Below are 114,128 nucleotides of genomic sequence, written 5' to 3' on the forward strand. Positions count from 1 at the left end.
CGCCTGGCTGGACGGCCATCCAGACACCCCACCAGTGGCCGCGTTCAAGAAATTCCTGCTCTCACGCAGGGGCAACCTGCTTCCCACGTGAGGACGGGCGGACCTGTTTTCAGGGGCGCGGGGCTGTGACATTCGCGGCTCCGCCGCGTGGGCGCGACCAGCCGCCACCTGCCCGCACCCCGAACACAACCCCAACCGCCCCGAACCTACCGCCGCAAAGACCGCCCGAACCCCGCAGCCAACGGCATCCTCAACCCCAGTGGCGGCGGAGCCATCAACGCGTCCTGCACAGGCCGGGAAAACCCCCGCCCGAACAGCACCTCCATCACGAAGTCCTCCGCCAGCGCGTGCACTTCCTGCCGGTACTGATGCAACCCGTGTCCGTCCGCGTGCACTTCGAACCGGCAGATGTCCCGGTTCGCCTTCTTCGCCCGCGCCGCGAACCGGAACGACAGTTCGGGGTCGGTCCGTTGGTCGTTCGTGCCGTGCACGATCAGCACCCGCCGCGCGGTCAGCTGCCGTACCGGTTCCGGCGGCGCAGCCACATCCTCCTCGGGCAGCCAGGGCGCCAGCGCCAGTACGGAGTTGACGGCCTCGTGGTCCGCCGCGCGCAGCGCCGCCCGGCCGCCCATGTCGACGCCGGCCAGGCACACGGAGACATCGCCGTACCGTCGTACGACCTCGTCGACGGCCCAGCGCGCGTCGTGCGCGAGCATCGCCTCGGTGCCGTTCCAGCCGCGGCAGCGGTAGTGGACGACGTGCACGGCGAGCCCGTCCGTACGGCCCGCGCGGGCGAGCCGGCGGCCCAAGGTCCGTACGGAGGCGGCGGCCAGCATGGGGGACGGCCTGCGGGTCGATACCTCGTCACCGCCGGGAAGCAGCAGGACCACGCCGCTGACCGACGTCGGCTCCGGGCCCATCGCCTTTCCGAGCCGGGCCTGTCGTACCGGCGTCCCTTGGTGTGCCATGACAGAACACTCTCAGAAGCGCCGGTGTACGCGACCCGTCCTCGCGGTCACCGTTACATATCGACGGAAACGTACAGGCAAAGAGAGGGAGAAAAGGTGGGAGGGACAGCGGGCGATCTACGCGCGTAGGAGCTAGAGTGCGGAAATGACGAGCCAGAGTGATCGGACGACGAGCCAGACGAGTCGGAAGACGGCCCAGAGTGCGACCGTGACCGCGAGCGTGAGCCCCGGTCCCAGTCCCACCCCGGACCAGATCCGCCGCGCCCCCAAGGTCCTGCTGCACGACCACCTCGACGGCGGCCTGCGCCCCGGCACGATCGTCGACCTGGCCCGCGACACGGGCTACACCCAACTGCCGCAGACCGACCCCGACAAGCTCGGCGCCTGGTTCCGCGACGCGGCCGACTCCGGTTCCCTGGAGCGGTACTTGGAGACCTTCGCCCACACCTGCGCCGTCATGCAGACCCGCGACGCCCTCGTCCGGGTCGCCGCCGAGTGCGCCGAGGACCTCGCCGAGGACGGTGTCGTCTACGCCGAGGTGCGGTACGCGCCCGAGCAGCACCTCGAAGCCGGGCTCACCCTCGAAGAGGTCGTCGAGGCCGTCAACGAGGGCTTCCGGGAAGGCGAGCGGCGGGCCCGGGAGAACGGTCACCGCATCCGGGTCGGCGCCCTGCTCACCGCGATGCGGCACGCCGCCCGCTCCCTGGAGATCGCCGAACTGGCGAACCGGTACCGCGATCTGGGTGTCGTCGGGTTCGACATCGCCGGGGCCGAGGCCGGCTTCCCGCCCACCCGGCACCTCGACGCGTTCGAGTACCTCAAGCGCGAGAACAACCACTTCACCATCCATGCCGGCGAGGCCTTCGGGCTCCCCTCCATCTGGCAGGCCCTCCAGTGGTGCGGCGCCGACCGGCTCGGCCACGGCGTGCGCATCATCGACGACATCCAGGTCCAGGACGACGGCTCGGTGAAACTCGGCCGCCTGGCCTCCTATGTACGGGACAAGCGGATCCCCCTCGAACTGTGCCCCAGCTCCAACCTGCAGACCGGCGCCGCCTCCTCCTACGCCGAGCACCCCATCGGGCTGCTGCGCAAGCTGCACTTCCGCGCGACCGTGAACACCGACAACCGGCTGATGTCGGGTACCGGAATGAGCCGGGAATTCGAGCATCTTGTCGAAGCATTCGCTTATACGCTCGACGACCTGCAATGGTTCTCTGTCAATGCTATGAAGTCAGCATTCATTCCTTTCGATGAACGACTGGCGATGATCAATGACGTCATCAAGCCCGGATATGCCGAGCTGAAATCCGAATGGTTGTTCCGGCAGACCGCCTCCACCAGCGGTTCTGTCGAGGCGTAGGGCTGATTCGGGGGTCCGGGAAGCGGTCGGGTCGGTGTGACTCGACCGCTTTTCGATGTTTGCGGCGGGCGGCTTCTCGTGTTTACGGTCATGGACCGCTCACATCCCCGTCTCGCATTCAAGGACGCATTCACTATGAAGCAGTCTGCTGCCAAGACCCTCGGTGTCGCCGCTCTCGGTGCCGCCTTCGCCGCGGCGGGTGCGGGTGCCGCCAACGCAGCCCCGGCCCTTCCCGCCCTCCCGGACTCCGCCGCGCTGGGCTCCGTGACCCAGACGCTGCCCGTGGAGAGCGCGTCGAAGGCGCTGCCGGGTGCCGCCGAGGCCGTGGCCCAGGGACAGAGTGCGCTCGGCGCGGGCGTGGCCGCCGCGCAGCCTGCCGTCACGAAGGTGCTGTCCGAGGGCCCGACCGCGCCGGTCTCCGGTCTGCTCGGTGGCCTCCCGCTGCAGGGCCTGCCCACCCACGGCCTCCCGCTGAACGGCATTCCGCTCGGCTGACCCACCCCGTGAACGCGCCGATGGGGCGCACCCCTGATGAAGGGGTGCGCCCCATCGGCGCGTTCACGGGGGTCGTCGGGGTCTTGAGGGACTTCAGGGTCGTCCGGGCCGGCTACCAGGCGGCGTGGGCCTTGTTCTCGTACTTCTCGGAGGGCAGCAGGATCCACATGGCTATGTAGAGCAGGAACTGCGGGCCGGGCAGCAGACACGAGAGCACGAAGATCACGCGCATCGTCGTCGCCGAGGTGCCGAAGCGCCGTGCCAGCGCGGCACACACTCCGCCGATCATGCGGCCGTTGGTGGGGCGGGCAAGGGCGGTCATGGCGTCTCCTCGTCGAGTCCGGAAAGTCCGGTGCGTGGGACCGGCTTGTCCGGTCGCCTCATCTGCACTCAACGTTACGGACGCGAGGAGGACGAAGCATCGCTCTACGGGGCGATCCCGACCCTGGGAATCGTCGGGGTCCTACCCTGAGTCGCATCCTCCGTGCGGACGGCTGCCAGGCGCCTGCGGTCGCTCCTGCGACGGAGCCATGACCGTACGGCGGGCACCACGGCGACATACGTGAGGCCCACGCCCACCGTGTTCAGGAGCAGCGAGTCGACGTCCACGACCTGACCGGGCACGCCGGTCTGCAACAGCTCGATGCCCAGCGAGGTCATGGCACCGGCCATGACGGTACGGACGAGCGAGGCGAGCGGGGACACATCGAGGCGTCCGCCCGCCATCGGCAGCAGCACCCCCAGCGGAGCCAGCAGGGCCAGCCCCTCCGTGATGCGCTGGACCGCCTCGTGCCAGCCGAGGGTCAGATCGGCCCGTATGCCCGCGAAGGGCCGCAGGTTGGCGGGCAGCTGCCACGGGACGTCGAGCGGACGCAGCGTGATCCAGGCGACGAGCACGAGATGGGCGACGAGGAGGACACCTCCCGCCGCACGGATGCGAATGGCGGCACTTTCGCCGCCAGAACCATGACGCTGCACGCCCCCCAAGACGCGGCCACCGGCACGATCGGTTCCGGGTTGCCCCCATACAGGCGAGTGAGGCATGTGCCACACGGGAGCCGGCACCCCGCCGGGACGGGTCCCAGGACGGGTCCTAGGTGCCTTCCAGCCCCGACGACGGCGGCACCTGGGCCCCCGGCCGGGAGCGGACTTCCGGGGTGCACGCGTACCGGCGCAGCGGGTCGGTGCCCGGGCCGCCCAGGACGACGGAGCCGTCTCCGCCGGCGGCGGCCGAGTCGGAGAACGTACAGACGATCTGGGCGAGGGCGTACGAAGCGAGGTCGGCCGGGGACATGCTCAGGCGCAGGGTGTCCTGGGGATCCTTCGGGCCCGGGCCGCGCACGCTCATCCCGCCGCGTACGTCCGTCGTGTAGCGGGCCTCGGTCTCGCTCGCCGTCGGAGTCCTGGCCAGCTCGTCCAGCAGGCCCTGGGCCACCAGGACGCGCCGCTCCGCCTCCGCCGTACCGTCGGGGACGCGCACCGCGCGGTCGACGGTCACCAGCTGGGAGGAGCAGAGGAGGAACACCTGGACCCGGACGCCCGCGGACGTCTCCACGGCGACGTCCGGCGTGGAGGGCGTGGAGGGGGCGGAGGCGTCCGAGAGGGAGCAGGGGACGCGGGAGGGCGCCGGACCGAAGTCCGTCGGGACCTCGGTGGCCCGGATCCCGCACCCGGCGAGCAGCACGGCGAGCGCCCCGAGCAGCGGGACGGCCGACCAACGGCGCGCGCCACGAACACCTCGTACGCCCCCTGCGCCTCGTACGCCTCTTACGTTCGTCACGCGCTCTCCCCGTCGCCGTTCGCGCCGTCCGGCTCGGCCGGTGTCTCCGTCAGTGCCGACGGGTCCCTGGGGAGCCGCAGGGTGAACACCGCGCCGCCCTTCGGGGAGTTGGCGGCGGTGATCTCGCCGCCGTGGATGTGGGCGTTCTCCAGGGCGATGGACAGGCCCAGGCCGCTGCCCTCCGAGCGGGGGCGGGAGGCGCTCGCCTTGTAGAAGCGGTCGAAGACATGCGGCAGGACGTCCTCGGGAATGCCCGGACCGTTGTCCTGCACCTCGATCAGCAGGTCGCCGCCACCGTCGCCGTTGTCGGACGCGCACACCGACACCCGTACCGGCGAGCCGCCGTGCTTGAGGGCGTTGCCGATGAGGTTGGCCAGGATGACGTCCAGGCGGCGCGGGTCGAGCAGGGACATGATGCCGCGCTCGGCGTCCAGTTCGACCGCGTCCAGCCAGGCGCGGGCGTCCATGCAGGCCGTGATCTGGTCGGCGATGTCGACGTTGTCGAGGACCAGCCGGGCGGTGCCCGCGTCGAAGCGGGTGACCTCCATCAGGTTCTCCACCAGGGAGTTGAGCCGCAGGGTCTCGCTGACCACCAGCCGTACCGCCGGTTCGATCATCGGGTCGACGCTGCCGGTCTCCGCGTCCAACTCCTCTTCGAGGATCTCCGTCACGGCGGTGATCGCGGTGAGTGGCGTACGCAGCTCGTGGGACATGTCCGCCACGAACCGCCGCGAGGCCTCGTCGCGGGCGCTCATGTCGGCGACCCGCTTCTCCAGCGCCTCCGCCGTGTGGTTGAACGTCCGGGCGAGGTCGGCCAGTTCGTCCGTGCCCGACACCAGCAACCGGGTGTCCAGCTTCCCCTCGCCGAGCCGCCGGGCCGCGATACCCAGGCGCTGCACCGGCTTCAGTACGGTCGTCGCGGCGGCCTGTGCGAGCAGCGCCGAGCCGATCAGCGCGAGGCCGGTGGCGATGCCCAGCGACCAGGCCAGCGAGTTGAGGTCCTTCTCCTCGGGCTCCAGCGACTTCAGCATGTAGCCGGCCGGACCGCCACCGATCACCTTCGTGCCCGCGACCAGGTACGGCTTGTCGCCGTCTATGATCCGCTGCCAGTACAGGTGGTACGGGGACTTGTTGTTCGAGGTGATCGACTGCTCCTTGCCGACCGCCGTACGCAGCGACTCGGGCACGTCCTCCAGTGAGAAGGGGTCCAGCGCCCCGGAGTTGCCGACGAGCGTCCGCCCGCTCTCATCCTCGGCGACCAGCAGCACACTGAACCGCTGGCTGCTGGCGGCCATCTGGCCCGCCGTGTGCTGCAGTTCGCCCTGTGTGGGGTTGGTCGGCAGAATGCCCGCGCGGTTCTGCATCTCCTGCTGGAAGTCGCGCAGCACCGCGTCCTGCGTACGCGTGAGCACGGCCTCGCGGTTGAGCCAGTACGCGATCCCGGAGGCCGACACGGCCGCCGTCAGCGCCACCAGACCGAAGACCACGACGAGGCGCAGCCGCAGGCTGGTGAAGCGCAGCCCGGAAAGTATCGCCCTGCGCGCCGCGGCCCAGCCGCGGAGCTTGTCCTGCGGTTTGGTCACTGAGGCGAGTCCAGCCGGTAGCCGACCCCGCGGACGGTACGGATCAACGTCGGCGACGACGGCACGTCCTCGACCTTGGCGCGCAGCCGCTGCACACACGCGTCCACCAGCCGTGAGTCGCCCAGGTAGTCGTGCTCCCAGACCAGCCGCAGCAACTGCTGCCGGGACAGCGCCTGACCGGGCCGCCGGCTCAGCTCCAGGAGCAGCCGCAGCTCGGTGGGCGTCAGCTGCAGGTCCTCGCCGTTCTTCGTCACCGTCATCGCCGACCGGTCGATGACCAGCGAACCGAAGGTCGCCGAGTCGCTGGACTCCCGCTCCCCGCGCCGCAGCACGGCCCGGATGCGGGCGTCGAGCACCCGCCCCTGCACCGGTTTGACGACATAGTCGTCGGCGCCGGACTCCAGCCCGACGACCACGTCGATGTCGTCGCTGCGCGCGGTGAGCAGAATGATCGGCAGCTGGTCCGTGCGCCGGATGCGCCGGCACACCTCGAACCCGTCGATACCGGGCAGCATCACGTCCAGCACGATCAGATCCGGCCGCTGCTCACGCAGCAGCTTCAGACCGTCCTCACCGGTGGCAGCGGTGGCAACCCGGTGGCCCTGGCGGGTCAAAGACAGCTCCAGGGCCGTACGGATGGCGTCGTCGTCCTCGATCAGCAACAGGGAAGGCACGGATGCATTCTGGCCCATGGCATGGCCGGGCTGCGACTGTCAGGTGCTTGTCGGGCGATTTCGGGGTGTCGGCGGGCCTCTACCGCGCCACTCTGTGACCTTCCTGTGTTGTTCGCCGTCGTGTTCCTGAGAAGTGCCCCTGTTGCACGCCTGTGACAGTCGGCGGACACCGTCATGAAGTGGCGTGGGCAAGCTTCTCGGCACAGGCAAGGGAGCACATCGGACCGGGCCGAAGACGGTAAGTCCACGACGGGGGGCGCGAGATGAGCACGCTGCACAGCACAAGCGCGAACGCAGTGATCACGCGTCTGCACGACGTCACCAGGACCACCGAGAAGTCCGGTGCCGTGAACGGACGGGGGTGCGTTCGCGGCACCGGGCGTCAGCACACCACGTACATGTCGGTGGTTGACGCACACACGGGGGGAAGCGGAAGCGGCGCCACGGGGGAAACGGGGCGCACGGGGGCCGCGTACAGGGAGTCCACGGGGGAGCGTCGTTCGCTGTCGGAGGCGGAGTTCACCGCCTACGTCCAGGAGCGCCGCGCCTCCCTGTACGCAACCGCCTACCACCTCACCGGTGACCGCTTCGAGGCCGAGGACCTGCTCCAGAGCGCGCTGTTCTCGACGTACCGGGCCTGGGACCGGATCAGCGACAAGGCCGCGGTCGGCGGATATCTCCGCCGGACGATGACCAATCTGCACATCAGCGCGTGGCGCCGCCGCAAGCTGAACGAGTACCCGACCGAGGAACTGCCGGAGACGGCCGGCGACACGGACGCGATGCGCGGCACGGAGCTGCGCGCGGTCCTGTGGCAGGCGCTCGCCCGGCTCCCCGAACTCCAGCGGACGATGCTGGTCCTTCGTTACTACGAGGGCCGCACGGACCCGGAGATCGCGGAGATCCTCGACATCAGTGTCGGCACGGTGAAGTCCAGCATCTGGCGGTCGCTCCGCCGGATGCGTGAGGACGAGGTCCTCAGCTTCGGCCGTGACGAGGAGGAATCCTTCGGGGAGCTGGTCGCCTGAGGGTGTGGGGGAAGCACCGCTCGGGGGAGCGGTAAACGGGGGGAAGCACGGGGGAAGCACCACCAGGGGGGAACCACCGGGGCTGGGGGGCCGCGGGGGTGGCACCACACGGGGGAAGCACAAAAGAAGCGGGACTGGAGGGCCGGGGGGTCCATCCAGTCCCGCTTTTCGTGCGCGTGCGCGTGTGCGGGATGCCGGGGTGTACGGGGTGCGGGCGTCAGGCCGCCGTGCTCGTCTGTGTGCGGCGGCCCGCCGCCGCGTCCGCCAGTCTGCCCATCGCCTCGTCCCGGTCGCACGCGTGGGCGCCCAGGGCCGTCTGGCGGGCCACGATGGAGCGCTCGGCGCGCATCAGGCGCCAGCCGCGGCGCAGCAGGAACGGTACCGACTTGCGGCCCTCGCGCAGATCCCGCAGGAAGCGTCGGCGGAACGTCTTGGCCGGCCCACGGCTCAGGCAGAGCGCGTCCGCGAGGACGCCCTCCTCCCGGCAGCGCGCGACGATCTCGGCGGCGAAGATGCCCTCCGCGATGAACAGGGACGTCCGGCCGATCTCGACGCTCTCCTCGCCCGTGCGCTCGCTCAGCGAGATGTCGTACACCGGGACGTTCGTACGACCCGTGCGGCACAGCTCGGTGATCGCGGCGACCGCCGTGTCCGCGTCCCACGACTGCGGGTGGTCCCAGTCGATGTCGGTGCTTCCCAGGACCTGCGGCAGCGTCGGGTCGGCGCCCTCCTTGTAGAAGTCGTCGAGCCGCAGCACCGGAAGACCGGAGCGGGCCGCGAGGAGGGACTTGCCGGAGCCTGAAGGGCCGCAGAGCAGCACGACTCGCGTGGGTATGGACGGGTGGGAGGTCACGAGACACCAGTGTGAGGCATCGGGCGCCCGCCTGCCGACCCCGCGGGTCGGCTTTGAAAGGTGCGTCACACGTCAACTACCCTACGTGTCGATCCGATTACCCGGCGCACCAGAAGGCGGCCACCAGTCATGGCACGACGAACGTCCACCCAGAACCAGACCGCCCAGCGCGCCCTGATCGCCCTCGCGGCCACCGGCGCGGCCCTGGGGGCGGGTGCCGCGACGGCCTCCGCCGCCGAGGGCGGGCCCGCGGTGGATGTCATGCGCACCAGCCCCACCTCGCTGGGGAACATCGACCCGCAGTCGGGTCTGGCGGCGCTCACCGGCTCGGTCGGCTATGTCACGGGTGCGGTGCAGGGCCTCAAGCCCAACCCCCTCGCCGGTACGGGCGTCGACCCGCTCGACAACGGCGTGGGCACCCAGCTCGCCGACTTCCAGCCGGTTGCTTCGCAGATGCTGACCGGGCCTGTCGCGCAGGCGCAGTCGATCGGGAGCATTCCGGTGCTGGGGGAGGCCTTGGGGGTCTTGGGCGGTTGAGGTGCGGGGGAGGGGCGGGGAGCTGCTGAAAGGATGCAGCCCCGCGCCCCTACTGGCGGCCTACGGCCGCCTAGTAGGACGAACCTCCGGCTCCCAGTGAGCCCGTCGGGTGCCAGACCGTCTTCGTCTCCAGGAAGGCGGTCATGCGTTCGGTGCCCGGGGTGGCGAACCACTGCGCGTTGTCCACAGTCTGTGGACGCAGGACGCGCTTGAGGTTGTCGGCCGCCGCGATCTCCAGCTCCTTCGCGAGCACCTCGTCCGCGCCCGCCAGGTCGATCGCGTTGACGTCCTGGTGCGCGGCTAGCGACGGGGTGATCTCCGCCGTACGGCCGGAGAGGATGTTGACGACTCCGCCGGGTACGTCCGAGGTGGCCAGGACCTCGCCGAGGGAGAGCGCGGGAAGCGGTGACTTCTCGCTGGCGACCACGATCGCCGTGTTGCCGGTGGCGATCACCGGGGCGAGGACCGACACCAGGCCCAGGAACGACGACTCCTGGGGGGCGAGGACGACGACCACGCCGGTAGGTTCGGGGGAGGAGAGGTTGAAGTACGGTCCCGCGACCGGGTTTCCGCCGCCGACGACCTGGGCGATCTTGTCGGTCCAGCCCGCGTACCAGACCCAGCGGTCGATCGCCGCGTCCACCTGGGCGGTCGCCTTCGGCTTCGACAGGCCCTCCGCCTCCGCGACCTCCCGGACGAACTGCTCCTTGCGGCCCTCCAGCATCTCGGCGACGCGGTAGAGGATCTGACCGCGGTTGTACGCCGTGGCCCCGGCCCAGCCGCCGAACGCCTTGCGCGCGGCGACGACCGCGTCACGGGCGTCCTTGCGGGAGGAGAGCGGGGCGTTGGCCAGCCACTTGCCCTTCGAGTCCGTCACCTCGTACACCCGGCCGCTCTCGGAACGCGGGAACTTCCCGCCCACGTACAGCTTGTAGGTCTTGAAGACGGACAGACGTGCGTCCGGTCGTGTGTCCACTCGGGGGTCAGACATCGAGGTACGCCTCCAGGCCGTGGCGACCGCCCTCGCGGCCGAAGCCCGACTCCTTGTAGCCGCCGAACGGCGAGGTGGGGTCGAACTTGTTGAACGTGTTGGACCAGACGACGCCGGCGCGAAGCTTGTTGGCCACGGCGAGGATCCGCGAGCCCTTCTCCGTCCAGATGCCCGCCGACAGGCCGTACTGGGTGTTGTTGGCCTTGGCGACGGCCTCGTCCGGGGTACGGAAGCTGAGGACCGAGAGCACCGGGCCGAAGATCTCGTCGCGGGCGATGGTGTGCGCCTGGGTGACGTTCGTGAAGAGCGTCGGGGCGAACCAGTAGCCGGAGGACGGGAGTTCGCAGGCCGGGGACCAGCGCTCGGCGCCCTCCGCCTCGCCCGCCTCGACGAGCGAGGTGATCCGGGCGAGCTGCTCGGCGGAGTTGATCGCGCCGATGTCGGTGTTCTTGTCCAGTGGGTCGCCGAGGCGGAGGGTGGAGAGCCTGCGCTTGAGCGAGTCGAGCAACTCGTCCTGGATCGACTCCTGTACGAGGAGCCGGGAACCCGCGCAGCAGACCTGGCCCTGGTTGAAGAAGATGCCGGTGACGATGCCCTCGACGGCCTGGTCGATCGGTGCGTCGTCGAAGACGATGTTCGCGCCCTTGCCGCCCAGTTCGAGGGTGAGCTTCTTGCGGGTGCCGGCGACGGTGCGCGCGATCTCCTTGCCGACGGCCGTCGACCCGGTGAACGCGACCTTGTTGACGTCCGGGTGCGCGACGAGCGCGGCCCCCGTGTCGCCGTACCCGGGAAGGATGTTGACGACGCCCTTGGGCAGGCCCGCCTGGCGGCAGATGTCCGCGAAGAACAGCGCCGACAGGGGAGTGGTCTCGGCGGGCTTCAGGACGACCGTGTTGCCGGTCGCCAGGGCCGGGGCGATCTTCCAGGCCAGCATCAGGAGCGGGAAGTTCCAGGGGATGACCTGGCCCGCGACGCCCAGCGGCTTCGGGTTCGCGCCGAAGCCGGCGTGGCCGAGCTTGTCGGCCCAGCCCGCGTAGTAGAAGAAGTGCGCGGCGACCAGGGGGAGGTCCGCGTCGCGCGTCTCCTTGATGGGCTTGCCGTTGTCCAGGGTCTCCAGGACGGCGAGCTCGCGGGAGCGCTCCTGGATGATGCGGGCGATGCGGAACAGGTACTTGGCGCGCTCGGAGCCGGGCAGCGCCGACCACTTCTCGAAGGCCTTGCGGGCGGCCTTCACCGCACGCTCGACGTCCGCCTCGCCCGCCTGGGCGACCTCGGCGAGGACCTCCTCGGTGGAGGGGGAGACGGTCTTGAAGACCCTGCCTTCGGCGGCTTCGACGAACTCGCCGTCGATGAACAGGCCGTAGGAGGGAGCGATGTCGACGACGGCGCGGGACTCGGGCGCCGGTGCGTACTCGAATGCGGATGACCGCTTCTCGATGGTCATGGTGATCAGTCCACCGTCACGTAGTCGGGGCCGGAGTAGCGGCCGGTGGCCAGCTTCTGGCGCTGCATCAGCAGGTCGTTCAGCAGCGAGGAGGCCCCGAAGCGGAACCAGTGGTTGTCGAGCCAGTCCTCGCCCACGGTCTCGTTGACCACGACCAGGAACTTCACGGCGTCCTTGGTGGTACGGATGCCACCGGCCGGCTTCACGCCCACCTGGACGCCGGTCTGCGCGCGGAAGTCGCGTACGGCCTCCAGCATCAGGAGGGTGTTCGCGGGCGTCGCGTTCACGGCCACCTTGCCGGTGGACGTCTTGATGAAGTCGGCCCCGGCGATCATGCCGAGCCAGGAGGCGCGCCGGATGTTGTCGTACGTCGACAGCTCGCCGGTCTCGAAGATGACCTTGAGCCGGGCGGACGCCCCGCAGGCCTCCTTCACGGCGACGATCTCCTCGTACACCTTCAGGTAGTTGCCCGCGAGGAACGCGCCGCGGTCGATGACCATGTCGATCTCGTCGGCACCGGCGGCGACGGCGTCACGCACGTCGGCCAGCTTCACGCCGATCGCGGCCCGGCCGGCGGGGAAGGCGGTGGCGACGGAGGCGACCTTGACGGTGGACCCGGCGACGGCCTCCTTCGCGACGGCCACCATGTCGGGGTAGACGCAGACCGCGGCCGTGGCGGGGGCCGTGCGGTCGGTCGGGTCGGGGCGGACGGCCTTGGCGCCGAGCGACCGGACCTTGCCGGCGGTGTCCGCGCCTTCCAGCGTCGTCAGATCGACCATCGAGATGGCGAGGTCGATGGCGTACGCCTTCGCGGTCGTCTTGATGGAACGTGTGCCGAGGGAGGCGGCGCGCGCCTCCAGGCCGACCGCGTCGACGCCGGGCAGCCCGTGAAGGTAGCGGCGCAGCGTGCTGTCGGACGCGGTCACGTCCTTGAGCGGGAGTGCGGTTGATGCAGTGGTGGGCATGGTCACAAGCCGAGCATATCTACGCGCGTAGCGGCTGTACAGCCCGGGAAATAGGTGAGGGTGGCCGGGTCCGGGCCTGGGGGCTGGTCCGGGGACTGGCCCCAGGACTGGCCCTGGGACGGACATATGCGGTGAACGGGTTGCCGGGCGGGAAACGCGGTCCGGGCGGCACCGGCGGCAGGCGGCGTTCGGGGCGTCGGGCAGAATCGGGGGTATGACGACCCCGGACCACCCGTCGCCCGCGCAGGGCCCTACGCAACCCGTGTCTCCCGACCGGGTCTACCGGTCACTCTCCTCCCTCGTGGCCGGAGTGCTGCTGCTCGGGCTCGCGGGCTGGCTCGGCGGTGACGCGCTGATCGTCGGCCACGGGCGGACCCCGTGGCTGGCGCTCGCCACGCTGCTCCTCGCCGTACCGCTGGTGATCGCCTTCACCCTGCGGCCCGCCGTGCTGGCCAACGACCACCGGCTGCGCGTGCGCAACCCGTTCCGGATCATCGTGCTGCCCTGGGGGACCGTGGCCGGGTTCCGGTCGGGCTTCTCGAACGAGGCCGTCGCCGAGTCCGGGGCCAAGTACCAGCTCTGGGCCGTCCCCGTCTCGCTGCGCGCCCGTAAGCGGGCCAACCGGGCCAGGGTGCGTGAGGCCCGCGAGGCCGGTCGCCCCGGCGGTCGGATGCCCCTGATCCCGCCCGGTCCTACCCGCGCCCAGAACGACCAGATCATGGACGACCTGAGCCAGCTGTGGGAGGCCCGGGAGAAGGCGGCCACCTCACAGGGCGAGGTCACCGTGAAATGGGCGTACGAGATCATGGCGCCCGCTGCCGCTGGTGCGGTCCTGCTGGCGATTCTGCTCGCGGTCGGCTGACCCGCGTGGCCTTCCCCGACGAGTCGTTGCGGCTGCCCTCCGCCTCCATACCCGACGGCTGCCGCGACTGGACCACCGCTCGCGCCGCGGGCTGGTCGGCCGCACTGCCACCGCGCTGGACCTTCCTCCGGGTGCGCCGCTCGGTCGCGGCCGGACTCGCCACCCTGGTGCTGTGCGTGGGCGCCCTGGTGGCGATGGCGGGCGGTTTGTGGCCGTTCGTCGCCGCCGGGTTCGCGGTGTACGTGCTGTGGGTGCTCGCCCGGCCCGAGCTCGTGTGGGTCGGCGCGCCCCTGCTGCTGCTCGCCCTCGCCGCGGAGGCCTCCTCGAAGTCGTGGGCGCTGACCGGCTTCGGCGTGGTGGTCGTGCTGGGCTCCTGGGCTGTCGTGGCCGTACGGCTGCGGGCGCGAGGTGAGCAGCTGGAGCGGGCCGTGGCGGCTGCCGGTGGCGTCGCCGTGCCCGTGCCGGGGGCCGATGCTCCTGTACGGCGTGGGCGGCTGCTGTTCCCGCTGGGGGTCGTCATACTCGCGCTCGGCGTCCTGGCCGGGAGCACCGCCGGTCTCTGGGGCTCGGCCGAGGACCAGGAGGGCGCCTGGGTCGTCACCGTCTTCCTGGCCGGCCTCGGGGTGACCGCGCTGGCCTCAGCATGGCTCGGCCGGCAGCGGGCGGGCGCGCTGCGCGGGGCTCCGGTGCCGGTGCTGCGCGTCCTCGTCCGGGACGACGCGCAGGGCGGCACGGAGGTGTACGCCGCCGACGATCTCGCCGCCGAGCGTCCCCTGTTCACCGTCGACCTCACCTCCTTCGACGAGGACGACTATGACGAGGAGAACGAGGAGAACGAGGGCCATGGGGACGAGGGCGGGGACGATCCGGCCGGTGGGGAAGATGACGGTGACGGTGACGACGAGCTTCGGCGGGTGCTTCTCGGCCTCGACGACGACACCCTCGGGCCGGTCCGGGAGGCCGTTCTCTACGGCGCTCCTTTCGACGGCGCCGAGATCCTCGTCGTCAGCGCCGACGAGGATCCCGAGCAGCCGCCGCTGACGGAGTGGTCGGCGGGACCGGTCCGGCCGCTGTCCCCGGACGCGGGTCGCAGGCGGGTCGCCCAGCACCGCGAGCACGCCGCCGACAGCATCCAACTGGAGCTTCAGGGGCGGGAGTTGGCCGGGCAGCAGGCGATGGTCGGCAAGGTGCGGCGGTGGCGGGCGGGCTGGCTGGACTGGCTGGCCACCGTGTTTCTCGTGCTGTGGGGCCTGTGGCTGGGCGGGCTCTGGTTCGACGAGTCCGGCCTCTCGACGTGGAAGCTGGCGCTTCTCCTCGTGCTCGGGCTGTACGGGGCGGTCCGCGTCCCGATGAAGCTGGCCTGGCGTGTCACCGCCGACCGGTCCGGCATCTGGATCACTGGACTGCGCGGACCCCGGCACGTGCCCTGGGCCGACCTCCGTTTCGTACGGCGCCGGTCCCTGGAGCTGAAGATCGACTGGCAGGACGGCGACTGGACGGTCTCCGCGCCCCGCTGGGGCCGGCTCCAGCGATACCGGGGGCTGACCCACCCGTACGACGCCCTGGCCGCCGAACTGACCGCCATGCGCCTCGACGCCGAGCTGCGGCCGACCGGCGAGAGCGACGCGGCGCAACGGGGACGGCCGCTCTGGCCGCTGGCCGCGGTACTGGCGGCGGTGTGGGTGGTGGCGTTGGTGGCGGCGCGCTGAGAGCGGGCGCCGGGCGGGCCAGGGCCGGCCCGTACCCCGCCCGGCTGATCCCCCGGAGGACAGCCGACAGTCCCGACGCCGGACCAGCACAGGTGAGCAGGGCGACGAGGGGCCCCGCGTCCGGGGCATGATCCGCCGGGCGGGCCTCAGGGCGCGCTCGGCCGGACCAGGGACAGGTACGCGCCGCAGTACGCAGACAGGGCCACCGCCGCCGTGATCGCGCACGCGCGGAAGCGGCGGAAGCGGCGGGCGGCGCGGGCGAGACGGACCGCGAGGGGCAGCAGGAGCGGGAAGCCCGGGACGAGGAAGCGGGGTGGCTCCAGGTACGGGGCTACGGGGCGGTATCCGGTCACCGTTCCCCGGAGCCGGAGCCGGAGCCGGAGCCGGAGCCGGAGCCGGAGCCGGAGCCGGTGGTGGAGCGTGCGTCAGTGAGCGGGCGGGCGCAAATCACCCGATGGGGTGCCTCCGGTCGGGGGCACCCCATCGTGAGTGAGGGATCCCGTGAGGGATTCCTGTACGTCCGGCCGGACGCGGCTCAGATGCCCGCCGCCGCGGAAAGGTCCCGCTTGATCGTCTCCAGCAGGTCCGTCGCCTTCGCGCGGGCCGCCGGGAGATCCGCGTGCGTGGGCACCGGGAGGACGACCTCCAGGTAGCACTTCAGCTTGGGCTCCGTACCGCTGGGGCGGACGATGACGCGGGCGCCGTCGAGCGTGTAGCGCAGGCCGTCCGTGGGCGGGAGCGTCTCCGTGCCCTTGGTGAGGTCCTCGGCCTTCGTGATCGGCAGGCCCGCGAGCTGAGTCGGGGGCTGCTCGCGCAGGCGGCTCATGGCGTTGGCGATGACCGACAGGTCCTCGACGCGGACCGAGAGCTGGTCGGTGCCGTGCAGACCGTGCTCGACCGCGATGTCGTCGAGCAGGTCGAGGAGCGTACGGCCCTCGGCCTTCAGCTCGGAGGCGAGTTCCGTGATGGCGAGCGCTGCGGTGATGCCGTCCTTGTCGCGTACGCCCTCAGGGTCCACGCAGTAGCCGAGGGCCTCCTCGTAGCCGTAGCGCAGGCCCTCCACGCGGGCGATCCACTTGAAGCCGGTGAGGGTCTCCTCGTACGGCAGACCCGCCTTCTCGGCGATCCGGCCGAGGAGGGACGAGGAGACGATCGACTCGGCGAACGTGCCCCGCGCTCCGTGCCGGACCAGATGGGTCGCGAGGAGGGCACCGACCTCGTCGCCGCGCAGCATGCGCCAGCCGTCGCCGGGAACGGGTACGGCTGCCGCGCAGCGGTCCGCGTCCGGGTCGTTCGCGATGATCAGGTCCGGGTTCGTCTCGCGGGCCTTCGCGAAGGCGAGGTCCATCGCGCCGGGCTCTTCCGGGTTGGGGAAGGCGACGGTCGGGAAGTCCGGGTCGGGGTCGGCCTGTTCGGCGACCAGCTCGGGGGCGGGGAAACCGGCCCGGGCGAAGGCCGCGAGGAGGGTGTCCCGGCCGACGCCGTGCATCGCGGTGTAGACCGTGCGGGCGGTACGGGGCGAGCCGGGGGTGAGAACGGCGTCCGTACGGGCCAGGTAGGCGTTCAGGACGGTGTCGTCGAGGATCTCCCAGCCGGATTCCGGACGCGGAACGTTCGCGAGGGCGCGTACCGCTTCGATCTCGGCGGCGATCTCGGCGTCGGCGGGCGGGACGATCTGGGAACCGTCGCCCAGGTACACCTTGTAGCCGTTGTCGCGGGGCGGGTTGTGGCTGGCGGTGACCTCCACGCCCGCGACGGCGCCGAGGTGCCTTATGGCGAACGCCAGTACGGGGGTGGGGAGGGGGTGGGGGAGGACAGCCGCCCTGAGGCCGGCGCCGGTCATCACGGCGGCGGTGTCCTGGGCGAAGTCCGCCGACTTGTGGCGGGCGTCGTAGCCGATGACGACGAGGCCGTCGGTCTCGCCCTTCGCCTTGAGATACGCGGCGAGGCCGGCGGCGGCGCGGATGACGACCGAGCGGTTCATGCGCATGGGGCCGGCGCCGAGTTCGCCGCGGAGGCCCGCGGTGCCGAACTGGAGGGTGCCGGTGAAGCGGGTGGTGAGTTCGGGGAGGTCCTGGGCGTCGATGAGCTTGGCGAGTTCCTCACGGGTTTCGGCGTCGGGGTCCTCGGCCAGCCACGCCTTGGCGCGTGCGATGAGTTCGTCGTCGTGCACGTCGGTGCCTCTCGTTGTGGTGGTGCGTTGCGTGGTCGGGTGCGGGCCCATTGTTGTCGCCCCCGCCGCCCCTACCCGTCCCATCCTTCTGGGGCTCCGCCCCAGACCCCGCTCCTCAAACGCCGGAGGGGCTGAAAATGCCCGGCGAAGGGGGGTCTGGTCAGAGCGAGCGCGCCTCTTGCCAGGGCTACAGGCGGTCCAGGACCTTGGTCAGGAGGGCGCCCATGCGGGTTGCGCTGTCCCGGCCAGCTTGGAGGACCTCCTCGTGGTTCAGGGGTTCCCCTGTCATACCCGCCGCGAGGTTCGTCACCAGGGAGATGCCCAGGATCTCGGCGCCGGCCTCCCGCGCCGCGATCGCCTCCAGCACCGTCGACATCCCGACCAGGTCCGCGCCGATGGTCCGCGCCATCCGGATCTCGGCCGGCGTCTCGTAGTGCGGGCCCGTGAACTGGGCGTACACGCCCTCCTCGAGGCTCGGGTCGATCTCCTTGCACAGGGCGCGCAGCCGCGGCGAGTACAGGTCCGTGAGGTCGACGAAGTTCGCGCCGACGATCGGGGACGTCGCCGTGAGGTTGATGTGGTCGCTGATCAGGACCGGCTGGCCGGGGCGCATGTCGGCGCGCAGGCCGCCGCAGCCGTTGGTCAGGACGATGGTCTTGCAGCCGGCGGCCACGGCGGTACGGACACCGTGCGCCACGGACGCGACGCCCCGGCCCTCGTAGTAGTGCGTGCGGCCCAGGAAGACCAGCGCGCGCTTGTCACCGATCCGGTACGAGCGGATCTTGCCGCCGTGGCCCTCGACCGCCGACGGCGGGAAGCCCGGCAGGTCGGTGACCTGGAACTCGGCCTCGGGGTCGCCCAGGGCGTCCACGGCCGGTGCCCAGCCGGAGCCCATCACGAGGGCGACGTCGTGGGTCTCGGCGCCCGTGAGCTCCCGCAGGCGCGCGGCGGCGGCGTCGGCGGCGGAGTAGGGGTCGCCCTGGATGTCGTCCGGAAGAAGAGATGCGTTCACGCGCATGAGGGTATCCGGTTCGAGCCTACGCGCGTAGATGACGGAGGTTACGGGATGACGATCGTTGTCTTGTCGTTTCCATACAAGGGGCGGAGGGGCCCGGGGAGGACTTGGTGGGGAGGGGTCAACAGGGACGTTTTCTCAGTTCCATCACATAGTCGTGCGGTGCCCCCGCCGACTCCGCCGCGTCGGCGATCTCGCCCAGGTTCCGGGCCGACGGCAGGCCGCCCTCGTACCCGTTGAGGACGTACACCCACGCCGGTTCCTTGCCCTCCAGCGTTTCGACGCGCAGCCGCATCCGGCGGTAGATGTCGAGGCCCACGCCCTCCCAGCGGTCCAGGGAGTCCTCGTCGAGCGGGGCGACCTCGTACAGGGCGACGAAGACCTGGGAGCGCGGTGCCTCGACGATTGTCGGGAGGGCGCCCTCCCAGCCCATGTGCTCGCCGCCGAACGTCAGCCGCCAGCCGGTCAGCCAGCCGGTGGCGCGCAGCGGCGAGTGCGGTGCGCGGCGCGTCATGAGCCGGGCGTCGAGATTGCCGGCGTAGGCGGCGTAGAGCGACATGGATCGAGAGTACGGCAGCGGACACGGCCGTCACTCCGGCAGCACACGCCGCTTCCGTACCCGTACAGACGTCCGTCATCGCCCGTGCCGCACCCGTCGGCCGTCCCCCTGCTACCGGCTCCGGGACCTGTGCGGCGGACCCGGGGCGTCGGCACCCCGGCGCGTACGGGACAATGGGGTATGTGACTCGGATCGTGATCATTGGTGGCGGACCCGGCGGCTACGAAGCGGCGCTGGTGGCAGCGCAACTCGGTGCGGAGGTGACCGTCGTCGACTGCGACGGTCTGGGCGGGGCGTCGGTGCTCACCGACTGCGTACCGTCGAAGACCCTGATCGCCACGGCCGAGGTGATGACCACCTTCGACTCCTCGTACGAGGAACTGGGGATCATCGTCGCCGACGACACCCCACCCGACAAGCAGGCGGCCCGCGTCGTCGGTGTCGACCTCGGCAAGGTCAACCGACGGGTGAAGCGCCTCGCCCTCGCCCAGTCGCACGACATCACCGCCTCCGTCACCCGGGCCGGTGCCCGTGTCCTGCGCGGGCGCGGGCGGCTCGACGGCCTCCAGGGCGTCGACGGCTCCCGCAAGGTCGTCGTACGGGCCGTGGACGGCAGCGAGGAGACCCTCGTCGCCGACGCCGTGCTGATCGCCACCGGCGGACACCCGCGTGAGCTGGAAGACGCGCAGCCCGATGGTGAGCGCATCCTCAACTGGACCCAGGTCTACGACCTCACCGAGCTGCCCGAGGAACTCATCGTGGTCGGGTCCGGTGTCACCGGAGCCGAGTTCGCCGGTGCCTACCAGGCCCTCGGGTCCAAGGTCACCCTCGTCTCCTCCCGTGACCGCGTGCTGCCGGGTGAGGACCCCGACGCCGCCGCCGTCCTCGAAGAGGTCTTCCGGCGCCGTGGCATGAACGTCATGGCCCGCTCCCGCGCGGAGTCCGCCAAGCGCGTCGGCGACCGGGTCGAGGTCACCCTCGCCGACGGGCGTGTCATCAGCGGCTCGCACTGTCTGATGGCCGTCGGCGCGATTCCCAACAGCGCCGGGATGGGCCTGGAGGAGGCCGGGGTCAAGCTCCGCGACTCCGGGCACATCTGGACCGACAAGGTGTCGAGGACGACGGCCCCGGGCGTGTACGCCGCCGGTGACGTGACCGGTGTCTTCGCCCTCGCGTCCGTCGCCGCCATGCAGGGCCGTATCGCCATGTACCACTTCCTCGGCGACGCGGTGGCCCCCCTCAACCTCAAGACCGTCTCCTCCAACGTCTTCACCGACCCCGAGATCGCGACCGTCGGCTACACCCAGGCCGATGTCGACTCCGGGAAGATCGAGGCAGTGGTCGTCAAACTGCCGCTGCTGCGCAATCCGCGCGCGAAGATGCAGGGCATCCGGGACGGTTTCGTCAAGCTCATGTGCCGTCCGGGCACCGGGATTGTCGTGGGCGGGTGCGTCGTGTCGCCGCGCGCCTCCGAACTCATCCACCCGATCTCGATCGCCGTCGACAACAATCTGACGGTCGAGCAGATCGCGAACGCGTTCACGGTCTATCCCTCCCTTTCAGGATCGATCGCCGAGGTCGCCCGGCAGCTTCACACGCGCAAGGCGGCGGGCGAGGCCTGACGGTCGGGAGGTGCCGGTGGGGCGCCAGAGAGAGCAACTTCCCGCTGGTCACGGGGATTTGTCGGCCATTCCTGCGGCATAAGCCGGGGAGATAGGCGCGTATACCACTTCCCGTACCCCCCTGCGAACAACTTCTGCTATTCGGCGCAAACTGCTGAAAGCAGACGGTCCTTGGGGTTACTGTCAGTTTCGTGTTCGCTGCAGAACGTCGTCAATTGATCCTCGAAATGGTGCGTGCCAATGGAGCCGTGTCGCTCCGTGAGCTCGCCCGCGTCGTCCAGACCTCCGAAGTGACCGTACGGCGGGACGTGCGCGCACTGGAGGCAGAAGGACTCCTCGACCGCCGGCATGGCGGTGCGGTATTGCCGGGCGGGTTCACGCGAGAATCCGGCTTTCCGCAGAAATCCCATCTCGCGACCGCCGAGAAGACGGCCATCGCCGACCTCGCCGCGAGCTTCGTCGAAGAGGGCGAGGCCATCGTGGTCGGGGCGGGGACCACCACGCAGGAGCTGGCACGCCGGCTCGCGCGGGTCCCCGGGCTGACCGTCGTCACCAACTCCCTGTTGGTGGCCCAGGCGTTGGCCCACGCGAACAGAGTGGAGGTCGTGATGACCGGTGGCACTCTGCGCGGTTCCAACTACGCCCTGGTCGGCAGTGGCGCCGAGCAGTCCCTGCACGGGCTGCGGGTGTCCAAGGCCTTCCTCTCCGGAAGCGGGCTCACCGCCGAACGCGGGCTGTCCACCTCCAACATGCTGTCGGCGTCCGTCGACCGCGCGCTGGTGCAGGCCGCCGCCGAGGTCGTCGTGCTCGCCGATCACACCAAGCTCGGTTCGGACACCATGTTCCAGACCGTGCCCACGGATGTGATCACCCGCCTCGTCACCGACGAACCGCCCGTCCACGACGACCGCGCCGGTACGGAACTCCAGGCCCTGGCCGATCAGGGAGTGCAGATCGCCGTGGCCGGATCGTCGGGCTCGGGCAACAGCTCCCCGGGAAACGGGCCGCAGGGCGGTGAGCAGGTCCCCACGCGTCAACAGCGCCGGGACGTGCCGCTTCCCAACCCGCGCCGGGGACAGCTCCCCGGCGGCGCGGCGGGCCATCCGCTGCGCGGCACGATGCTGGGCGAGCAGCCCGGCGGACCCGGTGAGCGCGAGCGGGAACGAGCCCGGGTGGCGGACCTCCGCCGCCGCTGACCGTCGTCGAACCGGGTAACCCGGCCAACCGGGTTACTGGGGTACGGCCTTCAGGCCCCGCAGTGTCAGGGTCAGGAGGCGGTCGGCCAGGTCCGGGTCGTCCGGGGTCTCCTCGGCCGCCAGCGCGATGGCGTTGGTGAGCTGGAGCAGGTCGCCGATGGAGACGTCGGTGCGCAGAGTGCCGGCACGCTGGGCGCGGGCGAGCAGGGCCGCGCCCGCCTCCCGCATCGGGTTGCTGCACCTGGCCAGGGCCGAGTCGGCGTCGTACGACACCGACATGAGCGCCCGTGCCAGGCCGCGGTACTCACCGGCGTGCGTGACGATCTCGCGCAGCCAGGTCACCAGCGCGGTGCACGGTTCCGGGTCGGTCAGCAGTTCGCGGGAGCGGACCAGCAGGTCACTCACCGCGTCCTCGAAGACCGCGCTCAGCAGGGCGTGCCGGTTGGGGAAGTGGCGGTAGAGCGTGCCGATACCTACGCCTGCGCGGCGGGCGACATCTTCCAGGGAGGTGTCCGTGCCGTGTGCTGCGAAGGCGGAGCGGGCTTCTGCGAGGAGGCGCTCGTAGTTGCGGCGGGCATCCGCGCGTAGGCCTGCCGGCGGGTGGGCCATGGGTTCACCTGCCCTTCCTGTACTTGTTCCGGGGGTTCAGCATGCCATTACCAGTCGCCGTGGTGGGTGCGGTGCGTGGCGGGCTGACGGTCCGTTGTGGCTTGTCGCGCCCCGCGGCGGAGCCGCAGATCGGATACAGCCCCGCGCCCCTGGCGTACGGGCGCTGCGCGCACCGTACGCCATGAAAAGAAGCGCCCGGCGGACTGAGTGATCAGTCCGCCGGGCGCCTCGTGGTGCTGTGCGGGTCAGTCCTTGATCTCGCAGATGGGGGCGCCGGAGGTGAGGGAGGCGCCGACTTCGGCGGCGAGGGCCTTGATGGTGCCGGTCTTGTGGGCGTTGAGGGGCTGTTCCATTTTCATGGCTTCGAGGACGACGATGAGGTCGCCTTCCTTGACTTCCTGGCCTTCTTCGACGGCGACTTTGACGATGGTGCCCTGCATGGGGGAGGCGAGGGTGTCGCCGGAGGCTGCCGGGCCGGTCTTCTTGGCGGCGCGGCGTTTGGGTTTGGCGCCGGCGGCGAGGCCGGTGCGGGCCAGGGACATGCCCAGGGAGATGGGCAGGGAGACCTCCAGGCGTTTGCCGCCGACCTCGACGACCACGGTCTCGCGGCCTGCCTCCTCGTCCGCCTCGATGTCGGCGGGCACGGCGAAGGCGGGGATGTCGTTGACGAACTCGGTCTCGATCCACCGGGTGTGGACCGTGAACGGGGCGTCGGAGCCGGTGAGTTCGGGTGCGAAGGCGGGGTCGGTGACGACTTTGCGGTGGAAGGGGATGGCGGTGGCCATGCCCTCGACCTGGAATTCGGCCAGGGCGCGGGCGGCGCGTTGGAGGGCCTGGGCGCGGGTGGCGCCGGTGACGATCAGTTTGGCGAGGAGTGAGTCCCAGGCCGGGCCGATGACGCTGCCGGACTCGACGCCCGCGTCGAGGCGGACTCCGGGGCCCGAGGGTGGGGTGAAGGTGGTGACGGTGCCGGGGGCGGGCAGGAAGCCGCGGCCGGGGTCCTCGCCGTTGATGCGGAACTCGATGGAGTGACCGCGCAGTTCGGGGTCGCCGTAGCCGAGTGGTTCGCCGTCGGCGATGCGGAACATTTCGCGGACGAGGTCGATGCCGGCGACCTCCTCGGTGACGGGGTGTTCGACCTGGAGGCGGGTGTTGACCTCGAGGAAGGAGATCGTGCCGTCGGTGCCGACGAGGAACTCGACGGTCCCGGCGCCGACGTAGCCGGCTTCCTTCAGGATGGCCTTGGACGACGCGTACAGTTCCGCGACCTGCGCCTCGGACAGGAAGGGGGCGGGGGCCTCCTCGACCAGTTTCTGGTGGCGGCGCTGCAGGGAGCAGTCGCGGGTGGAGACGACGACCACGTTGCCGTGGGAGTCGGCCAGGCACTGGGTCTCCACGTGGCGGGGTTTGTCGAGGTAGCGCTCGACGAAGCACTCGCCGCGTCCGAACGCGGCGACGGCCTCGCGGACGGCGGAGTCGTAGAGTTCGGGGACTTCTTCGAGATTCCGGGCGACTTTGAGGCCGCGTCCGCCGCCGCCGAAGGCGGCCTTGATCGCGATGGGCAGGCCGTGCTGTTGGGCGAAGGCGACGACCTCGTCCGCGCCGGTGACGGGGTCGGGGGTGCCGGCGACCAGGGGGGCGCCGGCACGCTGGGCGATGTGGCGGGCGGCGACCTTGTCGCCGAGGTCGCGGATGGCCTGTGGGGGCGGGCCGATCCAGGTCAGGCCGGCGTCGATGACTGCCTGGGCGAAGTCGGCGTTCTCCGAGAGGAAGCCGTATCCGGGATGGATCGCGTCCGCCCCCGAGTCCTTGGCGGCCTGCAACACCTTGGCGAAGTCGAGATAACTGCTCGCCGGGGTGTCACCGCCCAAAGCGAACGCCTCATCCGCGGCACGCACATGAAGCGCGTCCCGGTCCGGGTCGGCGTACACGGCCACGCTCGCGATCCCGGCATCCTGACAGGCCCGGGCAACGCGGACAGCGATTTCGCCACGGTTGGCGATGAGCACCTTGCGCACGATTGAGGCTCCCTCCTTGAAACAAGCCGAGTTTAGGGACTGCCGACACGGCGCATCGACCCGTCCCCACTGGTGAGCTTGCCCACACGGAGCGTGATGCGAGGCTCGCCCTACCCGTGAAATCCCTTGTCGCACCTATGTACGCGGGACTCCATCGGGAAACCCTAGCCCCCTGATGTGGTCAAGGTCTCTGTGAGAGCGTGCTGCGGCCCACTCGGTTTCTTTGTGGACATCCTACGAACGGCCCAATGATTCTCTGCCCGCCGAGGAACCTCCGCCGAACCCTTGTCCACAGGTTTACCGGTTAGTAGCGTTCAGGATGTACCGAACGTAGTACCAGCTGAACTTACTAGTGGTAACAGCAGCCTTGCTCGTACGGCGCCCACGCGGCGACCGTGCGCAGTCGAAAGTGGGTGGGGGCCGGTGGTCCGCAGACCGGTGGCATGGATCGTCGCGATCGTCCTCTTCGTGGAGGCGTTCGGCATAGCCGCACTGAACTGGTTCCTGGGGATCGTGGCCGACAACCAGCGGATGTCCCTCGCGGGCCTCGACCCGGACATGATGTCCGTGTCCTCGAAGATCGGCGGCGTGGTCTTCGGTCTCTACTTCGCGCTGTGCGGCGTGGTGGCCCTGCTCGTCGCCTGGCGCGACCGCTCCCCGGCCGGGCTCGGCCGCATCCTGCTGATCAGCGTGGCCGTGGTGCACGCGCTGCTGGGTGCGTTCGCCTGGGGGCTCGTGGGCGTACCGGCGTTCCTCACCATGGTCGTGGTGCTGACGCTGGTGGTGCTCCTGCTGATGACGTACGACAGGCAGGACCCCACCGCGACCGAGGCCTCCGATGTCCCCGAGGACGCCTCCCCGCTGACGCCCCCGCCGGCGCCCAGCACCCCCTGACCGCCTCCGCCCCGGCTACTTCTCCCGGGGCGTCCACAACTCCGTGATGCCGACGCCCAGTTCGGCGAGCAGTTTGCGTACGAGCGGCAGGCTGATGCCGATGACGTTGCCGTGGCCGCCGTCGATGCCGTCGATGAACGGCGCCGAGCGGCCGTCGAGTGTGAACGCCCCGGCGACGTGGAGGGGCTCGCCCGAGGCGACGTACGCGGCGATCTCCTCGTCCGTCGGCTCGCCGAAGCGGACCACGGTGGACGCGGTCGCCGAGACGGAGCGCCCCGTCGCGGTGTCGTGGACGCAGTGGCCGGTCTCGAGCGTGCCCGCCCGGCCGCGCATCGACTTCCAGCGGGCGGTGGCCTCCTCGGCGTCGGCGGGCTTGCCGTACGCCTCGCCGTCGAGGTCGAGGACGGAGTCGCAGCCGATCACCAGTGCGCCGTGCACCTCGGGCAGCGCGGCCACCACGGCGGCCTTGGCCTCGGCGAGGACGAGGGCCAGTTCGGCCGGGGTCGGCGCGGTCACGGCGTCCTCGTCGAACCCGCTGACGATCACCTCGGGGTCGAGTCCGGCCTGCCTGAGCAGGTTGAGCCGGGCGGGGGACTGGGAGGCGAGCACGAGGCGGCGGCGCGGCTGATCATCGGTCATGCGGCCAGGGTATCGGCGGCGTACTGGGCCCGGACAGGCCCTACAGCACGCCGAGCACGATCATCGCGAGCAGCATGGCCAGCGCCATGAGGAACCCGAGCCGCCGAAGCATCTGCTGCGCGTCGCGCAGTTCCTTCGGCGGCTCGTTCTCGGGGTCGGACCACAACATTCCACCAGCGTGCGGCCTAACGGGGCGGGGCGCCTGAGTAGGCGTACTCAAATCGGCGCCCTTTCCGTACACCCCGCGGCCCCTGAAGGCCTCCGGTCACGCGGGCCAGTACGTCCGGGTCCATGATGTCCGGCCCGGCTGGGGGAGGCGGTGGGACGCGATCCTCGCCGGATCCGCCCAGGCGTCCTTCGTGCCGGGTGTGCCGGGCGCCGCGGAGGACGCCGCCACGGCGCGGGCTCGGACCACCGCCAGGGCGGCGGCGAGCTCCTCGGGGGTCGGATTGCCCCGTACGACCTTGATGTTCACAACGGCTCCTGAACTGTCTGAACGGTCTGCGCGATCTGCTCGGTCCGGACGGTCTAGAGGGGGATGTTGCCGTGCTTCTTCGGGGGCAGGGACTCGCGCTTCGTACGGAGCTGGCGCAGGCCCCGTACGACCTGGCGGCGGGTGTCGGACGGCAGGATCACCGCGTCGACGTAACCACGCTCGGCCGCGATGTAGGGGTTGAGGAGGTGGTCCTCGTACTCCTGGATGAGGCGGGCGCGGACCACGTCCAGGTCCTCACCGTTCGCCTCCGCCTCCGCGATCGTGCGGCGGTGCAGGATGTTGACCGCGCCCTGGGCGCCCATCACCGCGATCTGGGCGGTCGGCCAGGCCAGGTTGAGGTCGGCGCCCAGGTGCTTGGAGCCCATGACGTCGTAGGCGCCGCCGAAGGCCTTGCGGGTGATGACCGTGATGAGCGGGACGGTCGCCTCCGCGTAGGCGTAGATCAGCTTCGCGCCCCTGCGGATGATGCCGGTGTGCTCCTGGTCGACGCCCGGCAGGAAGCCGGGGACGTCCACGAAGGTGAGGACCGGGACGTTGAAGGCGTCGCAGGTACGGACGAAGCGGGCCGCCTTCTCCGACGCGTCGATGTCGAGGCAGCCCGCGAACTGCATCGGCTGGTTGGCGACGACACCGACCGGACGGCCCTCCACCCGGCCGAACCCGGTGAGGATGTTCGGCGCGAAGAGGGACTGCGTCTCGAAGAACTCGGCGTCGTCCAGGACGTGTTCGATCACCGTATGCATGTCGTACGGCTGGTTCGCGCTGTCCGGGATCAGGACGTCCAGCTCGCGGTCCTCGTCCGTGACGGCGAGGTCCGCCTCCTCCGGGAACAGCGGGGGCTCGCTGAGGTTGTTGGACGGCAGGTACGACAGCAGCTGCTTGACGTACTCGATGGCGTCCTTCTCGTCGCCGGCCATGTGATGGGCCACGCCCGACGCGGAGTTGTGGGTGCGGGCGCCGCCCAGCTCCTCCATGCCGACGTCCTCGCCGGTGACCGTCTTGATGACGTCCGGGCCGGTGATGAACATGTGCGAGGTCTGGTCGACCATGACCGTGAAGTCGGTGATGGCGGGCGAGTACACGGCGCCGCCCGCGCAGGGGCCCACGACAAGGCTGATCTGCGGGATGACCCCGGACGCATGGGTGTTGCGGCGGAAGATCTCGCCGTACGCGCCCAGGGACGCCACGCCCTCCTGGATACGGGCGCCGCCCGAGTCGTTGATGCCGATGACCGGACAGCCGGTCTTCAGCGCGAAGTCCATGACCTTGACGATCTTCTGCCCGTACACCTCGCCCAGCGCACCGCCGAAGACGGTGAAGTCCTGCGAGAACACGGCGATCGGACGGCCGTCGACGGTGCCGTAACCGGTCACCACGCCGTCTCCGTACGGGCGGTTGTTCTCCAGCCCGAAGTTGGTGGAGCGATGGGTGGCGAACTCGTCCAGTTCCACGAACGAGTCCTCGTCGAGGAGCAGTTCGATCCGCTCACGGGCCGTCAGTTTGCCCTTGGCGTGCTGCTTCTCGACAGCCCGTCCCGATCCGGCGTGCGTCGCCGCCTCGACGCGGCGCTGCAGGTCGGCGAGCTTGCCCGCGGTGGTGTGGATGTCGATCTGCTGCGGCTGTACCGGCTCGGCCATCGGGATGCGGCTCCCTGCAAAGAGTGACGTGCTCAGAAGGGGGGTTGGCTACTCATCCGTAGCGTAGTGGCGTGCCTACCCATCGGCAGTGCGGCGTTTACCACACTCCTCTCCTCTTCACAGAGGGGCAGGGAAGATCTCCAGAAGACGTCACGTGAGCACGCGGCCACGCATATGCTCACGATGTCGCGGCGGGACACGCCGGAGAGGTGACATCGCGAGAGCGGTCGAGCGCCTGTGAACCTCAGCCCTCAGGGGCTGGAATCCATCCCCCTCTGCGGGATGGAGGATGTCAAATCTAGTGTGGCTTGCATGATGGAGACGCCACCGAATGATGAAGGTAACCCGCCCGACGGGCACGGTGAGCCGAGGTCGGACCGCTGGTCCGACCTCGACCGCCCCCCTCTGAACGCCGCTGGCCTGCGCAGGGCCCTCGTGCGCGAGGGCAGCCTGTGGTCCGACGTGAACGTGGTGCGGAGTACCGGCTCGACCAACGCGGACATGGTCGCCCTCGCGAGCGCGGGCAAGGCGGAGGAGGGGCTGATCCTGCTCGCCGAGGAGCAGACCGCCGGGCGCGGGCGGCTGGACCGGCAGTGGACGGCGCCCGCTCGTTCCGGGCTGTTCTTCTCCGTGCTGCTGAAACCGACGCAGGTCCCCGTGGCCCGCTGGGGCTGGCTGCCGCTGCTCACCGGGGTCGCGGTGGCGACGGGGCTGTCACGTGCCGCCGGCGTCGACACGTCCCTCAAATGGCCCAATGACCTGCTGGTGAGCGTGGGGGGCGCGGAGCGCAAGGCGGGCGGGATCCTCGCGGAGCGGTCCGGCGAGGACGGTGTGGTGATCGGCATCGGCATCAACGTCACCCTGCGCGAGGACGAGCTGCCGGTGCCGACGGCGGGGTCGCTGGCGCTGGCCGGGGCGGTGACGACGGACCGGGATCCGCTGCTGCGGGCGGTACTGCGGTCGCTGGAGCAGTGGTACGTCCGGTGGCGGTCGGTGGAGGGGGACCCGGTGTCGTCCGGCCTGCAGGAGACCTATGCGGCGGGCTGCGCGACGTTGGGGCGGACGGTGCGGGCGGAGTTGCCGGGGGATCGGTCGATCGTGGGCGAGGCGGTTGCCGTGGACGGGGACGGACGGTTGGTGCTCGCCACGGGGGAGGGGGTGCAGGAGCCGGTGGGGGCGGGAGATGTGGTGCACCTGCGGCCGGCGTAGGTCCGGCTTTCGCCCCGCGCCCCTACCCGTCCCTCCCCAAGAGGGGGACCCCATCGGGGCTCCGCCCCCGAACCCCCGCTCCTCAAACTCCCCCAGAGGGGGGACCCCAAGGGACCGAATAGTCAGCTCCGGTACGTCGTCACTGCTGGACCTGACGGAGTGAGGCCGTATCGTTGAGGGCGGTCGATATCTGACCGTGACAGATCGGAAGGGCAGCAGGCGTGACCGTCGACGACACGGGCTCCGACACGGCGGGCGGCCGGGTGGACGGCCAGGATGCCGACCCCGGTGAGGATCCGCTCGCCCTGCGCCTCGAACAGCTCATCCTGGGCGCCGAGCGGCGCTACACCCCTTTTCAGGCCGCCCGCAGCGCCGGTGTCTCCATGGAACTCGCGTCCCGTTTCTGGCGGGCGATGGGTTTCGCCGACATCGGACAGGCCAAGGCGCTGACGGAGGCGGACGTCCTCGCACTGCGCCGGCTCGCCGGTCTCGTCGAGGCGGGGCTGCTCAGCGAGGCGATGGCCGTGCAGGTGGCGCGCTCCACGGGGCAGACCACCGCCCGTCTGGCCGAGTGGCAGATCGACTCCTTCCTGGAGGGGCTGACCGAGCCGCCCGAGCCCGGAATGACGCGCACCGAGGTGACGTATCCGCTGATCGAGCTGCTCCTGCCCGAGCTGGAGGAGTTCATCGTGTACGTCTGGCGGCGCCAGCTCGCCGCCGCGACCGGGCGGGTCGTGCAGGCCGCCGACGACGAGGAGATGGTCGACCGGCGGCTCGCCGTCTGCTTCGCCGACCTGGTCGGCTTCACGCGGCTGACCCGGCGGATGGAGGAGGAGGAGCTCGGCGAACTCGTCGAGGCCTTCGAGACCACGGCAGCCGACCTGGTGGCGGCGAACGGCGGGCGGCTCGTCAAGACGCTCGGCGACGAGGTGCTGTACGCGGCGGACGAGCCGGGCGTGGCCGCCGAGATCGCGCTGCGGCTGATCGAGACGATGGCCCACGACGAGACGATGCCCGAGCTGCGGGTCGGGATGGCCTTCGGCACGGTGACCACCCGTATGGGTGATGTGTTCGGGTCGACGGTGAATCTGGCCTCGCGGTTGACGTCGATAGCGCCACGGGACGCCGTGCTCGTCGACGCGGCCTTCGCGGAGGAGCTGATCCGTACCGGGGACGCGCCCGCCTCCGAGGCGGAGGCGGCCGAGGCCGCCGCCACCGCGGAGAAAGAGGGCGAGGAGCCGCCGGTGTACCGCTTCGCGCTCCAGCCGATGTGGCAGCGGCCCGTGCGCGGGCTCGGCGTGGTCGAGCCCTGGCTGCTGACCCGGCGGGCCGGCCCCGTCGCGTAGCACTGGCCGGCCACCGCTGGTCCTCTCCGCTCCTCTCCGCTCCCGCTCAGTGGCGGTGGTTCAGCGCGTCCACGCACAGGCCGATGATCGGTACGCACACTCCGCCCGGCTTCGCGGGCTGCGGGGCCGGTGCGGGGGCCTTCGGGGGCTCGGGCGTCGGCGCGGGGGCCGGTGCCGCCTGCTGCGGGGGCTGTGGCTGGGGCTGGGGGGCCACCGGGGCCGGTGTCGACGCCGCCGGGCGCGACTGGCCGGGCGTGGTGACGGGCGCCGGTGTGTCGGGCTGCTGCGGGATCGTGGTGGCGTCGGCGGCGGGCCCGCGTGATGTGGGGAGCGCGCCGAGGGGGAAGGGCCGCAGCGGGCCCGTCGCGTTCGGCAGGGCGGTCGGGAGTGCCGTCGGGGGCGTGGTCGGGACGGGGGTCGCGCCGCCCATGGGGGCACTCGCCGACGGGGTCGCCGTGGGGGCGCCGCCGACGGTGGCCGCCGTGTTGCCCGTGCGGTCGGCCGAGGTGCCTGTGCCTGTACTGGTGTCCGAGTCCGTGTTCGCGCCGGCGTTCGTGTCCGCGTCCAGGTCGGACTGGGCCTGTGCCCTGCCGAGGCCCACACCACCGTCGGGTGCCAGCCGTACGAGGCTCAGGACCCCGGCGGCCAGCGCGAAGCCGCCCGCCGCGAGCAGGACCTTGCGGGGGCGAGGCTTGCGGTGCCGGCCCCGGGGGCGGTTGAGGAGGGGCGTGGGCGGGGCCTCGGGCGCGGGGCGCGTCGAAGGAGGCGGGGGAGGGGTCCATGGCCGGGCGGGGGCCTGGAACCGCGGCGGGACGCCGTGTGGAGCCTGGGGCGGGACCTGGGGCGGGACCTGCGCGTGCCTTGGTGTGCCTGTCTCGACCGGCCTTGTCGTCGTGTCCGTCATCGCGATCCCTCCCCGTTGCGCTCGCGCCCCGGGTGCGCCGTGGCCGAGCGCACGTTATGCGCTCTGGCGAGGGGAATTTCCGGAGATCGGCGCCATGTCACCCGAACGAGGAGAGTGGCCTTCCGGGTCTCTTCTCCCTCCGCCCGTTCTTCCCCTGGGTGCGGGCGGGCTGCGATGATCGGGGCGACCGTAGTTAACCTGCGTTAACCAGGAGGGTGTCATGGGCGAGGAAGGGTCCGAGGGGCGGTCCGAGGAACGGTTCGGGGAGTTCGTCGTGGTGCGGCGGCACGGGTTCGTCGCCGAGCTGGTCCTCGATCGGCCGAAGGCCATGAACGCGGTCTCCTCCGCCATGGCCCGGTCCATCGCCGGTGCGTGTGCCGCGCTGGCCGCCGACCGTGACGTACGCGCGGTGGTGCTGACCTCCACCCATGAGCGGGCGTTCTGTGTCGGGGCCGACCTCAAGGAGCGGAACTCGATGTCCGACGCCGAACTGATCCGGCAGCGGCCGGTGGCCCGGGGCGCCTACACCGGCGTACTGGAGCTGCCGATGCCGACGGTCGCCGCGGTGCACGGGTTCGCGCTGGGGGGCGGGTTCGAGCTGGCCCTGTCCTGCGATCTGATCGTGGCGGACGCCACGGCGGTGGTGGGGTTGCCCGAGGTGTCCGTGGGCGTGATTCCGGGCGGTGGCGGTACGCAGTTGCTGCCCCGGCGGGTGGGCGCGGCGCGGGCCGCCGAGCTGGTCTTCACCGCGCGGCGGGTGGAGGCGGTCGAGGCGCGGGAGCTGGGACTGGTGGACGTGCTGGTGGAGCAGGGGCGCGACGGGGAGGAGGCGCTGGCGCTGGCGTCCCGGATCGCGGCGAACTCTCCTGTGGGGGTACGGGCGGCCAAGCGGGCGTTGCGGGTGGGGTTCGGGCTGGACCTGCGGGCGGGCCTCGAGGTGGAGGACGCAGCGTGGCGTTCCGTCGCCTTTTCGGGCGATCGGGCGGAGGGGGCCGCGGCGTTCGCCGAGAAGCGGTCGCCCGTCTGGCCGGGGGAGTAGTTTTCCCGCCTCCGACGACCTTGAAAGGGTCCTTCCGTAGGGGGCCACCCCCCTGTTCGCCCTCTCGATGTCTCAATTCATCCCAAACCTTCCTAACCTGGATCAATGGGTGAGGAAAGCCGGCTCCGCGCCGTCGTGACGCTCGCGCAGGGCATGGCCGCGGCGCAGAGCCCCCGCGAGTCCTGGCGTGCCGCCGCGCTCGGTGCCTGTCACGCGCTGAGCGGCAACTTTGCCGCGCTGTCGGTGTGGGAGCGGGAGCTGGGGCGGCTGCGGGTTCTGGTGAACGTGGGGGAGCGGGCCGCCGACGAGGAGGAGTTCCCGGAGGGCGAGGCCTATCCCGTGCACCAGTTCCCGGAGATCACCGAGTTCCTGCACGAGCGATGGGCGGGCGGCGGTGAGCCCAATGCCTGGGTCGAGACCGCCCAGGGGCCCGCGCGCGGGTCGTCGGCGGGGCGTGCCGGGTACTGCCATCAGCGCGTCGCCGCCCTGCGGCGGCGGGGACGCGGCTGTTGTGTCGTCGCCCCTGTCGTGCTGCACGGCCGGGCGTGGGGTGAGCTGTATGTCGCCCGGCCCGTCGGTGCCCCCGTCTTCGGCCGTGCCGACGCCGACTTCGCCACCGTCCTGGCCTCCGTCGTCGCCGCCGGGATCGCCCAGACCGAGCGGCTGGAGGAGGCCCGGCGGCTCGCCTTCACCGACGCGCTCACCGGGCTTGCCAACCGCCGTGCTGTGGACGCCCACCTCGACGAGGCGATCGAGCGGCACCGGCGGGACGGTGTCGTGGTCAGCCTCGTCGTCTGTGATCTGAACGGGCTCAAACGCGTCAACGACACCCTGGGGCACGCGGTCGGCGACCGGCTCCTCGAACGGTTCGGGTCGGTGCTGTCGCTGTGCGGGGCCATGCTGCCGGGAGCCCTCGCCGCGCGTCTCGGGGGTGACGAGTTCTGCCTGCTGGTGGTCGGTGCGCCTGCGGACGACGTGGTCCGGGCGGGTGTCGAACTGTGCCGTCGCGCCGCCGAGTTGGAGCTGGGGGAGGGGGTCGCGTGCGGGATCGCCTCGACCGCCGACGGGATCGGGCCGGTGCGGACGGCTCGCCGGTTGTTCCGGCTTGCAGATGCGGCGCAGTACCGGGCGAAGGCGGTCCATGCGGACCGGCCGGTCGTCGCGGGGCGCGAGGGGCCCGACGACCCGGTGGTACGGCTCGCCGAGGAGCCCTCCGGGGAGGCGGTTGTTGAGCGGCGGCGGTTCCGTGGGCGTCGGCTGTGAGGTGCGGGGTGTTGGTGCGGGCGCCTGCTGGGGGCTGCCGCCCCCAGACCCCCGCTCCGGCCCTGAACGGGCCTTGTCCTCAAACGCCGGACGGGCTGGATGGGTAAGGGGTGTACCGGGCACCCGGTAGTGACATCTTCGAATTCACTGGTTACGCTCCTGAATATGGATATGCACACTGTGGTGGTGGGGACGTCCGGGACGTCCGCGGCCGACGTGCTCGCTGTGGCGCGGGGCGGGGCTCGGATCGAGCTGTCCGGGGAGGCTGTCGCCGCCCTGTCGAAGGCTCGCGGGATCATCGACGCGCTGGCCGCCAAGCCTGAGCCCGTGTACGGCGTGAGCACCGGGTTCGGTGCCCTCGCGAGCCGGCACATCAGCCCCGAACTGCGCGCCCAGCTGCAGCGCAACATCGTCCGCTCGCACGCCGCCGGCATGGGACCGCGGGTCGAGCGCGAGGTCGTACGGGCGCTGATGTTCCTGCGGCTCAAGACCGTCTGCTCGGGGCACACGGGCGTGCGGCCCGAGGTCGCGCAGACCATGGCCGACGTGCTCAACGCCGGGATCACCCCGGTCGTGCACGAGTACGGCTCCCTGGGCTGCTCCGGCGACCTCGCGCCCCTCTCCCACTGCGCCCTCACGCTCATGGGCGAGGGCGACGCGGAAGGGCCGGACGGAGTCGTGAAGCCGGCCGCCGGACTCCTCGCCGAACACGGCATCGCTCCCGTCGAACTGCGCGAGAAGGAGGGACTCGCCCTTCTCAACGGCACCGACGGCATGCTCGGCATGCTGATCATGGCGCTCGCCGACCTCGACACCCTCTACAAGTCCGCCGACGTCACCGCCGCGCTCTCCCTGGAGGCGCTCCTCGGCACCGAGAAGGTGCTCGCGCCCGAGCTGCACGCCATCCGGCCGCACCCGGGACAGGGGGCCAGCGCGGCCAACATGCTCGCCGTGCTCAAGGGCTCGGAGCTCACCGGGCACCACCAGGACGGCGCGCCCCGCGTCCAGGACGCCTACTCCGTGCGCTGCGCCCCGCAGGTCGCCGGCGCCGGGCGCGACACCATGGCGCACGCGAGGCTCGTCGCCGAGCGGGAGCTGGCCTCGTCCGTCGACAATCCCGTCGTCCTGCCCGACGGGCGGGTCGAGTCCAACGGGAACTTCCACGGCGCCCCGGTGGCGTACGTCCTCGACTTCCTCGCCATCGCCGCCGCCGACCTGGGATCCATCGCCGAGCGGCGCACGGACCGCCTTCTCGACAAGAACCGCTCGCACGGGCTGCCGCCGTTCCTCGCGGACGACGCCGGTGTGGACAGCGGGCTGATGATCGCCCAGTACACGCAGGCCGCCCTGGTCAGCGAGTTGAAGCGGCTGGCGGTGCCTGCTTCGGCGGACTCGATTCCCTCCTCCGCGATGCAGGAGGACCATGTCTCGATGGGCTGGTCGGCGGCGCGCAAACTCCGTACGGCCGTCGACAACCTCGCCAGGATCATCGCCGTCGAGCTGTACGCGGCCACGCGCGCCATCGAGCTGCGGGAGGGGCTGACGCCGGCGCCCGCGTCCCGGGCCGTCATCGACGCCGTACGGGCGGCGGGGGTCGAGGGGCCGGGGCCCGACCGGTTCCTGGCGCCCGACCTCGCCGCGGCTGACGCGTTCGTGCGGGGCGGGCACCTGGTCACGGCGGTGGAACCGGTGACCGGGCCCTTGCAGTAGCCGCTGTCAGCCAGCCGCTCGTGGTGAGCGGGTCGGGGGCCTGTCGGTGCTGCCGGTCAGGTCCTCGTCCCGCTCAGAAGCCCAGGCGCTCCCGCCGTAGCGAATAGACCACGAAACCGGCCCCCAGGGTGAGGGAGAACGTGCCGCCGACGACGTACGGCGTGGTGTCGAAGCTGCCGGTGTCGGCGAGGCGGGTGCCGTCGTCGTCGGCGGCCGAGTCCGAGGTCGTCGTCGCCGTGGTGGTGGTCGTGGTGGCGGTCGTACTCGTGCTTGTGCTCGTACTTGTCCTTGCAGCCGTGCTCGTGCCCGAACGCTTGGCGGTGCTCGTTATGGAGATCTGCCGGGTGTGCTCCGACATCGTGGACATGGACGTGTCCGCTCTGTGCCGTTGCTCCACCGGCTTCTCGGCCGTCGCGTTGGCGGACGGGACGAACCACAGGGCACCCAGCAGGGTGCCCGCGGCGGTGGCGGTCAACAACGATCGACGTGCGGATGACACGGAATATCGATCCCCTTGTGGCGCTGGCGAATTGGCCGTGACCCCGATGTTAATGACAGGCGTGGGTCGTGGGAAAGTTGCGGGAGCTGTGAGCCGTACGCTCTGCGTCCATGAGTACATCAGAGACATCACGTTTTGTACGGCTTCGGGTGGAACTGGTCGTCGAGGTCGACGACGTGGACGCCCTTACGAAAGCCGCGTTGCAGCGGATCGCCGGTGACACCGAGATGCCGGCCGACGAGCGGGTGCACGCGGAGGACACTGTGACGGAAGACACCGCGGAGGCGCTCGCGTACCTCGTGGACCCGTTCGACCTGGTCGGCGAGGTGCCGGGGACCGAACTGGCGCAGGCCTCGTGGAGCAGCGAGGAGATCGACTACGACCCGGATTCGCCGGATTGGGATCTGGACGAGGATGATGAGGCGGACGGCGATGAAGTGGTCGGCGAGCGGGTAGACGGCTGAGGCCGCTGGGGAAAAAGGTGACCCCGGGCGGCAACCGCCGACCGGGGTTTCGTCGTCTCAGGAGAAGCAGTGACCGGCAGTGGCACCACGCGACCCGGTGGAGTACGGGATGAGCGGACAGCTCCCTGTGACCCAGGCGACGTGGTGTCCCCCACACATCGAGTGAATGTGGAACGGGACGCACTGGTCGTAGCGTTGAGTTGTGTTGAAACGTGTTACGGGGATCTGCAGGTTTCGTACGGGGACCCTCGCTGGTTCTGGTTGGGGATTCGGCAACGATGGAGAAGCGTGTGATGACGGACAGTAGGCGGCGCAAGGGTCTGACGGCCGCGTCCGCCCTGCTCGGTGGCGTGTTGGTGCTCTCTGCGTGCAGCGGAGGCGACAGCGACAGTGCCTCCAAGGGCGACAGCGGTACCGACAGCTCGCAGGCCAAGGCCGACGAGGCGGCGGCCGAGAAGACCTCCGAGGCCCAGATCAAGATCACACCCGGGGACGGTTCGAACAACGCCTCCATCAACAACGCCGCCCAGGTGGCGGTGACCAAGGGCACCCTCACGGCCGTGGAGATGAAGACGGCGGACGGTACCGCTGTCGCCGGTGAAATATCTGCCGACAAGACCAGCTGGAAGCCGAGCGCCCAGCTGGAGCGCGCCACCACCTACAAGGTGACGGCGACGGCGGCGGACGCCGACGGCCGTGCCGCGCACGAGAACGCCTCGTTCACCACGGTCGCCGCCGCGAACAGCTTCGTCGGCTACTTCACGCCCGAGGACGGCTCGACCGTCGGTGTGGGCATGCCCGTGTCGATCAACTTCGACAAGGCGATCACCGCGAAGGCGGACGTCCAGAAGGCCGTCACGGTCTCCTCGACCAGCGGGCAGGAGGTCGTCTGCCACTGGTTCAACGACACCCGCATGGACTGCCGGCCCGATGACTACTGGAAGGAGAACTCCACCGTCACGCTGAAGCTGGCGCTCGACGGCGTGGAGGGCTCGAAGGGCGTCTTCGGCGTGCAGCAGAAGACGGTCACCTTCAAGATCGGCCGCAACCAGGTGTCCATCGTCGACGCCAAGACGAAGACGATGAAGATCATGCACAACGGTACGGTCGTCAAGACCATCCCGATCTCCGCCGGTTCGCCCGAGAACAAGACGTACGAGGGCAAGATGGTGATCTCCGAGAAGTTCAAGGAGACCCGGATGAACGGCGCCACGGTCGGCTTCACGGACGACGACGGCAAGGGCGAGTACGACATCAAGGACGTGCCGCACGCCATGCGTCTGACCACGTCCGGCACCTTCGTGCACGGCAACTACTGGAGCTCCGACGGCACCTTCGGCAGTGCCAACGTCAGCCACGGCTGCGTCGGCCTGAACGACACCAAGGGCGCCAACGACAAGAACTCCGCGGGCTACTGGTTCTACGAGAACTCGATCGTCGGTGACGTCGTCGACGTCCGGAACACCGGTGACAAGACCGTCGACCCGGCCAACGGCCTCAACGGCTGGAACCTGAACTGGGCGGACTGGAAGGCGGGTTCGGCGGTCTGAGTTCCTCAAGGCCTGCCTGACGCACACTCACCGCACAGCTTTCCGATGCCGCCCCCAGGGGCGGCATCGGTTTTTCCTGGGTGTCTCCTGGCTGTTCCCTGGCTGTTCCCTGGGCTCGTCACAGCCTTCTCATGCATCTCTTATGCAGGACTTATCGCGTCATCACGCGGCGTACCTAGCTTGCGGCCATGTTCTTCACCTACCTGAGGCGCGAACTGCGCCGCCGTCGTAAAGCGGCACTCGTCGTCGCCTCCGGGCTCGCGCTCGGCATCGCCCTGGTCATCGTGGTCACCTCGGTGTCCGCGGGCATGTCGAAAGCGCAGGACAAGGTCCTCGAGTCGCTGTACGGACTCGGCACCGACATGACCGTCACCAAGGCCGCCGCGGCCCAGACCGGCGCCGGTGCCACCCAGCGCCCGCGCTTCCAGTTCGACGCGCGGCCCGACGGCAGCGACTCCGACGCGGAGCAGAGCAGCGACCGGGTGTTCGTCCAGGGCTTCCAGACCCTGGCCGCCTCCACGGTCACCAAGGTCGACACGCAGAAGGGCGTCTCGGACGCCGTCGGCGGACTGAGCCTCCAGGTCGTCAAGGTCAGCGGCCAGTTCCGGCAGGGCCAGTTCCAGCAGGACCAGCAGGGCAGCGGCGGCAACCAGGGCGGCGGACGCCCCGGCGGTGGCTCAACTGCCGCTCCCCAGGGGCGTGTCGAGGGCGGCGGCGCCAACTTCGACGTCAACAACTACTCGGTGTACGGCACCGACGTCACCAAGCCGGCCCTCGGCCCGCTGACCTCCTCGAAGATCACCAGCGGCCGTACCTTCACGACCTCCGAGACCGATGCCAAGGTCGTGGTCGTCGACGCCTCCTACGCCAAGGAGAAGAAGCTCAAGGTCGGCAGCACGGTCACCATCAAGAGCGTCAAGTACAAGGCCATCGGCATCGCCACCCCCGAGAGCGGCGACTCGGCGGCCAACCTCTACATCCCGCTGAAGCAGGCCCAGACCCTCAGCGACTCCAAGGACAAGGTCACCACGATCTACGTCCAGGCGACCGACTCCCAGCAGATCACCGCGGTCAAGTCGACGATCCAGAAGAACATCTCGGGTACGACCGTCACGACGTCCGCCGATCTCGCCAGCACCGTCTCCGGGTCCCTGTCCACCGCCTCCGACCTGGCCTCCAACGTCGGTAAGTGGCTGTCCATCGCGGTGCTCGTCGCCGCCTTCCTGGTCGCGGGCCTGCTCACCTCCTCGGCCGTCTCCCGCCGGGTGCGGGAGTTCGGCACGCTGAAGGCGCTCGGCTGGAAGTCGGGCCGGGTCACCCGGCAGGTCGTCGGCGAGGCCGTCGTCAACGGGCTGGTGGGCGGCGCCCTCGGTATCGCGCTCGGCCTCGCCGGTGCGTATGTCGTCACCGCGATCAGCCCGGAACTCCAGGCGGAGGTGGGCAGTTCGGGCGGGAACGGCGGTGGCGGCGGTGGCGGCTTCCCCGGCGGTGGTGGCGGTGGCTTCGGCCGGCAGGCCGCGACCAAGGCCCTGACGGTCGCGCTCACCGCGCCCGTCGCGCTCTCCACCATCACCCTCGCGGTCGGCCTCGCAGTCGCCGGTGGCCTGATTGCCGGCGCATTCGGCGGCTGGCGAGCGTCCAGGCTGCGCCCGGCGGACGCGCTGAGGCGAGTCGAGTAGGACGCGGAGTTCGGCTACGGCCGACGGGGGCCCGGCTTCCCCGGGCCGCATATGCGGCCCCGCCCCGTGGGAGCGACCAGCCCTCACCGGCCCGCCGGCCGACAAACGACGACGCACCACCCCGAACCCCACCCAGGAGTCACCCACATGTACGAACTCAAGGGCGTGACCAAGCGCTACACCCGAGGCAGGGAAACCGTGGACGCCCTCGCGGGCATCGACCTCACCATCGCCGACGGCGACCGTCTGGTCATCCAGGGCCCCACCGGCGGCGGCAAGTCCACCCTCCTGCAAATGCTCGGCGGCCTCGACCGTCCCACCGGCGGCAGCATCGACCTCGACGGCACGGATCTTGCCAAACTGTCCGAGAGTCGCCTCACGAAGGTCCGCAGCGAAAACATCGGCTTCGTCTTCCAGAGCTTCAATCTCATTCCGACCCTCTCGGCCCAGGAAAACGTCGAGACCGCTCTCGTACCCCTCGGTGTGAAGGGCCGGGAGCGCCGCGAACGGGCCGCCGAGGCGCTGAAGTCGGTGGGGCTCGGGGAGCGGCTCGGGCATCTGCCGGGGGAGATGTCCGGCGGTCAGCAGCAGCGCGTCGCCATCGCTCGTGCGCTGGTCAAGCAGCCGAAGGTGCTGCTCGCCGACGAGCCCACCGGCAACCTCGACGAGTCGATGCGCGACGAGATCATGGACGTACTCGAAACCATGTGGAAGGAGCTCGGGCTCACTTTCATCATGGTCACGCACGATTCGGCGATCGCGAGGAAAGCCCCGCGGCTGGCGGTCATCCGCAAGGGGAAGATCACCGTGAAGGAGAACGCCGGTTCGTAGAGTCCGTAAGGTCCGCAAGGCCCGCAAGATTTCGTAACTGGCTCGTAACAGCCAAAAGCGTAATCCTCCAGTCTATTGAGCGGCTGATCACCCCTCGGCATAATTCACGGTCGGGGGGTGTGCGCGCATGCGTACGGGAGTCCCCTCTGCCGGGTGAACGGGGAACTGCCCGGCACTTCAGCCAGCGCTCCAGGGGGAGACTTGCGCACAGAAGTGAAAAGAGCATGCGCGGCAACCGTGGCCACGGCCGCGGCGGTTGCCCTCGCGGCGGGCATGACCGGCCCGGCGTCCGCGAAGGCAGACGCGAAGAGCGAGCAGCAGCGTATGACCAGCGCCGCGCAGAAGCTCAAGCCCGCGCACCGCATCACGCTGATCACCGGTGACCGTGTCGCCGTCGACGCGAAGGGCCGCGTCGTCGGTCTGGAGCGGGCGGCGGGCCGCGAGAAGATACCCGCCCAGATCCGCAAGGCCGACGGGCACACGTTCGTCGTCCCGGCCGACGCGGCCCGGCTGGTCTCGAGCGGCAAGCTCGACCAACGGCTGTTCGACGTAACGGAGTTGAACAAGGCGGCGACCCGCAGGTCCCAGCAGAAGGGACTGAAGGTCATCGTCGGCTACTCGGGGGCGGCGACCGCCACCAAGGCCGATGTCCGCGACGCGGGCACCCTCCGTCAGACGCTGAAGTCCCTGAACGCGGACGCCGTGCAGACGCCGCAGAAGGACACTCCCGAACTCTGGGACGCGGTGACCAACGGCGACAGGACCGCCGCCGGGATCGCGCACGTCTGGCTCGACGGCACCCGCAAGGCCAGCCTCGACAAGTCCGTGCCGCAGATCGGCGCGCCGAAGGCCTGGGCGGCCGGCTTCGACGGCAAGGGTGTCAAGATCGCCGTCCTGGACACGGGTGTCGACGCCACCCACCCGGACCTCAAGAACCAGGTGATCGCGGCCAAGAACTTCTCCACGGCCACGAGCAGCACCGACAAGTTCGGTCACGGCACGCACGTCGCGTCCATCGCGGCGGGCACCGGGGCCAAGTCGGGCGGCAAGTACAAGGGTGTCGCACCCGGCGCCAAGATCCTCAACGGCAAGGTCCTGGACGACACCGGTTCCGGTGACGACTCGGGCATCATCGCCGGCATGGAGTGGGCGGCCGAGCAGGGCGCCCAGGTCGTCAACCTCAGCCTCGGCGGCCAGGACACCCCCGAGGTGGACCCGCTGGAGGCGACGGTCAACAAGCTGTCCGCCGAGAAGGGCATCCTCTTCGCGATCGCGGCGGGCAACTCCGGTCCGGAGACGGTCGGTTCGCCGGGCAGCGCCGACGCGGCGCTCACCGTCGGCGCGGTCGACGACAAGGACCTGCTGGCCGACTTCTCCAGCACCGGCCCGCGCGTCGGCGACGGCGCCATCAAGCCGGACGTGACCGCGCCCGGCGTGGACATCACGGCCGCCTCCGCCAAGGGCAGCGTCATCGAGCAGGAGGTCGGCGAGAAGCCGGCCGGGTACCTCACCATCTCGGGCACGTCGATGGCGACGCCGCATGTGGCGGGCGCGGCGGCGATCCTCAAGCAGGAGCACCCGGACTGGACGTACGCCGAGATCAAGGGCGCGCTCACCGGCTCGGCGAAGGGCGGCAAGTACACGCCGTTCCAGCAGGGTTCGGGCCGGATCCAGGTCGACAAGGCCATCAAGCAGACCGTGATCGCCGACCCCGCGTCGGTGAGCTTCGGCACGCAGCAGTGGCCGCACACCGACGACACCCCGGCGACCAAGCCGCTGACGTACCGCAACCTCGGCAAGACCGACGTCACGCTGAAGCTGACGGCGACCGCGACCAACCCGAAGGGCCAGGCCGCTCCGGCCGGCTTCTTCAAGCTGGCCGCGACGACCCTGAAGGTCCCGGCGGGCGGCACCGCCTCGGTCGGCTACACCGTCAACACCAAGCTGGGCGGCACTCTCGACGGCGCGTACTCCTCGTACGTGACGGCGACGGCCGGCGCCCAGACCGTCCGTACGGGTGCGGCGGTCAACCGTGAGGTCGAGTCGTACGACGTCACGGTCAAGCACATCGACAAGGCGGGTCAGCCGACGGGCGAGTACAACACGGTCCTCTTCGGCTACGCCGGCCTGGGCAACGGCCGCGGTTACCAGGTCCCGACGGCCACCACCGGCATCACGACCATGCGGCTGCCCAAGGGCACGTACCTCCTGGACGGCTGGATCGCGAAGGACTTCACCAAGCCCGACATGGGCGGCGAGGGCCTCGACTGGGTGGTCCAGCCGAAGCTGGCGGTCACCAAGAACACCTCGGTGACGATCGACGCCCGCACCACCAAGCCGGCGGACATCACGGTGCCGGACGCCGCCGCCAAGCCGCTCAGCGCGACGATCGACTACCTGTACGACGCGCCGGGCATCGGTATCGGCGTGATCCTCGACTCCTTCGCGAACCTGCGGATGGCTCACCTCGGCCCGGAGGTCACCGGCCTCTCCCAGACCTGGTTCGGCCAGTTCAGCAAGGGCGCGGGCGCGGAGTACGACGCGATCACCACCGCCAAGGTCAAGAAGATCCAGGGTGACAAGGTCCGCCACTTCAAGGCGAGCGAGTTCGCCACGGTGACGAACCGGCTCGGTTCCGGATCGCCCAACAAGACCGGTGGGCTCGGCGTGATCGCCTTCCTGCCCGAGGACGTCGGTTTCGGCGCGCTCGTCGAGCAGGCCCTGCCGGCCACGCGGACGTTGTACGTGTCCACGGGTGAGAAGGTCGAGTGGTTCCTCGACTTCACCCAGTTCAAGGGCAAGGACGCACAGGGCTTCCCGGTCCCCGAGGCCTACTACACGCTCGGGAACTCGCAGAAGGTGACGCCGGGCGGCAAGTACACGCGCACCTTCAACACCGCGGTCTTCGGTCCTCGGCTGCTGTCGGACTACGGCGTCTTCCGTGACGGCAACAACATCTACGGCACCATCCCGCTGTTCGCCGACGGCGCGGGCAACCCCGGCTCGTCCGAATTCACGTCGGTGACGACGACGCTCTACCGCAACGGCCAGAAGGTCGGCACGAACGACGACCCGCTGTTCGGCGGGAAGGCGTTCACGGTGCCGGCGGGCGACGCCGCGTACAAGCTGACCACGTCGGTCAAGCGCAGCGTCAAGGTCGCCCAGGCGTCCACGCGGATCGACGCGAGCTGGACGTTCCGCTCCAAGAAGCCGGGGGTGGACGGGGCCCAGCTCCCGGTCTCCTCGGCCCGCTTCAACGCGGCCGTCGGCCTGGACAACAAGGTCGCGGCGGGCAAGAAGGCCACGTTCCCGGTCGTCGTCGAGGGCGCGGCGCGCGGCAGCAACCTGAAGTCGCTGTCGGTGTACGCGTCGTACGACTACGGCAAGACCTGGAAGAAGCTGACCGTGAAGAACGGGAAGATCACCGTCGTGAACCCGGCGAAGGGGGCGGCGATCTCCTTCCACGCGAAGATCAGCGACAAGAAGGGCAACAAGTCGACGATCTCGATCTACAACGCGTACTACGGCAAGTAAGTCGCCTTTGACGCAGGCGTCGACGTAGGTGTCGAGGCGGGCGTTGATGCAGGTGTCCACGTAGGTGTCTACGTAGGTGTCGGCGGACGGCCGGTCGGGGGGAACTCCCCCCGACCGGCCGTCCGTGCGTTTCAGCCCTTCAGGTGCCCGCACCCGCTCTCGTCGCGTCCCGCCCCCAACTGGCGAGCAGGCGCAAGGCCTCCGCCGACGGTGACCCCGGTTCCGCGTGGTAGACGAGCAGCGTCTGGTCGCTGTCGTCCGGGAGTCTGAACGACTCGAAGTTCAGGGTCAGTTCGCCCACCAGGGGATGCCGGAACCGCTTCACCCCGTAGCTCTTCTCCTTGACGTCGTGGGTCGCCCACAGCCGCCGGAACTCCTCGCTCTTCACCGACAGCTCACCCACCAGCGCGGCCAGCCTCGGGTCCTCCGGATAGCAGCCGGCGTCCATCCGCAGATGGCAGACGATGTCGATCGCCTTCTGCTCCCAGTCCATGAACAGGTCGTGGTACTCCGGCCGCAGGAACACCAGCCGCGCCCAGTTCAGGTCCTGCGGAGGCAGCTCGGCCCAGTCCCCGAAGAGGGACGCGGTCATCGCGTTCCACGCGAGGATGTCCGTACGCCGCCCGGCGATGTACGCCGGTACGCCGTCCATCGTGTCGAGCAGCTGCCGCAGCGTCCCGCGTACGACCTGTGCCCGCACCGACGGCTTCTTCTTGTGCTGCTTCGGCTTGGCGAGGTGGGTGAGGTGGGCGTGCTCCGCGCCCGTCAGCCGCAGGGCGCGGGAGATGGCGTCGAGGACCTCGGCGGAGACGTTCTGCCCGTTCCCCTGTTCGAGCCGCGTGTAGTAGGCGACGGACACCCCGGCGAGCTGGGCCAGCTCCTCGCGGCGCAGCCCGGGCACCCGGCGGTGCCGCCCGAAGTCCGGCAGCCCCACGTCCTCCGGCTTGAGCCGGGCCCGCCGGGTGCGCAGGAACTCGCTGAGCTCGGCACGCCGGTCCAGGGCAGCACCGGCCCCAGCGCCGGCCCCGGTGTTCAGCCCGTTCCCGGAGGTGTGCGCCGAATACGCTGACTCGGGAGACTCGGGATGTTCGTCCATACGGTCCATTATTCCCGGTCGTACGAACACGAGCCTGACCCCGCCAGTGGTACGACCGCTGGACGTACGCAGAAGCGTGGACTGGGTGAATGCGAGAACCTTGGGCAGACTGAATGTCGCACCCGGTCAGAAGGCGGCCGGGCGCGAATCCCCCCGAGGAGAACTCCCGGCATGACCACTGTCGCTGCATACGCCGCCCCGTCCGCCAAGGCTCCCCTGGAGCGCACCACCATCGAGCGTCGCGACGTCCGCGAGTTCGATGTCCTGATCGACATCAAGTTCGCCGGTATCTGTCACTCCGACATCCACCAGGCCCGCGAGGGCTGGGGCGAGGCCATCTTCCCGATGGTTCCCGGCCACGAGATCGCCGGTGTGGTCGAGGCCGTCGGTTCCGGTGTCACCAAGTTCGCGGTCGGCGACCACGTGGGCGTCGGCTGCATGGTCGACTCGTGCCGCGAGTGCGACAACTGCAAGGCCGACCTGGAGCAGTACTGCACCGGCGGCGGCATGACCGGCACGTACAACGCTCTCGACAAGAACGGTGAGCCGACCTACGGCGGCTACTCCCAGAAGATCGTCGTGGACGAGAACTACACGGTCCGCATCCCCGACGGCCTGGCCCTCGACGTGGCCGCGCCGCTGCTCTGCGCCGGCATCACCACGTACTCCCCGCTGAAGCACTGGAACGCCGGCCCCGGCAAGAAGGTCGCGATCCTCGGCATGGGCGGCCTCGGCCACATGGGCGTCAAGATCGCGCACGCGCTCGGCGCCGAGGTCACCGTCCTCTCGCAGTCCCTCCGCAAGAAGGAGGACGGCCTGAAGCTGGGCGCGGCGCACTACTACGCCACCAGCGACGAGGCCACCTTCAAGGAGCTGCGCGGCACCTTCGACATCATCCTGTCCACGGTCTCGGCCCCGCTGAACCTGGACACCTACCTGTCGCTCCTCAAGACGGACGGCGCGTTCGTGAACGTCGGCGCCCCCGAGGAGCCCGTCGCGCTGAACCTCTTCTCGGTGATCGCCGGCCGCAAGACCCTCGCCGGCTCCGGCATCGGCGGCATCCAGGAGACCCAGGAGATGCTGGACTTCTGCGCCGAGCACGGCCTGGGCTCCGAGATCGAGCTGATCAGCGCGTCCGAGATCAACGAGGCGTACGAGCGGGTCCTGGCGAGCGATGTGCGGTACCGCTTCGTGATCGACGCGGCGACGATCTAGCGCCGTCGGGGGGCGCGTATTCGGCCGCGGGTCCGTCGTGGCTGGTCGAGCCCACGCGGCGGAGCCGCATGTCGACACAGCCCCGCGCCCCTGGAGGACGGGGCTGCGCCCCTGTCCCCTAGGCGTGATCCAGGCGACGGTTTCCAGGGGCGGCCAGGAGCCACAGCAAGTACGGGCCGCCCACCAACGCCGTGAGTGCCCCCACTGGGATTTCCAGTGGGGGCAGCAGCGTGCGGGCCACCAGATCGGCCCCCACCAGCACCACCGCCCCCGTCAACGCCGATCCCAGCAGAGGCAGTTGAGGCGTACGGGTGAGCCGCCTCGCCAGTTGTGGCGCGGTGAGCGCGACGAACCCGATCGGTCCGGCGGCGCCGGTCGCGGTGGCGGCGAGGACGACCCCGAGGACGGTCAGCCCGAGCTGTGTCCGCCGCACCCGCACCCCGAGCGCGGCGGCGGTGTCGGCGTCGAGCCCGAGCGGTCGCAGAGCCCGGCTCGCCCACACCAACGCCGGCAGACACAGCAGCAGTACGACGGCCAGCGGCCCCGCCTGCTCCCACCCCCGCCCGTTGAGACTCCCCGTGAGCCACAGCTTGACCTGCTCGGCGGCCTCCAGCTCACTGTCGGTGAGGTACAGCTGGACCACAGCGGAGAGCGCGACGCCGATCCCCACCCCCGTGAGCACGAACCGGCTCGCCTGCATCCCACGCCGCCACGCGAGCACGTACACCAGCGCGGCAGCCGAGATCCCGCCCGCGACGGACACGGCGGGCATGGCACCCGGGGAGGCCACCACCCCGGTGGCGAGCGCCAGCACGGTCGCGGCGGCGGCGCCGTGCCCGACGCCGATGACGTCCGGGCTGGCCAGCGGATTGCGCGTCACGCTCTGCACGAGCGCCCCGGCGAGCCCGAGGGCGGCCCCGACGAGCACCCCGAGCACGATCCGCGGCACCCGCAGTTCGTTGACGACGAGGTCGTACGCCCCGCCCCCGCGCCGCACGGTCGCCCACACCTCCCCGGGCGGGACGTACGTCTGTCCGACGCACGCGGACACCGCCATCACCAGGGCGAGCAGCGCGAGGAGCAGGACGGCGACGATGCCTGACCGCCGGTGCAGTAGAAGGGAGAGGCGGGGCCGGGGCCGCAGCACGACGACCCCGCGAGGAAGGGAACCGCCCCGGGTGTCCCGGCGTACCGGAGTTCCGCTCACGTACTCGCCACCTTCCGCCGTACGAGCACCACCAGCACCGGCACGCCCACCAGCGCCGTCATGACACCGGCGGGGACCTCGGCCGGAGCCCGTACGACCCGTCCGGCCACGTCGGCGGCCAGCAGGAGCGCGGCGCCGAGCAGGGCCGACAGCGGGAGGACGAGGCGATGGCCACCGCGGACGAGGCGTCGGGCCAGGTGGGGCACTGCTAGGCCGATGAACGCGATCGGCCCGGCGGCGGCGACCGCGGCGGCCGTCAGCAGGGTGGCGCCGAGCGCCGCAGTCCCCCGTACGGCATGCACCCGGTGCCCGAGCGCACGGGCCGTGTCGTCGCCCAGCGCGAGGGCGTCGAGACCACGGGCGCAGCCCAGCACGAGCAGCGCCCCGCAGAGCAGGAACGGCAGCATGCGCCCCACGGTGTCGGCGTCCCGCCCGCTGAGCGCGCCCACCTGCCAGAAGCGGAACTGGTCGAGCGTGGCGGAGGAGGAGGTGAGGACGACGGTGGTGGCACCGGCGGTCATCGCGGACAGGGCGGTACCCGCCAGCGCGAGCTTCACGGGCGAGGCGCCGCCACGGCCGCGCGCCGCGATGGCGTACACGAGACAGGCGGCGGCCACGGCCCCGGCGAACGCGTACCAGACGTACCCGCCGAAGCCGTTCGCGAGCCCGAGCGCGATGGCGATCACGACACCGGCCGCCGCGCCCTGACTGAGCCCGAGGATCCCCGGGTCGGCGAGCGGATTCCTAGTGACGGCCTGCAACGCGGCCCCGGCGAGCCCGAGGGCGGCCCCGGCGGTGAGCCCGATCTCGGTCCGGGGCACCCGCAGCGAACGTACGACCAGCGCGTCCGGGGTGCTCCCGCCGTGCAGCAGCGCGTCGAGAACGGCGCCCGGCGGCACAGGGCGGGTGCCGACGGCGAGGCTGAGCAGAGCGACGCCGACCACGGCCAGGAGGGCGAGGAGGGCGATGGCGGTGGAGGCCGCGGTACGTGCGGTCCGCGAGGTACGTGCGGTACCCGCTGTACCCGCTGTACGGGCGGTCACTTGCCGAGGTGCTCGGCGAGCTGCCGTACGACGAGACGGGCGGCGGTCGGGCCGGCGTTGAGGTACCAGGGGTCGTCGTCGACCTTGACGGCGTGCCCGGCGGTGACGGCCTTCATGGACTTCCAGAGCGGCCCGGCGACGACACTCGCCGCGTCGGTCTTGTCGGCGTCGCCCTGCACGGAGTAGAAGATCCAGTCGGCGTCGGCGGTGTCGATGCTCTCGGCCCCGATGTCCTCCGAAATGGCCCTGAACTGCTGGGACTTGGGCCGCCCGAGGCCCATGTCCACGGCGATGGACCCGGTGAAGGAGGAGACTCCGAACATACGGGTGCGGTCGGGAGTGAAGCGGATCATGGAGACGGTGGTGGAGCCGAGTCCGCCGCCCTGCTTGCCGGCGCCGGCGGCGGTGCCTGCGATGTCGTCGACGAGCTTCTGGGCTTCCTCCCCCTTGCCCACCGCGTCCCCGACGAGCAGCAGGTCCCGCTTCCAGTTGATGCCGTTGCCGGCGGTGACGACGGTCGGGGCGATCTTGGAGAGCTTCGGGTAGAGGTCGGCGAGCGAGTCGTTGGCGAGGATGAGATCGGGCTTGGCGGCGGCGAGGGTCTCCAGGTTCGGTGCCTGGCGGGTCCCCGCGTCGGTCATGGCGGCGAGCTTCGCCTTGTACTGCGGGAAGGCGTCGGCGAGATAGTCGGGGACGAGCCCGGCGTTGCCGGCACGGGTGGTGGCGGCGGGGACGAGCCCGAGGGAGAGCAGGTCGTCGAGCTGCCCGGTGCTGAGGACGGCGACACGGGTGGGCGCGGCCTTGAGAGCGGTGGAGCCCTTGAAGTGCGTGACGGTACGGGGGAATTCGCCGTCCGTGTCGACATCGGAACCCATCCCGGCGGCGAGGGCGGAGGGAGCGGCGGAGGGTCCGTCGTCGGAGCCCTCGGAGGCCCCGATGACGGGGTTGCGGGCGTCGGCACCGACCGCCTTGGCATCGTTGTCGGAGGCCGACGAGCAGCTGGTCAGCAGCCCTCCGGCGAGGATCGCGACCACGAGGGGCTGCCACTTCGACGTACGCACTTTGTTCACTCCGCTGCTTTGCTTTTCCGCCACTCCGGCATTGCTAAGGCAAGGCTTACCTTAACTTTGCTTCCTGCGTGGTGCGGACCGGGGTCGTGATGTGGAGGTCTGACGTGGGGGTGTCACGTGGGGGTGTGACGCGGAGGTCTGACGTGTGTGTGGGGCTCGAGTGAGCCTTTGGCCATCACGTCCCGCTGGTGTCGTCGAACGTCCACACGGCACGGGCGCCCGGGCCGACGACCAGGGCCGAGTGGCCGAGCCGTTCCTTGTGCCGGTGGCTCACGGACCGGTTGAGGGACATCTCGACCCGCCGCACTCCCGCGTGTTCACGCGCGACGACGTCGTAGCGGATCGTGGTGCCGCCGCCCTTCGCGACGACGCCGCCGCCCGCCACCGACCGGACGGCGAAGCCGCCTGCCCGCAGCAGCGGCACCGTGGCGGCGAGGTCGCGTGCGGTGACCGCGAGGCGGACCGAGGTGATGTCCCGCATCAGGTGGTCGCGGTAGAGGTCGGGCAGATAGCGCTCCCGGCCGACGTCACCGGGGAAGGCGGCCGGTTCGGTGTTGCTGCGCGGGTCGGCGAAGTACTCGGGCGTGTACTCCATCGCCCAGGCGCCGTACGCGTCGCACTGGGCGGTGGTGAGGGCCGCGTCGAACCACGGCACCGGGACGCCGTCGCCGAAGTCCCGTGTCTGCCGGAACAGGACCGGGTCGGTGACCCCGCCCGCCCGCAACCGCTCGATGACAGTGGCCAGATCGCCCACCCGCTCGGTCGACAGGCCCGTTCCGGCGGAGCCGAGGGTGCTGTCCTGGCCGGGCAGGTCGCCGACGCCGAACAGTTCGAGGTAGGTCTCGCGGCCTGTCAGATACCGGCCGGTCCAGATCTCGCCGCCGGCCCCGGTCGTGGTGCGGACCTGGAAGTTGGCGAACCTCCGCAGATAGGCGGAATGCTCGATGGCGTCGGCGGTCTCCCGGTCGAACACCCCGTAGGCGTGGTTGTAGTAGAGCAACTGCCTTCCAGGCGACGGTGGTTGATTCTCCCGAGCGGGTGTCGCGCTCGCGGTACCACCCTGCACCGTCGCCGTGAGGGCCATGGCGACGACCATGATCATCCATAGTTTCCTTCGAAGCAGCATGTGGGTGATCGTAGGACCCGGGGTTTGTGTCTCCGTTTATTCCAGGGCGCCGTCCGCCGTCCTCCATGCGCCATCGCTCGCCCGCGACTTCGATCGACGGTGACGCACAATCGGTCGGCACAATGGGGCGGTGACGGGCGGTAAGGGCAGGAGGCACGGCGAAGCCGTACGGCCTGCTCAGGTGGTCGCGGTGCCGCCGAGGAGCACGAACGGGGCGCGGCCCTCACTGCCGTCCGGCAAGCGCCAGCCGGCGGTGACGTGCCCTCGGGCCTCGGTCGGGTCGAGGCCGGGGTCCTGCTGTTCCGGCTGCGCCAACTGTTCCGACCGCGTCGGCTGTTCCGGTGGGAGGACGCGGGTCACCTGAAGGGTCAGGGCGCTCCCCGGCTCGCCGCTGCCCGCCGTCACGGTCTCCACCACTACGACGGTGCCGTGCTCCCCATCGGTGACGGCAACGGACGCGACCTCGGCAGAGACCCCGGCCCCCGTGAAGCAACCGGTGACGGAGGGGTCGGGGGTGTCGCTCACGCCCTGTGCCTGCGCCTCGGCGCGGCCTTGGAGGAGCGCGAGCAACTGGCCGACGACCACCGGGTCGTGGGCCCCGTCGTAGAGCCAGCGCTTGCCCAGCACCCCGTGCTCGGACGTGCCCACGAGGGCCTCGTCGGCTGCTCCGTCGAGCGGCGCGCCCCGGTAGCCGAGCGGTACGTGATAGGAGACCGGCTGCTCGCCGGACGTGTCCGTGACCACCATGAACTCGATACCCACCTCTCCTTCCGGATCATCGAGCCGAAAGCCCCCGGCTTTGCTCAACTCCGGCTCACGCGCCGCGCCGACATACCAGGGACGCGTGGGAAGCCAGGCCGTGAGCAGCTCCAGCTTGCCGGGGGACATGGTCGTGTGGTGGATGACAGCCATGCCTCGTGAACTTCTTCGCCGGACGGAAGATTCCGCGTGGCGACCACCACATCGAGGGCTCGCGAGGCCCCTTCCGCTGGCCCGACCCAATCAAACGGTCCGGGGCAGTTGGTGCGCATCGCCGTCTTCTCGGGTTGATCTCAGGCCGGTGCTGTACCCGTTGGCCCGGGCTTGGTTGCCTTGACTGCCAGGACGATCGGGGTCGGTGCCCCGTCCTCGGCGAACCGGTCGAGCTTCAGACCGGCGTCGAGGAACGCGTGCAACAGTTCGGGAAGTGGGCGGTGCATGGCGCCCACCTTGTCGCGCACCCCCTTGTTCGTCCAGGACTCCTTCGTCCAGTAGCCGCTGTCGAGGTAGCCAGGGTGGATCACCACTGCTTCCGGGTCGCTGAAGTCGGCGAATCCGCCGCAGAAGCTGGGGTGGACGCCGATGTGCACGAACGTGCCGCCCGGCTGGAGGACCCGCGCGGCCTCACGTAACACCGCCGGATATCCGGGCATGTCCGTGTGGACCATCATCGCGATCACGGCTGGAACGGACTCGTCCCGCAGGGGCAGCTGCTCGGCATCGGCCTGGGCGACCGGCAGCCGTTCGTGGCCGTGGGCCAGCATCCGCCCGGAGAGGTCGATACCCACCGGTGTCCAGCCCAGTTCGCGCACCAGAGCCGCGTGGACGCCCGTACCGCAGCCGATCTCCAGGCAGGTGCCACCGCCTTCACCTTCACCGAGCAGGTCACGCAGGAGGCCGCCCAGGCTCAGAGGGTGGCCGTCTCCTGGGGTCTGGCGAGAAACTCCGTCTCGTACCAGTCCGCGATCTCGTCGTATGCCGCTGTCGGCGCCATCGGTTCCTCCGACACGTCGTGGTCATTCCTCCGGAGACTGCCCGCCCAGGCCACCGCTGCCCGGGATTCCGCCCGAGGCGGAACTGCCCGGTTTCACGCGTGCCGCCCGGGCAGGACATCGCACCGCGGAAGGCGACAGTTCGGGTCCTGCGGCCCAGCACGGCTCTGGTTACTGCCCAGTCATGTTGACCTGCGGCTATGGCGGGGTGGGCCGCCTTTGGTGAGTGGATATGCGAGACGGTGATTGCTGGGTAGAGTCGTCTGGTTACAACTGGTTGTGGGGACAACCAAAGTGTTTCCCGGCTGCCAATGTCCTGGGGAGGGCCTGCAGCACATGAGTCGTCGCTCTACTGGTTCTGTCGGCGTCTGGGCCGAGATGCAACGGCAGCAGCAGCGCCAGCTGGAAGCCGCGGCCAGACGGCAGAGGCAGGAAGCACAACAGGCGCGGGCCTACCAGAGGCGAGCCGCCCAGAGCCACCGCGAGTACCGCCAGGCAGACGCGCAGCGTCGCACGGAGGAACTGGACGTACAGGTCGCGTCACTGCAGGCTCTTCTCGCCGTCGGTTGCGGGGCCCCGGCGTTCAGTGCGGCGGCACTCATGCGGGCCGAGACGGTCCAGCCCTACTCCGCCGGGTCGTTGGCCTATGCCCTGCCCATGCCCAGCCCGGATCAGTACCAGGCACAGGGTGGCTGGACGGCGAGCCGTCGCGCGCAGGCGCAGGCCGAGGCGCGGGCGCGCTTCGAGCGGGACTGGCAGGCCGCACAGGCCGCGGAAGCTCAACGCCAGCAGCAACTCGCCGTATCCCAGAGGGAGTACCAGCAGTGGGCGAGTACTCAGCTGGCAGAGGTCCGTCGACACAATGCCGGCATTCGTGAGGTGACCGAAGGCGTCAGACGGGGAGACCCCGGTTCGGTGGTCGAGTACTTCTCCGCCGCTCTCTATTCGTCGGGCGCGTGGCCCGAGGACTTCCCCCGCCACGTGTCGGCGGCGTACGACCCGGCGGCCCGACAGCTGGTTCTTGACTGGGAGTTGCCCGGATACGCCGTGGTCCCCGAAGCGAAGTCCGTGCGGTATATGTCCTCCCTCGACCAGGACAAGGAATCCCCGCGCCCGGTGAGCCAGCGCCGCGCCCTGTACAGGGAGGTTCTCGCGCAGTGCGTACTGCTCGTCCTGCACGAGCTTTTCGCCGCGGACGAGCTGGGCGTGCTGGAGTCGGTGTCCTTGAACGGGTTCGTGGACGAGCACGACCCGACGACGGGCCAACGCGGCCACATCTTCCTCGTGACGGCGATGGCCTCGGGGTCGTCGTTCCGCGCGTTGCATCTGGCCCAGGTGGACGCGGTCAGCTGCCTGACCGACGGACTACGAGGGCAACTCTCGGCGCGGCCGGACCAACTCGCCACCGTACGGCCGAGTCGGCGGCCGCAGGATGTCGGCAATCGCGTTGTTGCCCATGGCGGCGATGACGAACCCGATCTGTTCGCCATGGATCCGATCGCGTTCGAGGATCTCGTGGCCGATCTCTTCCGGGCCATGGGCATGCAGGCGGTGACCACGCAGCGCTCGAACGACGGCGGTGTGGATGTCAACGCGCTTGATCCGACACCGATTCGCGGCGGCAAGATCGTCGTGCAGGTGAAGCGCTACCGCAACACGGTGCCACCCACCGCTGTGCGTGACCTCTACGGCACCGTCCAGGACGCCGGCGCCAACAAGGGCGTCCTCGTGACGACTTCAGGGTTCGGCCCCGGCTCACATACCTTCGCCAACGGCAAACCCCTGGAACTGATCTCAGGAGCCGAGCTCGTCGACCTGCTGCACCGTCATGGGCTGCGTGGGCGACTGGGCGAGGGGGGTGGACGCCCGACAGCGGCGGGACCGACGCCCGTAGGGCCCGTCACACAGCTGCCCGCCGACTACAACATCCTGGGCATGTCGTGGACCGGAAGCGTCGCCCTGGACGTGTGCGCTCTCGTCTGCCGTGGCAACAGTGTGCTCAGCGATGATCACTTCGTCTTCTTCAACAACCACCAGACACCTGACGGCGCGGTGCGAGCTCTTCCCGCCGCCGCACCGGACAAAGCCGCGATCTGTGTGACCTTCGACGGGCTGCCGGAGGACGCGGACCGGTTCGTGCTCGTGGCCGCCATCGACCCAGAGGTGAATCCGGACGCCGACCTGTCCGGTTTCACGGACGCGTGCATCCGGCTCCTCGATCCAGGGATGACCGAACTGGGACGCCTTGAGGTCTCCGACGGTCGGCCTGGTGAGACTGCCCTGGTGCTTGGTTCCTTCCGCCGAAGGTCCAACGGGGACTGGGACTTCGTGCTCGGAGGCAAGGGCTACAGGGGCGGTCTCGAGGAACTCGTGCAGGACTTCGGCATCGTGGTGGAGTAGGGCCGCCGGGGGTCCGCACACTCCTGCGGCCCGCCGCGCCCGGTTGTCCGGACGGTCGGTCGCGCGGCCCCGGTGCGCGGCGGCCTGCCCGGTCATGTGCCCCACAGGCCCTCGTCGAGTCAAACCCGTACGGCGATACTCGCTACTCGTGAGACGTGATGATCTCCGCCGGGCAGTCCCGCCAACCGGGGACCCGTGGTCGTCACGCTCAACCAGGCCGTGATGCGCACGAGTTGTTCATGTTCTCGTTGCTGATCCTCACACGACGGCGCGGGGCTGAGGGTGCGGGATCAATTACCGTGCGCGGAAGGCCGACGAACCGCGCAGTCCCGGCTCAGGGACCTGCGTGACATCCGTGCCGCACCCACGACCTGGTTCAGATCTCAAAGTTCAGCGTTCAGCGTTCAGAGTTCAAAAAACGTTCTGGAGACAAGCTCGATGAAACTCGCCAAGCGTCTCATCCTCACCACCACCGCTCTCACCGCCGTGGCAGCCGGAACCCTCCTGAGTGCGACCGTCGGTCAGGCGGCAACCGTGCAGTCCGCCCGCCACGGCGTCGACGCTCCCGCCGCGCTGAAGGTTCCCGACGGCAACCGGCTGACCGGTGTCTTCTCCGCCGCAGGTGTCCAGACCTACACCTGCACCGACGGCGTCTGGAAGCTGCTGGAGCCCGCGGCCACTCTCTGGGCCAAGAACGACCGCTCCCACCGCACGGTGGCCCTCCACTCCCGTGGCCCCGTCTGGGTTTCGACGGTGGACGGCAGCGCGGTCAACGCCGCCGCCATCGCCAACTCGCCCAAGACCGGCACGATCCCGGAGCTCCTCCTGCAGTCCACCGCCACCCGGGGCACCGGCGTCTTCGCGGGCGTCTCCTACATCCAGCGCCTCAACACCCACGGCGGCGTCGCCCCCGCGACCACCTGCACCGGCACCGACCAGGTGAGCGTTCCGTACTCCGCGACGTACACGTTCTACAAGCCCGCCAAGTAGTCACGGACCGTCAACTGCCTTGATTTCAGGGGCAGAAGTGACGTGAAGCGACTGCCCCCGGTAGCGTCAGGCGCCGGGGACAGTCGTGTCACCTCAACGCGTATCGCGCGCTCCTCGATTCCGCTCTCGGCAACGAGATCGGCGTCCTGGAGCAACGGCGGAAGGTGTCCGCCCCGGGGACTCGATCGGCATTCTCCGTCACGGTCAGCGGGACGCCGGCCGTGTGAGCAGGTGATCCTCGCTGTGCACCGATCGCCATTTCCAGAACCGTCAGCCCGCAGCCCACCGGAGACGGTGAGCGCGAGCGCGGCCGAGTCGCACACGCATACCCCTAGGACGGAACAGCGGCGCCGGCCTCTGACTCGTCGGTCCCCGGGTCCTGTGACGGTTCGCGGAGCTGCTCGCGCACGTAGTTCCAGACCACCGCGATCAGCGCGGCGATCGGTACCGCGAGCAGACTGCCCACGATGCCGGCCAGGCTGCCGCCCAACGTCACCGCCAGCAGGATCGCCCCCGCGTGGAGGCCGAGCCCACGACTCTGGATCATGGGCTGGAACACGTTGCCCTCCAGCTGCTGCACCACGACGATGATGGCCAGCACGATCAGCGCGTCCGTCAGGCCGTTGGAGACCAGCGCGATGAGAACCGCGACGAAACCGGCGAACAGGGCACCGATGATCGGCACGAACGCGGAGACGAAGGTCAGCACCGCCAGCGGGAGCACCAGCGGTACCCCGAGAATCCACAGTCCCAGGCCGATCAGGACGGCGTCGAGCAGGCCGACGACCGCCTGAGAACGTACGAACGCTCCCAGGGTGTCCCAGCCGCGCGCGGCCACGGTCGGGACGTCGGTGGCGAGCCGACCGGGCAGTTGATGGGCGAGCCACGGCAGGAACCGCGGGCCGTCCTTGAGGAAGAAGAACATCAGGAAGAGGGCCAGGACAGCGGTGACCAGGCCGTTCACCACGGTGCTCACTCCCGTGACGGCAACGCCGACCACGCTGCCCAGACCGTCCTGCGCGCGGGAGACCGCGGTGTCGAAGGCCTTGTCGATCTCGGCGTCACCGATGTTCAACGGCGGCCCGGCGGCCCACTCGCGCAACTTCTGGATGCCTTCGACCACACCGTCGGTCAGGTCGCCGGACTGGGATGCCACCGGTACCGCGATCAGTGCCACGAAGCCCAGGGCGACCAGGAGGAACAGCACAGTCACGGTAGACGCGGCCAGGGCGGGTTTCCATCCGTGACGACGCAGGAAGCGGGTCGGCGGCCAGGTCAGTGTGGTCAGGAGCAGGCCGACCACGAGCGGCCAGACGATCGACCACATCCGGCCCAGGATCCACAGAGTCACCGCGAGCATCAGCAGGATGAGCAGCAGCTCGCCGGAGGCACGCGCCGTCGTGCGGAGCGCGGCGCGGGTTTTTGTGGAACTCAACGAGGCAGTCACGGATGCACCCTATGGTTACTCACGTCACACGGATATGGCTGATCACGGTGTGCCTACCCCGGCGCACGAGAGATACCGGAGGATCACCGATCTTCTGGGGTACCGCTCTCCCGGGCCTCAAGAAGCTCGTCGGCGTGATCGAGTGCCCAGCGGCCGAGTACCGCCATCGGGCCCTCGACCAGACTCCGTCCCAAGCCGGTCAGGGCGTACTCGACGCGAGGCGGCGCCTCGGCGTGTGCGTGGCGGTCGAGCAGGCCGGCGGCGAGCAGCCGGTGCAGGGACTCGGTGAGCACCTTGTCGCTGATGCCGCCGATCGCGGTGCGCAGCTCACGGCGTCGGCGCGGCCCCAGGCGAAGAGCCGCCAGCACCACGGGATCCCAGGTGTGGGTGAAGAGATCGGTGGCCGCGCGCAGACGGCAGTCGGCGACGAAATCGAGGCAGTGGGCGTCGTGATCAGTCATCTCGCCGCCCATCATGCGGTGTTGGTCACGCACCGATCGGTGCGTAACGCCCTGCATACCTTGCCTACCCAACCAATCACGGTTCGAGAGGCAGTGAGGCAGTGACGATGCGCATCGGGATCCTGGGAACAGGGACACTCGCGGCGGCCCTGGGTGAGGGCTGGGCACGGGCGGGGCATGAGGTGGTGATCGGCGGGCGGTCGCAGGTGAAGGCGGAGAGGCTTGCCGAGCGGCTGGGGCACGGTGTGCTCGCCGTCCCACCGCGTGAGGTGGTCACCGGGCGCGATGCGGTGCTGCTCGCCGTGTCCTGGGACGGTGTCGAGGGGACGCTGAAACTGGCGGGCGCGGCAGACGGCGTACTCGACGGGACGCCGTTGATCGATCCCACGAACGCCGTGGCACATGGTGTCGGCACTCTGCTCACCGGAGAGGGCGAGTCGATGGCCGGACGGATCGCCGGGCTCGCTCCAGGCGCGCGGGTAGTGAAGGCGTTCCACCTCTTTCCCGCCGCCCGGTGGACGAGCCCGCCCGACGACGGCCACTCCCGTGTGACGGTGGCGATGTGCGGCGACGATGCGACGGCACTCGACGTCGTCGGCGAGCTGGTCCGTGACGTCGGCGGGATCCCGGCGACTCTGGGGGCGCTGGACCGCGTCCGACAGTTGGAGGAGGTGGCGGGTTTCGTCATCGGCCTGGCCTTCGCGGGCTTCGACCCCAACTCCGCCATCCCCCAGGTCCCCTCAGTCCCCTCAGTCTCCTCAGTCCCCTCGGACGACAGCCCCGCCAGCTCACAGGGGTAGCCGTGTCCCTGCCTCCAGCGCCGGCGCGACTACCGCAGGGGCGGTTGGCCGGGCACGGAATTGCCTGGAACCCTCGCGCGTTGAGGCAGGTGGGCATGGGATGCCGGTGGTGGGCGAGCCGAGCAGCCCGAGTGACCGAGCCGACAGAAATTGGAGGGGCCTCGATGGCTGCGCAGACGCAGAGGGTGGTGCTGGCGGGTGGATGCTTCTGGGGGATGGAGGACCTGATCCGCCGGCTCCCGGGCGTGACGGCGACCCGGGTCGGTTACACCGGCGGGGACGTGCCGAACGCGACGTACCGGAACCATGGCACGCACGCGGAGGCCATCGAGATCCTCTTCGACCCCGAGACGACCGGTTTCCGCGCGATCCTGGAGCTCTTCTTCCAGATCCACGACCCGAGCACCAAGAACCGCCAGGGCAACGACATCGGCCTCAGCTACCGCTCGGCGATCTACTACGTCGATGACGAGCAGAAGCGCGTCGCCGAGGACACGATCGCGGACGTGGACGCCTCCGGACTGTGGCCGGGCAAGGTCGTCACCGAGGTGGAGCCGGTAGGCCCCTTCTGGGAGGCCGAGCCCGAGCACCAGGACTATCTGCAGCGTTACCCGAACGGCTACACCTGCCACTTCCCGCGCCCGGGATGGCGGCTGCCCGCCCGCGCGGAGAGCTGACCACGGGACGGCTCGGCGGCGGGCGCAGGCCGACCGGCCGAGGCGCTGCGGCCGGGCCGTCCCTGCGCCTGCTCGCGGGGCTGGGGATGACGATGGGGACGAGGATGAGGTAGGTCGAGTTCGGTGGGCTCGGGCGGCATCGGCGAGAACAGCGCCGATGCCGCCCGTATTTGTGCTGCCTCCGGGTGGGGGCCGACGGGGTCAGCCCGCCCCGACTCCTGCCTCGGCCCCCGCCGACACGACCGCCTGCGCCGACAGGTTCCGGATCCGGCAGTAGCGCGCCGTCATCCCCGTGCCGTGGTAGCGCCACGGGAGGGCATCCACGTAGCCGTCGACCAGTCTGAACTGCTCGATCGCGGCCTCGTCGCGGTCCTGGAGGGACAGGTAGTACGCCAGGAGGTGGCGCAGTTCCGGGAGGCGCGGGTGGGCCGGGTCGGCCGCCGCCGCGTCGGCGAGGCCGGCGTTCACGCGGGCGATCATCTCGGGGGTGCGGTCGGCGGCGCTGTCGTCCGAGTCGTCGTGCTCGAAGTGGGCGATCAGCGGGAGGACCGTCAACAGGCTGCCCAGCGGTGCGGAGGCCGCCGCGCGCTCGGCGAACTCGGTCGCGAGCTCCTCCGAGCCCCGCCACTTCTTGCACCAGTACTGGAGTGCCGAGAAGTGGGCCTCGTAGTGGTGGGGGTCGCGGGCGGTGAGTTCCGACCACAGCCTGTCCATCTCGGAGTGCGGGTAGCCGAGGCCGAGCGCGGTCCAGATCTCCGTGACGTACGGGGTCGGGTCGTCCGGGCTGAGCGCCGCGGCCCTCGCTATCTCCTGGCGGGAGCGCTGCAGCAACCGGTGGAAGCCCGCGAACTGTTCGCCCGTCGTGTTGTTCGCCCGCTTGGCGCCCCGGATGTTCCAGGCGAGGATCACCGTGCTCCGGGCACGGACCAGGGCCGCGTCCGGGTCGTCGGAGCCGCCCGGCCCGTCGGCCTCCCAGGCGAGGAGCCAGCCGTCGTCCTCGGCGGCGATGTCCGCCAGCAGATATGAGGCGAGGGAACGGCGGTCCCAGTCCCGGCCGATGCCGCGCAGCAGTTCCGCGGCGGCCTTCCAACCGGCGTCGCCGCCGCCCCGTACCGCGTCGAGCGCCGTCTCCCAGTCGGCCGGCAGCGGCCCCGCGGACTTCGTGCTCTGGCGTTCGGCGGGGAGGAGACCGAGCTGTTCGGCGGCTTCGACACCGCCGTCGCCGTCCTCGCCGCCGTCCGTTCCCTTCGTCTGAGCGACGAACTCCTTGACGAAGACCCCGCCCAGCCAGAGCACGACGATCAGGGTGGGTACGGCCAGGATGCCCAGGATCCACAGCAGTACGGTCATCGGGGGGCGTCCGTTTCTCGGGGGGAGCGGGGAGCGGGGGGAAGCAGGGCGCGCAGCGGGGCGGTGTCCGGGGGGTCGGCGAGGGCCGTGTCCACGGCGACGGCGATCGCGGCGTCGAGCCCGGGGGCACCGTCGTCCGGTGTGCTGTCCGGCGCCGGGAGCAGACGCGCCTTCGCCGGCTGCTCCCAGGAGAACTCCCAGCGCATCCGGGAGCGCGCGCTGAACTCCGCCATCACCATGCTGTGCAGCGAGTTGTGCAGCGTCGGGCGCACGAACTCCCGGAACGCGCGTCCCTTCGCCGCGACCGCCTCGTCCGACAGCGGCAACCGGCGCGCCAGCTGCCACAGTTGGCCGTTGTCGATGAGGGTGAGGAGGGCCGGGAGGGTGGGGCGGTCCTTTGTGTACAGGGCCAGGGCCCGGTGCAGCGGAGTGCTGAGCGCGGCGAGGTTGCCCGCCATCGCGCCGTCGAGGAGTTCCTGCCAGTCGGCGGCACGCCGCAACTGCCGTACCTCGTCCGTCAGGACGGTGTCCTCCAGCGCGGCGAACGTGCGCTCCTCGTCGGCCAGGACGGCGATGGCCGCGCCGTGGGCCTCGTCCGCGCGGCCGTCGGCGGGGAGCAGCTCGATCCGGCGTACGCGGTCGGTGACAGGCGGGTGGGAGTCGTACGGCGATACCGGCTCCGTGGGCAACTCGCTGCGCATGCCCGCCAGTTCGAGCTGGCGGGCGGTCAGCATCCGGCCGAAGCCGCCGAACACCTCACCGCGCGGCGGCAGCAGCCCGGCGTCGGCGCCCAGGGTGGCGTAGCTGCGCGCGTAGAACGCGAACGCGCCGGTCAGCACCGGGATTTCGCGCAGTGCGGACGCGGTGGCGTCGCGTCCGGCGATCCGGGCGGCCGAGGCGTCGGCGGCGTACTCCCGGCGGCGGGAGTCGGCGAGCGTGGCGCGGAGGTACAACTCGGCGTACGCCGTGTAGATCCGGGCCAGCACGCGGTACGTGATGCCCGCGCCGCCCGTGTCGATCTCCCGGCCGTCCTTGCCCCTGGCCTGGGCCCTGGCGTTCTTCCGCTCCTGCCGGGCCCGCTCCCGGGCCTCCGTGCTGCCGGCCCGCTCCTCGAAGTTCCTTATGGTGCGCAGGAGTTGGACACGTCCGCGCAGGGTGGGGGCGGCCAGGCGGGTGTCGGAGCCGGCGTAATGGCCCAGTTCATGGGCGAGGACCGCGCGCAGTTGGGCCTCGGTCAGGCCCTGCATCAGGGGTACGCCGAGACAGAGCGTGCGCGGGCCGGGGAGCAGGCCGAGCAGGCGGGCGTCCTCGCTGACGGCGGCGTTGACGTCGCCGGTGAGCAGGATGCGGGACGGGGCGCGGGTGCCGACCTGGTCGGCCAACTCCCGCACAGCACGCCAGAGTTCCGGCTCGTCCGCCTCGGTCACGGGCAGGCCTGCGGGCTCCTCGCCCTTCGGTGTGCGCAGCATGAGCAGGCCGCGGACCAACGGAATCGCCAGCAGTACGGAGATGACGGCCAGCTTTGTCGCGAGGGCGGTCGGGGCGTGCGCGAAGAGCAGGTAGTCGGTGCCGGCGAGTACCGCCAGCAGGAGCACGCCGAGCAGATAGAAGCCGGCGAGCAGTACGAGAGCGCGCAGCGCGCGCAGGGTCGAGCCCATCGGGCCGGGATCCCTCCACGGGGAACGGGGACGGTAGGAAGGGCGCGCGGCCGAGCGGTGGGGTCATGACCGGCTGGTGGGGGAAAGCGGAGTATCGCGTACGGGCACGCGGGCAGGCAAGACATGATCATGCCACCGGACGGGCGCTCCCTGACCTTCCCCTGCCCCCGGCGCCTCTGACTCTCACAGCCACCGTCCCGCGTCCACCCTCACCGCAGCAGCGTCGCCGGGTTCCCGCCGTTCGCCTCGTAGCCTGCCACCGCCAGCGCCCGGTACACCGCGAACTCCGACGCCGGGTCGGCGGTGAGGGTCCAGGGGAGGGCGCCCACATGGCCGTCCACGTGCACCAGCTGGTTCATGGCCTCCGCCCAGCGCTCGGAGCGCACCAGGAAGAAGATCAGCAGGTGGCGTACGTGGGCGAGCATCGGGTCGCCCGGCCGGGCCGCGTGGACCGCGTACAACGCGCCGTGGATCGACTTCGTCACCACCTCGCTCTGGTAGAAGCCGCTGACCAGGTTCACCTCGGGCAGATGCTCGAAGACCGCGAACAGGGGCATCGCCGCCAGCAGCGAACCCTGCGGAGCCCGGGCCGCCGCCGCTTCCGCGAACGACATCGCCAGCGCGCGTGAGCCGTGCCACTTCTCGCACCAGTAGTGCAGGGCCGCGAGATGCGCCCCCATGTGCTCCGGCGCGCGGTCGAGGATCTTCAGCCAGAGCTGCTCGAACTCCGGCCGGGAGTACGCCAGTCCGCGCGCCACCGACAGCTCGACGATGTACGGGATCGGGTCACCGGGGGAGAGGAGCGCCGCGTCGCCGCACGCCGCCTTCGCCTCCTCCATGATGATCCGGAACTCGTCCGTGCCGGGCGTCGACGTCCGCCACGCCTGCTGCACCAGGAACTCCGCGTGCACCGCCGCGCCGCCCGCGTCCTTGGGCGTCTCCGTCCGCCACACCCGCAGCCACTGGCCGCCCGGCGACTCGCTCACCCCGCCGGGGCGCTGCCGCAGCTCCAGCGACGCGGCGCCCGCGAAGGCCTGCACGCGCTGCCAGCGCCGCTCGCCGTCCCTCTCCGTGCCGGCGAGCAGCTGCGCCGCCGCTCTGTAGTCCCGCGTGCGCTGCACGACGTCCAGGACGTCCAGCAGATCCTGGTCCGGGCCGGGCATACGGACGTCCAGCTCCTCCTGCCGCACGAAGCCGTAGTTCGCCGGGTCCGCGGCGTCCGGGTCGCCGGGGGAGACCTGCTGAATACCGGCACTCCTGCGCCGCACGAACGGCAACACCACGAAGCCCAGCATGACCAGCGCCATCAGGACCCAGAGAATCTGCATGCCCCAAGCGAACCAGACGCCTCTGACAATTGGCGAACCAGGCCCGCCCCGCACCGGGCCCCGGGGCGGTGGCAGTCAACAAACCCTCGGGCGCATTACCCTCGGTGCACATGAGCGACAGGCACATCAGTCAGCACTTCGAGACCCTCGCGATCCACGCGGGCAACACCGCGGATCCCCTCACCGGCGCGGTCGTCCCGCCGATCTACCAGGTCTCGACCTACAAGCAGGACGGCGTCGGCGGGCTGCGCGGCGGCTACGAGTACAGCCGCAGCGCCAATCCGACCCGTACCGCCCTCGAAGAGAACCTCGCGGCGCTGGAGGGCGGTCGCCGCGGACTCGCGTTCGCGTCCGGACTGGCGGCCGAGGACTGCCTGTTGCGTACGCTGCTCAGCCCCGGCGACCACGTGGTCATCCCGAACGACGCGTACGGCGGCACGTTCCGTCTCTTCGCGAAGGTCGTCGCCCGCTGGGGCGTCGAATGGTCGGTCGCCGACACCAGCGACCCGGCCTCCGTACGGGCCGCCCTCACCCCGAAGACCAAGGCCGTCTGGGTGGAGACGCCCTCCAACCCCCTCCTCGGCATCACCGACATCGCCGCGGTCGCCCAGATCGCCCGTGAGGCAGGCGCCCGGCTCGTCGTCGACAACACCTTCGCCACGCCCTACCTCCAGCAGCCGCTGGCCCTCGGCGCGGACGTCGTCGTGCACTCCCTGACCAAGTACATGGGCGGCCACTCCGACGTCGTCGGCGGCGCGCTGGTCACCGGTGACCAGGAACTCGGCGAGGAGCTGGCGTACCACCAGAACGCGATGGGCGCCGTCGCCGGCCCCTTCGACTCCTGGCTGGTGCTGCGCGGCGCCAAGACGCTCGCCGTGCGGATGGACCGGCACAGCGAGAACGCCACAAAGATCGCCGACATGCTCACCCGGCACGCGCGCGTGACGCGCGTTCTCTACCCGGGGCTCCCGGAGCACCCCGGTCACGAGGTCGCCGCCAAGCAGATGCGGGCGTTCGGCGGCATGGTGTCGTTCCAGGTCCAGGGCGGCGAGGAGGCGGCCGTCGAGGTCTGCAACCGTGCCAAGGTGTTCACGCTCGGCGAGTCCCTCGGCGGCGTGGAGTCCCTGATCGAGCACCCGGGGCGCATGACGCACGCCTCCGTCGCCGGGTCGGCCCTGGAGGTTCCGGGCGACCTCGTACGCCTTTCCGTGGGCATCGAGAACGTCGACGACCTCCTGGAAGACCTCCAGCAGGCCCTCGGCTAGAGAGGCCTCTCACCAGCCGTTCAGAGGTGGAGTCGTCTTCGACGGCGGCTCCACCCAGGGGTGGACCATCCCCGCCCACACGCTGAAGACGACCACCGCGAAGAGCAGCAGCAGCCACATCAGCCGCCGCGCCGCCCGCCTGCGCCGCAACATGTGGCTGCCACGCCGTACGACCTCCACGTACAGGTCGGGCGGTACCGGAGGCGGCGTACCCTCCATCAGCTGCCGCGCGGCGGCCTCCCGGTCCCGCCGGCTCACGACGGCACCACCTTCGGCCCGGCCACAGTCGGCGCCGGCCCCCGCGGCGGATGCAGAAGCGTCGCCGTCGCCCGGTCGCAGATCGTGTGCACGCGCTCCGTGGGCAGACCGAGCAGCGCCGCCGTCTGCTCCTCACCGACCCCCTCGTACAGCCGCAGGACCAGGATCAGCCGCTGCTGGGGGGTGAGCAGCGCCAGCGCGCTGCCGGGGTGCGGGCGGGCCCGGCCGAGACCGCCGTACTGGTGCCAGGCCCCGTGCGCGAAGCGTACGGCGAGATACTGGCGGGTCCGGTCGTACGGGTCCTCGCCGCGCATCCGGTCCCAGCACGCGTACGTGTGCGCGAAGGCGTGTATGAGCAGGCGCCGCGCGCGCGGGTTGTCGCGCGGCGCCTCCGCCGTGAGCAACGTGGCCGTGTACAGCAGCCGGCCCGCCGCGCCCGCGACGAACGCCTCGAAGTCCCTGGCCGGTCCGGCACCCTGGGACACCTGCCGTTCTCGCACCGTGCCTCCCGCCGTACGACAAGGACCCGGTCTCATCTGAGGCCAGGTGCCGCCCGCCGGTCAAGAGCCAGGACGCAGGAGCTGTCAGGAGTCGGTCAGGAGGCGGACTCCGGTTCCCCCACCGGGATGCCCTGCGAGGCCTGACGGGCGGAGAGCGCGGTGTTGAAGCGCGTGAGGAGCGTGCAGAACACCTCGCGCTCCTCCGGTGCCCACTCCTCCGTCAGCTCGGCCATCAACTGACGCCTCGACGAACGGACTTCCTCCAGCCGCGAGAGCCCGCGCGGGGACAGCTGGAGGACCACCGCCCGCCCGTCCTCAGGGTGCGAGGTGCGCTTGACGAGGCCCGTGTCGACGAGCGGAGCCACCTGTCGGGTGACCGTCGACGAGTCGATGCCCATGCTCGCGGCGAGCGCCTTGACGCCCATCGGGCCTTCCTTGTCGAGGCGGTTGAGCAGCAGATACGCGGCGCGGTCCATGGAGTTGCGCACCTGCCCGACTCCCCCGAGCCGGGTCTGTTCGGCACGGCGCGCGAACACCGCGACCTCGTGCTGCAACGTGTCGAGGAGACCGCTGTCACCGACGGTCGTCATGTCCATCGACATTTCAGGTGTTGTGGGCATGGCCGGGGGCTCGCTTCATCAAAGGGGTGCTGGGTTGGGGGACAGGGTACGCGGCAGAAAGGCGGCCCGTACCGACGCTGCGAAAACCGATCTCGGAGCTTGGTCACACCGTGAGCGCGCGCCTGTGAACTGCGAGACTTGGGTCATGAGCTACAGCACGGCTGACTCCTTGCACTCCCTGAGGCCCGTCACGCTCGACGACGTACGCGGTGCCCAGAAGATGCTCATGGGTGTGGCACGGGTGACGGCCATGGAGGGCAGCCGGTATCTGTCCCAGCTGGTGGGCGCGCCGGTGCACCTCAAGTGCGAGAACCTCCAGCGGACCGGGTCCTTCAAGCTGCGCGGAGCGTACGTCCGTATCGCCGGGCTGCTGCCCGAGGAGCGGGCCGCCGGTGTCGTCGCGGCCAGTGCGGGCAACCACGCGCAGGGGGTCGCGCTGGCCTCGGCGCTGCTCGGCGTGCGTGCCACCGTGTTCATGCCGCAGGGTGCCCCGCTGCCGAAGATCAGCGCCACCCGCGAGTACGGCGCCGAGGTGAGGCTGCACGGCCAGGTCGTCGACGAGACGCTGATCGCCGCCCAGGAGCACGCGGACCGGACGGGCGCGGTGCTGATCCACCCCTTCGACCACGCCGACATCATCGCCGGGCAGGGCACGGTGGGCCTGGAGATCCTGGAACAGTGCCCCGAGGTACGCACGATCCTCGTCGGGATCGGCGGGGGCGGCCTGGCCGCCGGGATCGCGGTCGCAGTGAAGTCGGTGCGGCCCGACGTACGGATCGTGGGCGTACAGGCGGCGGGAGCCGCCGCGTATCCGCCCTCGCTGGCGGCCGGTCGGCCGGTGTCGGTCGCCAACCCGGTCACGATGGCCGACGGGATCAAGGTCGGGCGGCCCGGCGACGTGCCGTTCGGGATCATCGGCGAGCTGGTCGACGAGGTCCGCACGGTCAGCGAGGACGAGCTGTCGGCCGCGCTGCTGCTCTGCCTGGAGCGCGCCAAGCTCGTCGTGGAACCGGCGGGGGCGAGCCCGGTCGCGGCACTGCTGAGCGAGCCCGGGGCCTTCGAGGGACCGGTCGTCGCGGTGCTGTCCGGCGGCAACGTCGACCCGGTGCTGCTGGAGCGCATCCTGCGTCACGGCATGGCCGCACAGGGCCGCTACCTGGCGGTTCGGCTGCGTCTGACGGACCGGCCGGGCGCCCTCGCGACGCTGCTCGGGGTGTTGTCAGTGGTCGACGCTAATGTCCTCGACGTGAGCCATGTCCGGACCGATCCGCGGCTGGGGCTCACGGAGGCGGAGGTCGAGCTGCACCTGGAGACGAAGGGTCCGACGCACTGCGCCGAGGTCGGTCTGGCGCTGCGCGAGGCCGGATACCTCGTCATCGACTGAGGTCACTCACTCGGACGGGTGGCCTCCGGAAAAATGTATTGAGAGACGCGATACATCGCGTTATGGTGTGTGTCACGCCACTGCACCCGCACTCTCGGCCGCTCTCTCATCCTCAACCTCAACCCAATCCTTCTTCTCCGGCTCGCCGGGCGGGACGAAGGAGAAAAATCTAGGCTCTTGCGGTAATCCCCAACGACGTGGAGAACAGATATGCCAGGCGCCATCTATGCCGAAGGCCTGGTGAAGACCTTCGGTGACGTAAGGGCTCTGGACGGCGTCGATCTGGACGTCCCGGAGGGCACGGTCCTCGGTCTGCTCGGGCCGAACGGAGCCGGCAAGACCACCACCGTCCGCTGTCTGACGACCCTGCTGCGGCCCGACAGCGGCTCGGCGGTCGTCGCGGGCATCGACGTCCTGAAGCACCCCGACGCCGTCCGCCGCTCGATCGGCCTCTCCGGCCAGTTCGCCGCGGTCGACGAGTATCTGACCGGCCGCGAGAACCTCCAGATGGTCGGTCAGCTGTACCAGATGAAGGCGAAGGCGGCGAAGGCCCGCGCGGCCGAACTGCTGGAGCAGTTCCACCTCGCGGACGCCGCCGACCGCCCCGCGAAGACCTACTCCGGAGGCATGCGCCGCCGACTCGACCTCGCGGCGGCCCTGGTCGTCTCTCCGCCGGTGATGTTCATGGACGAACCGACGACCGGCCTCGACCCGCGCAACCGCCAGCAACTGTGGGAAGTAATCAAGCAGTTGGTCTCCGGAGGGACGACGCTGCTGCTGACCACGCAGTATCTGGAGGAGGCCGACCACCTCGCGCACGACATCGCGGTGGTCGACCACGGCCGTGTCATCGCCCGCGGCACCTCCGACCAGCTCAAGGCCCGCACCGGCGGCGAGCGCGTCGAGGTCGTCGTGCACGAGCGCGAGCACATAACGACCGCGTCCGAGGTGCTGGGCGCCTTCGGTAAGGGCCAGGGCGAGGTCACCGTCCAGGAACACATGCGCAAACTCACGGTGCCCGTCACAGGCGGCGCGAAGCTCCTCGCGGAGGTCATCCGTGAACTGGACACCCGCGGCATCGAGATCGACGACATCGGCCTGCGCCGCCCGACCCTCGACGACGTCTTCCTCTCCCTGACGGGCCACCTGGCCGAGGTGAAGGACGAGGAGAACGGCGCGAAGCAAAGCGGGAAAGAGAACGGAAAGGAGACCGACAAGTGAGTGCCGTCACCGACGCGGTGCCCGCAACGGCGCCCACGAACCCCTTCAGCCAACTGATCCGCGACTCCCTGGTCATCGCGAAGCGGAACCTGCTCCGCATGACCAGGATCCCCGAGATGGTGATATTCGGGCTGATCCAACCAATCATGTTCGTGGTGCTCTTCGCGTACGTCTTCGGTGGCTCCATGAACATCGACGGCTCCACGGACCCCGGCACCTACCGCGAGTTCCTGATGGCCGGCATCTTCGCCCAGACCGTCACCTTCGCCACGGCGGGTGCCGGCGCGGGCATCGCCGACGACATGCACAAGGGCCTCATCGACCGCTTCCGCTCCCTGCCCATGGCGCGCGGCGCGGTGCTCACCGGGCGCACGCTCGCCGACCTCGTGCAGACGGCGCTCACGCTGTTCGTACTGGCGGTGGTCGCCCTGCTGGTCGGCTGGCGCACCCACACCAACATCGGTGAGGTGCTCGGTGCCTTCGGGCTGCTTCTCCTGACGGGATACGCGTTCACCTGGATCGGCGCCCTGATCGGCCTGTCCGTGCGTACGCCCGAGGCGGCGACGTCCGGCGGACTGATCTGGCTCTTCCCGGTCACCTTCGTGTCGAACGCGTTCGTGGACTCCAGCCGGATGACCCCCTGGCTGCGTCACGTCGCCGACTGGAACCCGTTCAGCGCCACGGTGCAGGCCTGCCGGCAACTGTTCGGCAACCCCGGCGTCTCACCGTCGGACGCCTGGCCCATGCAGCACCCCGTGTGGGCCTCGGTCATCTACTCGGTCCTGATCGTCCTCATATTCAGGACCCTGGCGGTCCGCAAGTACCGCTCCGCCACGGCATGACGGCGACCCGGGCATGACGATGCCCCCGGCGCCCACTGGGCGCCGGGGGCTCGTAAGGGCCGAGGCAAGGGATTCCGACGGGTCCGACAGGTTCGAAGGGTCGGTTCCGGAAGGTCAGCTCTGGTAGGGCACTGCCTTCAGGATCTTCACGTTGGCGCGCTTGCCGTTGGGCAGCTCGTACTGCGCGTCCGCGCCGACCTTCTTGCCGCTCACCCCGCTGCCGAGCGGAGACTGCGGCGAGTAGGTCTCGATGTCGGAGCTGGCGTACTCGCGTGACGCGAGCAGGAAGGTCAGCGTGTCGTCCTCGTCGCCGTCGAAGGCGATGGTCACGACCATGCCGGGCGCGACCGCACCGTTCGCCGCCGGAGCCTCGCCGACCTTCGCGTTCTCCAGGAGCTGGGTCAGCTGGCGCACACGGAGTTCCTGCTTGCCCTGCTCCTCCTTGGCGGCGTGATACCCGCCGTTCTCGCGCAGGTCGCCCTCCTCGCGTGCAGCGGCGATCTTGGCGGAGATCTCCGTGCGCGCAGGACCAGTAAGGTGCTCAAGCTCGTCCTTGAGCTTGTTGTACGCCTCCTGGGTGAGCCAGGTGACGTTCTCGCTGGTCTGGGTCACAGGTGCTCCTCGTAGGTACTGGGAATACAAAGCAACGCCCTACCAGAAGAATGTTCCTTCACGGATGGGCGAAACCACGAGCCTAACAATTCAGCGGCGACAGGGGGAGGACATAAGCCATCAGAAAAACGTCAGCGCAGGTCAGCACTTGTGTGATGAGTGTGACCCCACTGATGACCCCCGCTGATGGCCCCACTGATGACCCGGCCGGCGGCCTCAGTCGCTGTGACAGCCGAGCAGCTCGGCCGTGGTCCCCTGGGACGTCGTACGGAGTGTGACGAGCCGGTCGATGCGGGTGGCGTCACCGTCGAAGCGGAAGTCGGCGCGGCCGACCTCGGCACCGTTCTCGGCCTGGGAGCGGACCGTGCAGTAGCCGTTCGTGCCGGAGTCCTTGCGGACCTCCAGATGCACTTTGACCGAGTCGTCGTACGTCTTGAAGGTGATGATCTCGGCGCTGATCTTGTTGCCGACGACGTAGTGGTAACCGAACCAGCCGACCACGACGAGCAGTACCGAACCGAGGACAGCGGCGACGATCTTGAGCTTGCGGTCGGCCCGCTCGTCCGTGGAGCGGCCGTACCGTCCCTCGGGCAGTCGCGTGCTCGCCGTACTCATGATCGTCCTCTCCGCGAAGGCCCGGAAAGCCGGGCCCCGGAATTATTGGCCGCTCGGTTCGGTCACTATAGAAGCCGCTCATCGCACCCGCTCACACCGGATGCCGACTTACGAGGATTGAGTCTTGACTGACCAGCTGCGACTGATGGCCGTGCACGCGCACCCCGACGACGAGTCGAGCAAGGGTGCGGCCACCATGGCGAAGTACGTGTCCGAGGGGGTGGACGTGCTCGTCGTGACCTGCACGGGCGGGGAGCGCGGGTCCATCCTCAACCCGAAACTGCAGGGCGACAAGTACATCGAGGAGAACATCCACGAGGTACGCAAGAAGGAGATGGACGAGGCCCGCGAGATCCTCGGCATCAAGCAGGAGTGGCTCGGTTTCGTCGACTCCGGCCTGCCCGAGGGCGACCCGCTGCCTCCGCTCCCCGAGGGCTGCTTCGCCCTGGAGGACGTGGACAAGGCGGCCGGGGAACTGGTGAAGCAGATCCGCTCGTTCCGCCCGCAGGTGATCACGACGTACGACGAGAACGGCGGGTACCCGCACCCCGACCACATCATGACCCACACGATCTCGATGGTGGCCTTCGAGGGCGCCGCCGACCCCGAGACCTACCCGGAGTCGGAATTCGGCCCGGTGTACCAGCCGCGGAAGCTGTACTACAACCAGGGCTTCAACCGGCCGCGCACCGAGGCGCTGCACAACGCGCTGATCGAGCGCGGCATGGAGTCGCCGTACGGGGACTGGCTGAAGCGGTGGTCGGAGTTCGAGCGCACCGAGCGCACGCTGACCACGCATGTTCCGTGCGCCGATTTCTTCGAGATCCGCGACAAGGCGCTGCTCGCGCACGCCACCCAGATCGACCCCGACGGGGGCTGGTTCCGGGTGCCGATGGAGCTTCAGCGGGAGGTCTGGCCGACGGAGGAGTACGAGCTCGCGAAGTCGCTCGTGGACACTTCCCTCCCCGAGGACGACCTCTTTGCGGGCATCCGCGACAATGCCTGACATGAGCGCAAGCGCAAGCCTGGCAATGACACATCTCCTTCCGTTCGCGGCGGAGGTCGACGAGGACAAGGTGACCCCCGGTGTCCTCGGCTTCATCGTGTTCGCGGTGATGGCTCTCGCCGTGTGGGCCCTGATGAAGTCCATGAACAAGCAGATGGGCAGGATCGAGTTCAAGGAGGCGCCGGACCCCGAGCAAACCCCCGCCGCCACCAAGGAAACGGCAAGCGGGGCGGCCAACGGAGCGGCCAGGGGATCGGCCAAGGGTTCCGCGCAGGACTGAGGCCGCACCGGGTGCCCTGCACCCGGTGACCGTGCCTCCCGCCCTACCGCCGGCCTGCCGCCGCCACCGGCACCCCCATGACCTCCCGGGCGTGCCGGTTCGGGATCATGCCCAGGCGCCACCCCTGCCAGCCCGACTCCAGGGCCACACCGCGCTCCAGGAGGAGCTGGTAGGCGTCGACGAAGTCGTCGAGCTTGTCGTCGCGGGACGGGTGGCGGCTGCGGGAGAGCTGGGACAGCTCCTCCTGGGCCACCGCCGTGCCGATGTCGACGCCGCCGGGGGCCGCGTACGGCAGCAGGGTGCAGCGCAGGAAACGCGCCCAGTCCTCGCCGCGCCGGTCGCCGTACGAGGTGAACAGGCCGATCGCCTCGTCGCACAGAGCCAGCGCCTGCTGGGTGCGGGCGTTGCCCGCGTCGACGATCGCGAGCTCCAGGCAGGTCCAGGCCTCGCCGTGGGCCACCCCGATGCGCTGGAAGTCGGCGCGGGCGTCCACCAGGAGCTGGCGGGCGAAGCCCGAGTTGCGCAGCGAGCCCGTCTGGACGGCCCGCTGGTCACGGGTGACGCGGGCCGAGTGATGGCGGGCGCAGGCCAGGCCGTAGACGTCCCGGATGCGGGAGAACATCGTGCGGGAACGTTCCAGCTCGCGGACCGCCAGATCCAGGTTGCCCGTCTCCTCCAGGGACTGGCCCAGGTAGTAGACCGACCACGCCTCGCCGCGCGCGTCCTCGTTGTCCCGGTGCACGGCCGCCGCCCGCCGCAGCCCGTCCACCGCCGCCGACGCGTCCCCGGCGACCAGCCGGGCCCGGGCCAGCTGGGTCAGGGCCCAGGCCTCGCCACGGGCGTCGCGCGTACGGCCGTACAGATCGAGGGCCGTGCGCAGTTCGGACTCGGCGCGCGGTACGTCGCCCATCCGCAGGCCCAGTTGACCGAGCTGGAAGTGGGCCCACGCCTCGCCGTGGATCGACTCGCCCTCCTTGTGCAGGACCAGGGAACGGGTCAGCAGGTCCCAGGCCTCGGCGAGGCGGGAGCGGTCACGCTCGACGGCGGCGAGGGCGTGCATCGTCCAGGCGCGGTCGGTCGCCAGTTCGGGCGCCTGCTGGAGGTCCAGGGCCTCCTGGAGTTTCGCCGCCGCCTCGATCAGGTTGCCCTGGTGATGCAGCGTGATGCCGAGCGAGCACAGGGCCCGGGCGGCGCCCGCGTCGTGGTGGGCCTCCATGTACAGCTCGACGACCGAGGTGAGCGTTGTGCGTGCCTTGTCCAGCTCGCCCAGCTGACGGGCCGCGATACCCGTACGCCACTGCACCGAGCGGACCAGCAGCCCCTGGTCCACCGACTCCGCCAGCTCACTGATCTCGCCGAGCCGGTAGAGATCGCCGCGCAGCAGGCAGTAGTCGCACAACGCGCCCAGCAGGTTGAGTACGGCGGCCTGGTTGACGCCGTCCGCGTGCCGCAGCGTCGCCGTGATGAAGCTCGACTCGTCGTCCAGCCAGCGCAGCGCCTCGTCGAGGGAGGTGAAGCCGTGCGGGCTGAAGCGGTCCGAGCGGGTCGACATGTTGCCGTCGACCAGGCGCAGCACCGAGTCGGCCAGCTCGCCGTAGCTCACGATCAGGCGTTCCTGCGCGGCCGTGCGCTCCGCCGGTTCCTCCTCGTCCTGGAGGCGGGCCTGCGCGAAGGCACGGACCAGGTCGTGCAGGCGGTAACGGCTGCCCCGGACATGGTCGATCAGGCCCGCGCGGGCGAGCGCGTCAAGCTGACGGGTCGCCTCCGTCCGGTCCGTGGCGAGGAGGGCAGCGGCAGCAGCCGCGCCGAGCGAGGCCCGGCCTGCCAGCGCCAGCCTGCGCAGCAGCCGCCGGGCCTGATCCGACTGGTCGGTGTAACGCAGCCACAGCACCCGCTCCACCGGCTCGACCGGGCCGTACGCGCCCAGGTCGGCGGCCAGCCGGCGCTGGCTGCGCGGGCCCAGCGAGGAGCCCGCGACGCGCAGCGCCAGTGGCAGCCCGCCGCACAACTCCCTTATCCGCTCGGCGGATTCGGCATCGTACGGACTTGATCCCGACCCCGGCTCGGCCTGCGCGGACGCGTTCAGCAGCTCCTCCGCGCCCGCCGCGTCCAGGGGCTCCACTGGCAGCTGATGGACCCAGAAGGGCAGGTCTGCCGGAAGGGCGAGAGGCTCGCGGGCGGTGACGATGACGAGGCTGTCGGAGCGCTCCGGGATGAGCGTGCGGACCTGCTCGGGGTCCTGGGCGTCGTCCAGGACGATCGTCACCGGGACCCCGGTGAGATGCTGGTTGTAGAGCTCGGTCAGCCTTCTGACCTGCTGGTCCGGTGAGGAACGCTCGCGGAAGAGCGACTGTTCGCGGGAGGCGCCGAGCCGGTTGAGCAGGTACAGAAGGGCGTCGCGGGTGGGCAGCGGCGGCTCCTTCGGACTGTCGCCGCGCAGATCCACCACGCACGCGCCCCGGAACTGGTCCCGCAGATCGTGCGCCGCGTGGATGGCGAGCGCGCTGCGGCCACTGCCGGACGCGCCGTGCAGGACGACCAGGGTCGGCCGGGTCTCCGTACTCGCCCGGGCCGCGTGCACCCACTGCCGGATACGGGCCAGTTCCTGCCGTCGGCCCGCGAACGGCTCGTCCGGGTCCGGGAGTTGGGCGAACGACTGATCGAGGACGCTACGCGTGCGGGCCGCCGCGCTCTTGTCGCTGCCGCGCAGCCTCGGCCCCGACTTCTTCGGCCCGGTGGACGCGCTGAGCACCCGCTGCTGGTCGAGGAACGGCCGGATGCCGCGTACCTCCAGCGCCGTCAGCCAGGTCAGCCGCAGCTGTTCGGGCCCGCCGGGCTGACTCACCGCTCCGGCCCGGTGGTGGGCGGCCGGCAGATGGGAGGCGGTCACCTTTAGGACGGTCGCGGCGGCGCCCACGACACCCACGGTCAGCGCCGCCCCCACGGCGGTGCCTGTGCCGGTGCCGAGCGCCAGGTCGGCGATGCCTGCCGCGAGCGCGGCAACAGCCGCCACCAGCAACGGAGTTCCGGCACCCTCCCGGGCGTAGCGCTGCCCGAAGGTGAGCTGCCCGGCCTTCGCCTCGTCGAGCGCCCGCGTGTACGCGGCGTACTCCTCCGCGGACGACTGCGCCATGGTGTCCAGCGCCCCGCGCGCCCGGGTGAGCAGCGCACCCCCGTCCGTACGCCCCCCGGACTGCCGCACCTCTTCCTCCACGGCCCGGCCCAACAGCCGCTCGGCTTCCGCCCGGTGGCTGTCCCGCATGGTGTCCCCCTCTGACGTCACCTGCTTTGCCTATGAGTGTCCGTCGCGGAAGGCAAGAGCGCGAGAGGGCCAACGATCAGTGGAGCCGGGTCCGTGACGTTCGAGTGGCTCGCTCGTTCATCCGTATGTCGAGATCATTATCGATCCGGGGGTGTGGAAAAGCGTGATGAGAGTCGACCGGCCGGACTGATTCCGGTTGTTTCCTATGCGCGGACGTCCGAGGACATCCGCCAGCGTGACGGACACGGTGTGCGCCATCAGTTGCTCATCAATGAGCGGACCGCGCACGAACATGGCTGCAGGGTGGTCGAGGCCTACAGCGACAACGGCCTCAGCGCGTCCAGGGCAGGGATCGTGCGGCCTGAGTTCAACCGTCTGGTCGCCGACCTGGTGCGTGGGCACACCGACAGCGGACAACAGATCGAAGGGGTCGTCTGCGTCGCGGACGACCGGCTGTATCGCCGGGCGGAGGATCTTGCACAGTTCTTCGAGGCACTGACCTGTCGGCCGGGACGCGTTTACGTCGATGCGGAGGGCGTCCGAGATCCGTACTCGCAGGATGGGTTGATGCAGGCCGTGCGCTCGCTGAACGCGGCGATCACGGAAACGCGAATCCGGAGCAGGAGGCTGACGGACTGGCACTGGGCGCGCGCCGTCGAGGGGGTGCCGCACAGCGGGCCGCGTCCCTTCGGCTGGCGGGAGGACAGGATCACTCTTCACCCGGATGAGGCCCAACTCGTCGAGCAGGCGATCACGGACCGCATCGAAGGGAAGGCGATCCGGGCCATCGCGCGGGACTGGTGTGATCTCGGAGCCACCGGCACCCGTGGCGGTAGACCCAACGCCCAGACGGTCACACAGATCCTCACCGCGCCCAGGGTGTGCGGATACCGGGCGAACAGGGGTGAGCTGCTGCTGATGCCGGAGACGCGGCAGCCCGTACTGGGCCAGTGGGAACCCATCGTGGCCCCAGATCAGTGGCAAGCAGTATGCGGGACGTTTTCGCCCGGCAGTCTCTACCTGCACAGGGGCAGTGGTGCTCCGAGACTCACTGGGAAGAGGAAACCTGCCCCCAGTCGCCTCGCCACTGGCTTTCTCCGCTGTGGGGCGGAGCGCCCCGACGGCACGATGTGCTGCGGAGCGATGTGCGCTCAGAAAGGGAGAAGCAAGCGGAGTCCCTACGTCTATGCCTGCCGTAGCTGCGGGCGATGTGCCATCAGCGGACCGTTGGCCGACGAGACCCTGGAACACCTGCTGTTTCCCGAAACTCCGGAGCATACGAGGCTGCCCGAGTCTGTGCGACAACGCTGGCAGTCCGGCGAGATGAGTCTTGAGGAAAAGCGAGGAGTCATCGCGTCCGTCCTCACCCATTGCATCGTCCGACCTGGGATGAAGGGAAGCCGTGTGTGGGACTACTCGCGGCTGGAACCCGTCCGACGCTGAGGGGATCGGGTTGCGTCGGTGGGCGTGACCTTATGAGAAGTGGCCGTCGCACGGTTGGCCGGGCCCGTCCGGCAGGATGGACCCCATGCCGAACCGACTGGCCCATGAGACGTCCCCCTATCTCCTCCAGCACGCCGACAACCCGGTCGACTGGTGGCCCTGGTCGGCCGAGGCCTTCGCGGAGGCGCGACAGCGGGGTGTTGCCGTACACCTGAGCGTCGGCTATTCCAGCTGCCATTGGTGTCATGTCCTAGCTCGCGAGAGCTTTGAGGACGAAGCAGTCGCCGCTTTCATGAACGAGCACTTCGTGAACATCAAGGTCGACCGCGAGGAGCGTCCCGACGTCGACGCCGTCTACATGGAGGCCGTCCAGGCGGCGACCGGACAGGGCGGCTGGCCCATGACGGTGTTTCTCACGCCGGACGCCGAGCCCTTCTACTTCGGTACCTACTTCCCGCCCGAGCCCCGCAGCGGCATGCCCTCCTTCCGGGAGGTGCTGGAGGGGGTCCGGGCCGCCTGGACCGACCGGCGGGACGAGGTCTCCGAGGTCGCAGGGAAGATCACACGGGACCTCGCCGAGAGGGAGCTCCAGTACGGCGGCACCGAGGCGCCCGGTGAGGAGGAGCAGGCGCGGGCGCTGCTCGGGCTCACCCGGGAGTACGACGCCCAGCGCGGCGGATTCGGCGGCGCCCCGAAGTTCCCGCCGTCCATGGCCCTGGAGTTCCTGCTGCGGCACAGCGCCCGTACGGGGGCCGAGGGGGCGCTGCAGATGGCCCAGGACACCTGCGAGCGCATGGCCAGGGGCGGGATCTACGACCAGCTCGGCGGTGGCTTCGCCCGGTACTCCGTCGACCGGGAGTGGGTCGTGCCCCACTTCGAGAAGATGCTGTACGACAACGCGCTGCTGTGCCGTGTGTACGCCCATCTCTGGCGCGCCACCGGTTCCGAGCTCGCCCGGCGCGTCGCACTGGAGACCGCCGACTTCATGGTGCGTGAACTCCGCACGAACGAAGGGGGGTTCGCTTCCGCGCTCGATGCCGACAGCGACGACGGGGCAGGCAAGCACGTCGAAGGTGCCTACTACGTGTGGACGCCGGCCCAGCTCACCGAGGTGCTCGGCGACGAGGACGCGGAGCTTGCCGCGCACTACTTCGGCGTGACGGCGGACGGCACCTTCGAGGAGGGCGCATCTGTTCTCCAACTTCCGCAGCACGAGGGCGTGTTCGACGCCGAGAAGATCGAGTCCGTCAAGGCGCGATTGCTCGACGCCCGTCGCGAGAGGCCCGCTCCCGGGCGGGACGACAAGGTGGTCGCCGCGTGGAACGGGCTCGCCGTCGCCGCGCTCGCCGAGGCCGGCGCCTACTTCGAGCGGCCGGACCTCGTGGACGCCGCGCTGGCCGGCGCCGATCTCCTCGTACGGGTTCATCTGGACGACCGGGTCCACCTCGCCCGTACCAGCAAGGACGGTCAAGTCGGAACGAACGCCGGGGTGTTGGAGGACTACGCCGATGTCGCCGAGGGGTTCCTCGCCCTTGCCTCCGTGACGGGGGAAGGGGTGTGGCTGGAGTTCGCCGGATTCCTGCTCGACCATGTGCTCGTGCGGTTCGTCGACGCGGAGTCGGGTGCCCTGTACGACACCGCCAGTGACGCCGAGCAGCTCATCCGGCGGCCTCAGGATCCGACCGACAACGCGGTGCCCTCCGGGTGGACGGCCGCCGCGGGGGCGCTGCTCGGGTACGCCGCCCAGACCGGTTCCGAGCCCCATCGGGCCGCCGCCGAGCGGGCGTTGGGGGTCGTGAAGGCGCTCGGTCCGCGTGTGCCGCGGTTCATCGGGTGGGGGCTCGCTGTCGCCGAGGCGCTGCTCGACGGGCCCCGGGAGGTTGCCGTCGTCGGGCCGGCGCTCGATGATCCGGCCACAACTGTCCTGCACCGTACGGCACTTCTGTCCACCGCTCCGGGTGCTGTCGTCGCGGCGGGGACTGCGGACAGTGACGAGTTGCCGTTGCTCGGCGGGCGGATTCTCGTCGGCGGTGAACCGACCGCGTACGTCTGCCGTAACTTCACCTGTGACGTTCCGACGACCGATCCGGAGCGCCTGCGCGTCGCGCTGGGCGGCTGAAAGATGCCCCAACCAGGGTGAACCGGGAGAGAACGCGGCTTCCTGCGCCGCGTTCGGCGGGCTGGATTTACGGATGTGTTCCGATACATCCGGCTAGAGGCTCCACCGTTCGGAAACATGCTATTTATCGGAAGAGTTCGCCCCCTTCACACTCCTCCCCTAGGTTCGCCACCGGAACGCGGCAGGGGTAACTCCCTGTCGCGACAGGGGGTATGGGATCTGGGGGGATCTGTTGCTCACATCTGTCTTCATCGCTGCCGTTTCGCTGGCCCTGTTCTGGATGGCCGCCTTCACCTTGTGGTGGCAGATGCACGCCTGGCGTACGCCGGAAGTGCTTGCCTCCACCCGATTCAACAGACCGGACGGCGGTGAGGGACTGTCGTTCTCGCTCCTGCTGCCCGCCCGGCACGAGCAGGCCGTCCTGGACCACACCATCCAGCGCCTCCTCGAATCCGGTCATACCGACTTCGAGATCATCGTCATCGTCGGGCACGACGACCCCGAGACCGCGGCGGTGGCCGATCGGGCCGCCGAACGCGACGCGCGCGTCCGGGTCGTCGTGGACACCCACGAGAGGAAGAACAAGCCGAGGGCCATGAACACGGCGTTGCCGCACTGCCGCGGCGACATCGTCGGGGTCTTCGACGCGGAGGACCAGGTCCACCCGGAGCTGCTCTCCCACGTCGACCACGCGTTCCGGACCACCGGCGCGGACGTCGTCCAGGGCGGTGTCCAGCTCATCAACTTCAACTCCAGCTGGTACAGCCTGCGCAACTGCCTGGAGTACTTCTTCTGGTTCCGGTCGCGGCTCCATCTGCACGCGCAGAAGGGGTTCATCCCACTCGGCGGCAACACCGTCTTCGTACGGACCGAGGTGCTGCGGGACGCGGCCGGCTGGGACCCCGACTGCCTTGCCGAGGACTGTGATCTGGGCGTACGGCTGTCCAGCGTCGGCAAGAAGGTCGTCGTCGCCTACGACTCCGACATGGTGACCAGGGAGGAGACCCCGGGCTCGCTGATGTCGCTGCTCAAGCAGCGCACCCGCTGGAACCAGGGCTTCCTTCAGGTGTACCGGAAGGGGGACTGGAAACAACTCCCGGGATTCGGGCAGCGGTTGCTTGCCCGCTACACCCTGATGACGCCCTATCTCCAGGCGATCTCCGGGGTGGTGATCCCGCTCAACGTGGCTGTCGCGCTCTTCCTCGACGTGCCCGTCGGGGTCGCGTTCATCACGTTCCTGCCGCTCGTCACCGCCATGGTGACCTTCGTCTTCGAGCTCGTCGGACTGCACGACTTCGGCAAGCAGTACGGGCTCCGGGTCCGTCCCGTCCACTATCTCAAGCTCGTCGTGGGCGGCCCCTTCTACCAGGTGGTCCTCGCCGGGGCCGCCGTGCGCGCCGTGTGGCGTGAGCAACGCGGCCGCAGCGACTGGGAGTTGACCAGTCACGTCGGCGCACACCTCAACTCCGTTGAGTTCCGAGAGGATGTTCCCGCGTGACTTCCACCCTCCCCGCGGTGACCACGGTTCCCAAGGTCCCCGCACAGCGGCAGCCTGCGCCCGAAATTGGTTCCGCGCCTCGGGAAACTCCGTCGCCGAGCCGCTGGGGCCGCCTCCGATCCGCCCGCCCCGACCTTCTGACCTGCGGTCTTCTGCTCGTGGTCATCATGGTCGTGCAGGGCTGGAACATCGCCGACTATCCGACCCTGAGCGACGACGAGGGCACCTACCTCGCGCAGGCGTGGGCCGTGCAGCAGGGCAAGGGCCTCGCCCACTACACGTACTGGTACGACCATCCGCCCCTCGGCTGGATCCAGCTGGCCGCCCTGACCTGGATCCCGTCACTGTTCAGCCCCGACTCGATGACCGTCGGCTCGATGCGCGTCGCGATGCTGCTGGTCAGCGCGGCCAGCGCGGTCCTCGTCTACGTCCTGGGGCGCCGTCTGTCACTGCCCCGCTGGGCCGCGGGCCTCGCCATGGCGCTGTTCGGACTCTCGCCGCTGTCGGTCGTGCTCCAGCGGGAGATCTTCCTCGACAACATCGCGGTGATGTGGGTGCTGCTCGCCTTCACCCTCGCGGCCTCCCCGAGCCGTCACCTGTGGCACCACTTCGGCGCCGGTCTCGCGGCTGCGGCGGCGGTGCTCACCAAGGAGACGGTGCTCGTCATCCTGCCCGCCCTGCTGGTCACCATGTGGCGGCACGGCCACCGCGACACCCGCAAGTTCGCGCTCACCGGGGCCATCACCGCCTGCGCCCTGATCGGCCTCTCCTACCCCCTGTTCGCCCTGCTCAAGGGCGAGTTGTTCCCGGGCGGCGGCCACGTCTCGCTGTTCGACGGGCTCACGTACCAGATGACCAGGCCCGGTTCGGGTTTCATCCTCGACAAGGGCTCCGGCTCGTACGGCGTCCTGCAGTCCTGGCTCTACTACGACCGTGTGCTGCCCCTCGGGGGCCTCGCCGGCGCCCTGCTCCTCATCGCCTCCTGGCGCTGGTCGGTGACCGCCCGTGCACTCGCCGGACCGGCCCTCACCGTCGGCATCCTCGCCCTGGTCGCGATGCGCCCCAGCGGCTATCTGCCCGCGATGTACGTCATCCAGGCGCTGCCCTTCCTCGCCCTGGTCCTCGCCGGAGGCATCGCGAGCGTCGCCCACGCGGTACTGCGCCGGCGGCGCGCCGAAGGAGAGAAACGGCGACTCACCTGGGTGCGGTACGCGGTTGCCGCGGTCCTCGTCGCCGCGTCGGCCGCGTACGTCGTGCCGCGCTGGTACGACGGTGACCGTACCGCCCTCACCGCCGACGCCAACGCCCCGTACCGCGCCGCCTCCAGGTGGCTCGCTACCGAGGTTGCCGACCCGGCGCACACCCGGGTGCTCGTCGACGACGCGCTCTGGCTCGACCTCGTGCACGCGGGGTACAAGCCCGGGCTCGGCGTCATCTGGTTCTACAAGGCCGACCTCGACCCGGCCGTGACGAAGACGATGCCCAGGGGCTGGAAGGACCTGGACTACGTCGTCGCCTCTCCGACAGTACGGCGCGACGCGGTCGATCTGCCCAACGTCAAGGCCGCGATGGACCATTCGACCCCGGTGGCCACCTTCGGCACCGGTGACGACCGGATCGAGATCCGCCATATCGAGGCCACGGGAGGCGTCGTCCGATGAGCAGCTTCGAAAGCACTGTCCCCGGTGAACTGGGCGATCCGGCCGTACGCGCGGCGGAAGTGGCGGAGCCCGGTGCCGTCACCATCGTCGTACCGACTTTCAACGAGTCCGCGAACATCGGGGAGTTGCTGCGCCGGATCACCGAGTCGGTGCCGTCGCGGCTGCCCTGCGAGGTCGTCTTCGTCGACGACTCCACGGACGACACGCCCGCGGTGATCTCCGAGGCCGCGCAGGACTGCCCGTTCCCCGTCACCGTCATCCACCGCGAGGAGGCGGTGGGCGGGCTCGGTGGCGCGGTCGTCGAGGGCATCAAGGCGGCGACCTCCGACTGGATCGTCGTCATGGACGGCGACTGCCAGCATCCGCCTTCCCTGGTACCTGAGTTGGTGGCCACCGGTGAGCGGGCCAACGCCGGGCTCGTGGTCGCCTCCCGGTACATCAAGGGCGGCAGCCGGGCCGGGCTCGCGGGCAACTACCGCGTGGCCGTGTCCCGTTGCGCGACCTGGCTGACCAAATCCCTGTTCCCGCGCAGGCTGCACGGCATCAGCGACCCGATGAGCGGGTTCTTCGCGATCCGGCGCAGCGCGGTCACCGCCGACATCCTCCAGCCCCTCGGCTACAAGATCCTCCTCGAACTGGCCGTCCGCAGCCGCCCCCGCGAGGTCACCGAGGTCCCCTTCGTATTCCAGGACCGATACGCCGGCGAGTCCAAGTCCTCGGCCCAGGAGGGCCTGCGATTCCTGCGCCATCTGGTCGGCCTGCGCTCCGCCTCGCCCGCCGCCCGCATGGTCGGCTTCGGCCTGATCGGCGCCACCGGCTTCCTGCCGAACCTGCTCGGGCTGTACGGGCTCACCGCGACCGGTCTGCACTACGTACCGGCCGAGATTCTCGCCAACCAACTGGGCGTCGCCTGGAACTTCCTGCTCATCGAGCATCTGCTGTTCCGCGACCGCCGTCGGCACCGCCGCTGGTGGGACCGTGCCGGCCGGTTCGCGGTGATCGCCAACCTCGACCTCGTCCTGCGGCTGCCGCTCATCGCGCTGTTCGTGGACCGGTTCGGGATGGGCGTGCTGCCCGCCACCGCGCTCGCGCTGGTGACGACCTTCGTCCTGCGCTTCGTCGGAACCGAAGCGCTGGTCTATCTGCCGCGTCGGGGTCACCAGGGAGCCGCGTGCGAAAGCGAAGCAGCGAGGAGAGCCGCGTGAGACCGTTCAGCACATTCCGCACAGCAGGAAGAGCAGTAGGAAGAGCTGCGGGAAAACCAGCGGGAAAACCAGCAGGTAGATCAACTGTCCGAAGAAGAACTGCGTTTGTCGGGGTCGGGGCCCTGACCGCCGGCCTCCTCCTCACCTCGCCCCAGCCCGCGTCCGCCGCCAACCTCGTCCTCAACCCCGGCTTCGAGACGGTGGGCAGCGGCGACATGCCGTACTGCTGGGAGAAGTCCGGGTGGGGCGACAACGACTTCACCTTCTCCACCGTCACCGGCGGCCACTCGGGCTCGAAGGCCATGAAGGTCGAGCTGACCCGGCGGGTGAGTGGCGACCGCAAGGCGCTGATCACCGAGGACACGACCTGCGCGCCCGTGGTGACCGCGGGCAAGCAGTACGACCTCGGGCTCTGGTACAAGACGACCACCCCCGACGCGGCCATCACTCTGTTCCGGCACGACACGACGCTCGGCTGGCAGTACTGGACCGACCTCAAAACCCTGGAGATGCAGGGTAGTTGGACCCAGGCCACGGTCCGCACACCGGCGGTCCCGGCCGGCACCGACCGCATCACGTGGGGCGTCTCGGTGTACGGCACGGGCTCCGCGACGACCGACGACTACACGATGGAGCAGGTCGTCGACCCGGTCCCGCCCGCCACCTGCACCGGCACCGCCGAGGAGTGCGCCAACGGGAAGTGGACGGTGCTGCCCACACAGAACCCGGTCCGCTCCATGCACTCCGTCGTCCTCAACAACGGCAAGGTGTTGCTGATCGCGGGCTCCGGCAACAGCGAGGAGCAGTTCAACGCGGGCACGTTCACCAGCGCGGTGTACGACCCGGCCAACGGCACCTACAAGGTCATCCCCACGCCGAAGGACATGTTCTGCTCCGGGCACGTCCAGCTCCAGGACGGGCGTGTGCTGGTGATGAGCGGCAACAAGGCGTACCCGGTCGCGGGCGGGCACGGCTACGAGGGCTTCAAGGACTCGTACATCTTCGACCCGGTGACTGAGACGTACAGCAAGACGAACGACCTGAACGACGGTCACTGGTACCCGTCGGCGACCGCCCTCGGCAACGGTGACGTGATCTCCTTCGGCGGGCTCAAGGAGGATTCGACGGGTTCGGTGACCGCCGAGCTGTGGTCGGACGCGCAGCAGAAGTGGCTGCCGCTGTGGCAGGTCAACCAGACCTGGTCGTACTGGGGTCTCTACCCGTCGATGATCCTGATGCAGGACGGCCGCCTCTTCTACTCGGGCAGCCATGTCTTCGGCAACGGCACGCCCGGCACCGGGTCGGCGATCTACGACTACGCGGCCAACACGACGACCGCGATCTCCGGGCTCCAGAACAAGGACCAGCGCGACCAGTCGGCGAGTGTGCTGCTGCCGCCGGCCCAGGACCAGCGGGTGCTGACGCTGGGCGGTGGCAACATCGAGTCCAATCCGGACGCGGGCCGGCTGACCGACGTCATCGACCTCAAGGCGGCCAACCCCGCGTACGTGGCGGGTCCGCCGCTGCCGCAGGGCACGGTCGACCTCGGCAACGGTCCGGTCGCCGAAACCGGCAGCCAGGGCAAGATGTACGTCTCCGCCGTACTGCTGCCGGACGGCAAGGTGCTGGAGACCGGCGGCGCACTGCACAACCGGGCCAACCCGGTCTTCGAGTCGTCGATCTACGACCCGGCGGCGAACACCTTCGACCCGGTGGCCGCCGATCCGCAGGCCCGCGGCTACCACTCGTCGTCGTTCCTGCTGCCCGACGGCCGGGTGATGTCGACCGGTGACAACCCGGGCAACGGCACCTGGAACCACAACGTGTCGATCTACACCCCGCCGTACCTCCTCAAGGGCACGCGTCCGACGATCACTTCGGTGATCGACGGTGAGTGGAACTACGGCGACACGCAGCGCATCACGGTCGACCGCCCCATCGTCAAGGCGGAGTTGATCCGCCCGGCCGCGGTCACGCACTCCTCGGACCCGAACCAGCGGTTCGTGGACCTGCCCCTGTCGGTCGACGGCAACAACATCGACCTCAACGTGACGAGCAACCCCAACCTGGCCCCGCCCGGCTGGTACATGCTCTTCGCGGTCGACGCCAACGGCGTTCCCTCGGTGGCGAAGTGGGTCCACCTCCAGGGGCCGGCGGCACTGTCGTCGACGGCGATGTCCATGTCGATGCCCGCGGAATCCTCCGACGCGACCCCTTCCGCGCACATCCACTCCTTCGCGGACGGCCTGAAGGGCAAGGTCACCGGCCCCGGCAAGAAGCGTGCCTCGCAGCAGGTCAGCCCGACCCTCTCGGGCTGTGACCGCCACTACGGCTCGATCAACGTCTGCGTCCCGACGGTGTTCCCGGCGGAGGTCAAGAAGACGACGGCCGCCCGCTGCGCCTGGCTCAAGGCCAACGACTACGGCCGCCTGAAGATCAACGGCAAGGACGACCCCCTCGGCCTCGATCCGAGCCGCAACGGGGTGGCCTGCGAGAAACAGGACCTGAGGAAGAGCGCGAGGAAGTGAGGTAGCGGTAAGGGGACCGGTCCCCAACTACCGGAGGGCGCACCCGCGTTGGTGGGTGCGCCCGCCGGCAGTGACCGCAGCTCAGGAAGAGGTCCGCGTGGGCAGCCCGTGCTCGAAGACGGTCACTGTGCGGTCCAACAGGTCGGCCAGGTTGTCCTTGAAGTCGTTCTGCGCCCAGTAGACGGTGACCTCCGACAGGCCGCCGATCAGGGACATCGCGTAGACGCGGACCTCCAGGTCGGCGGGGTCGCGGCCGGTGCGTTCCGCGATGACGCGGCAGAGGAGGCGGCCGGTTTCGGACATGCTCTCGATCATGCGGGCACGCACCGCCGGGACCTCCAGCATCATTCGGCTGCGCAGCCGGGTCACCTCGGTCTCTTCCATCGAGCTGATGCCGACGGCCCGCTTCAGGACGTATCGCAGGGAGTCGATCCACGGTTCGTCCGCCGGGCGTGCGCGCAGTTCCTCCTCCAGCATGGAGTCGTACTCGTCGGTGAGGACGATGTCCTCCTTGGTGGGGAAGTAGCGGAAGACCGTGGACTGCGACACCTCGGCGAGCTCGGCGATCTGCTCGATCGTCGTGGCGTCGTATCCCTGGTGCCCGATCAGTTCGTACGTCGCGGCACGGATCGCCATCCGGGTCTTGATCTTCTTCCGCTCACGGAGGCCCAGCTGGGGGCGGTCGGCGAGGGGAGAGGTGCGTGCGGCCGTCATGCGTTCATTGTCGGCCATCGGGCTGGTCGGTAGCCATGTCAGGGGTGGAGGGCGTCGGGTTCGCCGACGCGGGCCCGGTGTGTGCCGGGGTGTTGGGGAGGAACGCCCCGGCCAGCATCGCCGCCGCCAGAGCCGCCACCCCGCTCACCAGCAGGACGACGCCCATGCCATGGACGTACGCACTGTTCGCTGAGGTCAGTAGCTGTGCCGAGCCCGTTCGCTCCGCGATCAGGTGGGCCGCCACCACCGAGTCGCCGGCCGTGTCCGCGGCACCGGCGGGCAGGCCCGTGACGTCGAGGCGGTCGCGGAACGTGCTCGCCAGCAGGCTGCCCAGCAGGGCGACGCCGATCGCGCCGCCCACCTGACGCAGCGTCATCAGGAGTCCGGAGCCACTCCCCGCGCGGTCGGCGGGCAGGGCGGCCAGGGCGCCGTCCATCGCCGGGACGACGGCGAAGCCGAATCCGAATCCGGCGATGGTCAGCCACAGCGCCGTGTAGCCGTAGCCCGCGTCGACCGTCGTACGGCTGCCCAGGATCGCCGCGAAGCTCAGGACCACCAGGCCGGCGGCCACCGTCGCCCGAGAGCCGAACCGGGCGCTCACGGGCTGCGCCGCACGGGCGGCCACCGACAGGCCGGCCATCAGCGGCAGCAGCCGTACGCCCGTGCCCAGCGCGTCACTGCCCAGTACCGCCTGGAGATACGGCGGCAGTACGAACATCAGGCCGGACAGGACGAACATCACCAGCGTCACCGCGACCGTGTTCAGCAGGAAGCCCCGCTGGGAGAGCAGCGTCATGTCGAGCATGGGGCGGGTGGCGCGGCGTTCGCGCAGGACGAGGGCCGTCAGGAGTACGGCCGCCGCGGCGAACAGGGTGAGGACCAGCGGGTCGGTCCAGCCCCGGGTGGGGGCCTCGATGATCGCGTAGATGAGCGCGCCCAGGCCCGTCACCGTGAGCGCGGTGGAGACCACGTCCACCTTGGGGGAGGCCGGGTCGCGGGTCTCGGGGAGGAGGAACACGCAGGCCGCGATCCCGATGGCGACCATCGGGACGTTGATCAGGAAGACCGAGCCCCACCAGAAGTGGTTGAGCAGCCAGCCGCCGATGATCGGGCCGAGCGGCATTCCGAGCGCGGAGCCGGCGGAGATGATGCCGACGGCCTTGGTGCGCTCGTGGGGCGGGAAGAGCGAGGGCAGGACGGAGAGGGCCAGGGGCATGACCAGGGCCGCGCCGACGCCCATCAGCGCTCGGGCCGCGACGATCCAGTTCACGTCACCCGCCAGCGCTCCGAGGAGCGACCCGGCGAGGAAGACGCCGAGCCCGGCGATCAGCATCCGGCGCCGCCCGAAGCGGTCGCCGAGGAGACCTGCCGGGAGCATCAGCGCGGCGAACACGACGATGTACGCGTCCGCCATCCACTGCTGCTCGCCGGTGCTCGCGCCGAGCTGCTCGGCCATCGTCGGCAGCGCGACGTTGAGGATCGTCATGTCGAAGCCGAGGACGAGCATGCTCGCGACCAGGGCGCCCAGGGCCCACCAGCGGCGGGGGTCGAGGGGTGGGGTGGTGTCTGTGCCGGTGTCCGGTCCAGTGACAGTAGCCATAAAATGAGAGTAGCTCTCAAAAGGTGGTGGCTGTCAATTGGATTGACTGTGAGGGTGCGGAAATCGGAGGTGAGGGCACAAAAAAATGGCCGCGACTCGGAAGTCGCGGCCGTCCATGAGGGAGGGAAGGAAGGGAGGGGGGCGAGGAGAGGGGGCAGGGGGGCAGGGGATCGGGGATCACCCGTGCTGGTACGCCACGATCGAGATGCCGATGTAGTGCGCGACGAAGGCCGCGAGGGTCAGGGAGTGGAACACCTCGTGGAAACCGAACCAGCGCGGTGACGGGTTGGGGCGCTGGAGGCCGTAGATCACGCCGCCCGCGCTGTAGAGGAGCCCGCCGACGAGGACCAGTACCAGGACGGTGATGCCGCCCGCGCGCATGAAGTCCGGGAGGAAGAAGACGGCCGCCCAGCCCATCGCGATGTAGCAGGGGGTGTAGAGCCAGCGTGGGGCGCCGACCCAGAACACGCGGAAGGCGATGCCGGCCACGGCTGCGCCCCAGATGCCCCACAGCAGCCACTGCCCCTTGCTCGCCGGGAGCAGCAGCATCGTCAGCGGGGTGTACGTGCCCGCGATGATCAGGAAGATGTTCGCGTGGTCGAGCCTGCGCAGGACGCCGTCCATGCGCGGGCTCCAGGTGCCGCGGTGGTAGAGCGCGCTCACGCCGAACAGCAGGCAGGCGGTCAGGGTGAAGATCCCGCAGGCGATGCGCGCCCGGCTCGAACTGGCGAGCGCGGTGAGTACCAGGCCGGAGATGAGTACGGCCGGAAACATGCCGAGATGCAGCCAGCCGCGCAGCTTGGGCTTGATCTCATCGGAATGTGGCAGCGAGAGCGCCAGGGGACCGCGGCCGACGGCCGGCGGGTCCAGGGGCGCGTCGGGGGCGGACGCAGTCATGACGGCAATCGTACCTACGCAACCGTAAGTTACGCGTCAGTTCGAGGACAGGAAGGGCCGGAAGTGGCCAGCCTCTCATATGCATTGGGACGACATCGGGGGTGCCTCGACACTCGGACACGCCAGGTGAATACGGGGTGACCCGGAGGAAACGCCTGGGCGGGCGGCGAATGAGTGGCGATGGTCACGTCGCTCAGCTGTGAGGCCCTCTGGACAGATGGGCGCTCCGGTCGGATGATCAAATGAGTGCGGTCGGCACCGGATGAGCGCCATTGATCAATACCGTGAAGCATCCGGGTCGCGGCCCCCAAGGGGCAGTCAATAAAAAACCCTCATTCAAGGAGCAGATCGTGGCGCGCGACATCGCGGCTCCCGTTCCCCCTGACACCTTCCTCTCAGGCACCGTCCCGACCAACCACAAGCAACTGGTCTCGTGGGTCAACGAGATCGCAGAACTGACGCAGCCGGACAACGTGGTCTGGTGTGACGGATCCGAGGCCGAGTACGAGCGACTGTGCGAAGAGCTCGTCCAAAAAGGCACGTTCAGGAAACTGGACCCGATCAAGCGCCCCAACTCCTACTACGCGGCCTCCGACCCGACCGATGTCGCGCGGGTCGAGGACCGTACCTTCATCTGCTCCGAGAAGGAGGAGGACGCGGGCCCGACCAACCACTGGAAGGATCCCGCCGAGATGCGGGACATCTTCGCGGGGGAGAAGGGCGTCTTCCGCGGCTCGATGAAGGGCCGGACGATGTACGTCGTCCCGTTCTGCATGGGCCCGCTCGGCTCGGACCTCTCCGCCATCGGCGTGGAGATCACCGACTCGGCGTACGTCGCCGTGTCCATGCGCACGATGACGCGTATGGGCAGCGCCGTCCTCGACGAACTCGGCAGTGACGGCTTCTTCGTGCGTGCTGTGCACACGCTCGGAGCGCCGCTGGCCGAGGGCGAGGCCGACGTGCCGTGGCCGTGCAACTCCACGAAGTACATCTCGCACTTCCCGGAGAGCCGAGAGATCTGGTCGTACGGCTCCGGGTACGGCGGCAACGCCCTGCTCGGCAAGAAGTGCTACGCGCTGCGCATCGCGTCCGTCATGGCGCGTGACGAGGGCTGGCTCGCCGAGCACATGCTGATCCTCAAGCTCACGCCTCCGCAGGGCGAGTCGAAGTACGTGGCGGCGGCCTTCCCGTCGGCCTGCGGCAAGACGAACCTCGCGATGCTGGAGCCGACGGTCGGCGGCTGGACCGTCGAGACGATCGGCGACGACATCGCCTGGATGCGCTTCGGTGAGGACGGCCGTCTCTACGCCATCAACCCCGAGGCCGGTTTCTTCGGCGTCGCGCCCGGCACCGGTGAGCACACCAACGCCAACGCGATGAAGACGCTGTGGGGCAACTCGGTCTTCACGAACGTGGCGTTGACCGACGACGGCGACGTCTGGTGGGAGGGCATGACGGAGGAGACTCCGGCCCATCTGACGGACTGGAAGGGCAACTCCTGGACGCCTGAGTCCGGAGTCCCGGCAGCCCACCCCAACGCCCGCTTCACCACTCCCGCCTCCCAGTGCCCGATCATCGCGCCCGAGTGGGAGGACCCGAGGGGCGTGCCGATCTCGGCGATCCTGTTCGGCGGGCGACGCGCCACGGCCGTACCGCTGGTCACGGAGTCCTTCGACTGGAACCACGGTGTCTTCCTGGGCGCGAACGTGGCCTCCGAGAAGACCGCCGCCGCCGAGGGCAAGGTCGGTGAGCTGCGCCGCGACCCCTTCGCCATGCTGCCGTTCTGCGGCTACAACATGGGCGACTACATGGCGCACTGGATCGACGTGGCGAAGGACAAGGACCAGTCCAAGCTGCCGAAGATCTACTACGTCAACTGGTTCCGCAAGAACGACGAGGGCAAGTTCGTGTGGCCCGGGTTCGGTGAGAACAGCCGGGTCCTGAAGTGGATCGTGGACCGGCTGGACGGGAAGGCCGAGGGTGTCGAGACGCCGATCGGTGTCCTGCCGGCCAAGGGCGCGCTCGACACGGACGGTCTCGAACTCTCCGAGTCCGACCTGGACTTCCTGCTCACGGTCGACAAGGAGGTGTGGCGCGAGGAGGCGGCGCTGGTTCCCGAGCACCTGAACACGTACGGCGAGCACACTCCGAAGGAACTGTGGGACGAGTACCGGGCGCTGGTGCAGCGCCTGGGCTGAGGCCCGCTTCTATCACTCCGCGGCCGGTCGGACTTGCCCTGACCTGCGACGTCGTCATGACCGGCCGCGGTGGTTCCTTCTCGCCCCCGCCGCCCTTACCCGTCTCATCCCTGGGGGCTGGGCCCCCAGACCCCCGCTTCGGCCCTGAAGGGGCCTCGTCCTCAAACGCCGGACGGGCTGGGTATTTCAGCCCCTCCGGCGTTTGAGGAGCGGGGGTTCGGGGGCAGCGCCCCCGAGGAATATTCCGGGCGTCGGCTATGCGCGGTCCTCCAGGTAGCGGGTGTGCGTCTCCTGGCGTCGGGCCTCCGCCTCGCGGAGACTCACCGCCAACCGTTCCGCCTCCTCGTGCAGCAACCCGAGCTGTCGTTCCAGGTGCCGTTCCGGCGGTTCGGCGCCCGGGGTGAGCCGGGTCCACCACCGGGTCCGTACGAAGGTGTCGACCGCCTCCGGTACGTCCTGCCGTACGGCCCGGGAGAGCGCGTGGACGCCCTCCGGGTCGGTCGCCAGCACCTCACCGGACCAGCTGGGGTCCAGCAGTGCCGTGAGGAGTCTGGTCAGCTCTGTGAGCCGGCCATCGGCGGCGGGCGGCAGTTCGACGCCTTCGAGGTACGTCAGCAGCCGACCGAAATCCCCGCGCAGCTCGTCGAGTTGGGCGGAGAGCTGCGCGGACGGATCCGGGAAGTCCGGCACCGGCTGCCGCTCCGGCGGGGCGATCAGCGCGCCCGCGCCGTACAGTCCGGCGACGACGACCGGCCAGTACGGTCCCGCCACACCGGTGAACGTCAGGCCCAGGCCCACCAGCCCGCACGCGCTCCCGGCGATGTTCTTGCGGGACTCCAGGAACCCCACGATGCCCATGAACCTACTGGTAGCCACGGATCTCCTTGAACGCGCCGTCGAGCGAGCCCTCCTGGGCGTCGAAGAGACGACCACCGGTCAGGTCGGCGATGTGCGCCAGCTCGGACCGGTCGGAGTCGCCGAAGAGGATGGGGAAGACGGGTATCTCCCGCTGCCGGCCCGGAAGTTGCCGGTAGAAGCCGTCGAACTCCGCCGCCTTCGCGCCCGCCGTGTTCTCGCCGTCCGTCATCAGCACGATCGAGGTGAACGTGTCCCGGTCGGCGCCGAGTTGCTCGTACGCCTTCTCCAGCGAGGTGTAGATCGCGGTGCCGCCGTCCGCCGCCAGCCCGTCGGTGTCCCGGCGGATCGCGTCGAGTCCGCTCTGCGGATCGGAGGGGCTCACCACATGCGTCCGTACGCTCTTCACGTCCGAGCCGAACGGCATCAGCGTGACCTCCTCGCGCTGCCGGAAGTCGCCGGTGAGACCGCGCAGCGCCTGCTTCAGCCCGGCCAGCCGTTCGCCCTCCATCGAGCCCGAGGTGTCGAGGACGTACACGGTCCGAGAGGGGCGGCGCAGCTCGTTCTCGTACGCGTCGAGCAGGCCGTCGGCGACGGATCGGCTGCCGGGGAAGGGGAGTTCACGGCGGCGGGAGGTGTCGAGGCCGGCCGCGGGCGGTACGGAGGCGACGACCGGGCGCCGGTGGGTGACGTCGGTGATCTCGCGCTGCGTCGCCGGGGTGCGCAGGGCCTCCGTCAGCCGGCGGACGTCCTCCCGGGTCGCCGCGTCGGTCGACGCGAGCGAGGTGACCGGGTAGTCGGCCGTGACGACTCCGTCGCGCGGGCGGATCACCGTGAGTCCGGGGATGCCCTTGAGGACGGACTCGTAGTTGAGCAGGGCGTCGACGGTGCCGCGCCGCTCGTACGCGGCAGCCAGCCAGCCCGACGAACCGGACGTCAGCTTCTGCCCCTTGAAGAACTCCTTCAGCCGCGGGGACGCCTTCGCCACCTCGGCGTCGGTCAGCGCGGACTGCGCCCCGGACAGCCCCGAGGCGACCGAAACCAGCGTGGAGAAGCCGGAGTTGGAGCGCGCGGGGTCGGTCATGCCGTACGTCAGCTTGCCGTCCCGTACCGCCTCCTCGACCTGGGACCAGGTGACCTGGTCGGGCTTCCAGCCCAACTCCCCTACGGTGGCGGCCCGCACGCCGATCGCGACCGGGCTCGACATGACGGACGTCTCGGACACGACCTTCTTCGCCGCGTCGGGACGCAGCCGCAGATAGTCGTTGGAGGACAGCCACAGGGCGTCGTACACCCCGTCGGTCTTCCCCTTCGCCAGCAGCTCGACGGCGTCGAGGGTGCCCATGTAGGTGGGCCTGACCTTGATGCCGGTGTCCTTCTCGACCTTGTCGAGGACCGGCTTCATGTCGGAGAGCTCGCTGGAGGCGAGGACACGGAGGGTGCCGGGCTCGGGAGCGGCCGGGGCAGCCGGGTCCTGGGACGATTTCTGCGCCGTACAGCCGGAGGCCGTGACGGTGGCGGTCAGGAGGGCGAGCGCGAGTGCGGCGGTTGCCGTGCGCCGGTGTCTCCTGCTCGTACCAGTGCTCATAGCTGTGCTCATACCTGGCCTCCGTCCAGCGCGCCCCGGGACCGGCTGCGCTCCAAGTAGGCGCTCGCGTGCTGGAGTTCGGAGGTGAGCGACTCCACCGTCGCCGCCATCGCCTCCGTCGCCTGGACCTTGTAGGTGTCGATGGTGTCGAGGGTGCGGTAGATCTGCTGGAAGGCGTTGCGGAGGGTCTCCGCCCCGACGGCAGGATCGGCGGCGATCCGCTGGATCTCGCCGCTCTGCGTGGCGAGCATCTCCGCGTTGCCCCGGATGAGGTCCTCGGTCGTCCCGCGCAGCGCGTTGACCTGCTCGATGACCTTCTTCTGGTTGTCGAGGGCGGTGGCCAGCATCACGGAGATGCGCAGTGCGGACACGGTCGTGGTGGCCGCGCGGTCGACCCCCTTGATCAGCTCGTCGTTGTTGCGGCGTACGACGTCCATGGCGAGGTAGCCCTGGGCGCACACCGCGAGCTGGGTCAGCAGGTCCTGGTGCTTCTGCCGGACCGGGAAGAGCACGTCGGCCCGCAGGTTGTCGGCGCCCGCCGGATCGGCCGTGTCGACGGCGCCGATGTGCTGCTCGACGGCGGAGTCCAGGGCTTCGGTCAGGACGACGTACTCCTGGAGCTTGCCCATGGTCTCCCAGAGGCGGACGCGTTCGGTCTGGAGGGCCGCGCTGTCTCTGCGCAGTTCGTCCTGGCCGCCGCGCAGCGAGCCCACGATCTTGTTCAGGGTCGCCTGCGAGGAGGCGTACTTCGCGACGTGGTCGCGCAGCTTGTTGCCGCCGGGCAGCTTGGAGAGGAACTTCCGCCCCTTGCTCGTGGGCAGGTCACGCGGGTCCAGGTCCTCCACCACGCGCCGGAGTTCGACGAGCGAGCCCGCGACCTGCGACTGGGCGTCACCGCCGTTGCTCGGCAGGCTGCGGACGGCCCGTTCCAGCATGCGGTTGGACTGCGCGGCGGCGGTCCGCATCTCGCCGGCGCCGAGGCCGGTGATCTCCCCGACCCGGCCCGCGAACTCGGGCGAGCGGGCGTCGAGGGCGGCGAGCCTGCCGACGTACTCGGCGGCCTTGCGGGCCATGTCCGTACGGACGCTTTCGTCGACGGGAACGAGACCGCCGGCCTTCTCGCGCGGCACGGCCGCGACGGGCTCGGGCGGGGTGAGCGTGAAGATGTCGTCGCCGCTCTGACTGCTGTTCTGGCTCGTGTTGTGGGTCGTGCTGTCGGCCGTGTGCTGGCTCGGCTTCTGAAAGTTCACGTGTGATCCCCCCTGGTTACGACTGTCCCCGGGCCCGGCGCGCCATCTCGTGCAGCACCTTGGAGGTGGGCACGGGCACCTGCCGGAAGCCGGTCAGTCTCTGGTTGAGGTAGGCGGCGTGGGCGGCGGTGGCGGCGACGAACTCGGCGGCGTCGCCCTGCGGCCGGAACCCGTGCCGGACGGCCAGCTTGCGCAACACCGGGTCTTCGCTGAGGAGTTGGCCGAGTGCGCGGCCCTCTTCGGTGAGCGGTACGACGGTGTGGTCGCTGTTGGCGGTGGTGTCGGGGTAGAGGACGGTGAGGTCCCCGGCGGCGCTCTGCCCTCCGCCGGTGCTGTCCCCGAGCAACGAGGCGACCTGCGACTCGTACACCAGGACCAGCGGGTTTCCGGCGCCGCTCACGAAGTCCCTGAACGCCGCGTCGGAGCTGGGCTGTTGGGCGCCCTGGACGCTGACCAGCTTGTGCATCAGGGGCGCCGTGCGGTCGATGTCGGCCTCGCTCGCCACCACCCGGCCCCCGTTCGCCACATAGCTGGTGGCGGCGAGGTAGAGGGCGCCGGAGCTGGAGCTCTCCGGGTCGGTGGAGGCGATGTAGAGGGTGCCGGTCAACTCCCCGTACTTTTCGGCGCCCTTGAGCTGCTGCCAGGTGCGGTCCTTGTCGGCGGCGGCGAGATAGGCGGACATCTTGAGGGTGCCGCGGTGCTGCCCCTTGTCGAGCGTCGCGAGTCCGCCCGCGGCGAGCACCTCGGCGGCGTTGCGGTGGGCCACGACGACGAGCGGTGAGTAGAAGGGACGCGGCAGGGGCTGCCGTGCCTTGTACTTGGCGGCCAGTTCGTCGGCGGGCGCCTGGCTGGACGGGAAGGCGAAGTCGTACCCCTTGAGGTCCAGCCCTTCCATGGCCCACGACCCGGAGGTCTCCGTCCGCACGGTGTAGCCCTTGGCGGCAAGGGCCTTCACCACGTCGGGATCGGCGAAGAACTCTGCCTTCTCCGACCCGATAACTCCACGCACGGTCTTCGTTGCCGTGCTCCGGTCCCCGTTGTCCCGGCCTGCCACGACGGCTGCCACCACGCCGCCGATCAGCAGGACCGCGAGGACAATCCCTGCGATTCGTCTCACGCCCGGAGCGTGCTCCCGGAATCCAACGTTCCCCGGTTACGAGGGTGAACGGAGGGTGAAGCACTGGTCCCGGTACGCAACGGAAACCGGCCAACCGACGGGGCGGCCCCCTTGAGGGGGCGGCAGCCCCTCAGGGGGCGCGGGGAACTGCGCGACAAGCCACGACGTACCAGCAGTCGCCGCACATCGCGGAACCTCCCACGGCGAACCGCACCGCACCCGACGGCACTTCACAACCCGGCGGAACAAGAACCCCTGCTCAAGCGAACGCAGTGCTGTGGCACCCGGTCCGCGCGTCGCTGCGGGAGCGCGCGGACCGGGGCCGTCGAGGAGAGCCCGGGGGAGGGCTCAGCGGGACGCGAGGGCGCGAGGCTCGGTGGCCTCGGTCGCTGCCTCGGCGTGGGCGTCCATGCGCTCGGCGGCGAGAATCGCGGCGGCCGTGTCGGCGCGGGAGGCCGCGACGACCAGGGCCCGTCCGGCGAGCGTGTGGGCGCGCTGGTGCAGGGCGGCGAGGTCGGGGGCGGCGGTCGCGGGGGCCGAGGCGCGGACCGGCGTACGGCCATGGCGCAGTCGGCCCACCTGGCCGGCTAGGCGCTCGGCGGCGGTGTCCAGGTCGGCGGAGGGTGCGAGGGCGCGCAGCTCGTCGGTGGCGGTGAGGAGTGCGGCGAGATGGCCGGCCAGCTGGATGTCCAGCTCGTCCTCGCGTGACCTGTGGGGGAAGTCCGAGGCGGTGCCGGCCAGTGCGCTGCGGGTGCTGTGGACCGACGGGGTGCGGATCGGTTCGTACATGGGAGATGGCCTCCTGTGCGCTGACAGGAAGCCATCCTAGCTTAGATTCAGTCTAAAGTTGAGCCCGATCGCGGATAAGTGGTTCCAGGATGTTTACGGCTGGCTGTAGCTCTCCAGGAAGGTGCCGATGCGGGTCACCGCGTCGCGCAGGTCACCGACCGTGGGCAGCGTCACGACGCGGAAGTGGTCCTGCTCGGGCCAGTTGAAGCCCGTACCGTGCACGACCATGATTTTCTCGCGGCGGAGCAGGTCCAGGACCATCCGCCGGTCGTCCTTGATCTTGAAGACGTTCGGGTCGAGGCGCGGGAAGAGATAGAGCGCGCCCTTCGGCTTCACGCAGGTGACGCCCGGAATCTGGGTGAGCAGGTCGTACGCGACATCCATCTGCTCCTTGAGCCGCCCGCCCGGCAGCACCAGGTCGTTGATGGTCTGCCGCCCACTGAGCGCGGCGACGACACCGTGCTGCCCCGGCATGTTGGCGCACAGGCGCATGTTGGCCAGGATCGTCAGGCCCTCGATGTACGAGTCGGCGTGCGCGCGGGGCCCGGAGATCGCCATCCAGCCGACCCGGTAACCGGCGACGCGGTACGCCTTCGACATACCGTTGAACGTGAGCGTGAGGAGATCGGGGGCGATCTTCGCGGTCGAGGTGTGCGTGGTGCCGTCGTACAGGATCTTGTCGTAGATCTCGTCCGAGCAGACCAGGAGGTTGTGGCGGCGGGCGATGTCCGTCAGCCCCCGGAGCATGGCGTCGTCGTACACCGCGCCCGTCGGGTTGTTCGGGTTGATGATGACGATCGCCTTGGTGCGGTCGGTGACCTTGCGCTCGATGTCCGCGAGGTCCGGCATCCAGTCGGCCTGCTCGTCGCAGCGGTAGTGGACCGCCGTACCGCCGGAGAGGGAGACCGCCGCGGTCCACAGGGGGTAGTCGGGCGCGGGTACGAGCACCTCGTCGCCGTCGTCGAGCAGGGCCTGCATCGCCATGACGATCAGCTCGGAGACGCCGTTGCCGACGAACACGTGCTCGACGTCCGTCTCGATGCCGAGGGTCTGGTTGTGCATGACGACCGCCCGGCGCGCCGCCAGCAGCCCCTTCGCGTCGCCGTACCCGTGGGCCGACGACACGTTGCGGAGGATGTCCTCCAGGATCTCGGGCGGGGCCTCGAAGCCGAAGGCGGCCGGGTTCCCGGTGTTCAGCTTGAGAATCCGATGCCCCGCCGCCTCAAGCCGCATCGCCTCTTCGAGAACCGGACCCCGGATCTCGTAACAGACGTTGGCGAGCTTGGTCGACTGGATCAGCTGCATAGCGGTGAGTTTACGGCGGGGTAACGCGCGGGGCGCCGTGTTATCCGCCACGTGGGATCGGGGCGGGGCGCGGAAGGCGAACGTGCTTTCGCTGCGGGGCGTCGGCCGGGGGTGGTTCGCTGCGAAGCTTCCCGGTGCGTCCGCAACCCGTCTGGATGGCGTCCACGATGACCAGCGCGCCCGCCGCGTCGGCGAGTTTCACGCAGGCGGGCGAGTCAGGCGCGGGTCGACAAGCTGTGCCCACGCCCGCCCTCTCCGTTGCGGGGGCCCGAACGCGCCCCCGCACTGGCAGAGCTCAGCGAGTCCGCCAGTGCGGGTTCCCGCCACCGGCCGCACCCTCGGGAGAGGGGGCGGAGCGGCGCGCGAGCATGGTGGCCTGAAGGAACGGCCGGGTCAGCGGGTGAAGGTGGTCCGGTGCTCCTTGAGCGCGGCGCAGTTGGAGCCGGTCACCTGCACGTACACGTTGCTGATGCTGCCGCCCCAGGTGACGCAGTGGCTCTTGCCGTACGCGTAAACCGGTCCCGCGTACGAGGTGTACTGCCCGAAGTCCTCGTCGTACTCGTCGGTGTCGGGGATGTAGACATAGGCGGACATGTCCAGGACGGTGCCCGGGTTCGTGCGGATGGTCGCGACGCAGTTCTTGCCGTTGGAGGAGTTGTACGTGAGGTAGACGGTGCCCAGTGAGCCGACGGGCGCCGAGTTCACGGTCTTGTAGGCGCTTCCGCAGACTTTCTGCGCCGTGGTGTTGGGTGCGGCTGAGGCGGGCGCTGCCAGGGCAGTGGTGGTCCCCACTGCCAGGGCGGCGAAGGCGGCCGCCGTTAAGACCGAACGGTTGAAACTCATATTTCCCCCTTGTGTTCTTTGCGGTTGGTTGCTCCTGTCTGGTCTGACACGCGGCACATCGGAACGGTTGTACGCGGCCCGCAAAAAACGTGTGGCCTGAGCATCGTCCGTACACGGGTACCCGGACGTCGGTGTCCGCGCGGGCACGATGCCGGTGTGCGGAAGACGCCACTGGTTGGCGTTGTCCCGGACGATGTCGACACCGGCCTTCATCGCCAGCTCGGGCCGCACGAGCGTGACGTCCAGCGTCTCCCTCGCGTCGCCGGCGGACAAAGGTCAGCCTGTCGGGGAGGGGCGCGCCCGGTGCGCACAATCCCGCCAACTCGCGGCCGGAAACGATTCCTTGCCCCAGCAGCCCCTCCCGCATCACAATGCGCATGACAAAAAGCGAGCGGCCGGAAAACCTCCGGTCGTTCCTTCGTACGAGGGGACCCCCACATGAACAAGCCTCTCCTTGCCGCGCTCGCAGCCCTGGTGATCACCGGGGCGGGAGCGGCACCCGCGGTCGCCGCGCAGGCCGACACGGCCGCGCCCGCCGCGAAGAGCGCCGTGGTCAAGGCCTCGGCCGAGGTGGCCGCCGCACCGGCCATCCAGGCCGTCAACTTCGCCGGCACTGTCTCGCTCTCCAACTGTTCCGGCTCGCTCGTCCGCTTCCCGAACTCCGAGGCCGACGACCCGGCGCTGGTCATGTCCAACGGGCACTGCCTGGAGACGGGCTTCCCGGAGGCCGGCGAGGTCATCGTCGACCAGGCGTCCACCCGTACCTTCGGGCTGCTCAACGCCGCAGCGACCCGCGTCGCCACCCTGCGCGCCAGCAAGATCGCGTACGCGACGATGACCGACACGGACGTGTCGATCTACCAGCTCACGACCACCTACGCGGCGATCAAGAGCTCGTACAACATCAACCCGCTCACGCTCAACACCACCCACCCGGTCGTCGGCACCGCGATCACCGTCGTCTCCGGCTACTGGAAGCGGACGTACGCCTGCAACGTCGACGGCTTCGCCTACCGCCTCAAGGAAGGCGAGTGGACCTGGAAGGACTCGGTCCGCTACACCTCCGCCTGCCAGACCATCGGCGGCACCTCGGGCTCGCCGGTCGTCGACAACGCCACCGGCAACGTCGTCGCCGTCAACAACACCGGCAACGAGGATGGTGCGCGCTGCACCGACAACAACCCCTGCGAGGTCGACGCCAACGGCACGGTGACCGTTCGCGCGGGCATCAACTATGCCCAGGAGACCTACCAGATCCCGGCGTGCTTCGGCCTCGACAACAAGCTGAACCTCAGCGCGAGCGGTTGCACCTTGCCGAAGCCGTAACGCTCCGCGGGGGCGGGATCGGTCGTGGTGCGTCTGCTGCGCCGTTGTGGCTGGTCGCGCAGTTCCCCGCGCCCCTTCAGGGGCGCGGGGCTGAGCGGCGGACCGCCCTGCCCGCCAGTACGTCCGTTCTGCGGCCGTCCTCCATCACGAACCGGCCGTCGATCAGTACGTACGGGATGCCCGTCGGGAGCGTGCGCGGCGCCTCGAAGGTTGAGCCCGCCGCGACGGTTGCCGCGTCGAAGAGGACCAGGTCGGCTCGGTAGCCCTCGCGGACCAGGCCCCGGTCCGGCAGCCGCAGCCGGGCCGCCGGGCGCGAGGTCAGGTGGGCCACGCACTCCTCCAGGGAGAGGACCTCCAACTCCCTTACGTACCGCCCGAGATACCGCGGGAACGTGCCGTACGCGCGCGGATGCGGTTTCGTGCCCTGGAGGATGCCGTCCGAGCCGCCCGTGTGGACGCGGTGGCGCATGATCGCCCGGACGTTCTCCTCGTGGCCGACGTGCTGGAGGATCGTCGTGCCCAGGCGGTCGGTCAGCAGCAGATTGCGGGCCGTCGACCAGGGGGTCCCACCGTTCGCCTTCGCCGACTCCTGGACCGTGCGGCCCACGAAGTCGTTCAACGCCGGGTCCGTCACCCCGGAGATCTCGATCGTGTCCCACTCGATCGGTACGCCGTGGCAGCCGTCCGCGCCGACGAACTCCATGTCGTGACGGATGCGTTCGGCTGTGTCGGCGTCCGTCAGGCGTCGCAGGATCTCCTCCGGGCCGCCCTCGCTCGCCCAACTCGGCAGCATCGCCACGAGCGTTGTGGAGCCGGGCGTGTAGGGATACGTGTCCAGGGTCAGGTCCGCTCCCGCCGCCAGCGCCTCGTCGAGCAGTGACAGCAGCTCCGGTGCCCGGCCCTCGTTCACGCCGAAGTTCATGGTGGCGTGGGCGAGATGGAGCGGGCAGCCCGCCTCGCGGGTCAGTTCCACCATCTCCGCGTACGCCTCCAACGCGCCCGCCCCGTACGACCGGTGGTGCGGGCAGTAGTAGCCGCCGTACGACGCCACCACCCGGCAGAGTTCCGTGAGTTCGGCATCCTTGGCGTACATGCCGGGCGTGTAGGTGAGCCCCGACGACATGCCCACCGCGCCCTGTGCCATCCCCTCCGTGACCAACTGCCGCATCCGGTCCAGCTCCTGGGGCGTCGCGTCCCGGTCGTCCCAGCCGACGGCGAGCATCCGTACCGTGCCCTGCGGGATCAGATAGGCCGCGTTGACGGCGATGCCCTCGCCGTCGAAACCGTGGTCGAGACGGTCCAGGTACTCGCCCACGGAACGCCAGTCGAACTCGATGTCGTCGCCGTGGCCGTTCCAGCCGGTGATCGCGCGGCGGACCTCGGCGAGGGTGCGGTCGTCGACCGGGGCGTACGACAGCCCGTCCTGGCCCAGGACTTCGAGGGTCACCCCCTGCGCCGCCTTCGCGCTGTGATCGGGGTCGCGGAGCAGGGCCAGGTCGCTGTGGGCGTGCATGTCGATGAAGCCAGGGGAGAGGGCCAGACCCTCCGCGTCCAACTCCCTGCGCGCCTTGGGGCGTTGACATCCTGCCGCTGCCGCCTCCTGGACGATCGACACGATCCGCCCGCCGTCGATCACCACATCGGCGCGGTACGACGGCCCGCCGGAGCCGTCCACGACGTCCGCGTCCCGAATGACGAGCTCATCCACGCCGGGCCTCCTCAACAGTTGGAGATCGCAGATCGGAGATCAGAAGAACGTGCGGATGTACTCGACGACTGTGCCGTCCGCCTCGGCGACCGGGATCAGCTGCCACTTGTCGAACGACGTGCACGGGTGGGACAGCCCCAGGCCCAGCCAGTCGCCGACCTCCAGATCCGCCTCCGGGGCCGTACGCAGCCAGGCGTGCTGGTCGGAGAGCCCGGTGACCGAGATGCCGGTGGCGGGCCGCTCCGGAGCCCCCTCCCTGCGGATCGCCTGGGGTACCGGCAGGTCAAGGTCGTACGCCGCGTCCCGCTTGCCCGCGTTGACGAAGGCCTGCTCGGAGGACGGACGTGAGACGACCTGCGTCCACAGGCGGAAGGCGGGCTCCAGGGCGCCTTCCTCAGGGACCCGGTTGAACGGGGTGACCTTGCGATAGCGGCCGTCGTCGTGCGAGACGTACGCCCCCGAGCGCAGCAACTTCAGTACAGGGAGAGACAGTTCGGGGATCTCCCCGAAGACGTCGGCGACCGCGTCGAACCAGGCGCTGCCGCCCGCGCTCACGATGACCTCCTCGGCTCCGTCGAACCGTCCCGCCTTGTCGAAGTCCGCCGCCAGGGCCACCAGCCGCCGCAGCCACGCCCGCACCCGATCCGGGTCGGACTGCGGCACCTCGCCCTCGTACCCCGCGACCCCGACCAGCCGCAGCGTCGGTACGGCGGCCACCGCGTCGGCGACCGCCGCGCACTCCGCCTCCGTGCGTACGCCGGTCCGGGCGCCCTCGCCGGCGCCGAGTTCGACGACCACGTCCAGTGGACGGGCACCCGCCGCCGCCCTCGCCTCCGTGAGAGCCGCGTCCATCAGTTCCGCCCCGCGCACGGAGTCGACGTAACAGACGAATCGGAAGTCCGGGTCGGCGGTCAGCTCCGCGGCGATCCAGCGCAGGGCCGCCGGGTCGACCAACTCGTTGGCCAGGAAAACCCGTTGGATGCCGAACGCGCGGGCGACGCGCACCTGGTGGGGGACCGCGAGGGTGATGCCCCAGGCGCCGTGGTCGAGCTGGCGCCGGAAGAGCTGGGGGGCCATGGAGGTCTTGCCGTGCGGGGCGAAGGCGAGGCCGTGGCGGGCCGCGTACGTCTCCATCAGCTCCAGGTTGTGGGTGAGGCGCTCGGCGGAGAGGGTCAGTACGGGGGTGGTGAAGCCGCCGGTGAAGAGGTTGCGGCGCTGGGCGGCCAGCTCGCCGACGGTCAGGCCGTCGGCGTCCGGCGGGAGGCCCTTGAAGCGGGCGTCGACGCGTTCGGCGGCCAGCCGGGCGAGCGCTCCGGCGACCTCGACACCCCGGCTGCCCTCGACACCCTCGTCGCGCTCGATGTCCTCGGCGCCCATGGGACCTCCCTCGTCAAACTCGTTGCGCTACTTGCAACGAGCATTGCGTATATTGCTCACCGCTGTCTAACATCTCGCCAACGCGGGGTCAACGGAGCCGCCGCCTCCCCCGCATCACCGAGGAGCTACGACGATCGTGACCATCACGGGCCCCCGCAACGCCCCCGACGTCGTGGAGATCGTGGACGTCGTCGCGCTCGGCGAGTCCATGGTCACCTTCCTGCCCTCCCGGCCCGGCCGCCTCGCCGACGTACCGTCCTTCGAGCGTGCCATCGGCGGCGCCGAGTCCAACGTGGCGTGCGCCCTCGCCGCCGCCGGCCACTCCGCCCGCTGGATCAGCCGCGTCGGCGCCGACGGCTTCGGCGACCACCTGGTCGGGGCGATCGGGTGGTACGGGGTGGACGTGGCGTCCGTACGGCGTGATCCGGCGCGTCCGACGGGCGTGTACTTCCGTACGGCGGGGGACCGTGAGACCGACGCGCACGAGGTGGCGTACTACCGCGCCGGTTCGGCGGCCTCGGTGCTGTCGGCGGAGAACGTGGACCTGGCGGCGGCGCGCGCGGGGCGGGTGCTGCATCTGTCCGGGATCACGGCGGCCCTGTCCGGCGACTGTCTCGACCTGCTGTGGGAGTTGACCGAGGCCCGGCCGGGGCGGCCGCTCGTCTCCTTCGACGTCAACTTCCGCCCGGGACTGTGGACCGACGCCCACGGGCCGCGGGTCCTGCTCGACCTCGCGCGCCGGGCCGACCTCGTCTTCGTCGGCGCCGACGAGGCACGGGACGCCTGGGGGCTGGACGGGGCCCGTGCTGTCGCAGAGGCGCTGCCCGAGCCGGGCCTCGTCGTCGTCAAGCAGGGCGGGGGAGGAGCCGTCGCCTTCGGAAGGGACAGCGGTGCCACCCACGTTCCGGCGCCCCGGGTCGACGTCGTCGCGGCAGTGGGCGCCGGCGACGCCTTCGCTGCCGGGTTCCTCTCGGCCACCCTTCGGGGTCTCCCCGTACGGGACCGCATCCGGCACGGCCACCTCATGGCCGCCGCCGTCCTCACCGCCCCCGGCGATCTCGCCGCTCCACCCGCCCGCGACCACGCCGACCGGCTGGCCGCTCTCGACGACACGGTGTGGGGGACACTTCGACTCGGCCCCGGCTGGACGCAAGCCGAGCAGGCCCCCGAGGAGGTACGCACCCCATGAGCCAGACCGTCGACCGCGCGCTGAGCATCCTGCCGTTGCTCGCCGAGGGCCCCGCCGACCTCGGCCGGGTCGCCGACCGGCTCGGCGTCCACAAGTCCACCGCCCTGAGGCTGCTGCGCACCCTGCACGAGCACGGACTCGTCTACCGCCAGTCCGACCAGCGCTACCGCCTCGGCGCCCGCCTCTTCGCGCTCGCCCAGGAAGCCGTCGAGAACCTCGACATCCGGGAGATCGCCCACCCCCACCTCGTACGCCTCAACGAGCAGTGCGGGCACACCGTCCACCTCGCCGTGCACGAGGAGGGCGAGGTCCTCTACATCGACAAGGTCGAGAGCCGCTACCCGGTGCGCATGTACTCGCGGATCGGCAAGCCCGTCGCGATCACCGTCGCCGCCGTCGCCAAGCTGCTCCTCGCCGATCTGCCCGAGCCCGAGCGGCGTGCCGTCGCCGACAAGCTCGACTACCCCATGTACACCTCCCGCTCCACCCCCAACGCCCCCGCTTTCCTAAGGGAGTTGGAGAAGGTGCGCGAGCAGGGCTGGGCCACCGACCTCGGCGGTCACGAGGAGTCCATCAACTGCGTCGCGGCCCCCATCAGCGGTACCGACGGACGCGTGGTCGCCGCCATGTCCGTCTCCGCCCCCAACGTCGTCGTCACCGCCGACGAACTCCTCACCCTGCTCCCGCTGGTACGCCGTACGGCGGATGCCATCAGTGGTGAGTACTCCGGCAAGACCCCCACCCCCACCGTCACGCCCGCATCCACGCCCACGCCCAGGCCCATGCCCACGAAGGACAACGGTTGATGACAGACAAGATCGCTCTCGTCCCCAAGACCCACACCGCCCCGCCCGCCAGGTTCTCCCACGGCGTGAAGAAGGGGAACATCCTCCAGGTCGCCGGTCAGGTCGGCTTCCTGCCCGCCGTCGAGGGGCAGCCCCCCACGCCCGCCGGCCCGACCCTGGCCGAGCAGACCCTCCAGACCCTCGCCAACGTCAAGGCCATCCTGGAGGAGGGCGGCGCGAGCTGGGACGACGTGATGATGATCCGCGTCTACCTCACGGACGTCGACCACTTCGCCGAGATGAACGGCATCTACAACACCTACTTCGCGGAGCAGAACCTCACCGCACCCCCGGCCGCCCGCACCACGGTGTACGTGGGCCTCCCCGCGGGGCTCCTGATCGAGATCGACGCGCTGGCGGTACTGGACAACTGAGTCCCACCCCCGTGTCCCTCAGGGCACCGGGCCGTGTCCGATCTCCGTGGTGCCGCGCGGCGCCCAGGGCTCGGCGACGGGGTTCGGCGACAGGTTCGCGATGGCGGCCGTACCGAGCCTGTTCGTGCAGATCGCGTGATCTCTCCGGATCTCTGGGGCCCCTGCTGTCCCATGACACAGCAATGTCCGCCATACTTTCGCCTGTGGAGCAGCGCATAGGTTCGAGCAGCAAGCCCCTGAAAACCGCCGCGATCGACCCTGCGGCCATCCCCGGGCTCACTTCACCCGTGCCGGCCGAGCCGGAGGACGGGGTTCCGGCCCCGGTGGAGGAAGCCGCAGTGGAGGAGGTCACCCCGGAAGAGGCCACCCCGGCGCCGGACGGGGAAGCGGAGGCAGAGGTGGAGACCCCCGAGGTCGATGGCCCCGTCTTCGAGGCGTCCGACCGCCGGGCGAAGATCATCGCCGACCACAGTGGCGTACGGCTCTACCTGGACGACCAGGAGTGCGAGTTCCGCTGGGACGAGATCGGGGCCGTGGAGACGGAGACGTCCCGATTCGGCAAGCGGCTCACGGTGACGGTCCACACTCCGGACCGCCGCTGGTACCCGGTCGAGATCGAGGCGAAGGCGAAGTCCCAGCACCAGGAGTGGGAAACGGAGCTGGACGCGGTCCTGGACGCCTACTTCGAGGACGCCGACGAATCCGATGGCGCCGACGCATCCGAGGACGCCGACGCATCCGAGGTCGAGGAGAAGAGCGCCCCTTAAAGGGCGCGGGGAACTGCGCGGCCGGCCACAGACAGCGGGCCACGCAGCTCCCCACTACCTACCTCAGATGTTCATCAGGAGCAGTACTGCGCCTGCTTCCCGATGGACCGGTACATGCAGTCGGAGTTCTCCAGCAGCTGCAGCACCGCGTCCCGGTTACGGGCCGTCTCCCGGTCGATCACCTCGTCGGGCGGATAGAAACCGCCACCGGAGCTGGACGCCGGATACATCTCGAAGGTGTACGAGAAGATCTTCTGACTGCCCCAGAGGTAGTCGTCGATCGAGCCGTCCGTGATGTAGAGGTCGCTCGACTGCTCGGGCGTGTAGCCGTTGCTGGCGGCCATCTTCCCGCCGACCGTGGCGAAGGCGTCCCGGTCGTCCTGGGTCATGCCCGTCGTGGTGTTGGCGGTCGTGTACCCGAAGGGCCACAGCACCAGTTCGCTGTACGTGTGGAAGTCGATGCCCGTCTTGATCTGCTGGACGCCGCCGACGACCCGGGTGCGGACGAAGTTCGCGACCACCTTGACCTCGGGCGCGGACTCGGCGGCCGTACCGCGGTATGTCTCGGACGAGGTCGAGCCGGAGGAACCGCCGCAGCAGCCGAAGCGGTAGTCCCAGTTGCGGTTGAGGTCCGTGCCGACGTTCGACGAACCGCTGTTGGGCTGACGGTTCTTGCGCCACGAACGGTATGAACCGGTCGCGATGTCGTACTCGCCGCCGTCCGGGTTGAGGTCCGGGATGATCCAGATCTCACGGGAGTCGATCATCGACTTGACCCGCGAGTCGGTGGCGTAGGTGGACGTCAGGTTGCGCAGCAGGTAGAGCGCCATCTCGACAGTGAGATGCTCACGGGCGTGCTGGTGGTGGGTGAACAGCACCTCGGGCTCGGCCTCGTCGGTGCCGACGTTGTCGCTGAGCTTGATGGCGACGATGTTCCGGCCCGAGTACGAGGTACCGATGACCCGCTGACTGGCGATGGAGGAGTTGGCCGAGACGAGGGAGTTGATCTCCGAGGTCATCTCGGCGTAGTTGTGATAGCGGGAGTCGGCTGTGGGGAAGTCGAGCAGCCGTACGTCGTCGGCGCTGCTGGAGCGGTCCGGGGCCGAGCCCAACAGGGTGATCTCGTAGCCGCGTTGGGCCAGTTTCCTGGCCTGCTCGGCGCGGCCGGAGACGACGACCCTCTCCTCGTCGGCCTCGTCCACGGTCACACCCGACGCCATGATGTCGGTGCGGACGTCGGACGTGGAGTTCGCGAAGTTGATCTCGTACTGGCGGATGTCGTCGGCCGAGGCCGCCGGGCGCTTGCCGCTGGTCGCGGTGGCGTTGTCGGGTGTCGTGGAGGTGAGGCCGACGGCGAGGGCGAGCGACAGCAGGCCGACAGCGGCGGCGGACCGTCTGCCGCTGCGGGCACCTTGGCCTCGTGTGCGAAGTCGCATGAAGTCTCCTGATTTCTCCGGGAGTTCCGGGATCTCCGGAAGCTGGGGAGTGGAGCGGGGGGTGGTTCTTCGGTGCGACGGACTGGTGCGGGGTGTGGCGCCATCGTGCGGCCATGACATGGGCAGGTCAAGAGTGCCTGGCGGGGCGATGGCGTGAACCGATGGCGTGAACCGACTGACGCCCTCTTGTGCACCCCCGCCTCTTTGCGCTTTCTTTACGCACATGGCGGACACCACAGGGAACACCACGGAAACAGGGGCCACGGACGCCCCAGGGCCCAACTCAACTCCCCGTAAGTCCAGTTGGAAGTACATCGGCCCGGGGATCGTCGTCGCGGCGACCGGCGTCGGCGCCGGCGACCTGGTGGCGACACTCATCGCCGGCAGCAACTTCGGCTACACCCTCCTGTGGGCCGCCGTACTCGGCTGCCTGGTCAAGATCTCCCTCGCCGAGGCGGCCGGCCGCTGGCACCTCGCCACCGGCCGCACCCTCTTCGACGGCTGGGCGAGCCTCGGTCGCTGGACGACGTACTTCTTCGTCGCGTACGTCGTGATCTGGGGCTTCGTCTACGGCGCGGCGGCGATGTCGTCGAGCGCGCTGCCGCTCCAGGCACTGTTCCCGGACGTCATGGACCTCAAGGCATGGGCGATCCTGTGCGGGTTGTCGGGCCTGGTCTTCGTCTGGTTCAACAAGTACGAGGTCTTCGAGAAGGTCATGACCGTGCTGGTGGGCGTGATGTTCGTCGTCACGGTCTATCTGGCGATCCGGGTCACCCCGAACCTCGGGGACGCCTTCGCCGGCCTGCTGCCCGTCCTCCCCGACGAGAAGGACTCGATCCTCAACACGCTGGGCCTGGTCGGCGGCGTGGGCGGCACCATCACCCTCGCGGCGTACGGCTATTGGGTCAACGCGAAGGGCTGGACCAACACCGGCTGGATGAAGGTGATGCGCCTCGACAACCGCGTCGCGTACGTGACGACGGGCATCTTCGTGGTGGCGATGCTGTTCGTGGGCGCGGAGTTGCTGCATTCGGCCAATGTGTCGATCGCGAGCGGCGACAAGGGCCTGATCCAGCTGAGCGACATCCTGGAGGACAAGTACGGCACGGCGACCGCGAAGTTCTTCCTGATCGGCTTCTTCGCCACCTCCTACACGTCACTGATCGGCGTCTGGCACGGCGTGAGCCTGATGTTCGCGGACTTCGTGGAACGCTTCCGCGGAACCCGGACGACGGGCGAGGAGGTCGCCTCGGGCACCCGCCAGCGGTCGTGGCCGTTCCGCGCGTACCTGCTGTGGCTGACCTTCCCGCCCATCGTCCTGCTCTTCCAGGGCCAGCCCTTCCGCCTGATCATCCTGTACGGCGTCCTCGGCGCGGCCTTCCTCCCCTTCCTGGCCGGCACCCTGCTGGTCCTGCTCAACTCCTCCCGCACACCCGCCGAATGGCGCAACCGGCTGCTGAGCAACGCGATGCTGGTGATCGCGGGCCTGCTGTTCCTGGTGCTGTGCGTGAAGCAGATCTGGGACCAGCCGTGGTCGGAGTTCTTCTGAGCCCCCTTGCGCATTCAGTCCAATCAGTCCATTCAGTGCCCAGAGCCCTTTGGCGCAGGCTCAGTTGGGGGGCGGGGGCTGCAGACCCTGCCACTTCGAGTCGGTGGCGATCGCCTTGAGCTGGTCGAGGGTCAGGGCGGGATTCTCCCGGGTCGGGCCGGTGATCTGGCTGGCGGAGTTGAAGGCGCTGACGGCCACCCGCAGACCGTCGGGCCAGATGGCGTCGGCGGTCCGCATGACGAGCCCCAGCCCCTTGTCGTCGCCGACTCCCTGACGGACGGCGACCTTGATCCCGTCGGGCAGGGTCACGGCGCCCGAGCCCTCGCCGAAGAGCTCGCCCTCGACGTCGCTCATGTTGGGCTGCACATTGATCTGGACGAAGCTCTTGCCCTCGCCGTCGTCGACGACGACATAGCCGTACTCGGTCTCATCGGTGTCCTCGGCGCTCTTGCCGACCACGCTGAGGCCCTTCGGGAGCAGACCGGTGAGTGTCGTCAGGATGGTGGCGCTGTCGACTCCGGAAGGCCGGCTGGACGCCGACGGGGTCGACGGGGTCGACGAGACCGAGGGGGTCCCCGTAGCGCCGGCCGCGGGAATGGCGTTGACGGCCCTGAGCCACGCCGGGGCGGTGACGAAGGCCTTCAACTGGCTGCTGGACAGAGGCGGTTCGGGACGACTGACGGGCTTGCCCCGCTCGGCGGCGGCATTCCACTCACGCAACGACACATGCTCCCCGTCGGGCGTGACGAGGTCCGCCGTCCACAGCTTCGTGCCGACGGGACTGTCCGAGTGCTCGTACCCCTTGAGGATCCTGAGCACCGCACCGCCGGTCAGCGTGCTCCTCGCGCAGTCGTCGTACTGGACGAACGCCGGGTCCGGGCACTCGGTCACCTCCCGGGTCGGCACGCTCCCCGGCTCCAGCCGGTCGAGGCCGACGGAGAGAGCCGCGGCGCCCTTCCCGTCGTCGAACACGGCATACGCGTGCGGACCCAGCTCCGAGTCCGTGCCACGCGCCGACTCCTCGCTGAGCGCACCCTCCGGCAACAACTCCTTGAGGGTGCCGAGCAGTTGGGCGCCGGAGACGGGGGGCGGGGTGGCGGTACCGGTGGCGTCACCGGGCCCGACCGTGGTCCCGCCGGACCCCACGTTCCGCTGTCCGGTCCCGTCGCCGCCCCAGGGCGCGACCAGCGCGCCGACCACCCCCACCAACGCGATCGCGGCGGCGCCGCTCACGACAGCGGTCCGGCGGCGCATTCGGAGCCGACGCCCGCGGCTCTCACCACCGGCGACGAGGGCGGCCCGATCGGCGTCGAAGGCACCGCCGGCGTTGCGCAGGGCGGCGCCGAGCCGGTCCTCGAACCGGTCGTCACGATGTTCAACGGACATGGGGAACCACCACTTCTGCTGTGTACGGGAATTGTGTACCGGGACGGGGAGGAGAGGGGTGGGGAGGAGAAGAGAGGGGTGGGGTGGGGGGAAGGGACGCGGATGTCAGCGGACCGCGTACTCGCCGATTTCCTCGCCGAGGAGGATGCGCAACCGGGCGAGTGCGCGGACGCAACGGGTGCGTACGGCGGCCGAGCTGACGTTCATCGCACGCGCCGTCTCCTCGATGGACCGGTCCTCCCAGTACCGCAGAACGACCACCGCCCGGTCCTTGGGCGGGAGTTGGGCGAGTGCTTCGACGAGGGTGAGCCGCATGGTCACGTCGGCTCCGGCGGAGGGGACGGGCATCTCGGGCAGCACGTCGGTGGCCCGCTCGGAACTGCTGCGGCGTCGCTGATGCGTGAGAAAGGCACGGGTGAGCACGGTCTGCGCGTACCCCGCAGGGTTGTTGGCCCGGGAGACGCGCCCCCAGTTGACGTACAACCGCCCGAGGGTCTCCTGCACCAGGTCCTCGGCGAGGTATGTGTCCCCGGCGGTGAGCAGACACGCGGAGCGGTACAGATGCCCCGCGCGCGCCACCGCGAACTCCGCGTACTCGTCCGCGCGGACCTTTCTCATACGTTTCCCCCGTTGCGTGCTCGCGCCCAGGTCGTGGGCGCGTGGTCTGTACACACCTCATTGACGCGATGGGCAGGGGGAAATGTTGCAGGGAAACCTTGGAGAGTCTCAGCGAGCCTCAGAGGAGGTGGTCGGCTTTCCCCGCCTTGATCTCGAGGATGAGGGTACGGAGGGCTTCACGGGTGTCGGCGAGATAGGTGTCCTCGGCACCGGCAACGGCTATGTAGGCGTTGCCGGTGGGGTCGGTGCCTAGGCGGAAGCAGGAGTTTCCCTCGCCGCAGAACGGGTCTTCCCAGGTGATGTCGTGCATGGATGGCTCCCTCAGAGTTGGTCGGCGATGTCCTGGATGAATTCGCGCGACGCCTCCGGTGACAGGGCGAGGCCCTCCATCCAGTCCAGGTGGGCACGGTACTTCGCCAACTGGCCTTCTGCGTGGAGGAAATCCGGTCCGTGTGAGTTGTCGATCTGAACGGTGTCGAGCTGAGGAACGGGCCCTTCCGCGTACAGCACCGTCTGCCCGGCCCCCGGAAATGTCCCGGCGTCGAAGGGAATGACCAGCAACGTCACGTTGTCCTGTTCGGACCTGTTCGCGAGCTGCAAGAGCTGAACTCTGACGACGTCCCGGCCGCCGAACTGCATCCGGAGGGCTGCCTCGTGCACGACGGCGACGAACTCGGGCGGATTGCCGCCGTCCAGTACCTGCTGGCGTTCCGCGCGATGGGCCAGCCGTAGGGCGATCTCATGCTCCGGGAGCGGGGGGAGGACGGCCCGAAAGACCGCGAGCGCGTGGTCGGACGTCTGGAGGAGACCCGGGATGTGCACCGTGTACGCCGCTCGCATACGCACGGAGTGTGCCTCCAACTCCGCGATGTCCAGCATCCCCTGGGGAAGGGACCCCCGGTATTTGTCCCACCAGCCCCGTGCGGCGGGTTGGGCCATCTCTGCCAGAGCTTCGACGTAGGGCTCGTCGTGGCAGCCGCAATTGCAGGCGAGGGTGCGCACACGGTCCGGGCTGATGGCACGCACGCCGGACTCGATATGCGAGATCTTGCCTCGATCCACGCCCAGCAATCCGGCGGCGTACTCCCCGGACATGCCCGCTGACGTGCGCATTCTGCGTACCTCGAACCCCAGTCGCCGCTGGCGTTCCGTGGGCGACGTCCTCGCTGCCATGCCGTTCCTTCCGCCGGGTGATCGTCAACAGCTTGCCGCTTGTTTGTGCGACCCAGCCACGATCGTGCGCAATTTCCACCCAGCGGGGCCAATCTTGGCCCCGCTGTGGCTACATTAGGTAATGCGCACGCTACACACGGCAGTTGGAAGCGCATCGCGCGAGCCTGCCCGCAGCCTCCTTCCCCGGGAGGGGCGGACTCGCGTCAGGGAGACAGGCCACCGACTGCGATCACGCCCGTACACGCACACCAAGGAGCCCCGATGCCAGTCCCCAACTCCCGCTGTCCAGCCGCCCCCACGTTCCCGGCAGACCCAACCCGCCCCACGCCCGAAACCCTCCGGTACAGCCTGACTCTCCCGGCGGCACTGGCGAGCCCGGCGATGGCGAGCGCGGCGGCCACGGCGTTCCTGCGTGCCCACGACCTGGCCGACATGCTGGACCCAGCCCTGCAGGCGGTATCCGAACTCACGGCAACGGCATGCCAGTTCACGGAGTCCATGGACTTCTACCTCGCCCTCCGCTACCGCGCCGCCACGCTCCGGGTGATCGTCTACGACAGCCACCCCCGCCACACCCAACCGAACCTCGCGGCAGCGTGTGACACCCGCCGCCGAGCCTCCCTGCGGGTGCTGGCCTGCGTATGCCGGGCCTGCGAGGGCGACTGGGGCTTCGGCGCGTCCCGAGAACCGGGCGGCGGGACGCGCATGTGGGCGACGCTGCCGCGAGAGACGGCGGCGAAGTACGGACAGGAAGGGAACGGGAGTCGGCTCAGCGATTGACGGCTTGGATCTCCTGAACGACGACGGCTTGCTCGGCCCCGAACTCACCGTCGGGCAGGGCCTGCGGGTTGTTGACACCCGTGCCGGTCCAGTGGATCTTCCAGGTGATGGTGGCGCGGAGAGGGTAGGTCCCGTCGCCGGAGGAGCGCAGGTACTTCACTCCACAGGGCGGGGTCTGCTTCGACTTCCCGGCGGCGTAGGGCTCCCCGATCCGCCCGTTGACGAACGTGCAGACGCCGGACGCGGGGTAGACCTGCGCGTCGGCGGTGCCGGGCTCGATCCTCAGGGAGACGGGCTCGGCGACGGTGGTGGCCTCGACATTGAGAATCGGGACGGACGCGGTCACCGACACCGGCTTGAACTGGGCC

At 69.9% G+C, this 114,128-nt stretch carries 103 protein-coding genes (2 of these 103 only partly in view); 45 read left to right on the forward strand and 58 right to left on the reverse strand.

All coding sequences use genetic code 11. From position 1 onward, the window contains the following. Positions 1-91 carry the final stretch of a LysR family transcriptional regulator gene (locus G3I56_RS07405; protein WP_203689363.1) on the forward strand. Its footprint begins 863 nt before the window's first position, so 91 of the gene's 954 nt are visible here — the last part of the coding sequence; the start codon falls outside the window, past its left edge; the stop codon is at positions 89-91. Positions 92-206: 115 nt separating this feature from the next. Here G3I56_RS07405 and G3I56_RS07410 read toward each other — a convergent pair whose 3' ends face one another. After that, the gene (locus tag G3I56_RS07410) at positions 207-968 is read right to left on the reverse strand and encodes an alpha/beta fold hydrolase (RefSeq protein ID WP_164408056.1); all 762 of its coding nucleotides are present in this window, start codon (positions 966-968) and stop codon (positions 207-209) included. Positions 969-1,113: 145 nt separating this feature from the next. Here G3I56_RS07410 and G3I56_RS07415 point away from each other — a divergent pair, with 145 nt between their 5' ends. Together G3I56_RS07415 and G3I56_RS07420 are read left to right on the forward strand one after the other, a co-directional pair. Then, entirely contained in the window at positions 1,114-2,331 is a 1,218-nt protein-coding gene (locus G3I56_RS07415; RefSeq protein WP_203689364.1) for an adenosine deaminase, read from the forward strand. A 135-nt stretch (positions 2,332-2,466) separates the two neighbouring features. Further along, the gene (locus G3I56_RS07420) at positions 2,467-2,826 is read left to right on the forward strand and encodes an ATP-binding protein (protein ID WP_164408058.1); all 360 of its coding nucleotides are present in this window, start codon (positions 2,467-2,469) and stop codon (positions 2,824-2,826) included. A 112-nt stretch (positions 2,827-2,938) separates the two neighbouring features. On the opposite strand, the gene G3I56_RS07425 is transcribed toward G3I56_RS07420, so the two are convergent. The 5 genes from G3I56_RS07425 to afsQ1 all read right to left on the reverse strand — a co-directional run bounded on the left by G3I56_RS07425 (position 2,939) and on the right by afsQ1 (position 6,863). After that, positions 2,939-3,148 (reverse strand): PspC domain-containing protein, encoded by a 210-nt coding sequence (locus G3I56_RS07425; RefSeq protein ID WP_164322241.1) that lies wholly within the window; start codon positions 3,146-3,148, stop codon positions 2,939-2,941. A 104-nt stretch (positions 3,149-3,252) separates the two neighbouring features. Continuing rightward, positions 3,253-3,804, reverse strand: coding sequence for a VanZ family protein (locus G3I56_RS07430; protein WP_164408059.1), 552 nt, complete (start codon positions 3,802-3,804; stop codon positions 3,253-3,255). Between the two features lie 115 nt (positions 3,805-3,919). Further along, the gene (locus G3I56_RS07435; RefSeq protein ID WP_203689437.1) at positions 3,920-4,528 is read right to left on the reverse strand and encodes a hypothetical protein; all 609 of its coding nucleotides are present in this window, start codon (positions 4,526-4,528) and stop codon (positions 3,920-3,922) included. Between the two features lie 74 nt (positions 4,529-4,602). Then, positions 4,603-6,189 (reverse strand): HAMP domain-containing sensor histidine kinase, encoded by a 1,587-nt coding sequence (locus tag G3I56_RS07440; RefSeq protein WP_164408061.1) that lies wholly within the window; start codon positions 6,187-6,189, stop codon positions 4,603-4,605. Continuing rightward, complete coding sequence (gene afsQ1 / locus G3I56_RS07445; protein ID WP_189150343.1) at positions 6,186-6,863, reverse strand: two-component system response regulator AfsQ1; 678 nt, start codon at positions 6,861-6,863, stop codon at positions 6,186-6,188. Before afsQ1 ends, G3I56_RS07440 begins: the two co-directional genes overlap by 4 nt. A gap of 263 nt (positions 6,864-7,126) precedes the next feature. Between afsQ1 and G3I56_RS07450 the strand changes: the two genes are divergently transcribed. Further along, positions 7,127-7,891 carry a SigE family RNA polymerase sigma factor gene (locus G3I56_RS07450; RefSeq protein WP_164408062.1) on the forward strand — a complete coding sequence of 255 codons (765 nt, stop codon included), beginning with the start codon at positions 7,127-7,129 and terminating at the stop codon, positions 7,889-7,891. Positions 7,892-8,108: 217 nt separating this feature from the next. On the opposite strand, the gene G3I56_RS07455 is transcribed toward G3I56_RS07450, so the two are convergent. Continuing rightward, positions 8,109-8,813: a uridine kinase gene (locus G3I56_RS07455; protein WP_164408063.1), complete on the reverse strand. Its 705-nt coding sequence runs from the start codon at positions 8,811-8,813 to the stop codon at positions 8,109-8,111. A gap of 60 nt (positions 8,814-8,873) precedes the next feature. Here G3I56_RS07455 and G3I56_RS07460 point away from each other — a divergent pair, with 60 nt between their 5' ends. Then, positions 8,874-9,281, forward strand: coding sequence for a hypothetical protein (locus G3I56_RS07460; protein WP_164408064.1), 408 nt, complete (start codon positions 8,874-8,876; stop codon positions 9,279-9,281). 70 nt (positions 9,282-9,351) lie between these two features. Here the strand turns inward: G3I56_RS07460 and G3I56_RS07465 are convergent, their stop codons facing one another. From G3I56_RS07465 to deoC, 3 genes are read right to left on the reverse strand one after another with little or no spacing between them, the layout of a single operon-like run. Further along, a complete protein-coding gene (locus tag G3I56_RS07465; RefSeq protein WP_164408065.1) occupies positions 9,352-10,272 on the reverse strand; it encodes an aldehyde dehydrogenase family protein in 921 nt (306 codons plus the stop codon). Then, on the reverse strand, positions 10,265-11,716 hold the full coding sequence (locus G3I56_RS07470) for an aldehyde dehydrogenase family protein (RefSeq protein WP_164408066.1): 1,452 nt from the start codon (positions 11,714-11,716) through the stop codon (positions 10,265-10,267). The genes G3I56_RS07465 and G3I56_RS07470 overlap by 8 nt, the downstream gene beginning before the upstream one ends. A 5-nt stretch (positions 11,717-11,721) precedes the next feature. After that, the gene (deoC, locus tag G3I56_RS07475) at positions 11,722-12,681 is read right to left on the reverse strand and encodes a deoxyribose-phosphate aldolase (protein WP_164408067.1); all 960 of its coding nucleotides are present in this window, start codon (positions 12,679-12,681) and stop codon (positions 11,722-11,724) included. A 214-nt stretch (positions 12,682-12,895) separates the two neighbouring features. On the opposite strand from deoC, the gene G3I56_RS07480 reads away from it, so the two are divergent. Further along, the gene (locus tag G3I56_RS07480; protein ID WP_164408068.1) at positions 12,896-13,543 is read left to right on the forward strand and encodes a PH domain-containing protein; all 648 of its coding nucleotides are present in this window, start codon (positions 12,896-12,898) and stop codon (positions 13,541-13,543) included. Positions 13,544-13,548: 5 nt separating this feature from the next. After that, positions 13,549-15,252, forward strand: a complete 1,704-nt coding sequence (locus tag G3I56_RS07485) for a hypothetical protein (protein WP_164408069.1) — start codon at positions 13,549-13,551, stop codon at positions 15,250-15,252. 146 nt (positions 15,253-15,398) lie between these two features. Here G3I56_RS07485 and G3I56_RS07490 read toward each other — a convergent pair whose 3' ends face one another. From G3I56_RS07490 to G3I56_RS07505, 4 genes are all read right to left on the reverse strand, one after another. Beyond that, complete coding sequence (locus tag G3I56_RS07490) at positions 15,399-15,605, reverse strand: hypothetical protein (protein ID WP_164408070.1); 207 nt, start codon at positions 15,603-15,605, stop codon at positions 15,399-15,401. A gap of 182 nt (positions 15,606-15,787) precedes the next feature. Further along, positions 15,788-17,476, reverse strand: a complete 1,689-nt coding sequence (locus G3I56_RS07495; protein WP_164408213.1) for a phospho-sugar mutase — start codon at positions 17,474-17,476, stop codon at positions 15,788-15,790. A gap of 136 nt (positions 17,477-17,612) precedes the next feature. Then, the gene (locus tag G3I56_RS07500; protein ID WP_164408071.1) at positions 17,613-18,437 is read right to left on the reverse strand and encodes a purine-nucleoside phosphorylase; all 825 of its coding nucleotides are present in this window, start codon (positions 18,435-18,437) and stop codon (positions 17,613-17,615) included. A 124-nt stretch (positions 18,438-18,561) separates the two neighbouring features. Continuing rightward, positions 18,562-18,999, reverse strand: coding sequence for a gamma-glutamylcyclotransferase (locus tag G3I56_RS07505; protein WP_164408072.1), 438 nt, complete (start codon positions 18,997-18,999; stop codon positions 18,562-18,564). 77 nt (positions 19,000-19,076) lie between these two features. Between G3I56_RS07505 and G3I56_RS07510 the strand changes: the two genes are divergently transcribed. Together G3I56_RS07510 and G3I56_RS07515 are read left to right on the forward strand one after the other, a co-directional pair. Beyond that, positions 19,077-20,621 carry an NAD(P)H-quinone dehydrogenase gene (locus G3I56_RS07510; protein ID WP_343239900.1) on the forward strand — a complete coding sequence of 515 codons (1,545 nt, stop codon included), beginning with the start codon at positions 19,077-19,079 and terminating at the stop codon, positions 20,619-20,621. Between the two features lie 191 nt (positions 20,622-20,812). Beyond that, complete coding sequence (locus G3I56_RS07515; protein ID WP_164408074.1) at positions 20,813-21,817, forward strand: DeoR/GlpR family DNA-binding transcription regulator; 1,005 nt, start codon at positions 20,813-20,815, stop codon at positions 21,815-21,817. Between the two features lie 33 nt (positions 21,818-21,850). Here G3I56_RS07515 and G3I56_RS07520 read toward each other — a convergent pair whose 3' ends face one another. Both G3I56_RS07520 and G3I56_RS07525 read right to left on the reverse strand, forming a co-directional pair. Next, positions 21,851-22,426 (reverse strand): TetR/AcrR family transcriptional regulator, encoded by a 576-nt coding sequence (locus G3I56_RS07520; protein WP_164408075.1) that lies wholly within the window; start codon positions 22,424-22,426, stop codon positions 21,851-21,853. Positions 22,427-22,671: 245 nt separating this feature from the next. Then, positions 22,672-24,444 carry a biotin carboxylase N-terminal domain-containing protein gene (locus tag G3I56_RS07525; protein WP_164408076.1) on the reverse strand — a complete coding sequence of 591 codons (1,773 nt, stop codon included), beginning with the start codon at positions 24,442-24,444 and terminating at the stop codon, positions 22,672-22,674. A gap of 423 nt (positions 24,445-24,867) precedes the next feature. Here G3I56_RS07525 and G3I56_RS07530 point away from each other — a divergent pair, with 423 nt between their 5' ends. Beyond that, entirely contained in the window at positions 24,868-25,338 is a 471-nt protein-coding gene (locus G3I56_RS07530; protein ID WP_164408077.1) for a hypothetical protein, read from the forward strand. A gap of 15 nt (positions 25,339-25,353) precedes the next feature. Here the strand turns inward: G3I56_RS07530 and G3I56_RS07535 are convergent, their stop codons facing one another. The 4 genes from G3I56_RS07535 to G3I56_RS07545 all read right to left on the reverse strand — a co-directional run bounded on the left by G3I56_RS07535 (position 25,354) and on the right by G3I56_RS07545 (position 28,110). Further along, positions 25,354-25,977 (reverse strand): nucleoside triphosphate pyrophosphatase, encoded by a 624-nt coding sequence (locus G3I56_RS07535; RefSeq protein ID WP_164408078.1) that lies wholly within the window; start codon positions 25,975-25,977, stop codon positions 25,354-25,356. Between the two features lie 40 nt (positions 25,978-26,017). After that, positions 26,018-26,146 carry a hypothetical protein gene (locus G3I56_RS44650; protein WP_268240764.1) on the reverse strand — a complete coding sequence of 43 codons (129 nt, stop codon included), beginning with the start codon at positions 26,144-26,146 and terminating at the stop codon, positions 26,018-26,020. A 96-nt stretch (positions 26,147-26,242) separates the two neighbouring features. Continuing rightward, positions 26,243-26,452: an acyl-CoA carboxylase epsilon subunit gene (locus G3I56_RS07540; RefSeq protein ID WP_164408079.1), complete on the reverse strand. Its 210-nt coding sequence runs from the start codon at positions 26,450-26,452 to the stop codon at positions 26,243-26,245. Between the two features lie 53 nt (positions 26,453-26,505). Next, complete coding sequence (locus G3I56_RS07545) at positions 26,506-28,110, reverse strand: acyl-CoA carboxylase subunit beta (RefSeq protein ID WP_164408080.1); 1,605 nt, start codon at positions 28,108-28,110, stop codon at positions 26,506-26,508. 315 nt (positions 28,111-28,425) lie between these two features. Here G3I56_RS07545 and G3I56_RS07550 point away from each other — a divergent pair, with 315 nt between their 5' ends. Beyond that, positions 28,426-29,319 carry a biotin--[acetyl-CoA-carboxylase] ligase gene (locus tag G3I56_RS07550; protein ID WP_239134773.1) on the forward strand — a complete coding sequence of 298 codons (894 nt, stop codon included), beginning with the start codon at positions 28,426-28,428 and terminating at the stop codon, positions 29,317-29,319. Between the two features lie 221 nt (positions 29,320-29,540). Next, positions 29,541-30,665, forward strand: a complete 1,125-nt coding sequence (locus tag G3I56_RS07555; RefSeq protein ID WP_164408081.1) for an adenylate/guanylate cyclase domain-containing protein — start codon at positions 29,541-29,543, stop codon at positions 30,663-30,665. A 46-nt stretch (positions 30,666-30,711) separates the two neighbouring features. Here G3I56_RS07555 and G3I56_RS07560 read toward each other — a convergent pair whose 3' ends face one another. Then, positions 30,712-31,569, reverse strand: coding sequence for a hypothetical protein (locus G3I56_RS07560; protein ID WP_203689367.1), 858 nt, complete (start codon positions 31,567-31,569; stop codon positions 30,712-30,714). A gap of 220 nt (positions 31,570-31,789) precedes the next feature. On the opposite strand from G3I56_RS07560, the gene G3I56_RS07565 reads away from it, so the two are divergent. The 3 genes from G3I56_RS07565 (at position 31,790) to hutH (ending at position 35,581) form a co-directional block, all read left to right on the forward strand. Further along, the gene (locus tag G3I56_RS07565; protein ID WP_164408082.1) at positions 31,790-32,608 is read left to right on the forward strand and encodes an enoyl-CoA hydratase-related protein; all 819 of its coding nucleotides are present in this window, start codon (positions 31,790-31,792) and stop codon (positions 32,606-32,608) included. A 105-nt stretch (positions 32,609-32,713) separates the two neighbouring features. After that, the gene (locus G3I56_RS07570; RefSeq protein WP_164408083.1) at positions 32,714-33,871 is read left to right on the forward strand and encodes a diguanylate cyclase; all 1,158 of its coding nucleotides are present in this window, start codon (positions 32,714-32,716) and stop codon (positions 33,869-33,871) included. 171 nt (positions 33,872-34,042) lie between these two features. Then, complete coding sequence (gene hutH, locus G3I56_RS07575; RefSeq protein WP_164408215.1) at positions 34,043-35,581, forward strand: histidine ammonia-lyase; 1,539 nt, start codon at positions 34,043-34,045, stop codon at positions 35,579-35,581. Between the two features lie 73 nt (positions 35,582-35,654). On the opposite strand, the gene G3I56_RS07580 is transcribed toward hutH, so the two are convergent. Further along, positions 35,655-36,080: a cell wall protein gene (locus G3I56_RS07580; protein ID WP_343239892.1), complete on the reverse strand. Its 426-nt coding sequence runs from the start codon at positions 36,078-36,080 to the stop codon at positions 35,655-35,657. 110 nt (positions 36,081-36,190) lie between these two features. Here G3I56_RS07580 and G3I56_RS07585 point away from each other — a divergent pair, with 110 nt between their 5' ends. The 5 genes from G3I56_RS07585 (at position 36,191) to G3I56_RS07605 (ending at position 44,138) form a co-directional block, all read left to right on the forward strand. Further along, positions 36,191-36,544, forward strand: coding sequence for a hypothetical protein (locus tag G3I56_RS07585; protein WP_164408084.1), 354 nt, complete (start codon positions 36,191-36,193; stop codon positions 36,542-36,544). 278 nt (positions 36,545-36,822) lie between these two features. After that, positions 36,823-38,094, forward strand: a complete 1,272-nt coding sequence (locus G3I56_RS07590) for an Ig-like domain-containing protein (RefSeq protein ID WP_164408085.1) — start codon at positions 36,823-36,825, stop codon at positions 38,092-38,094. A 188-nt stretch (positions 38,095-38,282) separates the two neighbouring features. Further along, on the forward strand, positions 38,283-39,773 hold the full coding sequence (locus tag G3I56_RS07595) for an ABC transporter permease (RefSeq protein WP_164408086.1): 1,491 nt from the start codon (positions 38,283-38,285) through the stop codon (positions 39,771-39,773). A 147-nt stretch (positions 39,774-39,920) separates the two neighbouring features. Next, entirely contained in the window at positions 39,921-40,604 is a 684-nt protein-coding gene (locus tag G3I56_RS07600) for an ABC transporter ATP-binding protein (protein ID WP_164408087.1), read from the forward strand. 273 nt (positions 40,605-40,877) lie between these two features. Beyond that, positions 40,878-44,138 (forward strand): S8 family peptidase, encoded by a 3,261-nt coding sequence (locus G3I56_RS07605; protein ID WP_203689440.1) that lies wholly within the window; start codon positions 40,878-40,880, stop codon positions 44,136-44,138. 139 nt (positions 44,139-44,277) lie between these two features. Here G3I56_RS07605 and G3I56_RS07610 read toward each other — a convergent pair whose 3' ends face one another. After that, positions 44,278-45,234 (reverse strand): helix-turn-helix transcriptional regulator, encoded by a 957-nt coding sequence (locus tag G3I56_RS07610; RefSeq protein WP_164408089.1) that lies wholly within the window; start codon positions 45,232-45,234, stop codon positions 44,278-44,280. A 171-nt stretch (positions 45,235-45,405) separates the two neighbouring features. On the opposite strand from G3I56_RS07610, the gene G3I56_RS07615 reads away from it, so the two are divergent. Beyond that, entirely contained in the window at positions 45,406-46,449 is a 1,044-nt protein-coding gene (locus tag G3I56_RS07615) for an NAD(P)-dependent alcohol dehydrogenase (RefSeq protein WP_164408090.1), read from the forward strand. Between the two features lie 118 nt (positions 46,450-46,567). Here G3I56_RS07615 and G3I56_RS07620 read toward each other — a convergent pair whose 3' ends face one another. From G3I56_RS07620 to G3I56_RS07645, 6 genes are all read right to left on the reverse strand, one after another. Beyond that, the gene (locus G3I56_RS07620; RefSeq protein WP_164408091.1) at positions 46,568-47,656 is read right to left on the reverse strand and encodes an iron ABC transporter permease; all 1,089 of its coding nucleotides are present in this window, start codon (positions 47,654-47,656) and stop codon (positions 46,568-46,570) included. Further along, the gene (locus G3I56_RS07625; protein ID WP_343239901.1) at positions 47,653-48,624 is read right to left on the reverse strand and encodes an iron ABC transporter permease; all 972 of its coding nucleotides are present in this window, start codon (positions 48,622-48,624) and stop codon (positions 47,653-47,655) included. Before G3I56_RS07625 ends, G3I56_RS07620 begins: the two co-directional genes overlap by 4 nt. Positions 48,625-48,695: 71 nt before the next feature. Continuing rightward, positions 48,696-49,760, reverse strand: coding sequence for an iron-siderophore ABC transporter substrate-binding protein (locus tag G3I56_RS07630; protein WP_164408093.1), 1,065 nt, complete (start codon positions 49,758-49,760; stop codon positions 48,696-48,698). A gap of 184 nt (positions 49,761-49,944) precedes the next feature. Next, entirely contained in the window at positions 49,945-50,871 is a 927-nt protein-coding gene (locus G3I56_RS07635; protein WP_164408094.1) for a DUF5829 family protein, read from the reverse strand. A gap of 201 nt (positions 50,872-51,072) precedes the next feature. Then, a complete protein-coding gene (locus tag G3I56_RS07640; RefSeq protein ID WP_164408095.1) occupies positions 51,073-51,807 on the reverse strand; it encodes a 1,4-alpha-glucan branching protein in 735 nt (244 codons plus the stop codon). 140 nt (positions 51,808-51,947) lie between these two features. Continuing rightward, positions 51,948-52,565 carry a class I SAM-dependent methyltransferase gene (locus tag G3I56_RS07645; protein ID WP_343239902.1) on the reverse strand — a complete coding sequence of 206 codons (618 nt, stop codon included), beginning with the start codon at positions 52,563-52,565 and terminating at the stop codon, positions 51,948-51,950. 417 nt (positions 52,566-52,982) lie between these two features. On the opposite strand from G3I56_RS07645, the gene G3I56_RS07650 reads away from it, so the two are divergent. After that, positions 52,983-55,046: a restriction endonuclease gene (locus tag G3I56_RS07650; protein ID WP_203689369.1), complete on the forward strand. Its 2,064-nt coding sequence runs from the start codon at positions 52,983-52,985 to the stop codon at positions 55,044-55,046. Between the two features lie 438 nt (positions 55,047-55,484). Next, a complete protein-coding gene (locus G3I56_RS07655) occupies positions 55,485-56,036 on the forward strand; it encodes a DUF3455 domain-containing protein (RefSeq protein ID WP_164408096.1) in 552 nt (183 codons plus the stop codon). Positions 56,037-56,367: 331 nt separating this feature from the next. Here G3I56_RS07655 and G3I56_RS07660 read toward each other — a convergent pair whose 3' ends face one another. Continuing rightward, positions 56,368-57,483, reverse strand: a complete 1,116-nt coding sequence (locus G3I56_RS07660) for an AI-2E family transporter (RefSeq protein ID WP_164408097.1) — start codon at positions 57,481-57,483, stop codon at positions 56,368-56,370. An 83-nt stretch (positions 57,484-57,566) separates the two neighbouring features. Next, complete coding sequence (locus G3I56_RS07665; RefSeq protein WP_203689450.1) at positions 57,567-57,944, reverse strand: helix-turn-helix domain-containing protein; 378 nt, start codon at positions 57,942-57,944, stop codon at positions 57,567-57,569. A gap of 107 nt (positions 57,945-58,051) precedes the next feature. Here G3I56_RS07665 and G3I56_RS07670 point away from each other — a divergent pair, with 107 nt between their 5' ends. Both G3I56_RS07670 and msrA read left to right on the forward strand, forming a co-directional pair. Next, complete coding sequence (locus G3I56_RS07670; RefSeq protein ID WP_164408099.1) at positions 58,052-58,744, forward strand: NAD(P)-binding domain-containing protein; 693 nt, start codon at positions 58,052-58,054, stop codon at positions 58,742-58,744. Between the two features lie 164 nt (positions 58,745-58,908). Further along, a complete protein-coding gene (gene msrA, locus G3I56_RS07675; protein WP_164408100.1) occupies positions 58,909-59,421 on the forward strand; it encodes a peptide-methionine (S)-S-oxide reductase MsrA in 513 nt (170 codons plus the stop codon). Positions 59,422-59,622: 201 nt separating this feature from the next. Here msrA and G3I56_RS07680 read toward each other — a convergent pair whose 3' ends face one another. The 3 genes from G3I56_RS07680 to G3I56_RS07690 all read right to left on the reverse strand — a co-directional run bounded on the left by G3I56_RS07680 (position 59,623) and on the right by G3I56_RS07690 (position 63,757). Further along, positions 59,623-60,771: a hypothetical protein gene (locus G3I56_RS07680; protein WP_164408101.1), complete on the reverse strand. Its 1,149-nt coding sequence runs from the start codon at positions 60,769-60,771 to the stop codon at positions 59,623-59,625. Next, positions 60,768-62,429, reverse strand: a complete 1,662-nt coding sequence (locus G3I56_RS07685; protein WP_164408102.1) for a M48 family metallopeptidase — start codon at positions 62,427-62,429, stop codon at positions 60,768-60,770. The genes G3I56_RS07680 and G3I56_RS07685 overlap by 4 nt, the downstream gene beginning before the upstream one ends. Positions 62,430-62,638: 209 nt before the next feature. Beyond that, positions 62,639-63,757: a hypothetical protein gene (locus tag G3I56_RS07690; RefSeq protein WP_164408103.1), complete on the reverse strand. Its 1,119-nt coding sequence runs from the start codon at positions 63,755-63,757 to the stop codon at positions 62,639-62,641. A 110-nt stretch (positions 63,758-63,867) separates the two neighbouring features. Here G3I56_RS07690 and G3I56_RS07695 point away from each other — a divergent pair, with 110 nt between their 5' ends. Further along, positions 63,868-65,022 (forward strand): cystathionine gamma-synthase, encoded by a 1,155-nt coding sequence (locus G3I56_RS07695; protein WP_164408104.1) that lies wholly within the window; start codon positions 63,868-63,870, stop codon positions 65,020-65,022. A 9-nt stretch (positions 65,023-65,031) separates the two neighbouring features. On the opposite strand, the gene G3I56_RS07700 is transcribed toward G3I56_RS07695, so the two are convergent. The 3 genes from G3I56_RS07700 to G3I56_RS07710 form a co-directional block, all read right to left on the reverse strand. Continuing rightward, a complete protein-coding gene (locus G3I56_RS07700) occupies positions 65,032-65,280 on the reverse strand; it encodes a hypothetical protein (protein WP_164408105.1) in 249 nt (82 codons plus the stop codon). Continuing rightward, a complete protein-coding gene (locus G3I56_RS07705; protein WP_343239893.1) occupies positions 65,277-65,780 on the reverse strand; it encodes a sigma factor-like helix-turn-helix DNA-binding protein in 504 nt (167 codons plus the stop codon). Before G3I56_RS07705 ends, G3I56_RS07700 begins: the two co-directional genes overlap by 4 nt. A 95-nt stretch (positions 65,781-65,875) precedes the next feature. Beyond that, positions 65,876-66,382: a MarR family transcriptional regulator gene (locus tag G3I56_RS07710; protein WP_164408106.1), complete on the reverse strand. Its 507-nt coding sequence runs from the start codon at positions 66,380-66,382 to the stop codon at positions 65,876-65,878. Positions 66,383-66,545: 163 nt separating this feature from the next. Between G3I56_RS07710 and ilvA the strand changes: the two genes are divergently transcribed. The 3 genes from ilvA (at position 66,546) to G3I56_RS07725 (ending at position 69,847) form a co-directional block, all read left to right on the forward strand. Beyond that, a complete protein-coding gene (ilvA, locus tag G3I56_RS07715) occupies positions 66,546-67,784 on the forward strand; it encodes a threonine ammonia-lyase (protein WP_164408107.1) in 1,239 nt (412 codons plus the stop codon). Between the two features lie 210 nt (positions 67,785-67,994). Continuing rightward, positions 67,995-69,005 (forward strand): ATP-binding cassette domain-containing protein, encoded by a 1,011-nt coding sequence (locus tag G3I56_RS07720; RefSeq protein WP_164408108.1) that lies wholly within the window; start codon positions 67,995-67,997, stop codon positions 69,003-69,005. Then, positions 69,002-69,847, forward strand: a complete 846-nt coding sequence (locus G3I56_RS07725; RefSeq protein ID WP_164408109.1) for an ABC transporter permease — start codon at positions 69,002-69,004, stop codon at positions 69,845-69,847. The genes G3I56_RS07720 and G3I56_RS07725 overlap by 4 nt, the downstream gene beginning before the upstream one ends. Positions 69,848-69,961: 114 nt before the next feature. Here G3I56_RS07725 and greA read toward each other — a convergent pair whose 3' ends face one another. Next, entirely contained in the window at positions 69,962-70,459 is a 498-nt protein-coding gene (gene greA / locus G3I56_RS07730; RefSeq protein ID WP_164408110.1) for a transcription elongation factor GreA, read from the reverse strand. A gap of 216 nt (positions 70,460-70,675) precedes the next feature. Next, positions 70,676-71,074, reverse strand: a complete 399-nt coding sequence (locus G3I56_RS07735; protein ID WP_164408111.1) for a DUF4307 domain-containing protein — start codon at positions 71,072-71,074, stop codon at positions 70,676-70,678. 124 nt (positions 71,075-71,198) lie between these two features. Between G3I56_RS07735 and mca the strand changes: the two genes are divergently transcribed. Both mca and G3I56_RS07745 read left to right on the forward strand, forming a co-directional pair. Continuing rightward, entirely contained in the window at positions 71,199-72,080 is an 882-nt protein-coding gene (gene mca, locus G3I56_RS07740) for a mycothiol conjugate amidase Mca (protein ID WP_203689375.1), read from the forward strand. Next, positions 72,073-72,360, forward strand: coding sequence for a hypothetical protein (locus tag G3I56_RS07745; RefSeq protein WP_164408112.1), 288 nt, complete (start codon positions 72,073-72,075; stop codon positions 72,358-72,360). The genes mca and G3I56_RS07745 overlap by 8 nt, the downstream gene beginning before the upstream one ends. Before the next feature lie 43 nt (positions 72,361-72,403). Here the strand turns inward: G3I56_RS07745 and G3I56_RS07750 are convergent, their stop codons facing one another. Beyond that, positions 72,404-75,622 carry a tetratricopeptide repeat protein gene (locus G3I56_RS07750; protein ID WP_164408113.1) on the reverse strand — a complete coding sequence of 1,073 codons (3,219 nt, stop codon included), beginning with the start codon at positions 75,620-75,622 and terminating at the stop codon, positions 72,404-72,406. 93 nt (positions 75,623-75,715) lie between these two features. Here G3I56_RS07750 and G3I56_RS07755 point away from each other — a divergent pair, with 93 nt between their 5' ends. From G3I56_RS07755 to G3I56_RS07780, 6 genes are all read left to right on the forward strand, one after another. After that, a complete protein-coding gene (locus G3I56_RS07755) occupies positions 75,716-77,065 on the forward strand; it encodes a recombinase family protein (protein ID WP_164408114.1) in 1,350 nt (449 codons plus the stop codon). A gap of 85 nt (positions 77,066-77,150) precedes the next feature. Continuing rightward, entirely contained in the window at positions 77,151-79,184 is a 2,034-nt protein-coding gene (locus G3I56_RS07760; protein WP_164408115.1) for a thioredoxin domain-containing protein, read from the forward strand. Positions 79,185-79,416: 232 nt separating this feature from the next. Then, positions 79,417-80,682: a glycosyltransferase gene (locus G3I56_RS07765; RefSeq protein ID WP_164408116.1), complete on the forward strand. Its 1,266-nt coding sequence runs from the start codon at positions 79,417-79,419 to the stop codon at positions 80,680-80,682. Next, entirely contained in the window at positions 80,679-82,343 is a 1,665-nt protein-coding gene (locus tag G3I56_RS07770) for a phospholipid carrier-dependent glycosyltransferase (protein ID WP_164408117.1), read from the forward strand. The genes G3I56_RS07765 and G3I56_RS07770 overlap by 4 nt, the downstream gene beginning before the upstream one ends. After that, the gene (locus G3I56_RS07775) at positions 82,340-83,548 is read left to right on the forward strand and encodes a glycosyltransferase family 2 protein (protein WP_164408118.1); all 1,209 of its coding nucleotides are present in this window, start codon (positions 82,340-82,342) and stop codon (positions 83,546-83,548) included. The genes G3I56_RS07770 and G3I56_RS07775 overlap by 4 nt, the downstream gene beginning before the upstream one ends. Positions 83,549-83,763: 215 nt before the next feature. Then, entirely contained in the window at positions 83,764-86,076 is a 2,313-nt protein-coding gene (locus tag G3I56_RS07780; protein ID WP_239134776.1) for a galactose oxidase early set domain-containing protein, read from the forward strand. A gap of 81 nt (positions 86,077-86,157) precedes the next feature. Here the strand turns inward: G3I56_RS07780 and G3I56_RS07785 are convergent, their stop codons facing one another. The 3 genes from G3I56_RS07785 to G3I56_RS07795 all read right to left on the reverse strand — a co-directional run bounded on the left by G3I56_RS07785 (position 86,158) and on the right by G3I56_RS07795 (position 89,287). Beyond that, positions 86,158-86,790: a TetR family transcriptional regulator gene (locus G3I56_RS07785; RefSeq protein ID WP_164408120.1), complete on the reverse strand. Its 633-nt coding sequence runs from the start codon at positions 86,788-86,790 to the stop codon at positions 86,158-86,160. A gap of 4 nt (positions 86,791-86,794) precedes the next feature. Beyond that, the gene (locus G3I56_RS07790) at positions 86,795-88,390 is read right to left on the reverse strand and encodes an MFS transporter (RefSeq protein WP_164408121.1); all 1,596 of its coding nucleotides are present in this window, start codon (positions 88,388-88,390) and stop codon (positions 86,795-86,797) included. A 177-nt stretch (positions 88,391-88,567) separates the two neighbouring features. After that, complete coding sequence (locus tag G3I56_RS07795) at positions 88,568-89,287, reverse strand: hemolysin III family protein (protein ID WP_164408122.1); 720 nt, start codon at positions 89,285-89,287, stop codon at positions 88,568-88,570. A gap of 350 nt (positions 89,288-89,637) precedes the next feature. Between G3I56_RS07795 and G3I56_RS07800 the strand changes: the two genes are divergently transcribed. Continuing rightward, a complete protein-coding gene (locus G3I56_RS07800) occupies positions 89,638-91,485 on the forward strand; it encodes a phosphoenolpyruvate carboxykinase (GTP) (protein ID WP_343239894.1) in 1,848 nt (615 codons plus the stop codon). A gap of 255 nt (positions 91,486-91,740) precedes the next feature. Here the strand turns inward: G3I56_RS07800 and G3I56_RS07805 are convergent, their stop codons facing one another. From G3I56_RS07805 to G3I56_RS07835, 7 genes are all read right to left on the reverse strand, one after another. Next, positions 91,741-92,343 (reverse strand): hypothetical protein, encoded by a 603-nt coding sequence (locus tag G3I56_RS07805; protein ID WP_203689460.1) that lies wholly within the window; start codon positions 92,341-92,343, stop codon positions 91,741-91,743. Positions 92,344-92,347: 4 nt separating this feature from the next. Beyond that, the gene (locus G3I56_RS07810; protein WP_164408220.1) at positions 92,348-93,928 is read right to left on the reverse strand and encodes a substrate-binding and VWA domain-containing protein; all 1,581 of its coding nucleotides are present in this window, start codon (positions 93,926-93,928) and stop codon (positions 92,348-92,350) included. Between the two features lie 8 nt (positions 93,929-93,936). After that, entirely contained in the window at positions 93,937-95,094 is a 1,158-nt protein-coding gene (locus G3I56_RS07815; protein ID WP_164408222.1) for a toxic anion resistance protein, read from the reverse strand. A 100-nt stretch (positions 95,095-95,194) separates the two neighbouring features. After that, positions 95,195-96,295 carry a substrate-binding domain-containing protein gene (locus G3I56_RS07820; RefSeq protein WP_164408123.1) on the reverse strand — a complete coding sequence of 367 codons (1,101 nt, stop codon included), beginning with the start codon at positions 96,293-96,295 and terminating at the stop codon, positions 95,195-95,197. Between the two features lie 348 nt (positions 96,296-96,643). Then, positions 96,644-97,084 carry a hypothetical protein gene (locus G3I56_RS07825; protein ID WP_164408124.1) on the reverse strand — a complete coding sequence of 147 codons (441 nt, stop codon included), beginning with the start codon at positions 97,082-97,084 and terminating at the stop codon, positions 96,644-96,646. 93 nt (positions 97,085-97,177) lie between these two features. Continuing rightward, complete coding sequence (locus G3I56_RS07830; RefSeq protein ID WP_164408125.1) at positions 97,178-98,389, reverse strand: pyridoxal phosphate-dependent aminotransferase; 1,212 nt, start codon at positions 98,387-98,389, stop codon at positions 97,178-97,180. A gap of 393 nt (positions 98,390-98,782) precedes the next feature. After that, a complete protein-coding gene (locus tag G3I56_RS07835) occupies positions 98,783-99,232 on the reverse strand; it encodes a spore-associated protein (RefSeq protein ID WP_164408126.1) in 450 nt (149 codons plus the stop codon). Positions 99,233-99,670: 438 nt separating this feature from the next. Between G3I56_RS07835 and G3I56_RS07840 the strand changes: the two genes are divergently transcribed. After that, positions 99,671-100,558: a serine protease gene (locus G3I56_RS07840; RefSeq protein WP_164408127.1), complete on the forward strand. Its 888-nt coding sequence runs from the start codon at positions 99,671-99,673 to the stop codon at positions 100,556-100,558. Between the two features lie 76 nt (positions 100,559-100,634). Here G3I56_RS07840 and G3I56_RS07845 read toward each other — a convergent pair whose 3' ends face one another. Further along, positions 100,635-102,266, reverse strand: a complete 1,632-nt coding sequence (locus G3I56_RS07845) for a D-aminoacylase (protein ID WP_164408128.1) — start codon at positions 102,264-102,266, stop codon at positions 100,635-100,637. Positions 102,267-102,305: 39 nt separating this feature from the next. Beyond that, complete coding sequence (locus G3I56_RS07850) at positions 102,306-103,643, reverse strand: amino acid deaminase (protein ID WP_164408129.1); 1,338 nt, start codon at positions 103,641-103,643, stop codon at positions 102,306-102,308. Between the two features lie 136 nt (positions 103,644-103,779). Between G3I56_RS07850 and G3I56_RS07855 the strand changes: the two genes are divergently transcribed. The 4 genes from G3I56_RS07855 to G3I56_RS07870 all read left to right on the forward strand — a co-directional run bounded on the left by G3I56_RS07855 (position 103,780) and on the right by G3I56_RS07870 (position 106,818). Then, positions 103,780-104,832, forward strand: coding sequence for a sugar kinase (locus G3I56_RS07855; RefSeq protein ID WP_164408130.1), 1,053 nt, complete (start codon positions 103,780-103,782; stop codon positions 104,830-104,832). Next, positions 104,829-105,638, forward strand: coding sequence for an IclR family transcriptional regulator (locus G3I56_RS07860; RefSeq protein WP_164408131.1), 810 nt, complete (start codon positions 104,829-104,831; stop codon positions 105,636-105,638). Before G3I56_RS07855 ends, G3I56_RS07860 begins: the two co-directional genes overlap by 4 nt. Beyond that, positions 105,638-106,051, forward strand: coding sequence for a RidA family protein (locus G3I56_RS07865; protein WP_164408132.1), 414 nt, complete (start codon positions 105,638-105,640; stop codon positions 106,049-106,051). Before G3I56_RS07860 ends, G3I56_RS07865 begins: the two co-directional genes overlap by 1 nt. A gap of 203 nt (positions 106,052-106,254) precedes the next feature. Then, the gene (locus tag G3I56_RS07870) at positions 106,255-106,818 is read left to right on the forward strand and encodes a hypothetical protein (protein WP_164408133.1); all 564 of its coding nucleotides are present in this window, start codon (positions 106,255-106,257) and stop codon (positions 106,816-106,818) included. A gap of 74 nt (positions 106,819-106,892) precedes the next feature. Here G3I56_RS07870 and G3I56_RS07875 read toward each other — a convergent pair whose 3' ends face one another. Further along, entirely contained in the window at positions 106,893-108,254 is a 1,362-nt protein-coding gene (locus tag G3I56_RS07875; protein ID WP_164408134.1) for a M14 family metallopeptidase, read from the reverse strand. A gap of 223 nt (positions 108,255-108,477) precedes the next feature. On the opposite strand from G3I56_RS07875, the gene G3I56_RS07880 reads away from it, so the two are divergent. Next, on the forward strand, positions 108,478-109,803 hold the full coding sequence (locus G3I56_RS07880; protein ID WP_164408135.1) for an Nramp family divalent metal transporter: 1,326 nt from the start codon (positions 108,478-108,480) through the stop codon (positions 109,801-109,803). A gap of 60 nt (positions 109,804-109,863) precedes the next feature. On the opposite strand, the gene G3I56_RS07885 is transcribed toward G3I56_RS07880, so the two are convergent. The 4 genes from G3I56_RS07885 to G3I56_RS07900 form a co-directional block, all read right to left on the reverse strand. Continuing rightward, entirely contained in the window at positions 109,864-111,189 is a 1,326-nt protein-coding gene (locus G3I56_RS07885) for a hypothetical protein (protein WP_164408136.1), read from the reverse strand. Positions 111,190-111,294: 105 nt separating this feature from the next. Further along, positions 111,295-111,807, reverse strand: coding sequence for a SigE family RNA polymerase sigma factor (locus G3I56_RS07890; protein WP_164408137.1), 513 nt, complete (start codon positions 111,805-111,807; stop codon positions 111,295-111,297). Positions 111,808-111,925: 118 nt separating this feature from the next. Further along, on the reverse strand, positions 111,926-112,117 hold the full coding sequence (locus G3I56_RS07895) for a hypothetical protein (RefSeq protein WP_164408138.1): 192 nt from the start codon (positions 112,115-112,117) through the stop codon (positions 111,926-111,928). 11 nt (positions 112,118-112,128) lie between these two features. Next, a complete protein-coding gene (locus G3I56_RS07900) occupies positions 112,129-112,980 on the reverse strand; it encodes a helix-turn-helix transcriptional regulator (RefSeq protein ID WP_164408139.1) in 852 nt (283 codons plus the stop codon). Positions 112,981-113,241: 261 nt separating this feature from the next. Here G3I56_RS07900 and G3I56_RS07905 point away from each other — a divergent pair, with 261 nt between their 5' ends. Beyond that, positions 113,242-113,760, forward strand: a complete 519-nt coding sequence (locus tag G3I56_RS07905) for an ATP-binding protein (protein WP_164408140.1) — start codon at positions 113,242-113,244, stop codon at positions 113,758-113,760. Here the strand turns inward: G3I56_RS07905 and G3I56_RS07910 are convergent. Continuing rightward, positions 113,750-114,128, reverse strand: partial view of a hypothetical protein gene (locus G3I56_RS07910; RefSeq protein ID WP_164408141.1) — the 3' end only. It continues 662 nt past the right edge of the window; only the last 379 of its 1,041 coding nucleotides appear in the window; its start codon lies beyond the right edge, outside the window — the gene reads right to left on this strand; it ends in the stop codon at positions 113,750-113,752. The genes G3I56_RS07905 and G3I56_RS07910 overlap by 11 nt on opposite strands.

The organism is Streptomyces sp. SID12488 (assembly GCF_010548275.1).
Classification (GTDB): domain Bacteria; phylum Actinomycetota; class Actinomycetes; order Streptomycetales; family Streptomycetaceae; genus Streptomyces.

What these genes read in the sequence shown, in the direction of transcription:
- G3I56_RS07410 (WP_164408056.1), bottom strand. Translation starts at nt 968, where the DNA reads ATGGCACACCAAGGGACGCCGGTACGACAGGCCCGGCTCGGAAAGGCG.
- G3I56_RS07900 (WP_164408139.1), bottom strand. Translation starts at nt 112,980, where the DNA reads ATGGCAGCGAGGACGTCGCCCACGGAACGCCAGCGGCGACTGGGGTTC.
- G3I56_RS07425 (WP_164322241.1), bottom strand. Translation starts at nt 3,148, where the DNA reads ATGACCGCCCTTGCCCGCCCCACCAACGGCCGCATGATCGGCGGAGTG.
- G3I56_RS07860 (WP_164408131.1), top strand. Translation starts at nt 104,829, where the DNA reads ATGAGCCAGACCGTCGACCGCGCGCTGAGCATCCTGCCGTTGCTCGCC.
- G3I56_RS07450 (WP_164408062.1), top strand. Translation starts at nt 7,127, where the DNA reads ATGAGCACGCTGCACAGCACAAGCGCGAACGCAGTGATCACGCGTCTG.
- G3I56_RS07780 (WP_239134776.1), top strand. Translation starts at nt 83,764, where the DNA reads ATGCCGTACTGCTGGGAGAAGTCCGGGTGGGGCGACAACGACTTCACC.
- G3I56_RS07565 (WP_164408082.1), top strand. Translation starts at nt 31,790, where the DNA reads ATGGGCGAGGAAGGGTCCGAGGGGCGGTCCGAGGAACGGTTCGGGGAG.
- G3I56_RS07745 (WP_164408112.1), top strand. Translation starts at nt 72,073, where the DNA reads ATGCCTGACATGAGCGCAAGCGCAAGCCTGGCAATGACACATCTCCTT.
- G3I56_RS07890 (WP_164408137.1), bottom strand. Translation starts at nt 111,807, where the DNA reads ATGAGAAAGGTCCGCGCGGACGAGTACGCGGAGTTCGCGGTGGCGCGC.
- G3I56_RS07720 (WP_164408108.1), top strand. Translation starts at nt 67,995, where the DNA reads ATGCCAGGCGCCATCTATGCCGAAGGCCTGGTGAAGACCTTCGGTGAC.
- G3I56_RS07670 (WP_164408099.1), top strand. Translation starts at nt 58,052, where the DNA reads ATGCGCATCGGGATCCTGGGAACAGGGACACTCGCGGCGGCCCTGGGT.
- G3I56_RS07495 (WP_164408213.1), bottom strand. Translation starts at nt 17,476, where the DNA reads ATGGGCCCGCACCCGACCACGCAACGCACCACCACAACGAGAGGCACC.
- hutH (WP_164408215.1), top strand. Translation starts at nt 34,043, where the DNA reads ATGCACACTGTGGTGGTGGGGACGTCCGGGACGTCCGCGGCCGACGTG.
- G3I56_RS07695 (WP_164408104.1), top strand. Translation starts at nt 63,868, where the DNA reads ATGAGCGACAGGCACATCAGTCAGCACTTCGAGACCCTCGCGATCCAC.
- G3I56_RS07585 (WP_164408084.1), top strand. Translation starts at nt 36,191, where the DNA reads ATGAGTACATCAGAGACATCACGTTTTGTACGGCTTCGGGTGGAACTG.
- G3I56_RS07640 (WP_164408095.1), bottom strand. Translation starts at nt 51,807, where the DNA reads ATGGCTGTCATCCACCACACGACCATGTCCCCCGGCAAGCTGGAGCTG.
- G3I56_RS07635 (WP_164408094.1), bottom strand. Translation starts at nt 50,871, where the DNA reads ATGATCATGGTCGTCGCCATGGCCCTCACGGCGACGGTGCAGGGTGGT.
- G3I56_RS07590 (WP_164408085.1), top strand. Translation starts at nt 36,823, where the DNA reads ATGGAGAAGCGTGTGATGACGGACAGTAGGCGGCGCAAGGGTCTGACG.
- G3I56_RS07600 (WP_164408087.1), top strand. Translation starts at nt 39,921, where the DNA reads ATGTACGAACTCAAGGGCGTGACCAAGCGCTACACCCGAGGCAGGGAA.
- G3I56_RS07875 (WP_164408134.1), bottom strand. Translation starts at nt 108,254, where the DNA reads ATGCGACTTCGCACACGAGGCCAAGGTGCCCGCAGCGGCAGACGGTCC.
- G3I56_RS07760 (WP_164408115.1), top strand. Translation starts at nt 77,151, where the DNA reads ATGCCGAACCGACTGGCCCATGAGACGTCCCCCTATCTCCTCCAGCAC.
- G3I56_RS07460 (WP_164408064.1), top strand. Translation starts at nt 8,874, where the DNA reads ATGGCACGACGAACGTCCACCCAGAACCAGACCGCCCAGCGCGCCCTG.
- G3I56_RS07810 (WP_164408220.1), bottom strand. Translation starts at nt 93,928, where the DNA reads ATGAGCACTGGTACGAGCAGGAGACACCGGCGCACGGCAACCGCCGCA.
- G3I56_RS07610 (WP_164408089.1), bottom strand. Translation starts at nt 45,234, where the DNA reads ATGGACGAACATCCCGAGTCTCCCGAGTCAGCGTATTCGGCGCACACC.
- G3I56_RS07680 (WP_164408101.1), bottom strand. Translation starts at nt 60,771, where the DNA reads ATGACCGTACTGCTGTGGATCCTGGGCATCCTGGCCGTACCCACCCTG.
- G3I56_RS07775 (WP_164408118.1), top strand. Translation starts at nt 82,340, where the DNA reads ATGAGCAGCTTCGAAAGCACTGTCCCCGGTGAACTGGGCGATCCGGCC.
- G3I56_RS07885 (WP_164408136.1), bottom strand. Translation starts at nt 111,189, where the DNA reads ATGTCCGTTGAACATCGTGACGACCGGTTCGAGGACCGGCTCGGCGCC.
- G3I56_RS07785 (WP_164408120.1), bottom strand. Translation starts at nt 86,790, where the DNA reads ATGACGGCCGCACGCACCTCTCCCCTCGCCGACCGCCCCCAGCTGGGC.
- G3I56_RS07830 (WP_164408125.1), bottom strand. Translation starts at nt 98,389, where the DNA reads ATGCAGCTGATCCAGTCGACCAAGCTCGCCAACGTCTGTTACGAGATC.
- G3I56_RS07570 (WP_164408083.1), top strand. Translation starts at nt 32,714, where the DNA reads ATGGGTGAGGAAAGCCGGCTCCGCGCCGTCGTGACGCTCGCGCAGGGC.
- G3I56_RS07535 (WP_164408078.1), bottom strand. Translation starts at nt 25,977, where the DNA reads ATGACCGATGATCAGCCGCGCCGCCGCCTCGTGCTCGCCTCCCAGTCC.
- G3I56_RS07465 (WP_164408065.1), bottom strand. Translation starts at nt 10,272, where the DNA reads ATGTCTGACCCCCGAGTGGACACACGACCGGACGCACGTCTGTCCGTC.
- G3I56_RS07905 (WP_164408140.1), top strand. Translation starts at nt 113,242, where the DNA reads ATGCCAGTCCCCAACTCCCGCTGTCCAGCCGCCCCCACGTTCCCGGCA.
- msrA (WP_164408100.1), top strand. Translation starts at nt 58,909, where the DNA reads ATGGCTGCGCAGACGCAGAGGGTGGTGCTGGCGGGTGGATGCTTCTGG.
- G3I56_RS07505 (WP_164408072.1), bottom strand. Translation starts at nt 18,999, where the DNA reads ATGTCGCTCTACGCCGCCTACGCCGGCAATCTCGACGCCCGGCTCATG.
- G3I56_RS07825 (WP_164408124.1), bottom strand. Translation starts at nt 97,084, where the DNA reads ATGTACGAACCGATCCGCACCCCGTCGGTCCACAGCACCCGCAGCGCA.
- G3I56_RS07420 (WP_164408058.1), top strand. Translation starts at nt 2,467, where the DNA reads ATGAAGCAGTCTGCTGCCAAGACCCTCGGTGTCGCCGCTCTCGGTGCC.
- G3I56_RS07795 (WP_164408122.1), bottom strand. Translation starts at nt 89,287, where the DNA reads ATGACTGCGTCCGCCCCCGACGCGCCCCTGGACCCGCCGGCCGTCGGC.
- G3I56_RS44650 (WP_268240764.1), bottom strand. Translation starts at nt 26,146, where the DNA reads ATGTTGTGGTCCGACCCCGAGAACGAGCCGCCGAAGGAACTGCGCGAC.
- G3I56_RS07880 (WP_164408135.1), top strand. Translation starts at nt 108,478, where the DNA reads ATGGCGGACACCACAGGGAACACCACGGAAACAGGGGCCACGGACGCC.
- G3I56_RS07750 (WP_164408113.1), bottom strand. Translation starts at nt 75,622, where the DNA reads ATGCGGGACAGCCACCGGGCGGAAGCCGAGCGGCTGTTGGGCCGGGCC.
- G3I56_RS07545 (WP_164408080.1), bottom strand. Translation starts at nt 28,110, where the DNA reads ATGGCCGAGCCGGTACAGCCGCAGCAGATCGACATCCACACCACCGCG.
- G3I56_RS07865 (WP_164408132.1), top strand. Translation starts at nt 105,638, where the DNA reads ATGACAGACAAGATCGCTCTCGTCCCCAAGACCCACACCGCCCCGCCC.
- G3I56_RS07690 (WP_164408103.1), bottom strand. Translation starts at nt 63,757, where the DNA reads ATGCAGATTCTCTGGGTCCTGATGGCGCTGGTCATGCTGGGCTTCGTG.
- G3I56_RS07605 (WP_203689440.1), top strand. Translation starts at nt 40,878, where the DNA reads ATGACCGGCCCGGCGTCCGCGAAGGCAGACGCGAAGAGCGAGCAGCAG.
- G3I56_RS07550 (WP_239134773.1), top strand. Translation starts at nt 28,426, where the DNA reads ATGGAGACGCCACCGAATGATGAAGGTAACCCGCCCGACGGGCACGGT.
- deoC (WP_164408067.1), bottom strand. Translation starts at nt 12,681, where the DNA reads ATGCCCACCACTGCATCAACCGCACTCCCGCTCAAGGACGTGACCGCG.
- G3I56_RS07685 (WP_164408102.1), bottom strand. Translation starts at nt 62,429, where the DNA reads ATGGGCTCGACCCTGCGCGCGCTGCGCGCTCTCGTACTGCTCGCCGGC.
- G3I56_RS07835 (WP_164408126.1), bottom strand. Translation starts at nt 99,232, where the DNA reads ATGAGTTTCAACCGTTCGGTCTTAACGGCGGCCGCCTTCGCCGCCCTG.
- G3I56_RS07560 (WP_203689367.1), bottom strand. Translation starts at nt 31,569, where the DNA reads ATGACGGACACGACGACAAGGCCGGTCGAGACAGGCACACCAAGGCAC.
- ilvA (WP_164408107.1), top strand. Translation starts at nt 66,546, where the DNA reads ATGAGCTACAGCACGGCTGACTCCTTGCACTCCCTGAGGCCCGTCACG.
- G3I56_RS07480 (WP_164408068.1), top strand. Translation starts at nt 12,896, where the DNA reads ATGACGACCCCGGACCACCCGTCGCCCGCGCAGGGCCCTACGCAACCC.
- G3I56_RS07595 (WP_164408086.1), top strand. Translation starts at nt 38,283, where the DNA reads ATGTTCTTCACCTACCTGAGGCGCGAACTGCGCCGCCGTCGTAAAGCG.
- G3I56_RS07840 (WP_164408127.1), top strand. Translation starts at nt 99,671, where the DNA reads ATGAACAAGCCTCTCCTTGCCGCGCTCGCAGCCCTGGTGATCACCGGG.
- G3I56_RS07655 (WP_164408096.1), top strand. Translation starts at nt 55,485, where the DNA reads ATGAAACTCGCCAAGCGTCTCATCCTCACCACCACCGCTCTCACCGCC.
- G3I56_RS07790 (WP_164408121.1), bottom strand. Translation starts at nt 88,390, where the DNA reads ATGGCTACTGTCACTGGACCGGACACCGGCACAGACACCACCCCACCC.
- G3I56_RS07805 (WP_203689460.1), bottom strand. Translation starts at nt 92,343, where the DNA reads ATGGGCATCGTGGGGTTCCTGGAGTCCCGCAAGAACATCGCCGGGAGC.
- G3I56_RS07735 (WP_164408111.1), bottom strand. Translation starts at nt 71,074, where the DNA reads ATGAGTACGGCGAGCACGCGACTGCCCGAGGGACGGTACGGCCGCTCC.
- G3I56_RS07665 (WP_203689450.1), bottom strand. Translation starts at nt 57,944, where the DNA reads ATGACTGATCACGACGCCCACTGCCTCGATTTCGTCGCCGACTGCCGT.
- G3I56_RS07615 (WP_164408090.1), top strand. Translation starts at nt 45,406, where the DNA reads ATGACCACTGTCGCTGCATACGCCGCCCCGTCCGCCAAGGCTCCCCTG.
- G3I56_RS07710 (WP_164408106.1), bottom strand. Translation starts at nt 66,382, where the DNA reads ATGTCGATGGACATGACGACCGTCGGTGACAGCGGTCTCCTCGACACG.
- G3I56_RS07520 (WP_164408075.1), bottom strand. Translation starts at nt 22,426, where the DNA reads ATGGCCCACCCGCCGGCAGGCCTACGCGCGGATGCCCGCCGCAACTAC.
- G3I56_RS07895 (WP_164408138.1), bottom strand. Translation starts at nt 112,117, where the DNA reads ATGCACGACATCACCTGGGAAGACCCGTTCTGCGGCGAGGGAAACTCC.
- G3I56_RS07470 (WP_164408066.1), bottom strand. Translation starts at nt 11,716, where the DNA reads ATGACCATCGAGAAGCGGTCATCCGCATTCGAGTACGCACCGGCGCCC.
- G3I56_RS07415 (WP_203689364.1), top strand. Translation starts at nt 1,114, where the DNA reads ATGACGAGCCAGAGTGATCGGACGACGAGCCAGACGAGTCGGAAGACG.
- G3I56_RS07650 (WP_203689369.1), top strand. Translation starts at nt 52,983, where the DNA reads ATGAGTCGTCGCTCTACTGGTTCTGTCGGCGTCTGGGCCGAGATGCAA.
- G3I56_RS07850 (WP_164408129.1), bottom strand. Translation starts at nt 103,643, where the DNA reads ATGGGCGCCGAGGACATCGAGCGCGACGAGGGTGTCGAGGGCAGCCGG.